We start from the raw sequence: 115,343 nt of genomic DNA, 5'->3' as shown, positions 1-115,343 counted from the left end.
ATTTATAATTAAATAATAAGAAATTAGCGATACTAAAATTGTTATGATTACCGACATAAATATCAAAAATATTAAAGTTTCCATTTTTACTACCGATAACTTATCCATCAGCACAGATATTGAATCTGATTTCAATATACAGTTGATTTTACTAATTATATTTAAGGAGATAAAAAATGGCACAGGTAATTAATACCAATACTATGTCTTTAATGGCAAAAAATAACCTAAACAATTCACAAAGTGTATTAGGCACAGCAATTGAACGCCTTTCATCAGGCATGCGTATTAATAGCGCTAAAGATGATGCTGCTGGTCAAGCAATTGCAAACCGTTTTTCATCAAATATTCGTGGTTTAACTCAAGCTGCTCGTAATGCTAATGATGGTATTTCACTTGCACAAACTACGGAAGGTGCATTAAATGAAATTAACAATAACGTGCAACGTATTCGTGAACTAACTGTACAAGCGGCTAATGGCACTAACTCTGAAAGTGATTTACAATCTATCCAAAATGAAATTACTGAACGTTTAGAAGAAATCGACCGTGTGTCTCGTCAAACTGATTTCAATGGTTCCAAAGTATTATCAGAAGATAAAACTCTTAAAATCCAAGTAGGTGCTAATGATGGTGAAACCATTGAAATCAATTTGAAAAAAATTGATAGCACTGAGCTTGGCCTAGCGGCATTTAATGTTTCTGATGCGCCAACCGCTGATCCATTAAAAACAATTGATAAAGCGTTATCAACAATTGATTCATTACGTGGACAACTTGGTGCGGTGCAAAACCGATTTGAATCTACGGTAACTAATATCAATAACACCGTAAATAACCTAAGTTCTGCGCGTAGCCGTATTGAAGATGCTGACTATGCCACTGAAGTATCAAACATGACTCGCGGTCAAATTTTACAACAAGCCGGTACTTCTGTATTAGCGCAAGCTAACCAAGTTCCACAATCAGTATTATCTTTACTTCAGTAAGATATTAACCACTGATTTAGTCGTTATACTCAATTAATAAAACTAGCACTAACGCTGTCGAGTTAACACCGTTAGTGCTATAACCATTTTTTAATAACAATGTTTTAATAGTATTAATTTTAACGACGCTATTTCTAACAATTGCATACCTAATAACTTTTCTAATAACAATAATTACCTATTGTTTATTGGCTTATTCCGCGCATTAAATTAATAAATCATCGCCATAATACTATTAAGCATTTTTAATATTGGTTCAAAAAATGGGTGATAGTTTATATAACTCTCAAGGTGTAGTGAATCAAACAGATTGGCAACAATATATCTATTTAGTGCGTAATGAAGCTTTAAAATTAGTCGCTCGATTACCTGCAACAGTAGAACTTGATGATTTACTCCAAGTTGGTTATATCGGCTTATTAGATACCATTAAACGCTATGACGCAGCGCAAGGTAACAGCTTTGCAACTTTTGCGGTGCCTAGAATAAAAGGCGCTATGTTAGATGAGTTGCGTAAGCGCGACTGGTTACCACGACAAATTCGTAAAAAAATAAAAGATGTTACTTATGCCATTAATCAATTAGAACAACAGTTAGGTGTGACGCCAACAGATCAGCAAATTGCTGAATATTTACAAGTATCATTGGCTGAGTATCATAAAATACTCTTGGATTCTAACGTTAGCCAAATATGTTCATACGATGAATTGCAAAAAAAGTTAGGTGATAACATAGATGTAATGATTGAATCTGGGGCAGATAACAATCCTTTTGCCGCCATTATTAGTGATGAAATTCGTAACGTTATTATCCAACAAATTGATAATTTGCCCGAAAAAGAAAAAATTGCTTTAGCGCTTTATTATCAAGAAGATCTCAATCTAAAAGAGATTGGTAAAGTCATGAATATTAGTGAGTCACGCGTAAGCCAACTGCATAGCCAAGCGATAAAAAGAATAAGAAGTAAAGTACTATCATAGAAAATCAATAATAAAAAGCGTAATTAATACACAATTTATCGAAAATAAACAGAAATTAATTTTTTTATTGACCTTTATCGTTTAAAAATGTAATTTTAAATATAAAAACATTGTCTGGCATATATTTTTACGAATATATAGTTTTATACTGGATTTAAAAAATATGGATTGGTGATTAAATTGGATAATGTACTAGATGACGATATTCTCAAATGTATACATCATTTGAACCTTTCAACTTTATTATTAAGCCAACGGATGCTTGAAAAAGATAAAATCATGGCAATGTATCGATTAGGGATTGATGAAGAAACTGCTGATATCCTAAGTAATTTAAGTGCCTCTCAAATGTTAATTTTATCTGAAACCAACCAATTAACCTTCCAACTCAGATTCGAAAATTCAGAAATGATGAAAAAACTTACAGAAGACTCTCGGGTTAAAGATATTAAACAAATGCATACCGGGATTCTGTTATCGAGCTTACTATTAGACTCAATTAATAAGTAGATAGGAAATGCGGATGAGTTATACCAGTATTATTCAAAAATATAAGGATGTTCAATTAGCAACTCGGTTAATTTCACTTGGAGCGAGGATCCAAATGCTCGAAAGTGAGACTAAATTAAGTCGTGGTAAACTGATTAAATTATATAAAGAAATTCATGGTTGCCCGCCGCCCAAAGGCTTATTACCGTTTTCAACCACATGGTTTATGACCTGGGAACCCAATATTCATTCCAGTATATTTTATAACGCTTATCATTTTATAGTACAAAATGGCAGTAAACCCGGTATCCATTCGATTTTAAAAGCTTATCAACTCTATTTAGAACAATGCCAATTAACTCATGATGAAGGACCCGTACTCGGCGTAACCCGAGCCTGGATCTTAGTCAAATTTGTTGAAAGTGATGTGATGCAACAATCTTGTTGCAAAGAATGTAAAGGTCGTTTCATTACCCATGCTTACCAACCCAATAATAGTTTTATTTGTAGTTTATGCCAACCACCATCAAGAGCGGAAAAGAATAATAAAACCCCTAAAGAAAATCATGCTAAATGCCTGCAAGTATTAGCTACCGTAAACAACTTTAATTCAGCCTTTGCTAAGTTTTAGGCGGCTAATAACGACGAAAGATTAAACATACCTAAAAATAACAATTATTATTTTATGGAAAAAAAGGAAAACCAATGCCAATTATTATAGGATATGCTGTTGTCATCATTTCTGCATTAGCCGGTTATGTTTTAAGTGGCGGCTATTTAGCAGTACTATTTCAACCTTTAGAATTACTTATTATTGGTGGTACTGCAATCGGGGCATTCATTGTCAGTAATGAAATAAAAGTGATAAAGGCCACACTTAAAGCCCTAGGTCAACTATTTAAAAAGTCCAAATATAACAAAGCGCTATATTTAACTTTAATCAATTTAATGTACACCATTTTAACTAAGATCAGGCAAAATGGCGGTTTATCTATCGAAGCGGATATTGATAATCCTAAAGAAAGTGAATTATTTAAACAATACCCCCTCATCTTAGCTAATCCACAAATTTGTGATTTTATTACCGATTACTTACGGCTGATGATCAGCGGTAATATGGATGTGTACGAAATTGAAGCATTAATGAATGAAGAAATCGAAACCAATGCCCATGAACTGGAAAAACCAGTAGATGCCATTTCCAGTGTCGGTGATGGTTTACCGGCATTTGGTATTGTAGCCGCAGTAATGGGGGTGATTAATACCTTAGCCCAAGCCGATCGCCCTGCCAGTGAGCTGGGTGAACTCATTGCTCACGCCATGGTGGGTACTTTTTTAGGTATTTTATTGGCATATGGTTTTGTTTCACCCTTGGCGGCATTATTAAAACAAAAAAACGCCAATACCATCAAAATTTTAGAGTGCACTAAAGTCATACTTATCGCCAGTATGCATGAGTATGCACCGCAAATCTGCATTGAATTTGGTAGAAAAACTATTTTCACTAATGAACGGCCAACCTTCTTTGAATTAGAAAAATATATTCAAGAAGTTAAAGAAAAAAACACTAACCAAGCTGAAAATAGTTAACCATGAAAGATAAATCAGTAAGAATAATTATCTCCAAAAAATCAAAACATAATGGTGGTCATCATGGTGGCTCATGGAAAATTGCCTATGCTGATTTTATGACCGCCATGATGGCATTATTTTTAGTTATGTGGCTAATTGCCAAAGCCAGCCCTCAAGAACTACAAGGTATTGCAGAATATTTTAGAACACCTTTACTGGTTAATAATAATGGTGGCAAAAATATTAGCGATAGCGAAAGCCCTATTCCCGGTGGTGGCGATGATGTTACTAAACAACTTGGTGAAGAAAAAAACACGCCAATAAATACTAAAACCGAAACTCTAGAATCAAAGCAACTAGAAAAAATACAGTTTATTGAAACCGCCCGCAAGATTAATGAAGTTTTCGAAATAGATCCCCGCTTACAAAAATTAGCGCCAAACTTAATCATTGAATTAACTGAATTGGGGTTACGGATCCAAATTCTCGCCACCGATGATCAACCCATGTTTGATATTGGTAGCGCCGTAATTCACCCCAATATGCAAGAAATATTATTTGCCCTAGCGCCAATTTTAAATTCCTTGCCCAATAAAATTACCTTATCAGGGCATACCGATGAACGCCAATATATAACTGGTGATCGTGGTTATAGCAATTGGGAATTGTCCGCAGACCGTGCCAATGCCTCAAGGCGGGAACTTATTGCCGGTGGTTTAGATTCCAGCAAGATCATCCGCATTATCGCATTAGCCGACACCGTTGGTTTAAACAATCCTAATTATAGTGCCGATGCCAATCGACGTATTAGTCTGTTAATCTTGAATAAAGCGGCACAACAATATATCGAAGAAGAAAATAATATGACCGGTATCGATTTTTTAAAACAATTACAACCAACTAAACCGGAATAACTACTGACTTTAACCAAAGAGTTTTCATCAACGACAAAATTAGCTAAAAACAATTAAAGTTTTTTAAAGTTTGGCCGATATAACTAATACCCCATTAGTTTGATAATCAAATTATTGACCGGAATTATATTAGGAGTTTTTATGGCCAATTCATTGATGAATACAGGAATTAGTGGCTTAAATGCCGCGCAAAATATGCTTAACGTCATAAGCAATAATATCAGTAATGCGCATACCCCTGGTTACAATCGTCAACAACAAATTTTGAGTCAAGCTAACGGCACCAAACATGGTTTTGGGTTTATTGGTAATGGCGTTAAGGTAAGCACAGTCAATCGTACCTATAATCAGTTTGTAGTTGGCCAATTACGCCAATCGCAATCACAAAATGGCGCCATCAAAGCTTATTATAATGAATTATCAAAAGTTGATAACTTACTTGCCGAAAATGACAATAGCATTTCATCACAAATTAATAATCTTTTTGACAGCTTAAACAAACTGTCTGCCAATGCTAGCGATCCATCAATTAAACAAACAGTTATTAGTAATTTAACTTCGTTAACTAATCAATTTAATAAAACTGAAAATAACTTAAACAATCAAATAGCTAACCTCAATACCGAGTTGGCGAATAATGTTGATAAAGTCAATTCCTATACCCAACAAATTGCCGAGTTAAACCAAAAAATCTCACATTTACAAGCAGTAAGTGGTGGCAATGAACCCAATGCTTTATTGGATCAACGTGATCAGTTAGTCAACGAATTAAGTGAAATTATTGGCATTACGGTAACCGAACAAAATGGGCAATATAACTTGTCATTAGCCAATGGCTTAAATTTGGTTCAAGGTTCAACTGTCAACCAATTATCGGTACAGCCATCTAAAGATGATCCCGCATTAAGCACCATTATTTACACTCATAATTCCGGAGCAACACAAGAATTAACTAGCCAAAATATTACCACGGGCACGTTGAATGGATTATTAACATTTCGTGATGGTCCTTTAACTGAAGCAAGGAATCAATTAGGCTTAATCGCTTTAAACTTAGCAGAACGTTTTAATGAAGTACATACCTCAGGTGTCGATATAAATGGTAATCAAGGTGAAAAATTATTCGAGTATAATCAACCTAGTTGCATTACTAATAGTAACAATCAAGGTAGTGCCACAATTAATGCCAATTTTAATTCAGTTACTGACGTTAAAGCCTCTGATTATAAAATAGAGTTTAATGGCAATGATTGGGTCATTACACGACTTTCCGATCACCAACAAATCACCCCTGAAATTGAAAATGGCAAATTAATATTTGACGGTCTAAGCATTGAAATTAGTGGTACTCCAGTTAGTGGTGACTCTTTTATGCTTAAACCCGTTGCCGACATTGCTTCATCATTACAACTATTAGTTAAAGATGTTAATAAACTCGCCACTGGCATTAATGATGACGAAAACGGTGCCGGAGACAATCGTAATGTAGCTCGCTTATTAGCCATCCAAAATGAAAAACTGGTTAATGGCACCGCCACATTAAGTAAAGCTTATTCGACTTTAGTCAGTTATATTGGTAGCGAAACGCAGACTGCAAAAATTTCTGCGCAATCAAGTCAAAATATAACCCAAGAGATTAATGAACAAAATCAATCAATCTCAGGAGTTAATGTTGAAGAAGAGTATATCTCGATGCAGGTGTATATGCAGTATTATCAAGCTAATGCCAAAATAATTGATGCGGCGACCACTATCTTCGATACCATTTTAGGTTTAACCAAGTAATAACAGGATAACCCATGCGCCTTAGTACTAATTTAATGTATCAAAAGAATTTAAATAGTATTTTAAATACTAACAGTAAATGGCAAACATCGGGGCTACATTTAGCCACTGGTAAGAAAATTTTGTCACCATCAGACGATCCGATGGCAGCCGCACAAGCATTAACATTAAAACAAGCTCAAGCCCAAAATGATCAGCTACAAATTGCCCGTGACCGCGCGGATAAATCATTGAGTCGCCAAGACACCATACTAAAGGAAGTAAATACTGTCATTCAAAAAATCCAAGAAACTTTAGTTTATGCCGCTAATGAAACTTTAAATGATGACAATCGCCTTGAACTTGCCAATCAATTACAAGGTTTAAAAGATCAATTGTTAGCCTTAGCTAATTCCAAAGACACTAATGGTAATTATCTGTTTGCTGGCAATAAAAATGATACGCCACCGTTTATCACTGATGAATCCGGCAACGTGAGTTATGTTGGTGGCAGCACATCCATCACTGTTCTCATTGATAATACTCGAGAAGTTGCCCTCAGTTTTACAGGTCTGCAAGTATTTATGAGTGGCGCAAACGTTAAATTACCGGATGGTACGCCAGCAGAGAGTAATATTTTTGCCAGCATTGATTATGCAATTGCTGCCTTAAAAATCGGTATTGACGGTAACAGCCCAACCGCTAGCCAACAATTTAGAGAAGGACTCTCGAAAGCCAGTTATGGCATAGAAAATTCGTTTAATAATATTTCAATGCTAAGATCTGAAGGTGGATCGGTATTAAACGAAATTGAAAGATTAACTAATCACGGCAAAACCTTAGACATTGATTTTGAAACCCAAATCAGCCAACTTGAAGATGTTGATTGGTATGACGCAATTTCGGAATACGTTATGCTACAAGCTAATTTGCAGGCGGCACAATATACCTTTATGAACATGCAAAACATGTCGCTGTTTCAAATGAAATAATTTATAAACAATGTAAGCAATAGTCATACAACTAGCAAGGAGGGTTAGCCCTCCTTTTTTATTTTATGTCGTTTTTAATTTATGTAATTTCTATGTCATTATCTGGACACAATTTGTTTAAAACCTGATACCTTGGTTAGCGAATGATTGGCGGCGATTTGCTCAATGCGAGCAATAATTTGGATAAGCTTATCACTATATTGCGGATCAGTAGCATAATGCGCTGCCTGTAATTCTTTGGCAGCAGTGCGCGCATCTGGTGCATTGACCACGCCACGATAACGTGGATTTTTAGTTAATAAATTCAGATAGTCAGTTAAAGCGTGTTGCTTACTATTATAGACTTTAAAATCATCCTTAACTTTAATCATGGTATTATTAATATATTCTTGGGTGGTTAACCGCGTAGACCTACCTTGCCAAGATGGAGTGGCTTTTATACCAAAATAGTTATGACTGGATTGATTATCTGCAGTTGTGATCTGCTTTTGTCCCCAGCCGGTTTCTAAAGCTGCTTGCGCAATAATTACTTCATATGCAATGCCCGATATTTTCGCCGCTTGTTTGGCTGGCTCAAGCCAATCTTTTACAAATTGAGTCACATAATCTTCTGCAAGCGTAGCCGTATTAGCCGAGATGGCTGAATTTTCCCTAGATGGTGATGACGGTGGCGTTTGGTTATTGCGATAAAGCAATTGTCCTAAGGCTTGTGGCGTAAGATTAGCCGATTTATCACTAAACAACGATTGCGCTAAATAAAGCTGCGGTTGACTATTATTGGCTTGTTTTTGAGTTTGAGTTTGAGCGTTAACATTGACCGCTGGAGATGCGCCGCCGGTTAATTGTTTGGTTAGCATATCCGCTAACCCTAATCCTTTACCCGCAGCTTGTTGCGCAATTTGCTGATCAAACATGGCCGTAAATAATTGCGAGGATGACTGATTAAACAAACCACTTTGTGGCACTGCTTTACGCATACTTTGCATCATCATATTCATAAATAATGATTCAAATTGTTGTGCTACTTGTTTAACGCTCTCAGTAGAACCTTTGGCAGCATGTTGTTTTAATTGATTAAGACCAGTTAAATCATAAGCAAAACGGTTTAATGATTGACCCATTAGATTACGCATATAATATCTTCTTTTCGATTAGATTGTTTCCAAGGTAGCATGTAAACAACCTGCGGTTTTCAGTGCTTCTAGTATTGACATTAATTCAGTTGGATTCGCCCCAAGTAAATTCAATGAGTTGATAACCTGATTCAAATCGGCACTAGACGATACGTTATGTAACGCGCCACCTTGCTGTTCAATACTAACTTGACTGTCCGGCACGACTACGGTATTGCCACCAGCTAATGGTGTAGTAGGTTGGCTCACATTTAATTTATTACTAACCACTACCGATAAATTACCATGAGCAACCGCACAATTATCCAATTTAACTTTTTGATTCATCACCACTACGCCAGTGCGAGTATTAATTACTACTTTGGCTGATACTGGCGTACTAGCAATATCCAAATTTTGTATGCGTGATAAGAACTGTACCCGATCATTACTCTCTTTGGGCATTTTTAAAGCAATGGTCATACCATCTAATGCCGTGGCCGAATTTTTTTGTAATTTGTTAATGGCTTCTGATATTTTTAACGCCCGGGTAAAATCAAATTGATGCATATGCAGGTGAATAATATTTTGTTTATCTAAGCTGGTGGCTAATTCCCGTTCAATAGTAGCGCCATTAGGAATAGTCGCCCCCGCCATTTGATTAATGCTGACACTACTGCCACCGCTAGCACTAGCCCCCATACCACCAACAAAAAGATTACCTTGGGCAATAGCATATACCTGATTATCGGTACCTTTTAATGGTGTCATAATTAAGGTACCGCCACGTAAACTTTTGGCATTACCTAGAGACGATACAACCACATCCATTTGTTGACCAACACGAGCAAATGAAGGTAACTTCGCGGTAACCATTACCGCCGCAACATTTTTTAATTGCATGTTACTACCTGTCGGCACCGTGATACCTAATTGCGATAACATATTGGTAATACTTTGAATCGTAAACGGAGTCTGTGATGTTTGATCTCCGGTACCATCAAGGCCAACCACAATACCATAGCCAACTAAGGCATTTTCCCTAACGCCTTGAATGGTAACTAAATCACGTATGCGTTCCGCATGACTCATAGGTGCAATGAGTAACATCAAAGTGAAAGCAATTAATTTACGCCATGTTGTTATCATAAAAACACTCTTTAAAATGGTGAAAAGTTTAAGAACAGGCGCTGCAACCATCCCATGGTTTGCGCTTCGTCGATATAACCATTGCCCACATATTCAATCCGTGCATCAGCAACTTGTGTCGAAACGACGGTATTATTACCACTGATAGTTCTGGGATTGACCACACCTGAAAAACGAATAAATTCAGTACCTTGATTAATTGCAATTTGTTTTTCACCAATGACTTTCAAATTACCGTTAATCATTACGTCTTGCACGGTAACGGTTATAGTTCCACTAAAGGTATTTTTGGCATTAGCTCCGCCCGAGCCTTTAAAGTCATTATCACCAGAAATATCGGTATCAACTTTACCACGACCGACTAAACCATCGAGGAAAGTGGGGACGGCTTTAACCCCAAGGTTAGCTGAGCCATTACGACCGGCATTAACTGAAGAACTTTTACTAGCACTGACATTTTCCTGCAATACAATAGTCAACACATCACCAATATTACGCGGACGGCGATCTTCAAACATCGGCTGATAACCAAAACTACTCGGTTGTACCGACTGAAAAATTGAACCATTGGCATTCACAATTTCAGGCATTTTCGGGACAATACTGGTTTCACCTTCAACTAAGGCTTTTTTGGGTAATTGCGCACAACCACATAAAATCACTAGCAGCGGAATATACAAAAATCTCATTACAGCTGTCATAACAGTTATCATATGCTCAAATTTATAACTGGTTTAAACGTTGTAACATTTGGTCTGAAGCAGAAATAGCCTTACTGTTGATTTCATAAGCTCGTTGAACTTGAATCATATTGACCAATTCTTCAGCAACATTAACATTAGAGGTTTCGGTATAACCTTGGTATAACAACCCGGCACCATTTAAGCCTGGTGTATTTTCAGTTGGCGCTCCTGAGCTTTCGGTTTCTAAATACAGATTTTCACCCATACTTTCTAAACCAGCATCATTGATAAAAGTATGTAAGGTTAATTGACCTACTTGCACTTGGGATGATTGATTGGCTAACGTCACATTAACGATACCATCACGAGCAACTGTCATTTTGATTGCATTAGACGGGATATTAATCGTTGGCTGAATTTCATAACCGGCAGCAGTAACCAATTGACCATTTTGATTGACTTGAAATGCGCCACTACGCGTATAAGCCTGAGTACCATCTGGTAATAACACTTGAAAAAAACCTTGGCCATTAATGGCAACATCACTACTATTATCGGTCAACTCCAAATTACCTTGGCTATGAATACGTTCGGTTGCAACTGGGCGCACACCGGTACCAATTTGTAACCCCGATGGTAATGTGGTTTGCTCTGATGACTGAGCACCCGGTTGGCGCACCGTTTGATATAATAAATCTTCAAAAACGGCTCTTTGCCGTTTAAAACCACTGGTACTGACATTAGCTAAATTATTGGAAATAATATCCATATTCATTTGCTGTGCCGACAGTCCAGTTTTGGCAATCCATAATGATTTAATCATGGTTCTTCCTTGTTAAGTTAATGATAAAATTTGATTGGCTTTTTGAGCATTTTCATCCGCGGTAATAATTCCTTTCATCTGCATTTCAAATTGGCGTGAATGACTGATTAAATCAACCATTGCTGAAACTGGATTTACATTACTCGCTTCTAACACACCTGACATAAGCACAGCTTTAGGGTTGTCCGGCAGCACTGCTCCACGCTCATTTTTAGTTGCTGGCGTTAATTGAAAAAAGCCATTATCACCACGCATAAGCTGGTTACGCTCAATATGGACGCGTTTAATTTTACCCACTTGAGCAATTGTTGTCGGTTTATCACCCGCCCCTAAAGCCGTTAATGTACCATCACCACTGACACTCACATGTGAACGTTGTGGTACTGTCAAAATGCCATTATCGCCAATTAAAGGATGACCCTGAATTTTGAGGGTACCATCTTCATCAATGTCAATCGCACCATTGCGCGTATACGCTTCACTACCATCAGCTAACTGCACCGCTAGCCAATGATCTTCGGGTAAAGCAACATCTAACTCGCGTCCGGTATAATTAAATGCACCTAAAGTGGAATCAAAAGTCGGCGTAGTAGCTGTTACCATAGTCCGTGTCGGCTGGTCATTACCTACTACCGCAACGGCTTTCATAGTAGTTAATTGCGCTCGAAATCCCGTGGTAGTCACGTTGGCCAGATTATGCGTAGTCACCGACTGGCGATTAAGCACCTGACTGGCTGCGGACATAGCGGTATAAATAACACGATCCATTGATCACCCTTAAATTAACGTAAATTTACTAATGTATTTAAAATTTGATCCTGAGTCTTAATGGTTTGCGAATTAGACTGATAATTACGCTGTGCCACAATCATATTAACTAACTCTTGGCTCATATCTACGTTTGATGATTCTACGGCACCGTTGGTTAATGATCCCAAGGTACCAGAATTAACCGAACCTAATACTTCAGCCCCGGAATTAATGGTTGATCGCCAATTATTATTACCGGCAGATTCCAAGCCATTAACATTTGCAAAATCAGCCATGGCAATTTGCCCTAATAACATGGTTTGTTGATTAGAGTAGATCCCATAAATAGAACCATCATCATTAATGCTGTAACCGACTAAATCACCCGGTGCATAGCCATCGACAATTGGGGTTTTGATACTACCCACTTCTTTACCCATATTTTGTTGTGAACTATTAGCTAACGATAAACTAAAGGTATTGGCTGCCGAACCATTAATGCCATTAAGGCTAATAGTCATTTGTGGATCACTAATTAATTTACCCGATGAGTCAAATTCCATCTGTCCACCTTTTACCAAGGTTGCATTAGGGTCGCTACTATCCAGATAATGCACATCCCACTGGTTATCTGCGGTTTTTACATAAAAAAGCTGAACATTACGTTGATTACCTAGCGAATCGTAAGTACTGATGGTAGTTGAGTAATTAAAGGTATCAGCATCCAAGGGATTGACGGGTTGTTTTTCGGGGACTTTACTATTGGAATTTAAATTGGTTTGTAATGATGCTTTAGTAGTTGCCGCGGCATTGAGCATTTCTTGTGAAATTTTTAACGGCCCGGGCGTTGATCCTTGCTGGATTGTTGGTGGCGTACCGCTGGCAAGGTATCCTGTTAAATGCAAACCATCCGCCGAAATAATATTACGCTCAGAATCCAATTGAAATTGGCCATTGCGGGTATAATAAACTTGGCCACTACTATCCACTAACCGAAAGAAGCCATTGCCAGAAATCGCTACATCTAAACTATTATTGGTGGTGGTAGTGGTGCCATCGTTAAAATTTTGCATCACTGCTGCCACTTTCACCCCCATGCCTACTTTTGAGCCGGCATACATATCGGCAAAAGAGATGCTAGCACTCTTAAATCCTACTGTTGCGGAATTGGCAATATTATTACCAATTACATCCAATTGCTTAGATGCAGCATTCATACCACTAATTGCTTGAGAAAATCCCATATCAACTTTATCTCCTTAAAGAATCTGACGAACTTCGTCAATACTTATTGAACCCAGTATTCCTAAATCCAGTAATACTTTATTGTTAACTTTGCTATTAATCACACCATACACAACGGAATAAGCTAATGAAGTAGAAGATACTTTTTGACCATCATTACTAGCATTAACTGTAAATGTATAGCTACCATCAGGGGCTACGGTACCGTCATTGAGTACCCCATCCCAAGTAAACGAACTGACCCCAGCAGGAATAGCGCCTAAATCCACTTCACGCACTACATTGCCATTTTCATCCTGAATAGTGATGATTACCGAATCAGCATCACGCACCAGTTCAAACCCAAATGGCGTAGTAATAGTTTCATTTTCTGTACTTGAACCTTCTGCTTCAGCTGTCGCCACCAAAATTTTATTGCCCGGAACCATAACGCCTTTACCAATCATATTACTGGCATTAACCGATAAACTATCGTCAATCTGCCCGGAAACCATACCTAACGTGGTATTGAGCCTTTCAATTCCGGCCAAGGTATTAATTTGTGCCAGTTGCGACGTTAATTGGCTATTATCCATTGGATTAGTTGGATCTTGGTTTTTCATTTGTGCAATCAATAGCGCCAAAAAGTTATCTTGCAACTCCTTACTGGAATTGCCATCTGCTGACGTTTTTTGAGTAGTATTAGTACTTTTGACTGCTGAAGACTCTGCCACTGGCACATTAGCAATCCCCATAAGTTTCTCCTATTATTGCCCTAATGTTAGCGTTTTTAGCATTAGGCTTTTGGCGGTGTTGATCACTTCAATATTCGCCTGATAACTACGTGAGGCTGAAATGGTATTAACCATTTCGGCAACGACATCAACATTGGGCTTTTGAATATAACCTTTGGCGTCAGCTAATGGGTGATTAGGTTCATACACTAAATTCATTGGTGCCGGATCTTCAATAACTTGGGTCACCTTAACCCCTGCCACCACATTTTGGTAACCATTATCATCTACTTGAAAAACGACTTGTTTCGCACGGTAAGCCGTTCCCGAGGTACTAGTTACACTATCAGCATTAGCTAAATTACTGGCACTAACATTCATGCGTTGTGATTGCGCCATCAAAGCCGAACCAGAAATTGCCAAAATAGAAAAACTCATTATTATTATCCTTGTTGTAATACTGACATCACGTTTTTAAATTGCTCACCTAAAAAGGTTAAATTACTTTGATAATGAATACTGTTATCGATAAATGCAGTACGTTCTTGATCCATTTCTACCGTATTGCCATCGGCGGCTACTTGATAAGGAATGCGGTAAAGTAAATCTTGATTAATCGCGACGGGGATAGAAGTTTGCATATGTCGATTGGAGGTGATATTAAGTTGCAGATTATTAATGCTAGTTTGTTGTTTAAGTGCTTTAATTAACTCGGCATTAAAATCAATATCGCGAGCCTGATAATTTGGCGTGTCACTATTGGCAATATTGGCAGATAATATATTTTGCCGCTGTTCACGCACATTCAAGGCTTGTTGATGGAAGTTAACAAAGTTATCTAATTTATTGAACATAAAATCATCTCATTTTGTTGCTTAATTAAGATTTTATGTTAATCAAAAAAAAATCATCCTATAAATAACGCTAAAAATAGCCCCTATTTCTACATTCAATTAATTTAGGTATACAGTAAAATCTGCTAACAAATTCGTTTAACCACTGGCACTCATGACCATTATTGTAAGATTAATCACCTTAGTTGGTATTTTAATTAGTTGGAATACCGCTATGGCAAGCTCACTGGATCAGCAAATTAATCAGTTAATTGCCCAACAATTCAGCCAAAAAATCGATAATATTGCCATTACTTACTTATCCCCCAAGCCGCAATTAAGCTGTGAACAACCACAATTAACGTTATTAAATAAGCAAAAATTTGCCGGTAAGGTAACCATTAGTGCCCAATGTGACCATAAAACCAAATTTATACAGCTAAATGTGGCGGTTAGTGGCAATTATGTGGTTGCCAAGCAAGCCATTAGTGCTGGCACAGTAATTACTGATGAGCATATTCGCTTACAATCCGGTCGCCTTGATACGTTGCCGGCAGCCGTTATTTTGGATAAAGCTCAAGCCCTTAATCACATTGCTTTACGCAATATTAAGCCTGATGAACCCATAAAAACGGCTATGCTACAAAAAAATTGGTTAGTAAAAGCCGGGCAAATAGTTAAAGTCATTATTAATGGTGACGGGTATCAAATCGTCACCAATGGTAAAACACTGAATAATGCCGTGTTAGACGATCACATCAATGTCAGACTTAATTCCGGTAATATTATTGAAGGCATAGTGACCAATGATGGGGTAATGATTAATCCATAAATAAAATTAATGCTTTTGCAATTTACGCCGATAATTAAACTAAACCCAGTATTTAAAACCTTAATATGTTAACCAAAGGAATATTATGAGTATCGATGCCAGCAAATCTGTTACTACAATATCTAAGTTACTTAATCCTAAAACCATAAGTGAGCAACATAAACGGCAACCGGCAACTGTAACGACGAAAAATAGCGCTACTATCGGTACCAATGTGAGTCTAAGTCAACAAACACTGACATTATTACAAACAACGGAACATGATGTTAATTTAGACAAAGTCACCCAAATAAAACAAGCCATCGCCGAGGGTAAACTAGTGGTTAATTCACATAAAATCGCCGATGAATTAATTAAACAAATACAGCAAGACTTGGGGCAATAAATTAGCGTTGAAAGGAAATAATTGATGTTAGAGTTGGATGAAATCTTAAATAAAATTAGTGCAATGTTACCCACTATTGCCGAAGTGTTACAAAATGAACAACAACTATTAATTAACCATAGTTTAACTAACCAATTGAATGACATCATAAATAACAAAAACCAATTACTGATTCAATTAAAATTACTCGATGATCAGCGAGTGGCGATCAGTAAACAATACAACCTAAAATCACCTTATAGCGACAATCCCAAACTTGCCAGCCAATGGCAATCAATAACTGCCACCACTAAACTATTAGCTAAAATAAATCGCGATAATGGCTTACTTATTCAACAGCGCATAGATAAAACCCAACAAGCCATTAATTACCTAAGAAACATCAATAATCCGGTAACTTATACCAACAATGGCTATCAACAGACTGAAATTGTTGCCGCTAATCGGGTTAAAGTTTGAGTACAATTAAGCTAAATCGACAGTAAACGGCACAAATAGCCAGTAAAATAGTGTCTGTTCGCGGCAATAACTTGGCTTAATTGCGTTCATACTGTAAAGGTGATTCTAATTAGACGGGATAATTTTATTAACTTCCATCATGGCTAACGATAGTGATGCAGATAAAAGCGAACAACCCACAGACAGCAAAATAAAAAAAGCCAAAGAGCAAGGGCAAATCCCCCGTTCCCGTGAATTAACTTCAGTACTAATTTTAGTGGTCGCTTTTACTATATTTTGGATAATGGGGGCCAACCTAGTTACCCATTTAATCACCATCATCAAAACCGCTATGCGGGTTGCCCCAAGTATTAATGATGATAAGCTGATGATCTTCAATTTAGTTAATAGCACCGCGGCTGGCTTTTGGGCAATGGTACCGATATTTTTGGCTTTAGTGATCATTGCCATTATCGCCCCCCTATGCATCGGCGGCTTGCTATTTAGTTTCCATTCAATTAAACCTAATTTTAAAAAATTAAATCCTATCAGTGGTTTTGCTCGCATATTTAGTACTCGAATTGTGGCTGATTTATTAAAAAGTATATTAAAAGTTATTTTGATCGCCTCGGTAGTGTTGGTTTTTCTCATCACTAATTTTTCCGATTTACTTAGCTTACCTAATATGTATTTCGCTAAGGCGTTAACCAAAGCCATGCACTTGCTCATTGTGTGCGGAATATTAAGCGTTACCGCCTTAATCCCAATGGTAGGCTTTGATATTTTCTATCAGATTTGGAGCAATTTAAAAAAACTAAAAATGACCAAACAGGAAGTTAAGGATGAATTTAAAGAGCAAGAAGGTAACCCGCAAATCAAAGGCCGTATTCGGCAAATGCAACAAGCCATAGCCCGGCGCCGCATGATGAAAGATGTAAGCAAAGCCAATGTAATTATCACCAATCCCACCCATTATGCGGTGGCGCTACAGTATGATGAAAGAACTATGTTAGCGCCTAAACTGTTGGCTAAAGGCACCAATAAAATAGCCCAGCGCATTAAAGAAATAGCTAGCGAACATAGTATTCCGCAATTAGAGGCACCACCGCTGGCGCGAGCGTTGTACCGTCATGGCGAAATAGGTGAAACCATACCCACCGAATTATATACCGCGGTGGCGCAAATTTTAGCTTGGGTATATCAATTAAAACATTGGCATAAATACGGCGGTGACAAACCAATAACGCCAAATAATTTACCCATTCCTGATTCATTATCTGACAATAAACAAAGGCAATAACCAGTCTCATGATTAAATCTAAACTACTTACATTATTATCAATGAACACCTTGAAAAACGGTCATTACCAGATCTTAGCCGGGCCATTGCTTATTCTGTTAATTCTATCAATGATGGTGTTGCCATTACCGGCATTTATTTTGGATCTCTTGTTTACGTTCAATATAGCTTTATCTATTATCATATTAATCGTGGCACTTTTTACCAAACGGGTGCTTGATTTTGCTGCCTTCCCAACCATTTTATTATTCGCAACTTTATTACGTTTATCTTTGAATGTTGCCTCCACACGAGTGGTACTACTCAAAGGTCATACCGGTAGTGCTGCTGCCGGTCGCGTGATTGAAGCCTTTGGTCACTTTCTAGTCGGTGGTAACTTTGCCATTGGTATTGTGGTGTTTATTATTTTAGTTATTATCAATTTTATGGTGATCACCAAAGGCGCCGGCCGCATAGCGGAAGTGGGCGCCCGTTTTGCTTTAGATGGTATGCCAGGCAAACAAATGGCTATCGACGCCGATCTTAATGCCGGTTTAATCGGCGAGGATGAAGCCAAAGCTCGCCGCGCTGAAGTCACCCAAGAAGCTGATTTTTATGGTTCCATGGATGGTGCTAGTAAATTTGTCCGCGGGGATGCGATTGCCGGATTACTCATAATGGCGATTACCATTATTGGTGGATTATTGGTAGGAGTGGTGCAACACGGCATGGCACTTGCGGATGCCAGCCAAACGTATGTGCTGTTAACCATTGGTGACGGTCTAGTGGCGCAAATTCCTTCATTGATTATTTCCACGGCGGCTGGGGTTATTGTTACTCGCGTCAACTCCCAAGACAATATCAGTGAGCAAATGCTCAACCAATTATTCCATAATCCACAAGTACTGATTTTAACGGCGGTCGTTATTGGCTTACTGGGCTTAATTCCGGGCATGCCTAATTTAGTCTTTTTAACCTTCACCGCAATTTTGGCTATCCTTGCTTGGTGGTTAACTAAGCAACAGCAAACCCAACCCAAAACAACAGTTAAACCGGCTAATGTTCAAGCAACCACACCAGCAAACATTGAGGCAACTTGGTCAGATGTTAATATTGAAGATACCTTAGCAATGGAAGTCGGTTATGGGTTGATCCCAATGGTTGATCAAGCGCAAAATGGTGAATTACTGGGTCGGATCCGCAGTTTACGCAAAAAATTTGCTCAAACCCTTGGCTTTTTACCGCCACAAGTACATATTCGCGATAACCTGTCATTAGCGCCTTATCAATATAAATTGTTTATCAAAGGTGGCGAAATTGGCAAAGGGGAAATTATCAATAACAAATGGTTGGCGATTAACCCGGGTAATGTCACTGAAACCATCGACGGCATACCCACCACCGAACCGGCCTTTGGACTCTCAGCGATATGGATTGATGAAACCAATAAAGAACCAGCGCAAATACTCGGTTATACCGTGGTGGATGCTAGTACTATGATTGCCACCCATTTCAATCATTTACTACAACAACATGCTAGCGATCTATTTGGTCGCTTAGAAACCCAAGAATTATTAGATCGGTTAAAACAAGAAATACCCAAATTAGTGGAGGATTTTGTGCCCGGCGTGGTTACACTGACAACTTTTCACAAAATCTTACAAAATCTGATCGCCGAAAAAGTGTCCATCCGCGATATGCGCACTATCATTGAAACTATCTGTGAGCATGCGCCAACCCAAAATGATCCTTATCAATTACTGAGTATGGTAAGGATCGCTTTAGGGAGAGTGATTACCCAACAATGGTTCCCGGGGACTGATGCCATCAATGTAATCGGTTTAAATGTTAATTTAGAGCGACTATTACTGCAAGCACTGCAAAATACCAGTAATTTAGAACCGGGGCTAGCTGAACACATTATTCAACAAGTCCAGCCGGCACTCAATCAGCAAGATGCCATTGGTGCGCCACCGGTATTATTAGTTAATCATGCATTACGGCCAATGTTGTCACAATTTTTACGCCACAGCTTTCCACAATTAGTGGTGCTTTCCAACTTGGAAATTGCTGATAACCGCGAAATAAAAATGACCGCGCAAATTGGTGCTGATTAATTAGTTTCTGTTTTTATTTTGGCTTTAACATTAGGGTTTAAATTAACAAGATATGCGGCAACTCGAGCATAATCTTGTACAAATGCCTCATTAGAGGTTTTATCCAGTCCTTGTGAATCAATGTAAAATTTATTATTTACATAAACCGCAGGGATTGAATTCGGCTTTAACTCTTTGATGGCATCGACTTGATGCGCCATGAACGCTTTGGCTAAAAAACTGTCTTTGGTTTTATCATAAGTTGCCGCATCCACACCTAAAGTTGCAAAGACTGCTTTAATGTCGTCAACGGATTGTATTTTGTGATCTCTTTGCACCGCTTGGTAAAGTGCTAACGATACTTTATCTTGCAAATCAAGCACATTTGCTACCGCCCAGGCTTCAGAAAGCTCCATGGCTAGTGGTCCAAAATCTAACAGATGATAGCGCTTAACGTTAACGCCTTGCGGCAGCGCTTGGCTAATAACCTGAGAACCATGATATTCGGTTTCAAACATGTAACAACTAGGGCAATTAAAAGAAAAAAACTCAACGACTTGTTTCTCCGGGCTTGGGAGCGTTGGTAATACGGTATATTGCTTATCAACTTGCGGCTTAGCTGTGGTTGCTGCAGCAGCTGTAGCCGCAGTTTTGGCTGCCGGTGTTTCTGCTGCCAAACAACTTACTGAAAAGACTAATGCACTTATAGCAATCAGTGTTTTTTTCATATATTTGATTCTCCCCTTTCTGTAATAATCGCGTGCATATTTAAAAGCTAATCAAAATTTCAGTACTTGATTAGTTAAATTCGCTACCAAATTCGACGGCTAATTCTACTCGAAATTGTAATAAATTGTGAGCACAATTTTTATAGCTAGCTACTAGTTAAATTATAATCACTCACCACAATGATGATACTTATACTTGCTATCGATTTGAAGCCCTCAAGCCAAGAAGCAATAATAATATAAAGTTCAAACTTACAACATCTAAATTTGTATAAATTTACCAGATATCGCATAAACTCTATTTATGCCCACCCTACTGGACATTTACCATACCAGCGAAAAGATGGCAGATAAGCAACAAAGTTGCTTATTTTATACTGAAACGTATACCTCTCAGGAAACATCTTAACAATAACTGTATCGACTAATAATTATATTCGTTAGGTTTCGAGCGTTTTACGATTTGGTGATTATTTTAATTGCGGAGTTAACGCTCGAGTAAGGGAATTTTAACGCGAAAATTCCCTTACAACCCAAACGCGGGCCTGCAGATGGTGGTCTACGACTGCCCTCCGCCTTCGCTTGGTCTTAACGCACCGGTCGTGATTTGTTCCTACAAAGCACTCCCTCGGCAAACTTCCCTGTTTGCCGTGCTAACCGCCCTCAGTTGTCGGCACCATCTAACGGCCAATTTAAAACCTAAAAACCAAGACTATTATGGAATTAATTGGTTTTTACTTCCCGCGGGGTGTGGGGAGATTGTTAAGAGGGATTCACACCAATCCCTCTTAACGCGGACGTGGCTCAGTGAGTTATTAAGAACACCTTTGCCAATACCGTCCGCAACCACACCGAACCCAAACCATAGCAAATATTAACCTTTTTCATACTGAAACGTATACCTCTCAGGAAACATCTTGACAAACATAAAAATGCCAGCGGCGTGGCTGGCGTTTTAAAAAAGCGGCTCGGGTTGCCCCTGCCGCTGCAACCGTCCTTTTATTGCTTAAACTTTATTACTCCTTATTAAACACCCGTGACTTAAGGACTAAGAACTAAGGACTAAGGATAGACACAAACCACACCGTTGTAGAGGCTGGGGATGTTGAATTCAACGTTGCCGAAGTTCGGGTGGACAACAGTGAACTGGTTCGAACCGTCGCTGTCACTTGTCCAGTAGTAGAAGTAGCCGAAGCCGGCACCGGCAGCGGTAGCGTTATAATTGACCATGAAGCCCCATTCGGTGAACAAACCCGCACCAATATTACGCTGGTAATTATTATTATTTGATAACGGCGTGGCGCCATCTATGCCATTAACGCATGGAAAGTATCTATTCACACCACACTTCGCGTTAGTTAAGTCTTTGACCTGGGGCAGACGGTAACCCAAACTACTACACCAGGATGAGTGGTAAGGATAAGTATTTACGTTAACTCCGCGGGTGACGAACCAACGCTGTAACTCAAAACCATATCTTACTACCTCATTATTACTACTATCTTTACCGACTAACACGAATGTCTGTGGCAAGCTGGGTCTAGCAATCCTACCCGGTGAGGTTGAATCTTGTTGGGCTCCTGTTGCCACCGGACCGGTGAGGGTGACGCGGATGTTATTAGCATTATCGGGGGATTGCGTCATGGTTGCGGTAATACCTCCTTGACTGACTGTTGGCCATGTCAATGTTGAACCATTAATACCACTTATGTCTAAATCAAAATACAGATTATTAGCACCGGTAGTCGGGAAGTTACGACTGTAACCTGATGATTCAGTGGATTGCACTAGAAAACCTTTATCTGGGTTCCAGATAGTGGCGGGGCCGGGTTGGTTGCCGGTGCCTTCGCGGCGCAGACTCGGTCTGGCATACCTTACGCAGATAGGCGTAGCTGGTTTTGGGCTGATATAATAAGTGACTCTACCACCTGTGAAACTACTGCTATTGGGCAGTCCATACTGAGTGGTTAAACTACCATTAGTTGCAGTTAATTCTACTTTATAAGGCGCTTCACCGCAAAGACTTAATACAGTATTACGACTGACTGTTTCACCATTCTTATCGGTAATCCGCACGCTTAAATTACCACTAGCCGTAACACCATTAGTACCCTGACCATCACCATCATCGTCACCCCAATAATTATACGGGGCACTAATTAAGTCGTTTAAGGTAATGGAATCAGTAGTGGGTGGCACCAACATACCAATATCGGTAAAACTCTGGTTTTCCTTGAGTAATACTATTGGATTACTTGCAGTTGAGGTATTATCGGCTGGGGTATAAGTGATTTTAGTTGTGCCATCAGAGATAGTAATACCTAATAGACCATCACCCGTAGTAACCTTAGTTACCCCATTATCAAAGGTTAAATATGGCTGACTACCATGAATTACCTGGGCAGTAGTGGCGGACAACGCTTGGGTAGTGGTGGCATACGGCAATAATAACAACGGCATTAAGGCTAAACAACGCTTTAAGCTAAGACCTAAACGCGGCCTACACTTAATTAGTGATAATGGCGGTAATTGCCGATTTGGCGGTAATGATTGTAGTAGCCGTAATGGTATTATTGAAGATAATTGCTGATTTTGGTAACCAGATTGCCGATTATGCCGATGGTGCGGGATTAAATCGGCGACTAAATTATCACTTTGGTGAAATGAGTCAACTATAGTGTATTGAGATAGATTTTGGACGTAAAGCTGCCAGTGCTTGTGTCTTGTGTCTTGTGTCTTCCAGTATAAGGCATGATGAAGATTCCGTCAAGTAATTTTATGTTTTATTTACACTTTTTCCATTTGAGCGCGCGAAAAATAACCTCCGCACTACTCATCGCTAAAAGTATATCGCCTTGATAAATTTTAACTACTATTTTATTGAGTTTATTTGTAAAGAATAGTAAAGATGAAGGCATTGGCTTTATTTTTAAGCTGGGTTTGGGGCTGAGTTTTATACTGAAACATACCCTTCTCAGGAAACATCTTAACAAACGTTATTGTGCTTTAGTTATTTGAATCGGTTAGGTTGCGAGCGTTTTATAGTTAGGTGATTATTTTAATTGCGGAGTTAACGCTCGAGTAAGGGAATTTTAACGCGAAAATTCCCTTACAACCCAAACGCGGGCCTGCAGATGGTGGTCTGCGACTGCCCTCCGCCTTCGCTTGGTCTTAACGCACCGGTCGTGATTTGTTCCTACAAAGCACTCCCTCGACAAACCTCCCTGTTTGCCGTGCTAACCTCCCTCAGTTGTCGGCACCATCCAACGGCCAATTTAACACCTTAAACCCTATTATCTAAATGACTTAATACCCTAGCCTATTGCGGAATGATGTTACTCAATACTGTTGGTTTTTTATTCCCCGCTTAAGTGGTGCCGAGGGAGGTAATTGGCATAGAACAGCCGGCAGGAAGCCGGATGAGCCGTGGGCGCACAAGGAGGTGCGATACGCGGCGGTTCGTTAATTGCCAATTAGCGAGCGATGTTGGTAGCGCAAACCTCTAATTCACAGGAGCCGTCGGGGGTGTTGCGAAAGTCTGCCCTCGTGGAGCCTTCGGTCGAGTTGGCACACCACATGTCCATAGAGTTACGTTTGTTGCTTGTCCAGTAGAACGCCTCGCCTCTGAAGTCTTTACGGAAGCCGCTACCGGTATAACTTGGCATGTAGCCCCATTCACTAAACAGTCCAGCACCGATATTACGTTGGTAAGTGCCTGCAGGATTTCCGTATGAATCGCGGCTAGCGTTATTAGTTAACTCTTTGAGCTCTGGCACACGGTAACCAATGCCGCTGTTTAAACTGCTACACCAAGATACAACGTGAGCATACTTATTACAATTGCTTCCGTTGTTGATGAACCACTGCTTTAAGACAAAGCCATATCTTACTACCTCTCTATAACTACTATCATAACCCACTAACACGAATGTCTGTGGCAAGCTGGGACTATTGACATGATTTGGCTCACCACCTGAATTCGTTGAATAATTTGGGCCAGTGAGGGTGACGCGGATGTTATTGGCATTATCGGGTGATGGCCTCATGGTAGCGGTAATACCACCTTGGCTGATTGTCGGCCATGTCAATGTTGAACCATTAATACCACTTATGTCTAAATCAAAATACAGATTATTAGCACCGGTAGTCGGGAAGTTACGATTGTAGCTTGATGGCTCAGTGGATTGCACTAGGAAACCTTTATCTGGATTCCAGATAGTGGTGGGACCAGCGGTACTTCCAGTACCATAGGTCAGATTTGGTTTGGCGTAACAGATTGTTGGACCTGCTTTAGGACTAATATAATAAGTGGCAGTACCGCCGCTGAAACTACTACTATTAGGCAGCCCATACCGGGTGGTTAAGCTACCAGCGGTACTAGTCAATACTAATTTATACGGTGGCACTGTAGTACCACAAGTATTAAGAATAGTATCACGACTAACAACTTGACCGTTGCTATCGGTAATACTAACAGTTAAATTTCCCGTAGCGGTAACACCATTAGTACCCTGACCATCACCATCATCATCACCCCAATAATTATAAGGTGCTCCAATCAAAGCACTTAAGGCAATGGAGTTAGTATTGGTAGGCACTAGCATACCTACATCAGCGAAACTTTGATTGGCCTCTGGAAGCTGTATTGGGTTTGCTGCGGTTGAAGTATTGGTTGCCGGAGTGAAGCGAGCACCGTTGGAAAGTTTAATACCTAATAGATCATCCGTAGTCGTGACCTTAGTTACCCCATTATCAAAGGTTAAATACGGCTCAGTACCATGGATTACCTGGGCGGTAGTGGCGGACAAGGCTTGGGTAGTGGTAGCATATGGCAACAATAGCAATGGCATTAAGGCTAAACAACGCTTTAAACTAAGGCCTAAACGCGGTTGGCGCTTAATTAGTGATAATGGCGGTAACTGCTGATTTGGGTAATTGGATTGCCGACGGCACGAAGCTAAATCTGGGATTAAATCGCGGACTAAATTATCACTTTGGTGAAATGGGTCAACTACAGTGTGCTGAGATAGATTTTGGACGTAAAGCTGCCAGTGCTTGTGTCTTGTGTCTTGTGTCTTCCAGTATAAGGCATGATGATGATTCCGTCAAGTAATTTTATGTTTTATTTACACTTTTTTCATCTGAGTGCGCGAAAAATAACCTCGTACCACTCATCGCTAAAAGTATATCGCCTTGATAAATTTTAACTACTATTTTGTTGAGTTTATTTGTAAAGAATAGTAAAGATGAAGGATTATCCTTGCGAAATTAGTTGGTTTTTATACGCAAACGTATACCTCTCAGGAAATATCTTGACAGGTGTTATTGCGTTTTAATTATTTTAATTCGTTAGGTTTCGAGCGTTTTACGATTTGGTGATTATTTTAATTGCGGAGTTAACGCTCGAGTTAGGGAATTTTAACGCGAAAATTCCCTTACAACCCAAACGCGGGCCTGCAGATGGTGGTCTGCGGCTACCCTCCGCCTTCGCTTGGTCTTAACGCACCGGTCGTGATTTGTTCCTACAAAGCACTCCCTCGGCAAACCTCCCTGTTTGCCGTGCTAACCTCCCTCAGTTGTCGGCACCATCTAACGGCCAATTTAACACCTAAAAACCAAGACTATTATGGAATTAATTGGTTTTTACTTACCGCGGGGTGTGGGGAGATTGTTAAGAGGGATTCACACCAATCCCTCTTAACACCTACGCGGCAGCGTGACTGATTAGCCGATTTTTATACTGAAACGCACCCTTCTCAGGAAACATCTTGACAGGAATTTAAATATAGAGGAATTTTAAACAGGGATTCATCACAATCCCTGTTTACCAAAGCGCAGCTAGTCTAACAACTAAAAGCCAATCTATTAAGGATTGGCACACAAGTTATAATATGAACGGCTTCCTGGAGCATTATTAATTTTACCTAGGGCTGGCTCAACATAAAAATAGTATGGTGAAGTCTGCAGGTCACCTGTCCAGTAAGCAAAAACATTAGTAAAGTCTGCTCCGTGATAATTACCTACATTTCCCCATTCACTGAAGAAACCGGCACCAATGTGACGCGTATAATTATTACCATCTGATGGCGGTGTGGCACCAACGGCTCCTCTACACTCTGCAGGGAAATCTCCTACCCGCCCTGTACATGCAGCGTTGGTCAAGTCTAGAACATTAGGTATACGATAGCCTATTGCTGCACACCAAGCTTTAGTATCTGCCCGATTAGCCTGTTTCTGTATTCCCCGATTGACAAACCACTGTTTTAACTCAAAACCATATTTTAATACTGGTGTATGACTACTGTCGTACCCGACTATCTCCATTTTTTGTGGTAAGCTAGGAAGGTTGACCGAACTCGGAGTAGTTGAAGTCATATCACCCGGTGTTGCTGCCGGACCGGTAAGAGTAACACGTATAGCAGTAGTATATGTGCCTAGATCTGGTGCATGTTCCATGGTGGCAGTAATACCTCCTCTAGTAACAGAAGGCCACTCCATTGCTGAAGAATCCATACCACCTATAACTAAATCAAAATACAGATTATTAGCCCCGGTAGTCGGGAAGTTCTTACCGTACGATGCCTCATCAGTTGATTGAACTAAGAAGCCATTATTTTGATTCCACATATTTTTTGGGCCAGGAGCACCATCAAGCAAAGGCTTAGCAAAGCAAACTGTGGCTGCTGTTTTCGGATTAATATAATAATAAACTCTAGTATCAGCAAAAGTTGCACTATTAGGAACTCCATATTGCGTACTCAACTTACTATTAGTACTGGTTAAGGTTAATTTATAAGGTGCATTACAAACTTTTAACACCTCATTACGGCCAACCGCATTACCCATATTATCCTCAATTTTTAGACTTAAACTACCGGTAGCCGTTATGCCATTTACTCCTTGCCCATCTCCATCATCATCGCCCCAATAATTATTAGGAGGACCAATCAGATCGTTTAATGTGATTGAGTCAGCTGTGGTGGGCACTAACATACTAATATCTGCGAAAGTCTGATTTTCCTTGGGTAACAATATTGGGTTAGCCAAGGTTGAAGGATTATTTGCAGGAGTGTAAGTGGTTTCAGTAGTACCGTCAGATAGGGTAATACCTAAAAGACTATCAGTCGTCGTGATTTTAGTATTACCATTATCAAAAGTTATATAAGGCTGGTTACCATTAATAACCTCTGCAGTAGTAACTGATAAGGCTTGGGTAGTGGTGGCATAGGGCAATAATAGCAACGGCACTATGGCTAAACAACGCTTTAAACTAAAAACTAAGTGCAGCGGGCGCTTAATTAGTGATAACGGCTGTAGTGGTTTTAATAGCGGTAACTGCTGATTTAAGCCGCTGGGTTGCCGACGGTGAGGGGCTAAATTAGGCACTAAAGTAACACTTTGGTGTAATGAGTTAGCTGCAGTGTGTTGAGATAGATTGTGGACGTAAAGTGGCCAAGGCTTGTGGCTTGTGGCTTGTGGCTTACAGTGTAAGGCATAACGATGATTCCGTCAAGTAATTTTATGTTTTATTTACATTTTTCCCATCTGAGTGCGCGAAAAATAACCTCCGTACAACTCATCGATAAAAGTATAACGCCTTGATAAAAATTAACTACCGTTTTGCTCCTTTTATTTGTAAAGAATAGTAAAAATGATGGGATTAGCTTTATTTTTATACTTAGTTTTATGCTGGATTTTATACTGAAACATACCCTTCTCAGGAAACATCTTGGCATACATTCAAACTTGGTAAAATGGTAAAGAAGGATTAATACTAATCCCTCTTTACCAAAGCACAGTAAATTTACCAATTTAAATCCACCAACTAAGGGTAGACGCAAAGCCCACTACCGTAACCAGTGGTGAAGCTGTCAACGTTGCCATTGCTCCAGCCGACATAGTAATGGTCCGTCGAACTGGCGCTGTCACTTGTCCAGTAGACGTAAAGGTTGTTGAAGTCGGCAGCGGCATAAGTAAACATGTCGCCCCATTCAGTAAAGAAACCAGCACCGATATTACGCTGGTAATGATTACCATTTGATGAAGGCGTGGCGCCCACTGAACCTTCGCAAGAAGAACCTGATGTGCCATTTCCCGAACAGACCGAGTTAGTTAAGTCTTTAACTTTGGGGAAACGATAACTGCCTAGTTTTGAACACCATGAGGTGTGATTAGCAACACTATCTATTTTATGTCCACGTTTAACGAACCAATGCTTTAATACAAAGCCATAGCTTAATACCTTTCTATGGCTACTATCATAACCGACTAACTCGAAGGTTTGCGGCAAAGCGGGAGTGTCAATGGTACCCGGTGATTTTGAACTCGATTGGGACGATGTTGCCGCCGGGCCAGTGAGGGTAACGCGTACTGAGGAAGCGCCATCAGGGTTAAAATAATCATCTTTAGGCGGGTTGAGCGCCATGGTAACAGTAATGCCACCCTGAGTGACATCCGGCCAAGTTAAAGTGGCAGCATCAATACCACCTACCAGTAAATCAAAATACAACTTATTAGCCCCGGTGGTGGGGAAGTTACGATCGTAGCTTGATGGCTCAATTGATTGCATTAGGAAACCGTTATCCTTGCTCCAGATAGTGGTGGGGCCTTCGAAGTTCCATCCTGGATAGTCCGAGTCATTATTTGAACCACGTTTCAAATTTGGTCTGGCGTAACAAATTGTAGGCGCAGCTTTAGGACTGATATAATAGGTAGCGGTACTACCGTTGAAACTACTACTATTGGGCACCCCATACTGGGTAGTTAAACTACCAGCAGTACTGGTTAATTCCACTTTATAAGGCGCATGACAGATGTCTAAGCTGGCACTACGACTCACTGTTTGGTTCAATTTATCGGTAATAGCAATACTTAAATTACCCGTAGCAGTAATACCATTAACGCCCTGACCATCACCATCATCATCACCCCAATAATTATATGGTGCACCAATTAGAGCGCTTAAGGCAATGGAGTTGGTAGTAGTTGGCACCAGCATACCAATATCAGCGAAACTCTGATTGGCTACGGTGAGCTGAATTGGGTTGGCTGCGGTTGAGGTATTGGTTGCTGGTGTAATGTGTGTACCGTCGGATAAGGTGATACCTAACAAATCATCGCTAGTAGTGACTTTAGTTACCCCATTATCGAAAGTTAAATAAGGTGCACTACCATTAATTACCTCTGAGGTAGTGGCTGATAACGCTTGGGTAGTGGTGGCATACGGCAATAATAGTAACGGTATTAAGTATAAATATAACTTAGATAAGCGCTTTAAGGTTAAATTAAATAGCTGAGATAACCGCGATAAAGTTAGATAGTTAAGAGTTAAAATAACCCTTGGGTGTAATGAATTAACTAAGGTGTGTTGATAAAGATTTTGGGCATAAAGCTGCCAGTGCTTGTGTCTTGTGTCTAAAATTATAAAGCATATTGTGCGATCCGTCAAGTAATTTTATGTTTTATTTACATTTTTTGGTTTAATTGTTAATAAATTAAACTAAATCCATTTTTTGCCCTTAAAAGTATAACGTCTTGAAAAATTTTAACTACTTTTTTTATTTGATTATTTGTAAAGAACTGTAAAGAAGTGTAGTTTTTGTGTTTTATAGCATAGACTCTATTTTACCCACCATACTGAAATTTGAAATACTAACTTAAAAAGTAAACACCACTATGTGTAGCTGATTTACTTTTTAAATAATAATGGGTACTTATCGTAATAACCCAATTCATGGGAAATAGCCTTAGCGGCGGTAGTTAAGGCCTGAACAATGTTATCCAGATTATGTAGTTGCAACCTAGCTGTAGAAAGTGAGATTGATACCGAATAATTAACTTTTTTGGCAATATCAAAAATCGGTAAAGCAATGCAAGATACGCCAATTTCATTTTCTTCTTTATCGTAGGCAATTCCTGTTTGGCGTATTTTTGTCAATTCTTTATACATATCATCCAGATTAGTGATGGTATTTACTGTTAATTGATTAATTAGCGTAATATTTTGGTGCCAATATTGTTCTACATATTGTGGATCTGGGTGATAAGCTAAAAAAATCTTACCCATTGCCGAACAGTACAAAGAAAGAGGTTGACCAATATAGGCTCGGGTTTTTAACATCCCCATAGTTGGCTCTAATTTGTAAATGAATACTGCTTTTTCACGTTCAAACATCGAAAAATTAACGGTTTCACCAGTAATCAAATTTAATTTTTCTAAATGTGGGGCAGACACATTAATTATATTCAGTGAAGATAAGACTTTTTGACCAATTGAAACAAATCTAGCCGTTAAACGGTAACTACCAAAGGTTTGTGTAGGTGTTACATAGCCACAGGTTTGCAGTTCTTGTAAAATCCTATGCACGGTGCTTTTATTCATGTTAGCTTTTTCCGCTAAAACCGCTAACGGGCAGCCATTTGGGTAATTACTTAATGCCTCTATAATTTTTAAGCCTTTATATAAACTCTGATTACCTTGCGATTTAGTATTCTGCTTTGATGTTGTTACGCCCATGCTTCCTTCAATTTTTATATGATTTTACTAGCGTTAGTTGGTACAAAACTATAAGTTTGCTTAAAACTTAAGTCAACATATTTGTGTATTACGTCACATTTTTAAAATAAACATCGTTTAATGTAATTTTTTTGATTGACGTTTCATTTATAGAAACGGTATTTTAGATTCATCATCATTTAAATATGAAATGGCATTTTGATATACAAAATCATTTGTATAGAAAATACTACTTAAAGGAGACATCAAAATGATAGTCACATTTGAACAGTTAAAAAATGAATTTGAACGCGTACTTTTGGCTCGTGGTGTAAGCAAAGAAAAGGCTCACGACTGTGCCACCATGTTTGCCCAAACGACAGAATCAGGTGTGTATTCGCATGGTATCAATCGCTTCCCTCGATTTATACAACAACTTGAAGCGGGCGACATAAAACCCGAATCAGAACCAACTAAAGTCTTAGCGTTAGGTGCCATTGAACAATGGGATGCTCACCGAGGTATTGGTAATTTAACTGCCAAAAAAATGATGGATAGAGCTACAGAGTTAGCCGCGCAACATGGCATCGGCCTGGTTGCCTTGCGTAATGCAAATCATTGGATGCGCGGTGGTAGTTATGGTTGGCAAGCGGCAGAGAAAGGCTATATTGGCATTTGTTGGACCAACACTATTGCAGTAATGCCACCATGGGGAGCCAAAGAATGCCGCATTGGCACTAACCCGATCATTATTGCCATTCCGGGCAAACAAATCACCATGGTTGATATGTCAATGTCGATGTTCTCTTATGGCATGCTTGAAGTTAACCGCCTTGCTGGGCGTCAATTACCCGTTGATGGTGGTTTTGATGATCAAGGTAATCTAACCCGAGATCCTGGTATTATTGAAAAGAATCGCCGCATTTTACCTATGGGCTATTGGAAAGGTTCTGGCTTATCAATTGTGTTGGACATGATTGCCACGTTACTTGCAAATGGTGCTTCTGTTGCCGAAATTACCGAAGAAAAATCTGACGAATATGATGTTTCACAGATTTTTATTGCCATTGAAGTAGATCGTTTAATTGATGGAAAAACTCGCGATGAAAAATTAGAACGTATTATTCAATATGTAAAAACGGCTGCTCCATCGCAAGCCGGTGAAGAAGTAAGGTTACCGGGCCATGAATTTAGCCGTTATTTAGAAGAAAATCGTCGTAATGGGATCACTGTTGATGATTCTGTTTGGCAAAAAATTAAGTCACTATAGTTATATTAGTATTTGGAGGTTACCATGATTACAGGCCACATTTCACAATATAAAACCTTTGCTTTACACCCGGCATTGATGCGTGGATTATCTTTTTTAAATACCACTGACTTTGCAACAATACCGGCTGGAACCGTGGAAATAGATAATCGCAATATTTATGCACAAATTATCGATATGGACACCACACCAAAACATGAAAATCGTCCGGAAGTGCATAGAAAATATATCGACATCCAATTTTTATATAAAGGTAAAGAACAAATGGGTTATGCGCCTGACTTTGGTGACAACATAATCAAGGAAAACCTATTAGAACAAAGAGATATCATTTTCTATGAAGATAAAATTCAAAATGAATCTACCTTAATTATGACCCCAGGTTGCTTTGCTATATTCTTTCCTACCGATATTCACCGCCCAGGCTGTATTTGTGAATCGGCATGCAAAATAAGGAAAATTGTGGTTAAAGTTGCAATGGATCTTCTAGTTTGATAACCACCAAGGCTATTTAATAACACACTACTAGGGAAGAAATAATTATGCTTAAAAAATCAGGATTTATTGTAGGTGCTTACCCATGTGCACCATCATTTCACCAATGCGATCAAGAGATGGAAATTAGTTTTTGGCAACAATTAGCTAAAAACCCCCATATTCGCGGAATTGAGCAACCTTGTTTACAAGATCTGCACCCTTATGGTGACGATTTTCTTTTCAAATTAATTCCGGATGAATGGACTATCGTAGTGACAGCAGTGATGGGCACTATGCAAAAAAGAGCTGTAAATGCTAATTTTGGCTTAGCATCAACTGATGAAGAACAGCGCCAAGCTTGTGTTAAATTTTACCAACATATTTACCAAAAAATATCACAAACTAATGATCGCTTTAAAACAAATAAAGTCCTTGCTTTGGAAATTCAATCCGCGCCAGCACAAAATCCAACAATAGCCACTGCGCAACAAGCCTTTCAAAAATCATTATACGAACTTAGCCAATGGGATTGGCCTTGTGAATTAGTTATTGAGCATTGTGACGCATTTAATGGTGTTGATCCTAAAAAAGGTTTTTTACCTATTGAATCCGAAATAGAGTCCGCCGCAGGCTTTAAGAATATGGGTATTTGTATTAACTGGGCAAGATCAGCACTTGAAGGGCAAAATACGCAATTACCATTACAACATACTCAGCAAGTACTTAATGCTAATTTACTAAGTGCGCTAATGTTCTCTGGTACAACTTTAACCGGGCCTTATGGCCATTGGGGGGATTTACATGCACCTTTTGCCCATTTTGAAGGTGCCAAAGTTAATTGTCCGGAATCGATTATGACGGTTGATTTAGCCAAACAATTACTACAAGTAGCTAAACCTGAAGCATTAAGCTTCCTAGGAATTAAATTGTTAGAAATCGATAAAAATGCCACAGTAGAACACCGAGTAGCAATTTTAGAAGATGGCATTAATGCTCTAATTAAAGCAACTACTTTATGAGTGATTAACCGAAAAGTAAAAAGTAATTCAATCCTGGTAAGATAACTTTACTTTTACTTCCCCAAGTTAATCGGCGGTATGGTATCACAGGCCTAACTGCCACTCAAGAGTAGTATTTATGACGTTTCTCTATATTCCAAAACAATATGGATAGAGAAAAAACCGAAAAGAATTATAAATATAGTAGTTTTTAATTTTAGAAGGTATCTGATTATGAATACAAACTCAAATACAATAACTGATAATATTCCCAAACAAAGGTGGCTGAGGATTATTCCGCCAATTTTAATAACTTGCATTATTTCCTATATGGACCGCGTAAATATTGCCTTTGCCATGCCAGGTGGTATGGAAACAGATCTAGCCATAACCGCCTCAATGGTTGGGCTTGCTGGTGGTATTTTCTTTATTGGTTATCTATTTTTACAAGTACCGGGTGGTAAGATTGCCGTGCACGGTAGTGGCAAAAAATTTATAGGATTTTCATTATTATCGTGGGCGATTATTTCAACCCTTACCGGCTTAGTAACCGACTTATACCAATTGCTATTTTTACGCTTTGCACTTGGTGTTGCCGAAGGTGGTATGTTACCGGTGGTGTTGACCATAATTAGTAACTGGTTTCCTGATCGCGAACGTGGGCGAGCTAACGCAGTAATGATAATGTTTGTTCCTATTGCTGGCATATTAACAGCACCTTTATCCGGCTGGGTGATTTCTTCTTTAGATTGGCGCTGGTTGTTCATTATAGAAGGTATCATTTCACTGCTAGTGTTATTTTTATGGGCATTTACTATTAGTGACAGGCCCTCTGAAGCTAAATGGATTTCGGAAAAAGAACGTAATTTTTTGCTTACAACATTAGCGGCTGAACAACAAGCCTTTGTTGGTAAGGACGTTAAAAATGCTTCATTAGGTGCCGTCTTGTCCGATAAACTAATTTGGCAATTAATTATTTTAAATTTCTTCTACCAAACTGGTATTTATGGTTACACTCTGTGGTTACCAACCATCCTTAAAGAACTAACTCGTACAGGTATGGGTGCCGTTGGCATGTTATCCATTTTGCCATATGTTGGGACTATGATTGGTATGTTCTTCTTTTCTAGCCTTTCCGATAAAACTGGTAAGCGCAAGTTATTTGTCTTTATTCCATTAGCCGGTTTTGCTGTGGCTCTATTTTTGTCGGTTGCTTTAAAAGAAAATATTTGGCTAGCATATACTGCTTTAGTTTTTTGTGGAGTATTTTTACAGGCTGCTGCCGGAATATTCTGGACTATTCCAGCTAAACTATTTTCCGCTGAAATGGCTGGGGGTTCCCGTGGTGTTATTAATGCCTTAGGTAACTTAGGTGGCTTTTGTGGTCCGTATGCGGTGGGTATACTAATCACCCATTATAGCCAAGATGCCGGAGTATTAGCCTTGGCCTTATCACTTGCTATCGCCGCTATTTTAGCGTTATTACTCCCAAAGAAGTGTGATTATAAAGTAAACTAGCACTTAATTTGGTATCATTAGTGCAATGTTCAAATTGCACTAATGATTAATAAATGTAATTAATAACCCAAAAGTGAGAATATGAAAAAATATTGGTTAGGTATAGATTGTGGCGGTACTTATTTAAAGGCAGGGTTATATGATAACACTGGTAAAGAAATTGGTATTTACCGAGCTTTATCACCAATAGAAAATCCTCAAATTGGATGGGCTGAGCGCGACATGGATAACCTGTGGTCATCTTGCATTAAGGTAATTGCTTCATTACTAGATAACAACCCTGATTCAGCCCAATATATTCAAGGGATTGGTATTTCAGCCCAAGGAAAGGGTTTATTTTTACTAGATAATAAGGATAAACCATTAGGAAAAGGAATTCTCTCATCTGATCGACGAGCTATGGATGTTGTTCTTCAATGGCGAAAACAAAAAGTACCCGAAAAGCTTTACCCTTTAACTAAACAAACCCTATGGACTGGTCATCCGGTTTCATTATTAAGATGGATCAAGGACAACCAACCAGAACGCTACCAAAAAATTGCTTGTGTAATGATGTCCCACGATTATTTGCGTTTTTGTTTAACTGGCAATAAGAACTGTGAACTAACCAATATTTCCGAATCTAACTTATATAATATTAGAAGCCAACAATATGATGCCAAATTGGCTCAACTATTAGGAATTGAAACCATAATTGAAAAACTACCACCAATAGTCAATTCGTCCGCTATTTGTGGTTATATAACACCGGAAGTTGCTAAATTAACTAAATTACCAGCTGGCATCCCTGTAGTTGGTGGGCTATTTGATGTGGTATCCACCGCTATTTGTTGTGGACTAAAAGATGAAACCGTACTTAATGTAGTTATGGGGACTTGGGCAGTAACGAGTGGCATAGCCAATAAAATCTTAGATGATGAACCCTACCCTTATGTTTATGGTGAATATGCCATCCCTAACCAATATATTATTCATGATGCCAGCCCCACTTCATCCGCAAATTTAGAATGGGTTGTAAAACAATTGGGACTGTCGGATTATAATGATATTAATCGACGGATTGAGCAACTCCCTAAAGCTACAAGTGAGGTTTTTTTCATTCCTTTTTTATATGGGACTAATAGCAACCTTGCCATGACTAGTGGTTTTTATGGCATGCAATCTTTTCATAATCAAGATCATCTGCTACAAGCGGTTTATGAAGGGGTTATTTTTAGTCATATGCTTCACATTAATCGTATGCTGCAACGCTTTAATTCAATTAAAACACTGAGAGTTGCCGGTGGCCCAACAAAATCTAAAGTTTGGATGCAGATGTTAGCCGACATTAGTGGTTACCCATTAGAACTCGCTCAAATAGAGGAAACGGGGTGCTTAGGTGCAGCATTAACCGCAATGGTAGGAACTCAAGAATACAAAGATTTGCAACACGCGGTAACACAACTAAAAACACCACTAACAACCATTTTACCTGATCAGCAAGCTTATTCTGCTTATCAAAAGAAATTTAAAAAATATCAAAATCTTATTGAGTCATTAAATCAATTCCATCTTAAAAATGAATAAGATATAACATAAAAAAATATATCGATATGACTGGTTCTAGTGATATGGCTAAGCATTTTTTAATAATGGCTTCATTATTCTATAAAATATCGGGAAACAGTCTATTTTACTTAAAATTGATATCCCTACGTTTTATTTAATTAAATCTCAATTTAAGTAATACCTTGATAAAATTAATTTTTATACTTATTCTAAACAGAATAATTAGTAAAGGAGAATAAATAAGGTGATTAATTATGAAAATTGCATTAATGAATGAATTTAGTCAAGCAGCTAAAAATCCGATTATTTTTGAAAAACTTAATCTAGTTGCAACCCAGCAAAATCATATTGTATTTAATGTTGGTATGAAAAGTGATAACGATCATTATTTAACTTACATACATCTTGGAATAATGGCCAGTTTATTATTAAATTCAAAAGCGGTTGATTTTGTGATTACTGGTTGTGGCACCGGTCAAGGCGCCTTAATGTCATTAAATGCCTACCCGGGTGTTGTTTGTGGATACTGCATTGAACCAACTGACGCATTTTTATTTGCGCAAATAAATAATGGTAATGCCTTATCGATACCATTTGCTAAAGGTTTTGGTTGGGGAGCTGAACTAAATTTACAAAATATTTTTGAAAAAGCATTTAGTGGTGAAAAAGGACAAGGTTATCCTCCTGAAAGGAAAGAATCTCAAAATAAAAATGCAGAAATTCTTTTTGATATTAAACAAAAAATTGTATCTCGATCATATAGTGAGATTTTATCTTCATTAGACAGTGCAATGGTTAAACAGGCTTTTTCCGGAGAATTATTTCAAAAATGTTTTTTTGAAAATAATCAAAATCCTCAACTTGCTGAATTAGTAAAGAGCTATCTATAACATACTTATTGAAGGTTTTGTTTTTCATAACTAAACCTTCAACTGTTTTTATTTATATTCAATAATGAGTTTTGTGATATTTCTCACAAATTTTGTAAATAATAATATTGTTATAAAACTCATTAAAATAGGTCTGAAATTTTAATTAATTGTTCATTTTTGTGAAGTACTTCATATTTTTGCTTTTCATTTCTGATATTTCCCATCGTTTTTTTCAATAGAGTCCAATTGTGTACATTTGAATGTGTAGATTTTGGTTTTTGAGTTTTACTTAGCCCTCTTTATCTTAATTGTAACTTCATTATTAATAGGGAGAGTAACAACGTGTTAGAAATCATTCCTAAAAATAACATAGCTATAAATGTATTGGTTAAAAATTGGCAAGAAGCACTAACTAAAGCCGGTGAATTGTTGGTTAAAAACGGCTATACCACTGAGCAATATACTCTCGATATGATTCAGGCCGTTAATGAGTTTGGTCCTTATATTGTTATTGCTCCGGGCATTGCTTTAGGCCATGCCCGACCAACTAAAAATGTATTAAAAACCGGTCTTAGTTTAATCGTGTTAAAAGAACCTATTGAATTTGGCTCTAAAGAAAATGATCCAGTTCAAGTCGTGCTTGGACTTTGTGCAATAAATGATGTAGATCATTTGCAAACGTTGACTCAGATTTGTGCTTTTTTAGATCAAGACAATGCCATGCAAATTCTAATTAATAGTCAATCAACAGCCGACATTGCAGCGGCAATAAATAATTTTAAATCATAGGAGTCGTTATGAAAATTATCTGTGTTTGTGGAATGGGTTTAGGTTCTAGTGTTATCGCCAAGATGAATTTAGAACAAGTCCTAAAATCAATGAATATCGACGCCCAAGTTGATACCTGTGATGTTGGCAGCGTACGTAGTACTCCTGCTGATTTATATGTCACTACTTATGAACTTGCTCAATCTATGCCGGTGGAATACAAAGATAAAACCGTGATTTTAACTAATTTTGTACGTAAAGTTGAAATTGAAAAATCGATAGATGAGTGTTTAAAGAAACTTAATTTACGCTGATTGAATAGGAGTATAAAACATGAGTGAAATTCTTGATTTTATCATTTTTCAACTGTTAGACAGAGCACCTATTTTTTTAGGTTTAATTGCTTTAATTGGACTTTTATTACAAAAAAAGAAAACCAGTGAGATCATTGATGGAGTAGTTAAAACCATCGTCGGCCTATTAATCTTAACCACTGGGGCTGGAGTATTATTAAACTCAATAGGCCCAATCATGACTAAATTAAATGCCTCCATGGGGATTCAAGGTGTGCTTCCAGCTAACGAAGCCGCCTTCGGTGTTGCTATGGTTGATTTAGCCAATAGTATTACTATTACATTTTTAATCGGTTTTCTATTACATCTGTTTTTAGTGTTTATCATTCCATTTAAAAGCTGTAAAAATGTTTACTTAACAGTACATATGCAACTGTTCCTAGCTACTTTTATGGTTGTTTCATTACCAGGCACGTTAGGATTGTCAGGTACCGCATTAATTATTACTGGCGCAGTATTTTGTGCGTTGTATTGGACTTTTACACCAGCCATTACCCGCATTATCGGTAAGAGCTTTATGGGTGAAGATTTCACTTTAGGTCATCAGCAACAAGTTGGTGCATTACTGGCCAGTAAAATTGCCCCATTGTTTGGTAAAAAAGAACAAGATGCTGAAGAGTTAAAATTGCCCGGTTTTCTTTCTATTTTTCGTGACAATACCATTTCACTCGCATTTTTGATGCCCCTTATTTTTATTGGTATTGGGGTTGCCATTGGATCAGAAGGTATTACGGAATTAAGTGGCAATACTAACTGGGTTATGTGGCTAATTATTGAAGGCTTACAATTTACCGCAGGTGTAGTGGTGTTATTGGTTGGTGTAAGAATGTTTATCGGTTCTATCGTTCCGGCTTTCAAAGGTATTTCAGATAAATTGATCCCAAATGCATTACCCGCACTTGATAGCCCTTCAGTCTACCCCTTCTCACCAACAGGTGGTATGTTAGGATTCATTGCTTCTGTTGTTGCTGCATTAGTCGTGATGTTTGCAACAATAATCTTTAAATGCCCAATTATTGTTTTCCCTAGCCCAATTATTATGTTTTTTGACGGTTGTTGTATGGGCGTGTTTGGCAATAAGTTCGGTGGTTACAAAGGGGCTCTTGGCGCTGGTTTTGTCACGAGTTTACTTGCCCACGCCGGTATAATTTTACTTTACCCAATGATGGGCCCAATTTATGGTTCTGGCTTAATGTTCTCAAATATCGACTTCACCTTAGTTTGGTTACCGTTCATCTATTTAATGAAGTTTATCGGCATTATATTTGGTCTGGTTTAATTAAAGTAGAGAAATGATATGAAAATACAATTAGCGCTTGATTTATTAGATGAAGAACAAGCCCTAAACATGGTTAAAATGGTAGGTGACAATGTTGATATTATTGAAATTGGCACCTCACTATTAAAATTAGCCGGGGTGCAGATTATTGAAAAAATTCGTTCAATAACACCTAATAAACCAATATTTGTTGATATGAAAATTATTGACGGCCCTGAACGTGAAGCCACATTAATGGCCAACGTGAAAGCCGATTATTACTCTATGTTAGCGGTAGCAACCGATACCGCTATTACAAAAGTACTTAATATCGCCCAAAAACACCATGCACAGGTCGTTTTTGATATGCAATCAGTAACCAATTATCAAGAACGAAGTTTGCAATTAAAAAATTTAGGTGCGCAAATGATTTGTGTACATAAAAATTCGGATTGTGGTGATAGCCTTAATGAAGCTTTTAAAGAATTTATTGATATCAAAACAATAACTCAACTACCTATCGCACTAGCTGGCGGTATCAATTTAACTACCTTACCAGAAATAAAAACACAGCTAAAACCAGAGGTGGTGATTATTGGTGGAACCATTCTTAAAGCTGAAGATCCTATAGCTACAACTAAAGCGTTACGCATTATTGCTGATAGTTAAACATGAAATAGAGGATTTGTTATGAGTAAGCTAGATAATATTACACGTGAATCTTGGATATTAGGTAATTGCCCTGAATGGGGCACTTGGTTAAATGATGAGATCGATGCAGAACAAGTTTTAGCCAATTCTGTGGCAATGTGGTGGCTCGGTTGTGTTGGTTTATGGATTAAGACGCCCGGTAATACTAATTTATGTATCGATCTTTGGTGTGGAACCGGCAAAAAAACTAAACATCTACCACCAATGAAAGCTACACATCAAATGGCTCGGATGAGTGGTTCAAGAATTGCGCAACCGAATTTGAGAAATGTACCTTTTGTTATGGATCCTTTTGCTATCAAAAATGTGGATGCTATTATGGCAACTCATTTTCATTCTGATCATATTGATATTAATGTAGCTGCCGCTGTTATGCAAAATTGCGCAACTGATGTACCTTTTATTGGTCCTCAAGCTTGTGTTGATTTATGGATGGATTGGGGAGTGCCAGAATCTCGCTGTATTGTAGTTAAACCTGGCGATAATATAAAAATCAAAGATATTGAAATAGAAGTTTTAGAATCTTTCGATCGAACTGTATTAATTACTGAACCGCCAAAACCGTTAAATGAACCTAACCAAATCCCTAATATGGATTTGCGCTCAGTCAACTATTTAATTAAAACTCCTGGCGGCAACATTTATCACTCTGGTGATTCGCATTACAGTAATTTATTTGCTAAACATGGTAAGCAACACGATATTGACGTTGCATTTGGTTCGTTTGGTGAAAATCCTATTGGCATAGTTGATAAACTAACCTCTATTGATATTTTACGTATGGGTGAAGCCTTACAATGTAAAGTAGTAATCCCGATTCACCATGATATCTGGTGTAATATGTTAGCTGATCCAAATGAAATCCTAGCGCTATATGAGATGCGTAAATACCGATTACAATATAAATTTAAACCATTTATTTGGCAACCTGGTGGTAAATTTACCTACCCTCAAGATAAAGACAACATGGTTTATCAGTTCCCAAGAGGTTTCCCTGATATCTTTGAACACGAAACAAATGTTCCTTATCCTGCATTTTTATAGCATTATAATGTTTAAACCATCTGATATTCAGATGGTTTAAACAACACAACCAAGGAAAGCTATGCGATTAGATTATATTTCTGTCAAAATTATCAAAACGATAGCAATCAATCCAAATATATCGATTAACCAACTTTGTAACCAGATTTCTATTACTCGCCGGCATTTTTATTATCGGTTGGAAACAATGAATGATTGGTTAACAAAAAATAATTTCCGCAAAATAGATAACAGCCGTTCACAAGGATTAACTTTACTTGATCATGAGGTAACAAAGATCCTTGATCAACTCGATCTTATTTCCACTCACCACTATGAATTAAAAAGTAACGAACGGATGGATCAAATTTTAATGTATCTAATCTTAACCAATAAACCGGTATTCGTGGATGATTTAAATCAAATTAATCGCGTTAGTCGCAACACAACATTAAATGACATCAATATAATCAATCAAAAATATCATGGAATTATTACTTTTAAAAAGAAACAAGGATATTGCCTAACTACTGATGTATTAAAACAACGTTTTTTAGCCTTACAAATTATTCAAATGCACTTTAAATTTAAAAGTAACTTTATTTATCAACTGATTTTAGATACATACAATCAAAGTAACATACAGGATATTTCTACCATCATTGAGGAGATAAATAATGTCATCTTGGCAGTAGAAACAAGTTTAAAAAGGCATTTTACTGATAAAGATCGGCAATTACTTTGCTATATGTTATTAATTACCCTGCTACATGTTATTAATAACAAACAAAATATTGTATTTAATCAACAACAACAAAATTATTTATGGTTCACTTCCGAGTGGTATACAGCCAAGTTAGTGCAAAAAACCTTGCGCATTAACCTTGACATACAGCTGCCTGATAATGAAATTTTATTTGTTAGTTTATTATTGTCGATCCTTAAAAGCTTTCATTCTGATGAAAAGATCAGCCAACAAGATAGTAATTTAATTAGACATATAAGAATGCTTATTGCCGAATTTCAGCGTTTAGCTGGCGTTTATTTTATTGACAAGATAGGGCTACAACGGCAACTATTTATGCATTTAAAACCGGCGATTCGGCGCGGATTATTTAATATTAATATCGAGAATTTACTCCTTGATGATATAGAGCAACTATACCCACAAATTTTTAGCATCACTAAACGCGTTGTAACGATTATCGAAGCTGAGTACCATTTTCAATTTACTAACCATGAGCTTGGTTATATTGCCATGACTTTCGCTGCCTGGATCAATAAAAATAAAGAAACCAAAGAAAAAAATATTTTACTGATTTCTGAGGACGGTGTTTCGGTTACCTCAATATTAGAACAAAAATTGCGAAAATTAACCGTTATCCCATTGATTATTCACTTAAAGACCTTACAAGAATATAAACAAGGGGATTACCCAAAGCAGATTGAATTAATTATTACTACAACTAATCTTCCCGATATCGAAAATAAAAAAGTGCCTGTAATAAAAGTAAAACCCATTTTAACAAATCATGAACAACTTACCATAAGGCAACTATTGGAAAATCGTGATTATGAATCACAGTTACCAATCATGGTTAATGCATTGATGAATGAAATTGATCCTTATATTCCTAAGCATCTGCGTTCCAATATTCGCGTCAAATTTGATAATATTATCCGCCAAAACGTGGCGCTAATCGGATTACCGATAAAAGAAAATCTCACATTAGAACAAAGCCTACATGGCAATATTGGCATATCGCGTTCACAATTAAATTGGCATAAAGCCATTGATCTTGTTGGTCAACCCCTAATTAAACGCGGTTTGATTAAAACAAATTATTTACAAGAGATAAAAGAGAATATTAATAAATTTGGTATGTATATGTACCTTACTCCCAATATTGTGCTACTGCATGCCTCACCTATAGATAATCAGCATCTACCCTATTTATCATTATTAAAAGTAACGAAACCAATCCCCTTTAAGATTGGTCAAAAATCGGCTGCGGCATCAATAATTTTTCTGCTGGTACCAGAAAAAACCGCCAGCCATATAAAATTGTTAGAGCAATTAAATGTTTTGTTAACTAACGAACAAAAATTAAATGACTTATTAAAAGCCAATAATATCGATAGCATAGAAAGAGTTTTATTTAACTCTTAAATAATTATAAAGAAATAAACTATCACATTTTGTTTAGTTACATAAACCACCCCGCATATTAGCCAGAATCCGCAATAGCTTTGTTGAACTACTTTTAAAATAACTTGGCTATTATTGGCGCAATAAATCATTCAGCATTCTTATTGAAACAGCATAGACTCCGCAACCGTTTTTACAGCGCTATAAATCAGAAATGTGACTAAGACTAATACAAATAATGCCTACCTAATCAATATAGGCATTAATGTATAAAATTATAATAAGATTAGAAAAGCGTATCGCCACTCACAAAATTTAGACCTGGATGGTTGTCAAATCTAACTACGCCAATCAGAATATTATCGGGTAAAGCTTGTTTAAGCATTGACACGCCATGAACGCCAAATCCGCCACAGAGCTCTATTACTTCGACACCATCATTAACAACCCTTTTAGCAATTTCAATTGCATTTTTATAACTTGTTGCGGAACAAACTCTCATTGTTATTGATAACGTGTTCATTTCTTGGTCAACTACCGGACCTTCTTTATCTGGTGTTAAAAAAATAAAGCAAGCTTTCATAGTTCCTCCTTCAATTATAAGTTAGGTGTTTACTTATTTGCAGTACTCTCCCATTCCAATATAAATAAAATATAAAGGGCTGAAATCTTGTTCGTTAATTATCCTTTCACTATCTGGCATTATGAATACTTTTGTCAAGTTATTAAATAGATGTTGAGTAATGAATTTGTCTATTTTATAAACATAAATTATTGATAATTTATTGATAGTTGGATAATAAATATTCCTTTTTAATATGATATAGTTAGATAAATATTAACATGACTTATTTATTATTTTTTAATACTATTAGCGATGTTAGCTTGAATAAATAACTAGAAAATAATGCAACAAACTAGCTTTTGTTATACTTGGAAGATTAAATATGAATAATGATAAACCTCAGTCAAGCATACTGCTAATAAAATCTGTTGATCCCTACCATAACTTAGCATTAGAAAATAGTTTATTTGAAAACCTTAAACCAAATCAGCAGATTATTTTAATATGGCAAAATAGCGATTGTGTTGTGATTGGCCGGGCACAAAACCCTTGGCTTGAAGCAAATTTAAATTACACCGTTGCACATAACATTCCCGTTTTGAGGCGCCACAGTGGCGGAGGTACCGTTTTTAATGATAATGGCAATATTAATTTTACCTTTATGGCTTACAAACCAATTTATAATAGGAATACTATTACGCAACAAGTGAATCAACTATTGCTTTCGCTTGGATTAGATACTTATGTGAATGAGCGTAATGATATTTTATTAAAAATAAACGGCAAGTTATGTAAGATATCCGGATCTGCATATCAAGAAACCACCACCAAAGGGCTCCATCATGCTTCGTTGTTAGTTAGCTCTGATCTAACTAAATTACGCAAATCTCTACAACCTAATAATCATAACTTAATTATTAAAGGGATCACCTCTACACGTACTTCTGTAGCTAACATTAGTGACGCCATGCCAAATCTATCTGTAGCTTATATCTTGACTAAATTAGTTTCACATTTGCAAAATTATTTTAGCATTGCCAATGTTACTAAATTAGATAACATATCTGAATCAAAATTAGCTAATTTAAATAAGCAAACATCTTGGGAATGGAACTTTGGCGCTACTCCGCCGTTCATGCATATTTTGGAAGATAAGATTTTAGAACATGAAATAAAAGGTCAATTAAAAATCAATCGCGGTATTATTGATGACGTCGATTTGTCCATTTCGCAGTTTAATATTCAAGACATAGATAAAATAAAAAACCTACTGCTACAATGCCGATATCAAGCAGATGCAATAAACCAAAAATATAATGCCATTTTAACTCACGCTGAGGAGAACGATAAATTAACACCATTTATTCAATGGCTATCTAATCAAATTAACTAGGAGCCGCACATTTTAATGTATGGCCCCTCTAAATAATAATTAACCAATTAGAAGATAAGGGTAATTCTTCCATTGCAACCAGTACCAACAATCTGCTGACCATCACTGGTTTGCAGCAAGCTTTTAACAATACCTCAATAGTGATAAATGTTGCCACGCGCTTTAAATTCAACATGCTTATTGAAATGGCATAGACTCCGCAACAGTTTTTACAGCGCTATGAATCAGAAATGTGACTTATGTCTAAAACGTGAGGCAACGGCGGGCAAAAATGTTGCTCCGGCTTTAACATCTAACCAGATTTGCCGGCAACGTTGGCGCCGCTTTACTCGGCAATAATTCGCCAACAGGGAAAATCCTTGTTGCTCCATTATCCACAAAAAATAGGACTGCCATTTAGCGGCGGTATTGGTATTAATACCCAATTGCCGATTGGCGGTTTTACAGGTCTCGCCTTGTAGCAATAAATCCACAAAAGGCAACCACAACTCGCAATGAGATAACTGATGCAGTTGATATTTTTTTAGCGGATTAAACGTCCGTCGGCAGCCACGGCACCGAAAGTTAAGGCGGTGACCAATACGCACAGTGCTAAGTGATCCACAATAATCGCAAACCATGACCGATGTAGTAAGTAACTCCGTGAGCCATGACTTAAACGCTTGCGCTTGCTGACTAACCTCGTCAGGGACGGTTTGTGCAAGGTCGAGTACCGCTTGATAAAGTTCAGGTTGATGCTGTGCCAGCAATTGCCGAATAACGTTATCGCGCCTACGAGCTGCTCGCGGCGACAGATCAAACTGAGCAGCAATAAAACTGTGGGGCTGAGCGGTTAAGGTGAATGGGGCAATATCAATCAGTAATGAAAGCGGCTTAAGGCGACGGCATAACGGACTGGCTGCAACTAATTCTGGCAACTGCTTTAAAAATCGCTCGGCAGCAGGATGTTGCTCACTGGGTAAAATAGCATGATACATCGTTACGCTCCTTATAACGGTATAGACTCCGCAATACAATTAACAACCAATATAACCTAAAAAGTGAACTGTTGGAATTGTTTGCTCAACAACTGCCCAGTATATATAGAATATGTTATATTGTGTTTTGAGTGGTCGGGAAAACTAAAGCTAGCTACAGCAAATGTATTACTTGATAAAGGTGTATCAATTGAAGATATTGCTAAGATTATGGATTTGTCGGTTAAAAAGGTTGAAAAGCTTGTTAGTTAAAAATAGTAACAACATTAGATATAGATACTTTGAATAAAATAGGAAAATATATGTCTCAATTCATTTCTATACCTCGAGTTAATGATTCTCATCTCATTAAATGTCTTATTGAAGATCTCTATAAAGAAGGTTTTTTTAACAAAAATGGCGAAGTGTCTATTACTGTTGAAGGTAGATACTTTACTTTAACAAAAGCAGATTTCAATGAAAAAGGGGGTTGTACTTTACCTATTATTATTGAGTTGAAGAAGTTAAAATCTGAAAGTATTAATGAAATAAAATTAGTAAAAAGCAATCAATTTGAGATTATTTATAAGAGAGATACTAATTCTTTTGTTGATCACTTTGGGATAGAGTCTATAAATGGTGCGAGCTATAACCGTGAACCGTTAAGTGATGAAGCTATAATGTTAAGTATAAGGCTACATAGTAATTTACTTAAAAACGCTTCTCCAGAATTGAAATTAGATAATGTTTCGAATTTATTATCATCACATCATAGCCTTATATCACAACTTGAAGCGTTGAATACTGATCTAATTCAGAAACATCATGAGAATGTTAATCAATTAATTAATGATAAAAAAGCTTTTATTTCTGAACAAGAAAAAGAATTTAGTAGTAAAAAAGCAAACTTAGAAGATGAAATAACCAATTTAAAAAATAAATTAAATCAGGATTATAAAGAAAAATTAGCTGCTTTAGAAAAAAGAGAACAAAAAATAATTGATCTTGATAATACAACCGCAAGACGAAAAACAACCAAAGATGTTTTAGATTCAGTAAAAGATAAAGCTGAAAAATTTAGTTTTTCACCATCAGTAAATAAAAACTATTACAATGCATCGGCGTTAAGTGTAATATTGCTAATTTTTTCAGGTGTATTTGCTTTCTTCAGTTATATATCTATGCTAAAAACTGATCTTACTGCAGTCAATTTTACGGTGGAACAATGGCTTATATTTGCAAGAATATTTATATTTACGTTATTAACCATTTCAAGTGCTATCTATTTAATACGTTGGTTTAATGCACAAGGAAATAGACTAGCAAATATAGAGCTAGATTATCAAAAATTCTCTCGAGATTTAAGCCGAGCGGATTTAACAATTGAAATGTGTCTAGAATGGAATGATAAAAAAGAGGGACAGATTCCAGAAGAACTAATTAAAGCTATGACTAAAGGTTTGTTTGATGAAACAGATAAGCGTAAAAATTTAGATGATATACAACATCCAGCAGAACAATTGGCATCAACTCTGATAAAAAGTGCTGAAAAAATTGAATTTCCATTAGGTACAAGTCGAATTACGACAAAAGGTAAAAATTTAAAATCATAAATACACAATCAAACATTTTCCTTTACGCACGACGCCTAGTGGAACGGGGAGCCGGAGGGTTTCATTGGAAGAAATCCTCGGTCGCCTGAACATCCAAATAATAATATTGCACAATTACTTTAAAGGCGAAACTGATTGCACTAACCTATAGAAGGATCTACAAATATCTTATCGATGAGGATTATGAAGCATTGAGAGTTTGGCGATTTGAAGTTAATAACAGTAAATTAATTTTTCATTTACTGGAATTATATTTATTAATAATTAAAAGAGTAAATTTAGCTAGCCAAGTTTCATATTTTAATACATGATTAATTAGCCCTCTAGCATCGGCAATATCCAAAATGCTATATAAAATTAAATCAACATGTATTTGTTCCCTCTTAAAAAATTTTTTTATATCCTTGGGAGGATTTGACATAAACACAAATGCATCTTGATTAGGGATTCTTTTACATGCAAAATGAGCAAAAAGATTTCTAATATTTCTACGAAATTTTATTTCGATCAATTTTTCCATAGTCTCAATTTCTTGCTCTTTTTCCAAATCAAGCTTATCTAGACAATCGATAATTTTATCAATCAAATTAGGAATATCTTGTCGTTCTTTTTTATCAAAAAATAATATTTTTTCATCTTTAAGTATGTTAATACAACGCTGAATATTTAAATCCATAAAATTATAAGTTTGTATATACATACCTAATATTCTAAAATCTTCATCTGTTAAATTTTCAAGCTCATCTACTTGGAATTTTTTGAGTTCTTGTTCAAAAAAATTCGTTTTTTCTGTTCTAAATTCAGATGGTAATGCCATTTTTAGCTTCCTTAAATCATATGATTCTTATTTTTATTAAAAATAGATTGTTTAAAATATCAAGTTAAACACATAAAAGACTTTAGAATTAATTAATAACATTAGGCATGATTTATTCATCATTCCATTATAATGGTTAATCATTTAAATCAAAATGCAACTAGATAATAGTTATTTTGTAAACTATCAAAAAATAACACCAAAATATTGCATATCAAATTGATGAACTCACCCTACAACACCAACTCCGTCCCCCGATATTGCAAATCAGGATTATTGATCCACTGTTGAGCGTCAATAATCGCCAGTTCTCGGGCATTTTGTTGTTTGGTGATGTCGAGGACGTGATTGGCGGCGTTGGCGGCTAGTTCAAAGGCGGTCAATTGGGATTGTCCATTAACTAAATGCGCGGTAAACAGGCTACAAATTAAATCCCCCACGCCCAATGGACGGTGTGGAAAGTCATACAATGGTCGAGCCAGATGATAGCTTTGCGATGGCGTGGCTAATATCATTTCAAATAACTCGGTTGTTTTACCAGCATGCAGAAGATTTTTGACTAATATGGCTTGAATCGGCTGGTTTTGCAGTATCTTTATGGCTTTAAGTACATCGTTAAAAGATTTGATTTCAAGATTCGATAATATTTGTAACTCTAATAAATTCGGCGTGATGTAGTCAGCCTGTTTGATTGCTTGCTTAGTGAAAAAATCAATAATATTTTGCGGCAATGAACTGCCTTTATTGATGTCGCCACCCATAACTGGATCGCAAACATAAATAGCATTAGGATTATAAAATTTAATCTTTTTTACCGCTTCAAGGATCTCTTCACCTTGTTCGGCAAGGCCAATATACCCCGAAATAATGGCGTCAATGGATGCCAATACGCCAATTTTTTCTAAACTATTGACGATTCTGGTGATTTGCTGAGCGCCCAGCACAATGCCATCATAATCCGGATACACGGTATTACTTGATAATTGCACGGTATGGATCGGCATCACTTCGACACCTTGTAATTGCATCGTCAATGTCGAGACTTTATTACCAGCATAACCATAAACAACATTCGATTGAATGGATAAAACGGTTTTCATATAGTTGCCTTATTACTCATCATAATAGTGATAGTGACTTAAAAGATAGATGCAGATAATTGATATCAGTGCTAAACCGCAATAAAACAAGGCCAACGGCAACCAAAAAGTTTGGTATGCAAAAATAATATAGCCACCAATCATTGGGATTAGACTACCAAAAATCGCCGCACAGCCTTGATAACTCATTGACAGCCCAGTATAACGCATTCGGGTAGGGAAAATTCGGCTTAAATATCCGGCTATCACGCCATAAAAGCCGCTGTAACAGATCACATTTAATGAAATACCAATAATAAAACTGGTTTTTGTGCCTTGCTGAATAATCGGGAATAATAAGAATACTGATGCCATTGCCAAGATAGCTGAGCAAATTAAAAAGCGCGTTGCCGAGTATTTTTCAGCAAAATAGGAGATAAAAGGTTGCACCACAAAGTGGACAATGGCAATCCAAAATAGCGCATCAACAATCATGCCTTTCTCAACACCCAATGCCAGCGTGGTATAACCTATCATTAAGGTATTGGAAAAAATCCCACTAAATGACAGCACATTGGCACCAATCGAAAAAATTAATAGCGGTGTGGCTTGCTTAAAGACTTCAATAATTGGGGCGGATTCTTGCTTTAAGTTTGCTTGCTGTTTGCATGATTCAACAAACACAGGTGATTCGGTTAAGGTCACTCTGGCAATAATACCAATAATTAACAAAATAAAACTGGCTAAAAAAGGAATGCGCCAATAGCCACTATTAATTAACTCCGCAATGGGTAAACGAATGATATAAGAAAAAACCAATAAGGCTAAAATATTCCCAGCCGGACTGCCCCATTGGGCAAACGATGAAAAGAAATTTTTCAAGCCTTTTGGCGCATGTTCATTCGCCATCAAGACAGCACCGCCCCACTCACCACCAACAGCAACACCTTGTAAAATGCGCAAGGCTACCAATAATATGGGCGCGAATATGCCCGCTTCTTGGTAAGACGGTAATAAACCCACACAGGTTGTGGCAATCCCCATTAATAATAAGGTAATAATCAGCGATTTTTTACGCCCCAAACGGTCACCAATATGCCCAAATAATAAGGCACCAAAAGGACGCGATAAAAAACCAACCGCAAAGGTAGCAAAAGCCCCTAAAATCTGCACGAATTCATTATCCGCAGGGAAAAATAGTTGCCCAAAAATCAATACCGATGCCAACGCATAGATATAAAAATCATACCACTCAATAGTGGTACCAATAAAAGCAGCAAACGCCACTTTTTTAGCCGATGAATTAGACATAAACAAACCTTGGTTAAACCAATAAGTATTCTATGTGAGTAAGGAGTATGAAACTAACACAAAACCATAAATATCACAATTTGTTAACTGAAAAGAGAAGTAAAATTATATAAAAAGATCTATCGCAACTAGATCTTTTTTTAAACATAATTGTAAGTTAGAAATCAAAATGTTAAAGATTGTTCATAGCATCGAATTTAATATTATTACAAATCACCATCCTAGGGGGTGGGCTCTGAAAATATTATTAGGTAACTCTAATCACAATAAAGAAAATATAGATTTTGATAACGATCATGCACTCTACCTTTTAGCAGAGTGCATGGTAATAGCCTTTATAAAAATATTAAAAACCGAGCAAATCTCAGAAATGTTTTTGTTTTGGTGATGCTAACCAAGCAACGATAATGAGCAAAATAAAAGCGATACCTAGCATGTTAAAATAATCAATGGTTGATAACATATAAGCTTGAGTATTCACTATATTTTCTAATTTGGCGTAGCTTGCAACAGAATGCCCACCTAATTGATTTAGGGCATATTGTGTGGTTGGATCATAAGGCGTTATGCTTTCACTAAGGTAAGCATGATGTAAACTGGCATTCCTCGCCCAAATCCATGAGGTTAATGACGCTGAAAAGCTACCACCTAAGGTACGCAAAAATGCGGCTAAGCCTGAGGCTTCAGCAATTTGCTGCTGCTTAATATTGGATAAAATAATCGACATTATCGGCATAAAAAATAGTGCCACGCCTAGCCCCATAAACACCTGCACTAAAGCAACATGCTGATAATTGACTTGCGTGTTAAATCCCGCTCGCATAAAACAACTAATACCAATGGCAGTAAACGCTAAACTAGCCAATAAACGCATATCAAAATAATGTGCGTAGCGCCCTAAAAAAGGTGTTAATAAAATAGGAATAAATCCAATCGGAGCGGCAGCCAAGCCTGCCCAAGTGGCGGTATAACCCATTTGGGTTTGCAACCATTGCGGTAACAGCAAGTTAATACCAAAAAAGCCAGAATAACCACATATCAATAAAAAACAACCAATGCTAAAGTTTCTATTAATAAACAGTTTTAAGTTAACAATAGGGTTGGCATCGGTTAATTCCCAAATGATAAAAAAGGCAATACCAATAACAGCTATCACCGAACCAAAGATAATAAAGTTTGATTCAAACCAATCCAGATCATTACCCTTATCTAATACAATTTGTAGCGCGCCGACACCAATCACTAAACTGATTAATCCAATATAATCAATGGGTAGACGTGAAATTGTTTGTGGTTTAGCTTTCATCTGTTGATAAGCAAAAACAGCCGCAAAAAGGCCAAAGGGGATATTGATAAAAAATATCCATGGCCAGGTATAATTATACGAAATCCAACCACCCAATATTGGCCCGGCAACTGGAGCAACAACGGTGACAATACTTAAAATAGCTAGTGCCATACCCCGCTTAGCAGGGGGATAAATTGCTAATAACAGCGATTGTGCAATTGGATAGAGCGGCCCCGCCACAGCACCTTGTAGGCAACGAAAAATAATCAGTTCGGTCATACTGGTGGCAATACCACATAAGAAAGAAGTAATAACAAATAACAGTACCACACCAATAAATAATTTAACTTCGCCGACTCGCCTTGATAACCAGCCAGTAAGTGGTAGTGTGATTGCATTACATACTGCAAACGAGGTAATAACCCAAGTCCCTTGTTCTGAACTAACGCCCAGATTTCCTGCAATAGTGGGTAAAGCCACATTCGCAATTGTGGTATCAAGCACCTGCATAAAGCTGGCAAGCGAAATAGCAATTGTGGCTAAAACAAGATTCGCGGGTTTAAATAAAGCTTGTTGTGAATTCATCATTATTTATCTGTATTCGCGTTTTGGACAATAATCTGCTTAATCATGTTTTTGGCTGCAACCAATTGTTGATGATAAATATCGGTTGAGAATACCGGTGTAGCCGGTGATTGCTGTGCCAGAACCGCCCCATCTTGGTTATGTAAATCAACTTTTACATCCATTGATAAGCCAATTCGTAGCGGATGCTGTTGCAGTTCTTTAGGATCTAATTGAATTTTAACTGGCACGCGTTGTACTATTTTAATCCAATTACCCGTGGCATTTTGAGCCGGAAGTAAAGCAAAAGCACTGCCTGTACCCGCACCTAAACTTGCAATTTTGCCGTGATATACCACATCACTATAGATATCGGCTTTTAAAGTCACTGGTTGACCAATACGCATATGTTGCAATTGGGTTTCTTTAAAATTGGCTTCAACCCATACTTGATCAAGTGGAATAACCGCCATTAACGGTTTACTTTTTTCAACATGTTGCCCAACTTGAACGGAACGTTTAGCAATATAACCTGAAACTGGCGCAATTAAATCACTTCTTAACCAGTTTAAGTAAGCTTGTTCTAGTTGCGCCGATGCGGTAACAATATCAGGATGGGTGTCAATTTTGGTATTATCAATTAACACCTTATTACTTTGCAGTTGTTGTAAGATGCTATTAAAATTAGCCTGCGCTTCTTGTAGTGTCGCCCGTGAATGTGTTAGCTCTTCATGAGATATGGCACCTTGTGCAATCAGTTTTTTTCGGCGCTCATAATCTTGTTCCGCTTTCTCTAAAGTTGCTTGACTACTATTAAGCTGCGCTTGATAGCTATCGACAGTGCGATATAAGCTCCGCACTTTGCGCACACTATTAGCTAAATTCGCTTTAGCTTGTTGCAGGGCTATCTCGGTATCATTAGGATCGAGTGCCACAAGGATCTGTCCTTGCTTGACCAAATCACCATCATCGGCAGTTATACTCACTACTGAGCCGTCAATCAACGGCGTGATTTGCACAATATTACCATTTACGTAAGCATCATCCGTAGTTTCATACCATCGTCCATAAAACCAATACCACGCGAGGATGATTAAACCACTTAATAAAATAATCACCAGTAAAATAGTGAGCGTTTTTTTGCGTTGTTGCGTCATTTTTTGTTTATCTTTTATTTGTGCTGTTGTCATTGAGTTCGTCTATGTTGTTATGTTCAAAGTTGTTGGCTAAATAGCCGTTAGTGAGTAACATTTTTTTAAGCAATGCTTGTAATTGCATTATTTCTGCATGACTTAATTGGCTGGTTAATTGATTAAAAGCATTGACCAAAATTGGGAGGATTTTTTACTTATTTATTCACCTTGTTGAGTTAATACGATCTTAATTCGCCGTCTATCTTGTTTACCTCGGATGCGAATAAAAAAACCTGGTTGTTCTAAACGATCGAGCCAACGCCTTATTGCTGCATTATCAATAGGTAATGCTTGACTAAGTGCCATCGGTGTTATCAAATTTCTAAAAACAATATGAAGTAATGTTTTTTATTACGTGGATGTCAGTCCATAAGGCATGGCATTTTGATCAATGATTTTATCTTTACAATTATCGGCAAAATGCAGCAATTGACCTCAAGTGCCCCTTTGGCAATAATTTCTGAGGTATCATACATAATCTTCAATGCAGAAAAATTATGGAAGCGACAATTTAATTAACCAGCCAATATTTGTCAAGTTAACGATATGTTAAGTGATAGTAAACGCAGTAACTTGAATTTTAAAAATATTTAACATTTGTAAGGGAATTGTTTATCGTTTGGTTATGGTAACTTAATTATTTGAATTCGTTAGGTTGCGAGCGTTTTATAATTTGGTGATTATTTTAATTACGGAGTTAACGCTCGAGTTAAGGAATTTTAACTTTGCGGAATGCTGTCGGTTTTTATCCCCGCTTAAGTGGTGCCGAGGGAGGTAATTGGCATAGAACAGCCGGCAGGAAGCCGGATGAGCCGTGGGCGCATAGGGAGGTGCGATACGCGGCGGTTCGTTAAGTGCCAATTAGCGAGCGAGGGCAGTCACGCAGTGACCACTACTTCCCGCGGGGTGTGGGGAGATTGTTAAGAGGGATTCACACCAATCCCTCTTAACGCGGACGCGGCAGCGTGACTAATTAGCTATTTTTTATACTGAAACATACCGCTCTCAGGAAACATCTTAACAAACATAAAAATGCCAGCTTTGATTGCTGGCATTTTAAAAAGCGGCTCGGGTTGCCCCTGCCGCTGCAACCGTCCTTTGGTTGCTTAAACTTATTACCCCTTATTAAACACCCGTGACTTAAGGATTAAGGACTAAGAACTAAGGACTAAGGATAGGCGCAAACCCCATTGCTGCTATTGCTCGGGAGGTAGCCGTAAACGTTGCCGACGTCCGAGCCGATAGCGAACTGGTACGTACCGTTGCTGTCGCTTGTCCAGTAGTTGTTGTTGAGGAAGCCGGCATAGGTATAATTGTACATGCGGCCCCATTCGGTGAACAAACCCGCACCAATATTACGTTGGTAATACCTAGTAGTTGATGGCGGTGAACCTCCTGTCCAAGAGCTTCCAGTTGCGTTAGTTAAGTCTTTGACCTGGGGCAGACGGTAACCGCCGCCTAAACTACTACACCAGGATGAGTGGTTAGGATAATAATCATATTTATATCCGCGGTTGACAAACCACTGTTTTAACACAAAACCATATTTTAATACCTCGTTATTACTACTATCTTTACCGACTAACACGAATGTCTGTGGCAAGGTGGGAGTAGCGATACTTCCCGGTGTGTCTGATTCTTGTTGGGCTGCTGTTGCCGCCGGACCAGTGAGGGTGACGCGGATGTCATTAGCATTATCGGGGGATGGCGTCATGGTAGCGGTAATACCTCCTTGGCTAACTGTTGGCCATGTCAATGCTGAACCATTAATACCAACTATGTCTAAATCAAAATACAGATTATTAGCACCGGTAGTCGGGAAGTTACGACTGTAACCTGATGATTCAGTGGATTGCACCAAGAAGCCTTTATCTGGGCTCCAGATAGTGGCGGGGCCGGCGTTGCGGCCGGTGCCATAGGTTAGATTTGGCATGGCGTAACAGATGGTAGGTGCAGCTTTAGGACTGATATAATAAGTGGCTGTACCACCGCTGAAACTACTACTATTAGGCAGCCCATACTGGGTGGTTAAACTACCAGCAGTGCTGGTTAATGCCACTTTATAAGGCGCTTTACATAAATCTAAGGTAGCACTACGACTCACGACTTGATTGTCTTTATCGGTAATACTCACGCTTAAAGTACCGCTAGCGGTAACACCATTAGCACCCTGACCATCACCATCATCATCACCCCAATAATTATACGGGGCACCAATTAGAGCGCTTAAGGCGATGGAATTGGTATTGCTAGGCACCAACATACCAATATCGGTAAAGCGCTGGTTGGCTACCCTGAGCACTATTGGGTTGGCTGCGGTTGAGGTATTATGGCTCGGTGTGTAGGTGGTTTGAGTAGTACCGTCGGAGATGGTAATACCTAACAGACCATCCGTAGTCGTAACCCTAGTTACCCCATTATCAAAGGTTAAATACGGCTCAGTACCATGGATTACCTGAGCGGTAGTAGCCGACAAAGCTTGGGTAGTGGTAGCATACGGCAATAATAACAACGGCATTAAGGCTAAACAACGCTTTAAGTTAAAACCTAAACGCGGTTGGCGCTTAATTGGAAATAATGGCGGTAATTGTTGATTTAAATGGCCGTATTGCCGACGGCACGGGGCTAAATCTGGGATTAAATCAGGGACTAAATTATCACTTCGGTGAAATGAGTCAACTATAGTGTGTTGAGCTAGATTTTGGACGTAAAGCTGCCAGTGCTTGTGTCTTGTGTCTTGTGTCTTCCAGTATAAGGCATGATGAAGATTCCGTCAAGTAATTTTATGTTTTATTTACACTTTTTCCATCTGAGTGCGCGAAAAATAACCTCCGTACTACTCATGGCTAAAAGTATATCGCCTTGATAAAATTTAACTACTATTTTGTTAAGTTTATTTGTAAAGAATAGTAAAGATGAAGGACTGCGTCTAATTTTTAGATATTTAAATCCGTTAGGTTTCGAGCGTTTTACGATTTGGTGATTATTTTAATTACGGTGCCGACGCTCGAGTAAGGGAATTTTAACGCGAAAATTCCCTTACAACCCAAACGCGGGCCTGCAGATGGTGGTCTGCGACTGCCCTCCGCCTTCGCTTGGTCTTAACGCACCGGTCGTGATTTGTTCCTACAAAGCACTCCCTCGGCAAACTTCCCTGTTTGCCGTGCTAACCGCCCTCAGTTGTCGGCACCATCTAACGGCCAATTGAACACCCACACCTTAACACCTTTACCTAATGTTGAATTAATTGATTTTTATGGTTGTTGTCTTTATCCCCCGCTTAAGTGGTGCCGAGGGAGGTAATTGGCATAGAACAACCGGCAGGAAGCCGGGTGAGCCGTGGGCGCACAGGGAGGTGCGATACGCGGCGGTTCGTTAAGTGCCAATTAGCGAGCGAGGGTAGTCACACAGTGACCACTACTTCCCGCGGGGTGTGGGGAGATTGTTAAGAGGGACTCACACCAATCCCTCTTAACGCCTACGCGGCAGCGTGACCAGTCCTACAAAGCACTCCCTCGGCAAACCTCCCTGTTTGCCGTGCTAACCGCACTCAGTTGTCGGCACCATCCAACGGCCAATTTAACACCTAAAAACCAAGACTATTGTGGAATTAATTGGTTTTTACTTCCCGCAGGGTGCGGGGAGATTGTTAAGAGGGATTCACATTAATCCCTCTTAACGAAAAAGTGGCAGCGTGGCTAATTAGCCGGTTTTTACACTGAAACGTATACCTCTCAGGAAACATCTTGACAAACATAACAATGCCTGCGCGTGGCTGGCATTGTTAAAAATGCGGCTCGGGTTGCCGCGACCGCTGCAACTGTTCATTGGTTGCCTATCCTTTACTACTCCAGATTAGCTTCCCGCGACTTAAGCACTAAGGATAAGTGCAAATCCCGTTTAAACTGGCGCTAGGGTAGTTGCTGCCAACATAGCCGTCGTAAGAATTGACAGCGAACTGGAACGAACCATTGCTATCACTTGTCCAGTAGAAGATGCTGGGAAAACCGGCAGCAGTATAACTGCTCAAGGTGCCCCATTCGGCGAATAAACCGGCACCAATATTACGCTGATAATTATTACTACTTGATGATGGAACGCCTCCTATCCAAGAGTCTCCAACTGAGTTAGTTAGGTCTTTTACCTGTGGCAGATAATAACCACTACCTAAATTGCTACACCAGGATGAGTGGTTAGGAACACTATCTGTTTTAGTTCCGCGGTGGACGAACCACTGCTTTAACTCAAAACCATAGCTTAATACCTCGCTATTACTACTATCTTTACCGACTAACACGAATGTCTGTGGCAAGGTGGGGGTAGCGATACTTCCCGGTGAGGCTGAACTGTGTTGGGCTGCTGTTGCCGCCGGACCAGTAAGGGTGACGCGGATGTTATTAGCATTATCGGGTGATGGCGTCATGGTAGCGGTAATACCACCTTGGCTGATTGTTGGCCATGTCAATACTGAGCCTTTAATACCACCTATGTCTAAATCAAAATACAGATTATTGGCACCGGTAGTCGGGAAGTTACGACTGTAACCTGATGACTCAGTGGATTGCACCAAAAAGCCTTTAGCTGGATTCCAGATAGTGGCGGAACCGGCAAAGTTCCATCCTGATATTTCTTGACCATTGGTACCATATAACATACTAGGCCTAACGTAACAGATTTTAGGCTCAGCTTTAGGGCTGATATAATAAGTAGCAGTACTACCGCTGAAACTACGACTATTAGGTACCCCATACTGGGTAGTTAAACTGCCAGCAGTACTAGTTAATACCACTTTATAAGGTGCTTGACAGATATCTAAGCTGGCACTACGACTCACTGCTTGGCCAACTTTATCGGTAATACTCACGTTTAAATTACCGGTAGCGGTAATACCATCAGTACCCTGACCATCACCATCATCATCGCCCCAATAATTATAGGGGGCACTAATTAAGTCGCTTAAGGTGATAGAGTTAGCAGTGGTAGGTACCAACATCTCAATATCAACAAAACTTTGATTTTCCACAGGGAGTACTATTGGGCGACCTATAGCTGAGGTATTGGTTGCCGGGGTGATGTGAGTATCGTCGGATAAGGTAATACCTAATAACCCCTCAGCAGTAGTAACTTTTGTCACCCCATTATCAAAAGTTAAATAAGGTGCACTACCATTAATTACCTGTATTGTGTTGGCTGATAAGGCCTGAGTATTGACTGAATATGGTAATAATGATAACAACATTAATGCTAAAGCTGCTTTAGGTAAGTATTTTAAGGTTAAATAATATAGCTGTGATAACCACGATAAATTTAGAGAATTAAGAGTTAAAGTGAGTTTTAGGAGTAATAGTTTAACTAAAACGTTTTTAAGAAGATTTATGGTATAAAGCTGGCGTCTAACTGAATAGTACATAGCGTTCCACCTTTTCTATAATTTTTTGTTTTATTCCATATTTTTCTCCATTACTTATAAATTGAGCTAAACTCATTTTAGCTATAAAAAGTATAATTCTTTGATAAAAAATTAACTACTTCTCAATCTAAAATATTTGTAAAATAAGTGTAAATACCAGTATAAATAGTAGGTGATTTTACTCGGCATGTAGCGTGTAAAAAACAAACAATTCCTTTTATCCCATGCCAATAAAGGCTTTAAAGCCAATTTATGGATACACGCCATTATCGAACCCAATGTATCCGGTTTTATACTTAATTTGGGTTGGTTTGAACAAAAGTTGGTTGAGTAGTAAAACAAAAATTAAGGTTTGTATAAAAAAGCTTTATGCATGCCCAACTTATTGAAAATATTTACCATTTTTTATAATGGAACGGATATCTATCAGCAAACACCTTGATAGGAGTTATTGGGTTTTACTAATTATATTCCGTTAGGTTTCGAGCGTTTTATAATTGAGTGTGTCTTTATCCCCCCGCTTAAGTGGTACCGAGGGGGTGTGGGGAGATTGTTAAGAGGGATTCACATTAATCCCTCTTAACGCCTACGCGGCAGCGTGACTAATTAGCCAATTTTATACGCAAACATACCCCTCTCAGGAAACATCTTGACAAGCATAAAAATGCCAGCGCTGTGGCTGGCATTTTTTCTTTTTTTTCGAGCCGCCAACACCGCCGTTGGCGTTGTCGGTCGTTAGCGGTTGTCGCTAAAGCAACTACCGCTCTTTACTCGCCAACTCTGTCGGCTCGGGTTGCCCCTGCCGCTGCAACCGTCCTTTTATTACTTAAACTTTATTACCCCTTATTAAACACCCGTGACTTAAGGATTAAGGACTAAGAACTAAGGACTAAGGATAGGCACAAACCCCGTTAAGGCTGAGGTAGGGATTGCGGCTGTAAACGTAGCCGTTGTCCGAGTAGACATAGAACTGGTTCGAACCGTTGCTGTCACTTGTCCAGTAGTTGAGGACGAAGCCGGCAGCGGTATAATAGTACATGTTGCCCCATTCGGTGAACAAACCCGCACCAATATTACGTTGGTAACCATTCCAATTTGATGACGGCGTGGCGCCATCTATGCCATTAACGCATGGAAACCTACTATCCACACCACACTTCGAGTTAGTTAAGTCTTTGACCTGGGGCAGACGGTAACCAAAACTACTACACCAGGATGAGGTGTTAGGATAAGTATCTTCTTTAGTTCCGCGGTTGACGAACCAATGCTGTAACTCAAAACCATATTTTAATACCTCGTTATTACTACTATCTTTACCTACTAACTCGAATGTCTGTGGCAAGGTGGGAGTAGCGATACTACCTGGTGTGGCTGAACTGTGTTGGGCTGCGGTTGCCGCCGGACCAGTAAGGGTGACGCGGATGTTATTAGCATTATCGGGGGATGGCGCCATGGTAGCAGTAATACCTCCTTGACTTACTGTTGGCCATGTCAATGCTGAACCATTCACACCACCTATGTCTAAATCAAAATACAGATTATTAGCACCGGTAGTCGGGAAGTTACGACTGTAACTTGATGGTGTAGTTGATTGCACCAGGAAGCCTTTTTTCGGGTTCCAGATAGTGGCTGGACCAGCGAAGTATACTCCTGATATTTCTTGATTATTGGTGCCAAATTGCAGATTCGGCCGGGCGTAACAGATTTTAGGCACGGCTTTAGGACTGATATAATAAGTGGCTGTACCACCGCTGAAACTACTGCTATTAGGCAGCCCATACTGGGTGGTTAAACTACCAGCAATACTGGTTAATACCACTTTATAAGGCGCTTTACATAAATCTACGCTGGCGCTACGACTCACTACTTGATTGTCTTTATCGGTAATACTCACGCTTAAACTACCGCTAGCAGTAACACCATTAGCACCCTGGCCATCACCATCATCATCACCCCAATAATTATAGGGTGCACTAATTAAGTCGTTTAAGGCAATGGAATCAGTAGTGGCTGGCACCAGCATACCAATATCGGTAAATCTCTGGTTTTCCTTGAGTAATACTATTGGATTACTTGCAGTTGAGGTATTATCGGCTGGTGTATAAGTGATTTTAGTTGTGCCATCAGAGATAGTAATACCTAATAGACCATCACCCGTAGTAACCTTAGTTACCCCATTATCAAAGGTTAAATACGGCTCAGTACCATGGATTACCTGGGCCGTAGTGGCCGACAACGCTTGGGTAGTAGTAGCATACGGCAATAATAACAACGGCATTAAGGCTAAACCACGCTTTAAGTTAAAACCTAAACGTGAATGGCGCTTAATTGGTAATAATGGCGATAATTGCCTATTTGGCGGTAATGGTGTTAATGATAGTAACTTCTGATTGGTGTGGTTGAGTTGCCGATTATGCCGACGGCACGGGGCTAAATCTGGGACTAAATTATCACTTTGGTGAAATGAGTCAGCTACAGTGTGTTGAGATAGATTTTGGGCATAAAGCTGCCAGGGCTTGTGGCTTGTGGCTTGTGGCTTACAGTGTAAGACATAACGATGATTCCGTCAAGTAATTTTATGTTTTATTTACATTTTTCCTATTCAAGTGCACGGAAATTAACCTCCCGTACAACTCTGTGTTAAAAGTATAACGCCTTGATAAAATTTAACTACTGTTTTATTGAGTTTATTTGTAAAGAATAGTAAAGATGAAGGAATTTACTTTATTTTTATGCTGGATTTGGGGCTGAGTTTTTATACTGAAACGTATTCCTCTCAGGAAACATCTTAACGGGTGTGTTGGGTTTTACTAATTATATTCGTTAGGTTTCGAGCGTTTTATAGTTATGTGATTATTTTAATTGCGGAGTTAACGCTCGAGTAAGGGAATTTTAACGCGAAAATTCCCTTACAACCCAAACGCGGGCCTGCAGATGGTGGTCTGTGACTGCCCTCCGCCTTCGCTTGGTCTTAACGCACCGGTCGTGATTTGTTCCTACAAAGCACTCCCTCGGCAAACCTCCCTGTTTGCCGTGCTAACCGCACTCAGTTGTCGGCACCATCTAACGGCCAATTTAACACCTAAAACCAAGACTATTGTGAAATGGTTTGGTTTTTACTTCCTGCGGGGTGTGGGGATATTGTTAAGAGGGATTCACACCAATCCCTCTTAACGCCTAAGCGGCAGCGTGACCAGTCCTACAAAACACTCCCTCGGCAAACCTCCCTGTTTGCCGTGCTAACCGCCCTCAGTTGTCGGCACCATCTAACGGCCAATTGAACACCAATACCTTAACACCTTTACCTAATGTTGAATTAATTGATTTATATGGTTGTTGGTTTTAATCCCCCGCTTAAGTGGTGCCGAGGGAGTTAATTGGCATAAAAAAACCCTCTGGCAGCAGCTAAATAACCGTTATGATGAGTGGGTAAATCTAATAGAGCGTAAAACGTTCGACTCACACCAGCATTTTAACTATGACGCCGAAAACCGGCTGATTAAGGCTTATGGTAAAGATCCACAAGGGCAATATGTCACCCATTATTATGATGGTTTAGGATGTCGCACAAGTAAACAAGTGACCCGACAGCATAGTTTTAGCCGCCGGACAGAGACCACCACTTTCCTTTTCGCATTGACCAACCCCTACGCTATGCTGGTCAATATGCAGACAACGAGACGGGATCACACTATAATACCTTCAGGTATTACGACCCTGAGGTTGGACGGTTTACTCAGCAAGACCCGATAGAGCTAATGGGTGGGATAAACCTTTACGCTTATGCGCCTAATCCGTTAGGGTGGGTTGATCCGCTTGGATAGCACAAAAGCACCTTTATCTTTGCCGATGGGAAAATTGCCTCCAAAGGGAACACCAGGAAGTAGACAAGCAGTCACGGAATAGACAAAAAAGGTTAAAAAAAGTGGACGATCAGGATGTTAACAATATGAAAATAATAAAGTTTAAACAGACACATGATGGTTTTTTTATGGATAGTTCAGCTTATCCAAATTATCTTAATAAGGTTAAGGACAAAATTCCTGAAGAAGCATTACAATTTATGTCAGCTAGTTGGCATTATGATCATAATGACCCAAGATGCCCTCATGATTCAAAAATTGATAGTTTAATTATTAGAGAAAATCTCATTGGGGATTTCAGAGTTACAAATATAGAGATGTTACTTTTAGGTGGATATGATAATAGATTTTCTTTGTCTTATTCTAATGCTCATAGTTATTCTATAAAAAAAAATAAGTGCGAGTGGCCTAAGGAGGATTATTCACATGGAGATTGGTTAATTGATGAAATAATTCTGTTAAATGATAATTTATTAATGCATGAAATTATATTCACGGATGCAGTAATAAAAATTAAAGCCACTGACATAATATATAAAATACTATAAATCAGGATGCCTAATTGAATAGAGGCTGGTTTAGTCCTGTAAGCCATTCTCTGTAATGGACCTCCAGTTAAAGGTGAGCGCTTAAATACGTATCTAGTTCGATGATAAAGTGAATCATCGCTACACCTTCAATTTCTTCAGGATTATAAGCTAAAGCTGTTGGTAAATTTTCAAACACGCCTAAATAACCTACAATTAACCCCATTTGTTTTTGTCCATCATCAGCATCATAGCCGATTGGTTCAGCACATTGCTTGCAGTAAAGTATGATCACGTAAAGGCTTACCTGCAAAGGCTTTAGACATAAAAAAACCTGCTTGAAGCAGGTCTTAAAATTTGGTGATTGGTGATGGATGAAGAATCGAAGATACCTGTGTAAGCCTTGGGAGTATTAGGTTGGGGGATTTGGGGTGAGAGGATGTATCCGTGTTTGTATCCTTAGGGAGATTCATTTATAGAAACTTCTGATTTATTCAAAGATATTTATCTTATCCGTTTGAATAAATACAGTTTACATATAAATAATACTAAAAAATAGTAATTATTAAATAATAATATCTTAATACAGATAACTTTTATATTAAATTCAATAAAAATATTCTATCTTTTTTTAACTTTCCTTGACTATTTTTTATTAAAATAGATAAATTTTCTGATAAATTATATTTTTCAATATTTAAATATCCTGCGATCTTATCTTGAGAATTTGTATTTGCCTTTAAACCAAAATTTAAAGTATCTAATGCTTTAAGAAAATCACTTTCATCCATAAAACCCCTTAAAAACAAACAATTATGTATAGGTATTTGAATCAAACATTCTTTGCCTATTGTATTTTTAAAGCTATCAATTGGTGATTCAAAAAAAACCTTTAATTTAGTTTTAGAAATAGAATTACTAGTATTACTTATCACCAAAGTCGGGAATTTATCATCATTTCCCTTTTTATCTATTCTTTGTAGAGTAATATTATTTTTTTCAATATTGATTACTTTTACAAAAATAGATTGCATGCATCCAATTTCAGGTTGTCTAACTAAACCAATACGAGATACCTGCTGAGTAAATTGATGAACTAAACTTTGAGCCTGTTCTTGTCTTAATGTACCAACAACAACAATATTATGAACTTTTCCTAATATTGATTGTAAAGTTCTAATCTCTGGATTCAGAAAATTCCAATGTATATTTTTCCACTCCCCATCCATTTTACACGCATAGCTAACGCCAATTTTATTACTTATCTTTGCTGTTAAATTTATTGAAACAAAATCCCCTTTTATAAATAATAATTTAGTTTTTTCAGAATCACTACCTTGAGTAAGGTCGCATGGTTGAGTTAAATTAATTAGGGGAGCTCCATCATTAATCGTTATTACAGTTCCAAAACGAATATTAGATTTAAACCAAGAAAAAGGGGATTCAAATTGATTTGTATTATATCTATCAACAACTCGTCCTTCCCAACTGATATTTTTAATTAAATCATATAAATAACTTCTAGACTCAATTAAATCATGGCTTGGCCTTAATCTATCAATATTAGCTAACTCTTGATTTAAAGTTTTAGAAACTCCAGAAGCAGTAACGCTGACAGACTCTGCCTCCAAGTTACTTAGAATTTGCTTAGAAAGAATATCGGGAATATATGACTCTAAATCAATATTATCATTTTTTGCAGTTATATATAATTTATTGATACTGTCACAATCGATTTCCCATAGATCTTTACAAACTTTATCTGCAGCTAACTTTATTTTCTTTTGCCAGCTTTTAATAAAAGACTCTACATAAGGAATTAATTTTTTTTCTTCAAGTAATTGCTTTATAGTAAAATTCCATTTTATTTCTTGTTCTAGATCCGAGGCCTTTTTCATAGGTTTAGATAAAAGTCTAAACCGTGCTTTTGATATTTCTAATTTAGTTCTAATATGCTCAATATCTTTTTCTAAACGCTGAGTGTGAGATGACATAAGGATAAATAGAGAATTATTATTCTTAGATAACATTTTAGATAGAATTGATAAAGTTTCATTTTCTGAATTATCTTTAAAAAAATAATCGATACATACAATGTCATATATTTCTTTCTCTAATTTTTCATCACTATGAGAGTGAATTATATCTATATTTTTATTCTGAATAGTATTTTCTATAAAAAAATTTTTTACTTTATTCAATGGTTCAAGAAAAGATTTCTTTCTTTCAATCGCCTCATAAACATACTTTTTTTGGTCATCCAATAATAAAGTTTGTACTTTTTCATTAGCTAATGATGAGTATATTATGTCTTCATCCAATTTAATATTTGGGTCTTCATTTTTTAAGCATGTTGCAATTTTATCATAAAGAAAATCATCTTTATCTAATAAAGAATCTGCGAATTCTCTATTAATAAATACTATATCTTGATATGTTATGTCTTGAGACCAATCATCATCAATAATCGCGACTCTAATACTTTCATACATTTGAAAATTACTCTCCTTTCTCCTTTGGTAACTCAAAAATAAAAGTCCTTAATTTCAGATCTTCTTCTGGTACAGAATCTAAATATAATTGAGCATCATGATATCCAGCGACTTCTTTAGCAATATAAAGACCAAATCCGTTCCCATCATTTCTCATTGAAAACCCCGGATTAAAAATTCTTTCTTTGTATTTTATATCAATGCCAGGACCATTATCTGAAAATATAATTGTTTTTGTAGATGAATCAATATCAATCGAAATTTTCCTTTGATCCTCTCCAATTTTTAATCTTTGTTTCAACCAATAAAATGAATTAGTGAGAAGATTCTCTAATGCTAAGCTAACAAAGCCCTCCACCATAAAAACATCTACAACTTGGTTTCCAGCAACTTCACCATCAACTAAAAAAGAAACCTGCACATTATGCCTATTTCTTCGTGTGGAATAGCCATCTAAAATCGTCCTTACTAGTTTTACTATATTAAACTTCCGTTTACGTTGACGTTTATTTGGACTTAAAGGATCCAATTGAGACATCCGAATATCAATAAACTTTATCTCTTTTTCTAATTTTTGCAGTAAATCCTGTATATCATCATTAATTTCTGAATTTTCTGATAGTTCAGCAATTAAACTTCGTGTTTGACTAGTGCTTCTGATCAACTCATGTAAAACACTATGCATTACTGTCCCCACTCCAGCTAATTCAAGAATATCTTCTCGGCTTTCTTTTAGATCAGAAATTGCATCATTATATTTTTTTACTTCTGTTTCTATAAAGTGCATATTTAAAGACAAGGAATCTAAAATATCTTTTACTTCTGATGATTTTACCTTTGAACGAATATCAGAAATATTGTTTTGTGACTTTAATAATTTATCCTCAATCTCAGATGTACCTGTCTCTACAAAATTGGTTAACGTTGTTTTTGCTTCAATTGTATTTTCAACAGTAATATATTCTCTTAATGTTCCTAACCCAAACTGAACTAATATTGATCTTAAATGCTCTGACTGTTTATTTTCAACAAGCCCTTCTCTATTTGTTTTATCTATCAAATATTTATTCGCATTTTTACTGATTTCTAAAGCTCCAACAGTTTGGATTTTATTGACAACAAACCCCCCTCTCTTAAGAGCGCTAGAATCAATACCTAACCAATCACCATCTTTATCAGAACCCGTCATTCCAATACGAAAATGATCTCTATATATGGCAATACCACCAGACCATATATCTAATTCCTTTCTCATAGTTTTAAGATTTTTCCCCAAACCATCTTTAGTTAAGTTTCGTCTATTGAACCATCGAATATTTAATTTGAAAGGACCGATTTTTTTTAGTTCATCTAATTCAATAGGCAATTTACTTTTAAAATGTTGGAATGATATATAATCTACTAAGGGGTCATTTGTTTTATTTTTAACTTCATTTATTTTTGTATCTAAAATATAGGAAGCATCATCTAAAATATTTCTAGGATCAAAATTTAATGTAAATTCTCTATCTGCAAGCGCCCATAATTCTTGTGAAGGGGGTTTGATTGGTATCCTATTACTATTATTTAAAAAAATATCTATTGGAAAGGATATTTTTTTATCTGAAAATGGATTTTTTAACCTTCTTAGAAAACGATTAATTATATTGTCGTCAATACGCTCTTTATTCCAATCAGATGTCAAACCATAGATTAGTATAGTTGTACCCGATTTAATATTAGGTGGTTTATTAGCCTCGTTTATAGAAATGTCAATTTCATTTATATTTTTTGAGAGACTGTCATATTCTTCCCAATTGAAATTTACTTCATGAGACTTAATATCTGACTCTGTCCATGAATTAACCTTCGCATATTTACCTAGCCTCATCATAGAAAGTCTACCAATTCCTTTATTCCCTAACAAAACCCGATCTTCATGCAAAAGAGGATTATCATTTTTATAATCTAATTTAAATGGCGTTCCGACACATAAAAATACACTTTCTAAAGTATTTTTTGTCATTCCAATACCAGTATCACTTACTTTTATATAATTGATTGAGTTTAGAATACTAAAAACATCATTAATATCTTTTATATTCAGTAAACTAGAAATTTTGAATTCAGTTTCTTTTTTTACATCTGCACTGAGATCATTTCTCATATTTGAGGAAAGTTTTTTTTGTATTTCAACCAAGTCGCAATCAGTGACTGATGATGAACTAGATAAATCAATAAGAATATTTTTTATTATGTCATTATGTATTGGTATGTTAAAAAAAACTTCAACTCTTGGAGAGAATGCATCAAATGCATTTTTAATTAACTCATAAAGAGCAATTTCATCAGATGTAATAAGCTCAGAACCTAAATGGATTAGTGTTCTTGCAGATATCTCAAATTTAGCCATGATATTAATCCAATTATTTACTATATTGTATTAATTATATACTAAATAGATAGTATGGGGAGAATAGAAATCATATTGAATATAAATTAATCTACTTATGACAAATATTACAAGATCCAGCACCTTCATCATCATAATAAAGATCATCAATTTCAATAATTTCAATTTCAGGTAAGAGAGGATTTACAGGTTTTTTCTTTTTTTCTTTTTGTAAACGTTTTTGAAATTCATCTTTAATTTGGGCTATCCTTTCAGGTTTTTCAAGCTCAGATAAAGGTTCTCCTTGAATCCAAGTAAACGGTGAACCATGATCAATAGCTAATTTTTCATACTCTTTTGCTTTTTGAAATTCATCGGGATGTTTCTCTAATAAACCTATCCATTCTATCTTTTTCTGGAAAAAACAAAACGTACATCCACTTCTTGATCGCCATTTATAATATTCTGGCCAGCCTACTCCAGAATTTTCAAGAATATTTCGAACACCTTCTTTATTTATGCCTTTTTCCCGGAATGGAAGTTTAATTATTAAATTATTATTGGTTGAGGAATAACCGGTCCTATATTCTTCATCAGCTCGAATGGCGACATAAGAGTAAACAGTGTCACCATCAGCTAGCATTGGACGAACCCAGAGTTCAAAAGGAAGGAGTTTTAATTGTCTTGTGCACCATCGTGTCTGTGGTGATGGTAGAAAATGATTATATTCTTTTAACCAAAAATCAAACCCTCTGTGTGGATTGAGTTTAAGTATAGGTTTACCTAAAAATCCCTCTAGCTTATTAAGAAATGCATATACTTCGGGAAGTTCTTTACCTGTATCTGTAAAAAAATATTCAATATCTAGTTCTGGATATGTTTCTCTCATAAAAATAGCTAATGCTGCACTATCTTTTCCCCCAGATAAACCTAATACATGACGTTCAGCCATTACTTTTTTCCACCATATCGATTCCAATCTCAGTAAAGGCTGCCAATAAAACCTCTCGAGATAGTCCAGTATCTAACAAAGAAGATACTGTTTTTTTTACTGCCTTTTTTGCTGACTCTATCTCTTTTACAGAAATATGTAGTTCCACCATGCGAGGATTAGCTTCTTTACCTGCACCTGATACTACAGCTATCGCTAATCTATTGGACTTCCTATTCTTGATGCTTGCAAAAGTTTCATATTGCTTAAATTTTGTAACCAATTGAATAAGTTGCAATTCTAATTCATCTAAATCCGCATCATTCCACTCTTTTGAGGGCTTATTTAAAACTAGACTAATCATCGCTTCAATACTTTCTAATGAATCGTCCAGACGACTTAACCTATCTATAAATGCATTAAATCGATAATCTGATGAAATTCCTCTAAGAATCTTTGCTCTATCATGCAATTCTTTACGATCCTTAATTTCGAGTTGTTTTAATACCATCTCATTAATAGAATTTAGTGTATTAGGATAAATAGATATTATTTCTTGAATCGTATCTTCAAGTTCTAATAAATAATTTTCACTTGAACTAATTTCAACTCGTAGATCATTAAATAAAATTTTATAAGGGTCACAAGCTTTTAGAAGTGAATTTCTAATATTCTTAGCTCTCAAAGATATTTTATTGGTACGCTTAGCCCATTCAGGTAGTTTATATATTAAACCAACTAAACCACGTGCTGCATCAAGTGGAGTATTTTTTGTATTCAATACATTAAATTTTTGTAGAAGATCAGATATACCTTTCAATAAATCTCTTTTATCTTTATCTAAAATAACTTTTCTTATAGAGAAAATACTCTCATCTTGTAATAACTCATCGACTTCTAGATCTGTTATATTTGGTAAGAACATATTATTCTTATATAAAGATAAATGATCTTTATTAGATAAATAATAACACCAGAATAATATCGGCTTAATTCCATTTGCTAACCCAAAAGGAGGAAGGCTCCAAAAATGATATATATCTTTCACAGATATTTTATCTTTTTGTGAAGAAAAAAGTTTATCTGTTGCATTCCAAAGCGCATATAAAGAATTATCTTTACTAGGAGATATTATCTCCCAATTATGAGTCTTATCTTTACTATGCAATTTTGTTGACTTTAAAACAATGTCATAAAGCCCTCTTTCTGGTGGATATTTTTCAAACCCTAAATTTTCTTCATTCAAATTATTAAAAATTCTGTAAAGTAGCTCTTTTCTTGCTTTAGATATAGAAGGTGATAGTTTATTTCGGTTTATTAATTCAGATCTGATTATAGGTGTTTTATTAAAAAACTTATCAGCTAAATTTGAAGCAAATACATTTAAATTAAGGTTTGAATATTCTTCACCTGAAATACACCAAGTCGCATTATATAAAGCGGTACTCAACTCTTCCTGTAATTTTAGCTCAATCGTTTGTTCTCTTGAAAATAATTCTCTTCTAGCAATTGCATCACTTTCTAAAATACCATTATTATCATCTTTTACTCGAAATAATAAAGCTAACTCTTCACCAAAAGAAATTATCTTTCTATAATTTGACGGATAACCAATAATAGTTTTTTGATCTAAATTCTTACTCAATTCAAGTAATTTGGATTGAAGTTCACCAAAATTATCTCGATTTGGTAAAACAAGATAAAAAGTACCAAAATAATCTTCATTTTCGATTGCAGCTGACTTTTTACATAAATGAGAAAAATGATCAAAGTAAATAAGTTTAACATTCATTCTTCTCATAGAACCCGTACGATAATAATGTTTTTTTGCAATTATTGTGGGTAACTCAATGTTCTTATTTAAATTATTAAGATTAAATTCTTCAACATTCGTACTTACCTTTCTTATAGCTTGATCAATATCAAAATCACTACCTTCAAAAATTACCCAAGAATTTATGTGCTTACGATAAATAATAACTTTTAAATCAGCTAATTCAGATAAAGCCTTAATAATTGAACTTGACGAATATTCCGGATATAGAGCTTCCAAAATTTCCGTTTCTGAAGTCAAACCCGAACTATTTTTAAATAAATTTATTAAAGCGATTGTTTTTACTAAAGCCAATTTTAAATCTTCATTAACTTTAGCATAACCTTCTACTTTTTCAACAATATCAACAGCTTGAGCCCATCGATGGCTATCATTCGAATAAGTTATAACCGATTCTAAATTTGCTCTAAGATAATCCCAATAATTATCAGTTCTATACCAACAATTACTATTAAATGTAGTACGTTGTAAATAATACTGAAATCCAAAAGGTTCACAAGATGATAAAAAGGTAAAAATACTACGTTCATTTTGTCCAATTTGCTTTCGAGAAATAGGTCCTAACAACATAGCCATTACAGGATGTAACGGCCAACATTCATTCAATTGATTCGCTAATTCTTTTTTATTAATAAATGGTTTATACTTTTTTATTACATTTGCAACTCTATTGCAAACATCGATTGTTTCATTTGGGCGTTTTTTAGCTTTGATAGCTTTACCAATAAGAGATACTACTTCATCGGTATTAATAATTAAAGGGATATCAGCATAACGACCTTGAATCTTAGACCATTCATTTTTTTGTTTTTCATCTAGCTGATAAGCATAATTTCTGAAAGATTGATGCAATAATCCAATTACAATAAATTTACCTTTTGAACGAGAGGCTGCCTCAGCTAACTCCTGGAGAAAATAAATATCATCGCCATTAGTGATAGAAAATTCTAAAAATTTACCTAATTCATCAATAATTAATAAAATTCCATCTTGTTTTTCATTATTAGATATTTTAAGCAATAATTCTATTAATGCTGATTGATTGATATTTTGTGGAATATTTTCATTGGGATATTTTCTTTTAATAATAGTGATTAAACTCTGAACTATACTCTCTCTCTTACCAACTAACGGTAATGTATCCCAACCACCATTTTTGGTAGAAAACACTTTATCAAAAGATTTCAAAAATTCTTTAGAGAATTTAGCTCTCGCTTTTGTACGAAGATCATTATCTTTACCAAGGATTGTTGCAAACATCAACGCAAGTGAAGACTTACCACTTCCAAAAGGTCCCGTCCAAGTATAGGCCCCCTGATTTGTATATTGTAATTGATTTAATATATTTTCAATTATAGTCGTTGTGGTCTTGTGACATATAAACCCTTCTATTGAATTTATATTTTCAAGATCATGATCTATTCTTATAGAACGTTGATATTGTGGCGATATTTCTATATATTCTGATAACACGTCCATCATATTATTCATAAAAATGCGGTCCTTAATCTTTCTATTTTTAGATCAAATAAACTATTTATATTTTTGGTCAAAACAATTTGCTGCACCCCAGAAGAACTACTCCATGTAAATATTCCATTTGTACGTTCAGCTATGTCATACAATCGCTCTGCTACAGAGTCCTCATTAAGTTTAAATACTCTCCCCGGAGAACCTATGCCAAAAGTGATATCATTGAGTGATAATGTTTTTTCACTTTTTGTTGTCATAGACCAATAATCTAATAAAGCATAGTCAAAAATACCATTTAATAGATTAGGTTTTTGACCTCGAACAAAAAAATATTTACCTGTTTGATTGAATTTAATTAGATCTAATTCAGCTAGCAATGGTTCACTTATATCTTCTGTTGTATGTGATAAACTACGAGGGGAGTATCCTTTGATGCAGGTCTCTACATCGTTTTTAATTGACTTTTCTGCAATAGTTTTACCAAATGATTCAACATGTTGTTTTATATGTTCAACTATATCTTTAATACTAAATTCAGGTAAAATATAAGAATTAAAAAGTAAAAACCATGTTGAACTCCTATGTTTATTATTTTTACTAATTGGTCTTAAACCTGATAATTGCCAATGCATTAACCATGCAGTAGAAATATTTTCAACATAAGGATCTAATCCATTTTCCAAAAAAATTAATTTTCCTAATTCAGACAATTTAAAATGCGATTTATTTTCATCTTCATCTATAACTCCACAAGCAAGAGCCCAATGTTTTATAGATGAAACCATGTTCTTTCCAACACCAAAACGTGATATAGAAAAATCATCAGAAAAAATATGTTTATCTAATATAAAATTTTTATTAGCTGCATCACATACTTTTTTTAGCCAAAGATGTCTTAAAGTGAATGTTTCATGTCCAGAGAAATGAAAATCAAAATTTGATTGATTAGTTATTACTGACATATTAAAGATTTATTTAAAAGGTAAAATTAAATCTAATTTTACCTTTTACTGGATAACTTATCCAGTAAACAATTAATTTAATCTAATTAAAATATAAATCATAATAAAAAAAGGTTAACCACTTGAAAATAAGTTATATTTATGAATAAAATTAATTGATTTTATAAATATTTTAAGTTTTACAAAACACAATACTCCTCAGGAACACATTCCCCATCATAATTTTCAGTAAAACTCTCACCAGTATGATAAACATAGCCACTAGAACAGAATGTACCACCCTGTTCAAGGGCAATATCACGACCATACTTTTCGTAATCAAAGTAGTTAGCTAAATTTCCTAGATCTTTCAAGTTGTAACAACCGCTTTCTTCAATCCAATAGAAACCTAAATCATATTCATCGCTTACATTCCATAAACATTGAAAACAATCCAAGTTATCAACTAAGTTAATAAGATCGGCAACCGATTGTACATGCCCACCGATATCAATAACTGCTTCATAAATTTCAATGTCATTACTACTCAGCTCTTCAAGTCTGGAGGCTAAATAGTTAAGCTCATTAAGATTGCTGTATTCCGAAATATAATCCGATATGCCACTAACCGATGATTCATAATCAGTTAAAAAGAACTCTTCATATTGAATGCCATCAATACCAATACGCTCAAGACGTTGAGTAACATGTTCAGACGTTGTTGGCAAAGTAAGCCATTCACCGACTAGCTCTCCTTCGTTATATTTACCTAAATTGGTGATAAAAACTGAAATCGTACTCGAACCAACCACAGTAGATTCTAGACATGACGATACATGAGGTAATGTTTGCATAAACACTCCTTAAATTTTAGATATAAAATGATTGATTTCTGAAAAGAAAATTAAATAGTGAGGTGTTTTTTAAGCAGTCTTAAACTCATAAGGCATGACAAATTCAGTTCGGATTGAATCTAAGTAATTGGCCCACCACTGAACCATTTTCTTACGCTCTTCAATATGCTGTGCTTTATGAATATAAGCTGCTCTTACCCCATTACGTTCTTGATGACTCATTTGTCGTTCAACAGCATCTCGTGACCATAGATTCGATTCAACTAATGCACTACAAGCCATAGTTCTAAAACCATGTCCACAAAGTTCTGTTTTAGTATCGTAGCCAATTGAACGTAATGCTTTATTAATGGTATTTTCACTCATAGGTTTTCTCGGTGAATGATCGCCAATAAATACCAGTTCATACATTCCACTAATCGCATAAATTTGTTTTAAAATCTCAATGGCTTGATCACTTAATGGAACCAAATGAGGAGTTTTCATTTTTGAACCACGGTGAGAATGCGGTACACCATCAATCACTTCTCTTTCTGCTGGAATAGTCCAAACCTTTTTATCAAAATCGATTTCAGACCACCGAGCAAAACGCAATTCACTAGAACGAATAAAGATAAGTAAGGTAAGTTTAATTGCCAATTTGGTTAACTCTCGTCCTTTAAAGTTATCAATACGCTCTAATAGTTCAGGTAACTGTTCTAATTCAAGTGCAGGACGATGATTCACCTTAACCTTGCTCACCACACCTTTCAAGTCCTGAGCTGGATTATAAGAGATATAACCATTTTGTACCGCATAACGCATAATAGCGGATGTACGTTGTTGTAATCGGCTTGCAACTTCACTATGCCCATCTTCTTCCACAGCTTTAATTGGAACAATTAACTGACGAGTAGTTAATGCTGAAATAGAGTAAGCGCCAATCTTAGGGAACAAATAGAGCTCTAATGTTCGTAGCACCTTAGCTCTATGTGGCTCAGACCATGTTTTATTATTAATACACCACTTACGGGCCACCTGTTCAAAAGTTACTTGTATTTCATCTTCAAGATGTTTTGCTTTCTTTTCTATCAAAGGATCTATATTTTTAGCAAGTAATGATTTAGCCTCATCTCGCAAACTTCTAGCTTCACTTAATGAAACATTAGGATATTGTCCAATTGACATCAATCTTTCTTTGCTTTTTAAGTAATAGCGATACCGCCAATATTTAGAACCATTAGTGTGAACAAGTAAAAACAAACCATCTCCATCTGTTAATTTATATTGCTTTACATTAGGTTTAGCGGATTTGATTTTTAAGTCGGTTAAGGACATGACGATGCTCCTTATTTGTTAAATTCTAGACATAAAAAAAGCCACATCGTTGACTTTGTGGCTTTGGTTAATAATTTAGTTATTAATTAGTTTTGGTCTCTATCCAAGATTCAATGTCCTTAAGACGCCAACGAGAGGCTCGTCCAAATTTTATTGGTCTTGGGAATTTTTCTCGTTTTATCAAGGCATAAAACCATTTATCAGTCATTCCTGTAAGTGTTGTGATATATTTCATATCAACAAGATAGTCAGGATGTAAAATGGCATCGTTTGAAGGTAAGTGTGTTGACATTGTGGTATCTCCATTGAGTAATGTGTATCTTCATACCATAAAGCTCACAATTCTTTTTTTACATCAATGAAATTAGTCTTTTAATAATTATTCAGTTACATGGTAATAAGGTTTGAAATTGAAATATAAATCAATCGAATATTGGAAGTAAGGAAGGGAGTGAATAAACTGCTCATTTTCGGTCAAATCTAAAAATAGCATATCACGTTTGAAACAATGCTTTGTCACATCCACATCTGAAATCAAATCAAAAAGTACAACCAACATTTTGTTCTCAATCAACCCAACAAGATACCAATGCTTTTTGAAATAAATTAAACGATATGGGTGAAAATGTTGATAATATTTTCCCTGGTACATAAAGTTAATTTTATGGCTATCAATAATGGATTGGGTGATAGAGTAAAATACACTAAATACACCTATCTTCTTTTCTAATGGCGAAGTGTAAACAACAAAAGGTGAATGGCTATCGCTGTCTAAAAGTAGTGAAACGAATTTTCGATCAAAACTCGGAAATAATCTGTCAATATAAGTCATTTTAGCAAAGCGAATAATATCACGATCAGTTCTCGTGACACGGTTAAAAAAAGTAAGTTGATATTTATCCTCTTTTTTATAAATATTAAGGTAATCCAGCCGTTGATGTATATCTCTTCTAATCGTTCGTTCCGAGACATTGAACTCAGTAGCAAGACGTGGAATGGATAATGACTCTCCTGAAAATAAGCGACTCACAATCAATCCAAGCCGCCTTCCCATTTTGTCACGTTCGGTATTGTTTCCCGACATTATAATGTGCCTTATTAATTTTGTTCTACTTCACGAGGGATAGCTGAAGCATTCAGTGATTTTTGCCTCATATAAGCGATGATGACACAGGCGGGAACTGTTACCCGATATGCTGGTGAAGCTAAATCAGTGGCTAACCATGCTGCAGTCGCTCCCCAACCTATTGGCCCTGAAATAATTCCCATTGCTGTTGTCATTGAGGTATAAACAACAAAAGACGCTTTGAGACCAATTTGTCTTAAGAGCATTGCCAGTGTTCTCGTTGCAAAGGTGTACGCAGCAAAGCCGGAAAGCTTAATCGCAGACTGAGCAGCCATCAAAATTAATTCTGGTGTTGGATTCATCAATTCCATACCCATATCATGGACGAATTCATTTAATTGCTCCTTAGTCATTTCGTTCAATGTCTGTTCAAGCAGACGCATCAATAAATTCATTTCAATTACCTCAATCGGTGAATTTTTATTGAAGTTCACTTTCTTCTTCTTACACACATCCATCAATATTTCACGATACGGAATACCTTGACCTTTGCGTAGTGCTTTGGTCACAATACTATTAGCCCCAAACGTTTGTAACTCAGCAGCAATACATTCCCAATATTTTTGATGGTCAGGATAGTATTGTTTATACTCGTTACTAGAGGTCAGCTCTTCAGTATATCGGGGCTTCTTATCTTTTGGATCAACCGTTAAGATAGAGACCAACATATCCAAATCCTCGTTATCACAACTTTTTAAAAATGCTAAATCAGCATCAGAACGATAAATTGACATTTTATTTCTCCTCTTGAATGAATGGTGTCAACAGGAGTAATCATAAAATAGTCACCGGACAGGTCATGTCCACCCAAAATATTTTTATGAAAAATATTTATTATTCTCAATCAACTTAATTAATTGATTAAATAAATTATTTCAAGGTGAATTAAAACTAAGCCCGAAACATAAGTGGATTTTTTTTGGAACTTGGTCACATACTGACCAAGCTGAGTGTCGTTGCCCTCTATATGGCAACCATATTCCGGAGAAAGAAGTGCGTTATTTTGTCAGTCCACATTCTTTTTGCCATGCAGCTTTCATTTGAGTAGTTACCTTTGCATCATATCCATTTTCATCAAGAAAATTGGCCTGCTTCCATATGTAACATTACTCTGCAATTTTTGCATCTTTAACTGGATCACCTGTTTTAGCGAGTGCCCATTCAGAAGCATCCATTACACCATTACAACGCGCATATATACCTGAAAGCATCAATTTATCAATCTGATAACGTTCAATTTTGTTTCTTTCAGTAAAACGTTCCACTGTTTCATTTACACACTTCATCACTTGTGGGCTATTTTCTGCAAATGAAAAAAAACTCAATAAAAGTGTTAATGTTGTTAATAAATATTTCATAAATTAGTTTCCTAATTATTTAAATTGATAACCCACTTCCCCAAAATTAGTTCTCACCATAACTTCACGAACTTTGTCTCTACATGATTGACTTTTATATACTTTAGATTTGCTGTTTCTTAAAGCAGTTTGATATCTAAAATCAGAACTAAAATGACAACCACCTCGATTAACGGCGATGTCGTAAATTTCAACAATGCGATCATCTATATTTGTTATAGTGATAATGGTAATGAGGTAACCATACAACTGGTTAGTTCTGGAGGATAATGTTACTTCTAAATTAGGTGCTTTTACCTGCGGTTTAACTTTGGGTGGTAAAAGCGGGGTATAGACTGACTCAGTCTCTTCTTATTCAACTTTGCCACCACACTGTACTGTCCATTCATCAAGTATATCCCTTGACACAACAGCGTCTTCTCCATTTTGGAGTTTAAATGCATTTAGGTGCTCTTCCTCGCATTGTTGGATTTTATCCAGATTTTCATCAAGGTCATAATCCCATTCATCATCACCATAAGTACCTCCACATTGTTTATACATATCTTCAACAATAGGTATGGCAATATCTGGACCTTTAATTCCTGTTTGCGCAGTATAATTCTGTACTTTTCCCGCCACACAATCATTAGTAGCATCACTATTAACGGCAGAAACAGAAAAACTCAGAAATATAACAGGTAAGACTAATCTATATTTCATGTTCATCACCTTTTCCATTTTAATATTCTTTAGCTCAGTAAGGTTACCTTATGATAACCCTACTCCTCAGGCTCTGTGAGCGGCTCCACATAAACAATCGTTTCACCCAACGAATTTTCTTTTTCCTCATATCGGATACGAAGTTTTTCAGTGCTACCAAGTACTACTGTGTACTCACAAGTAAACGGTTCGATTTTAATGGTTTTACCCTCATAAATATCAACGGCGCGAAGACCTTCATCTTTCCAAACAGTGTTTATATTTTCAATGACTATTTTTCTGACTTCTTTTTCATTACATGGATTGTCTATTGCAATAGCATAGTTAGCAAAAACAGATAATAAAAGAGATAAGCAAAATATAGCTCTAATTTGTTTTTTCATTTTTAATCCTCATTTCATTGTTCATTTTTGTACATTTAATCGATTGCAAATAATATAAGATGATAAATATTCACAATCTTTCATTAAGTTGAATTAATAATCAGTATAAACTCTTATTTAATCCTAGTACAAATTACTTCCATCTTTTCTCGCTTATCTATGGTATCCGTTTGGTTATCCTTATTTTTCACTTCAATCTAATGCGTTGTCTGTAGTTGTTGGTCATATAGCGACCAATTTAATCTGATTGTTTGCTGTATTACTGACCAACAGAGATAGGGATGTATAGAAAATCATCTAATTATACAACCATCCTCATTCCGGAAATGAGACAGATTGACTCTTTCCAATCACAATATGATCTAGTACCCGAATATCAAATAATTGCAAAGCTACTTGTAATGAGTGAGTAATATCTCTATCAGCTAAACTTGGCTCTGCAATCTCATAAGGATGGTTATTTAAATAAAGTTAATTAGAAAGATTCGGTTAATATTTGAGGTATAGGCTTTAGGTGATACTGTGCATATTTGCCAATTGAATAAGTTGAAGCATAATCAATACCACCATTAATAATCCCGCCCACAACAGGCACAATGCGTGTGATAGTTATTAACCCTTTACGCCCTAACTGACAAGAAAGTTTAAGCGCTATCTGCTGGCTCATTTTAATTATGACGCCTTTAGTCAGCTGTGTTAATTGATTATCGAGGAAAGACAGGTTGATTCCTACTTCTTCAATATCAAGCAGTTTTCTTGTTTGATTCCCACACAGATGAAAATAAATCAATGTCTTTACCCTTTCATCATGCACATTATAACCACGTAAAATCGCGATCGCCATAATTAACCGTATTTGCAAATAGAGTAACCCTGCTATATTCGCTGGAAGTGCTAATGGTAACGTAATGAAACCACCAAGACCGGTCACCAGTCCACTGGCACTTGCCTTTAACGATTCATGGTGAATTAATGAAGATATAGCCTGTTCACTATCAGAATAATTATCCTGATAGTCATGAGCTAATTGGAAAGCTGAATCCACTCGCTTACCGTGATTAAGACAACTTGCATAAATAAAATCCAGCAAGTTCATTATTTTTTGTATCTTATCCATAATATTACCCGTTAATTGTAAATAAACAGCTCAATAGAGCTCAATTAAGCCATTTTGGATTAATCACTTGGGTTATATGGGTTTATAAAATAAATAGAATACGACTATATGATGGGAGCTAGGTTAATATTTATCTTGACTGTACATTAAGTTGGTAGTTGACACCCTTTACCAAGTATTCGTCCATTACTGAAATATCTGGCAATATGTTCGTTATTATCTACTTTGGCAAAATAGCGACTGGCATAATACAAATTTTCCCTATTATCGTGGCGGTGTGTCACTTTTAAACAGTTATGGTCACCATATTGTTGCTTATCAGCACTACAATTAAAGTAGACACCTAATCCGTTTGTTGTTGCGAGCCACAACTGTCCCACTTCATTTGCATAGTAATAATCTTTGCAAACTTTGTTGCCATTAAACAGTAACATCACATGATAATGTACGCCTTTATTCTGCCCATATTCAATTTTCCAGATATACCCCACCAGATCTTTCAATAGCGTACTATGATTCCATTTAAGGCGATTGAGAAATGTATTCCAGTAATCAATAATTTGCTCACGAGTTAAATAAGCATGAGGGGAATGATTTAAGTCGGACAAATGACACCATTCTGCATAATGTATTGCAATCGTTTGATTGGATTTATACCCTAAATCCAATCGTACTGGCAGTAATTTCGATTGCTGCATAAACAAGTTATCAATATAGCTATGAATGCTACGTTGGTTTCTGACATTACACGTATAACGATCTGTATGAAACATGATTTTATCCTTATCAAAATATTAGATGAGTATGAGTAAACATAACTTACACAGAGGTGGTTAAGGTAATCACGATGCTTGTTTCAATGCAGAGACATGGTTGATGAAGGTGAGTGTTATCACTAATGGTTATCTAATAACATTAATAACCGATTAGTTATACAGAGAAAAGATATAAAAAAGAACCGATATTCAGCCAGAAATAGCCATGAGAATTGACACCCATTGAGCTCAAAAATTAGTCAAAGTTATGCTTTCATAACATGTCGACGTATGTAATTTTTTACCTATTTCAAATACTATTAAGCAAATGGTATTAAGCAAAACCATCTTGTAATGCGCTACGTATTTACATTTAACCGAAAATATGCTAAAAATAAAGTACATTCTACTCTTTATTTTTAGATTCACCACTTTACTACATTTAACCACTGCTGTATCAGATAAATTCCATTTATTTTTCGTGATGGAAACTCATATTTTTCATCTGATTTTTGGTTAAATATTTCCTAGTGCAGAAGACAAAATTAGTCTCCCGTGTATTAATCTAATACATACAAGAAACATATAACCGTTAGATAAAACTTCCATTTTGAAGTAATAAAATCCATACTAAATGATTATCATTTTTATATAAGTAATTAGCCACATACATCGTAAACAAAGGCTTTAAAGCCAATTTAAGGATACACGCCATTATCGAACCAAATGTATCCGGTTTTGTATCCGATTTTGCACTTGATTTGGGTTGATTTTGGTTGATGTCGGTTGACAATAAAAATACGTTGAAAGGCTGTTCTGAAAAGGCTTTAGGCATAAAAAAACCTGCTGGAAGCAGGTCTTAAAATTTGGTGATTGGTGCCCGGACGCGGAATCGAACCACGGACACGGGGATTTTCAATCCCCTGCTCTACCGACTGAGCTATCCGGGCAACAATGGAAGCACATTAAACACGATTAGCGCTTATCCGTCAATCCTTTTTATAAGATATTTTAAAAAATAGCTGCCGTTTGCTTGAAAAATAACTAATCATCTACATATCATAATTTATACCCTATTTATTTTAGTTTTTTTAAGGGAATGGTTATATGCGATTTTTGGTGTTTTTTATCTTATTTATTTATGCCTATTGCGAAATTACGGTTTTTATTATGGTAGCCAATTCAATCGGGGTGTTACTGGCTTTAATTGGTATTATTGCAACCTCGGTTATTGGTTTTTCGCTAGTGAAAACGCAAGGGTTACGCAACCTGAGTATTATGCAACAAAAGATAGCTAATCAACAAAATCCCCAAAATGAAATTGTCAAAAGTGTGGCTTTACTTTTTGCCGGATTGTTACTACTTATTCCCGGTTTTGTGACCGATATTTTAGGCGCCATTTTATTAATTCCATTGGTACAACAACACGTGGTTAAATCCATTGTGACTAGATTGCCAATTAAATCGAGTTTTACCTCATCAACCAATTACTATCAATCCGAAGATATTATTGAAGGTGAATTTAAACGCAAAGATGATGAATAATTAACCAATTAGAATTTTTTTTAATTTTATTCTCTTGAAGATTATAAATTAATCCCCATTTAAGTGAAACTACAATCATAGAATCGTAATTTTATGATTTATTGTTAATAATTATCTAATTAAAATTAGTGCTAGGAGATAACTAATGAAAATTCGTCCATTGCATGATCGTGTGATCATCAAACGTAAAGAAGTGGAATCAAAATCAGCTGGTGGTATTGTTTTAACCGGTTCAGCAGCAGGTAAATCAACACGCGGTGAAGTTTTAGCTGTGGGTAATGGTCGCATTTTAGAAAATGGTCATGTGCAACCGTTAGACGTTAAAGTTGGCGATATCGTGATTTTTAATGAAGGATATGGCGTTAAAACTGAAAAAATCGATAACGAAGAAGTGCTTATCTTATCTGAAAGCGATATTTTAGCCATTGTTCAAGCATAACGGTAACGATTTAAACTTATATACAGAATTTAGGAGAAACAAAAATGGCAGCTAAAGATGTAAAATTTGGTAACGACGCTCGCATCAAAATGCTTCACGGTGTTAATGTACTTGCTGATGCAGTTAAAGTTACTTTAGGTCCAAAAGGACGCAATGTAGTATTAGACAAATCATTTGGTGCACCAACTATTACTAAAGATGGTGTTTCTGTTGCTCGTGAAATCGAATTAGAAGATAAATTCGAAAACATGGGTGCACAAATGGTGAAAGAAGTTGCTTCAAAAGCCAATGACGCCGCTGGTGATGGTACCACTACTGCAACTGTACTGGCACAATCAATTGTGAATGAAGGCTTGAAAGCTGTTGCTGCGGGTATGAATCCAATGGATTTAAAACGTGGTATTGATAAAGCGGTTATTGCAGCGGTTGAAGAACTTAAAAAATTATCCTCTCCTTGTGCTGACTCTAAAGCCATTGCCCAAGTAGGTACTATCTCCGCTAATGAAGATAAAACTGTTGGTTCTTTAATTGCGCAAGCAATGGAAAAAGTAGGTAAAGAAGGTGTTATCACTGTTGAAGATGGTACTGGTCTACAAGACGAACTTGATGTAGTTGAAGGTATGCAATTTGACCGTGGTTATTTATCTCCATATTTTATCAACAAACCAGAAACAGCAACTGTTGAATTAGACAGCCCATATATTTTATTAGCCGATAAAAAAATCTCTAATATCCGCGAATTATTACCAGTATTAGAAGCTGTGGCTAAAGCCGGTAAATCACTATTAATCATCGCTGAAGATGTTGAAGGTGAAGCACTAGCAACTTTAGTGGTTAACACTATGCGTGGTATTGTTAAAGTGGCTGCGGTTAAAGCACCTGGCTTTGGTGATCGCCGTAAAGCAATGTTACAAGATATCGCTATTTTAACTTCCGGTACTGTAATTTCTGAAGAAATTGGTTTAGAACTTGAAAAAACCACTCTTGAAGATTTAGGTCAAGCTAAACGTGTAGTTATCAACAAAGACAATACCACTATCATTGACGGTGTTGGTGAAGAATCACTTATCGCAGCTCGAGTTGAACAAATTCGTAAACAAATCGAAGAATCAACTTCTGATTACGATAAAGAAAAACTGCAAGAACGTGTAGCTAAACTAGCTGGCGGTGTTGCTGTAATTAAAGTGGGTGCGGCTACTGAAGTTGAAATGAAAGAGAAAAAAGCTCGCGTAGAAGATGCGCTACACGCAACTCGTGCAGCCGTTGAAGAAGGCGTGGTTGCTGGTGGTGGTGTGGCTCTGGTTCGTGCTGCAGCAGCGATTGTTGACCTTAAAGGTGACAATGAAGATCAAAATATGGGTATCAAAGTTGCCCTACGTGCAATGGAATCTCCATTACGTCAAATCGTAACTAACTGTGGTGAAGAAGCATCAGTTGTAGTTAACGCGGTTAAAGGTGGTAAAGGTAACTACGGTTACAATGCCTCAACTGAAGAATATGGCGACATGATTGCCATGGGTATCTTAGATCCAACTAAAGTAACTCGTAGCGCATTACAATATGCAGCATCAGTTGCTGGACTAATGATCACTACTGAATGTATGGTTACTGATTTACCTAAAGACGAAAAAGCTGATTTAGGTGCTGCTGGTGGTATGGGCGGCATGGGCGGTATGGGCGGCATGATGTAATTCATACTAACCAACCCATAATCATACTAAAAACCACTCATATTTATGGGTGGTTTTTTTATATTTAAAATTTAAACTTGTTTGAATGTTCTCACTGTCTTTTAGTTTGATATTTGGTTAAAACGGTATAGACTCCGCAACACTTTTTACAAACACTTTTTTTTATTTCCCCTTAGATAAGCTAGCAATTTTATATCTTGGTTAACTCATAATTGTTGGCGTTTACTCCAAAATATTTGTATATGGTTTTTACTTGTCAAATTAATAGCTTAAATAGATAATAATATACATAAAGATAAGTTTATCTTTCTACATCTTTAATACTAAATCAGTTATTTCAGCTTGAGCTTTATGCTTTGATAGCAGATCCAAAGTAAGCGGATAGTAAGTAACTATAAAAACAATATGGATAAAGGAAAAAAAACAATGAGTGAATCTTTAAGTAAAAAGTTAGCCAGCACTGAACAAAGTGATTATTCAATTAGACAACGGCAAAGAACGGCTAAAGCCGAAAACCCTCTCGAAAATATCAAAGAAAATTCTTTTTTTAAAGTTATGTTTTCAGATAGCCTGTCACTGGAACAAAAAGTAGAAGAAGTCACTCGCATTTTAGAATTCACTGATAATAAAGAAGTTGATCGTGCCAAAATACAAGAATTTGATAATTTTAAGGAGTATTTACAATCCATTTCTGAAGAAATGTCAAAACAACGTATTGAAATGACAGACACCGAAGTATTTGCTGAATTACAACGAGTCTATGCTGATTTTAATAATGACCTTAATAGCTTTATCGAAAAAATCAAACCACTTACCGAAATTACTGACGCTTTATATAACTTGCGCCAGAATGGTGAAACCCGCAATGCCTTAGCTAAAATCAAAGCCGATCAAGAGTGGGATGCGGAAAAAGAAGCCGAAAAACAGCAAGTACAAAACGAATTCATCAATGCTGAAAAACAAATAACCAATTTAAAATTAGAAATTGAAGCATTACAAAAAGATAAAAGCTTCTTTGGACTTGGGCAAATTAAAGCGGCATCCAAAGCTAAAATTGCGGCTAATGAAAAGAAAATAGAACAGTTAGATCAAGATATCCAAAATAATCATAAAAAATTAGCCGATATCCAAGAAGAAATTAAACAGCACCAACAACAGCGTGCTGAATCTATGGATGTTGAAAAACTAAAAGAGTTGCTTAACTTAACTTCAGAACAACATACCTTACGCCAAGCAGATATGGTGGAATCAGCACTGAAATTTGTTAATCAAGGTAAAGAACGCTTTGGGGCGATTCGTGGTCATTTGGAAAAAATGGTTAAGCAAATTGAAGGCTTAAGTGACAATAATGGCAATATGATTCAAATTTATGCCATTATGAACGAAGCAACCAAAAAAGTGGAAACTGTTCACCGCGAACGCAGACAAGAGCTTGAAAATAAAAATACTGGCGATAATTTATTAGAATCCATGAAACTTGATGAAACTCGCCGTAATTTGGATGAACATATCGATACCGTATCAACAGCTACAGTGGATACTATGCAAACCTATGGTGAATTAACCACTGAAGCCATTAAAATCCGCAACATGCAAGCGGCAACCAAAAAACAAGTTGAAAGTGCCAGAGCCATGCATTCACGCGGGATTGCCTCGGTTGCTTCCCAACTTAGCGTGGTAGTGACTGCGGTAAACTCAGCGGCGATTAATGAAGCCCAATCAATGGCAGGTAATACTCTAGCTGAAATGGCGCGTGTGACTAATGACATTGCTAAAAATGAAGCTATCCGCATTGCCACTGGTCGCGATGATATTAATAATGATTTAGAAGCCATGTTACAAAACTTAGCCGAATTTGGTGACACTCAACGTGAAGCTACCGAGATCACACGTTCTGCATTAGAAACCATGCGTGCTAATTTGGATGAAATTGAAAAAATGGCTAAAGATGTTCAGGATGATACCCGTGACTTTATTGCTGTAACCAGCGATGTGTTAGCGGAAAAAAATGAACCGCAAAAAGAGAGTTCTAATACTACATCACCCTTTAAACTATAATTAAGGAAGCCATAATGTACTTAATTAGAGGGCGTGAGTATTTAGCGCAATACCCTAATTTTAATTTAGTGGGTAGAGAACATGATTTAGAAAGAATCTCGTCTATTCTGATTCGCAAATCATCAAATTCACTGTTATTAACAGGACCAGCAGGAGTAGGCGTTTCGGCGCTTGCTCTCGGCTTACAGGCATCAAAAAATAGCCCGGATACACCATTTGATTTAATTGTAAAAAAATTATTTTGGTTAAACTGTGATGCGTTGTTTTCGAGCGGTGACAGCAACAAAATTAATAATGAATTTCAAGGCATTTTAAAAAAATTACTGCAAACCCCGGAATCCGTTCTAATTATTACAGATACCGCCAATTTTTTGGAAGCAGCACATAATACCGGCAATGCCCACTTTATCAATGCGTTAAATAATGCAGATAAATGCAATAATTTTCAGGTTATTTTAGAAGTTCGTGATGACAAGCTTAGCAGTGTATTAAAAGCCAGCACCAATATGCCGGAACTGTACACGCTTTATGATGTCAAAGAACCTACTGGTAGTGATTTGCAAGCTATCGTTACGGTGGTAAGCCAAGAACTTTCTGAACACCATAAAATTGCAGTAGATGGTGAAGCCATTGAAGAAGCGATACGCCTAACCAGTAAATATCGTGATAGTTTAGGTTTAGGTGGCGCGCAACCGCAACGCGCGATTTCATTACTTGATCGCGCTTTGGCTAGTTATCGTCAGCTTACCCATAAACAGCACCCTAAAATTGCTGAGTTAATGGAAAAGATCGCCAAAAGTAGCAATGAAACTGAACGCCAAGAGCTACAGCAACAATTAGATCAATGGCAACAAGATTGGCAAGAATTAAAGTCTGAAATTAATAAAACCTATCAATATCAACGTGATGCCGAAACCTTACGTTTTAAATTACAAGATGAAATCACTCAGTTACAAGAAGAGGAAGATAGCAATAAAAATTCGGAATCTGCGGCCATAAAAACCTTTGCGCAGTTAACATCGGCCGGATTTGATTCCCCGGCAGTCACCAAATTGAAAGACAAGATCCGCCAGATTGATGCAGAGATTGCCCAGAATAACGAGCAACACCAAAAATTGGTTATGTTAGCCAATAAAGGGCTGAAATTAAATCGACAAGAAGTGATCACCGAATTTAGTAAAATTTCCGGCATATCGGCATCGAAATTGGATGAAAATGAAGTCGAAAACCTGATTAATTTAGAAGCCAATTTGTTATCGCGTATTTTTGGTCAGGATAGTATTGTTAAACATGTTGCAAATTCGGTTAAAGTTGCTAAGGTTGATGCCCTTGAAGAGTCAGGTCCGGCAATGTCTTATCTATTTTTAGGACCATCGGGTGTTGGCAAAACTGAAATGGCAAAAGCGTTAGCACAATATGTCTATGGTGATGAAAAATCATTGGTGCGTTTTGATATGTCAGAATACATGGAAAAACATGCTGTCGCTAAATTGATTGGCGCTCCACCAGGGTATGAAGGTTTTGAAGCGGGTGGCATTTTAACCAACTCCGTTAGATCCAAACCAGTAGGCATTTACCTGTTTGATGAGATCGAAAAAGCGCACCCTGATGTGTTTAATATCTTTTTGCAGATTTTATCGGATGGGCGTTTAACTGATAACGTTGGTCGTACTGTCGATTTCTCGGATATTATGATTATTATGACCTCAAATATCGGGCAAGCTTACTATTTAGATCCGGAACTGTCTGATGAAGCCGCCTGCGAATTAGCCACCAATGAACTGAATAATACCTATCGTTCAGAACTACTCAATCGTTTTAATGGTCGAGAAAATATTCTTCATTTTAAACGGCTACCTATGGAAGTTATTGAGCAGATTATTCGTCGCGAAATTGTCAAACTAAATCAAGCTTATCAACCGCGTGGTTATACTATCGAGATTCAAGATTCTTGTATTAGTGCATTTTGTCATGAACATTACGATATCATCCGTGGTGCCAGAGGATTACCAGGCTATATTAAAACTAATATTAGGCCATTTATCGTTAATCATATTTTACAAAATCCACATGATCAAGGTACTTTCACCGCAGTTTATAATCAGCAAACCCATAGCTTTGATATGACATTTGCTAAAAACTAACCACTAACCTACTTATTATAAGTAGGTTATTTTTTTATTATGCGATCAAATAAAGATTATTGTTTTACAATGGCAAATAAATAATTAGCCACTTTCATATCACCCTTTTTTTGGTATATGGCGGCGGTTTTAGCAACGCTTTCGCGGCGATTAGCCTCATACTGGAACAGCTGTTTAAACATTGAATCAGCGGTTTTTTGGTCATTATTTTGAATCGCACAATAACCATATTGTTCAAAGGTATCCGCCTTCCAGCGGTGGCGATCTAGCTCAAGGCTTTGTTCAAATTGCTGTTTGGCTTCGGTATAGCGATCACGCCCACACAAAAACGAGCCATAATGCACATGATATAAGCCATTACCCGGTTGCATTAAGGTTATGCGTTGATAAATCATTTCGGCTTCGTTATATTCACCCACATGCTGATCAAACATTGCCATCGCCAACATAATTTGTGGGTTGTTGGGTGAATATTGGGCGGCTAATTTAAGATTATAATGTGCAGCTTTAACATTGTCTTCTGACTCATCAGCTTTAGCCAAATAAGCGAGCCCTAAACGCATTCTTGCCAAGGCGGCGGTTTCCGGATCGAATTCATTCTGGTTTTTCATCTGGCAACCAGAGATAACCAGCATGCCTAAACAACTTAAAGCAACTAAGTATTTTTTCATCCATTTATCCTTTCTAAAGTTTTATCCTTAAGCTGTTCGCTGAACCAGATTTTGCTTTTTATATAATGTTCGTTTAGTGCGATCTACTACTTCACCAGCTAATTGACCACAAGCAGCATCAATATCGTCACCACGAGTTTTACGCACAATCACGGTAAAACCATAACCCATCAAGGTTTTCATAAAACGATCGATGCGACTATTAGAACACCGTGAATATGGCGCCCCCGGGAAGGGGTTCCAAGGGATTAAGTTTATCTTACATGGCACATTTTTCAAAAATTCTGCCAGTTCATGGGCGTGCTCAACGCCATCATTCACTTGATTAAGTAATACATATTCAATGGTCACTTTACCATGGTTAGCATTGGAATACGAAAGATAACGTAAAATCGACTCGCGCAAAGTTGCCATATTATATTTTTGATTAATCGGCATGATTTCACTACGAATGGCATCATTAGGTGCATGTAACGAAATCGCCAACGCCACATCAATCATACCAGCAAGTTTATCTAAAGCCGGTACTACTCCAGATGTAGAAAGAGTTACTCGTCTTTTTGACAAACCATAACCAAAATCATCTAACATAATTTCCATAGCCGGCGCCACATTGGCTAAGTTAAGTAAAGGTTCACCCATGCCCATCATTACCACATTGGTAATTGGTCTATCGGCCAATTTACCTGTAACGCCAATGGCATTTGCTGCTCGCCACACTTGGCCAATAATTTCAGAAACGGTTAAATTGCGGTTAAACCCTTGTTGGGCAGTAGAACAGAATTTACATTCTAGAGCGCAGCCCACTTGTGACGACACGCACAACGTTGCCCGATCTCGCTCGGGGATATACACCGATTCAATCAATTGGTTATTGCCAACATCTAATGCCCATTTAATGGTGCCGTCGGATGATCGTTGTTCTACGGCAATAGCTGGCGCTTTAATTTCGGCTAAGGTTTTTAATTGTTCACGGAGCTTTTTATTAATATCTGTCATTTGATCAAAGTCATCAATACCAAAATGGTAGATCCACTTCATAACTTGATCGGCTCTAAATGGTTTTTCGCCCAGAGAAACAAAAAATTCTCGTAGTTGTGGACGAGTAAAATTAAGTAAATTTAATTTTTCACTAGTTAGATTAGTCTGGTTGCAATTAGTATTTGGGGTTGCGTCTACACAATTGTTAGACGTGTTAGCTACTGATGGTGTTGACATAAGGCCTCGTTTTTACACATTATGGCTATTTTAATTTTTCGGAAAAGGATTATACTGTTTTTCACCTTATCTGGCTAATAGAATATTAGTGATGTTCAATACTACAAAAAAATCAATAAGATTGAAAACCGTTTTCAATCTTACACAAACTCTAATTTTACTTTTATGTTCGACATTTGCTATGGCACAATCAATTCCATTAAATAAACTCACCGGTCAATTTGACGAAAAGAAAGATGATAATTTTATTGCCTTAGATTCAACTGAGTTGCCAGTAAATAAAAAAGGCATGTACCTGCAAAAACAACCAGCGCAACAATTGATTAAGGCATATCGCGACTTTAAAAAAGCTCACCCGGATATTCCTTTCATTGTGGTAAGTGCCACCCGTAATTACCAGTACCAAAATGGCATATGGCAACGCAAATGGGATGCCTTAACCGCTAAAATTAATGATCCGCAACAAATCGCCGAAGAAATTTTAAAATTTTCATCAATGCCTGGCACCTCACGCCATCACTGGGGTACTGATATTGATATTACCAGTGTGTCATCCGAATATTTTCACAATGACAGCAAAGGTATAATCCTCTATAAATGGTTACAGGAAAATCTACCTAAATATGGATTTTGCCGACCATTCAATGAAGGCCGCACAGGTGGCTATTTACCGGAAGAATGGCACTGGTCATATAAACCTATCTCCAGTCAGTATATAGCCCAATATAAAGCGCTATTAGAAAGCGATGCTAACACCATCATGCAAACATTGAATTTTGTTGGTCATGATAAAATTAAGTTAGAAAACCTGATTAAAGAATACGTATTAACGGTGAATACTGATTGTTATTAAAGACTGCGCCAATACGGTAGGCGAATAGTGACAATCAAGCCACCACCATCACGATTTGAAGCTTGAATAGTGCCGTTATGCATAATAACGGTCTTTCTGGCTATAGCTAAACCTAGGCCATAGCCTTTACCCAATTGCGGTGATTGTATGCGTACAAATGGTTCGAAAATGCTGGATAATTTACTGGCATCAACACCCGGGCCACGATCTTTGACTTCAATTTGTAAATACTTACCAATCTCTTTTAACGACACATCAACGGCTTGCCCAGCTTTAGAAAAGCGAATGGCATTACGAATTATATTTTCGATTGCCCGGCGAATTTGTTCAGAATTACCTTTAATTATGGAATGATTAATCGTTGCCGAGATGAAGTGGACATCAATTGATTGATGATTAGCTTCATAATTAGCATCGTTAATCACGACACTAACAAGATCTTTTAAATCAAAATATTCATCGGTACGATTATTCATTTCGGCACGCGAATAATTGAGGATCTCACCAATAAGTTGATCTAAGCGTTCGGATTCGAGTTCGATTCTGGCTAATGAAGTATCAATATTTTGTTTATTTTGCTGCGCCAAGCCAATAGCTAATTGCAACCGCGCTAAAGGTGTGCGCAGTTCATGCGAGACATCATGCAATAACACTTGCCGATCGGAGATTAAGATATTGAGCTGTTCAACCATCATATCGAAGTCTTTGCCAAGTTCACTAAGTTCATCACGGCGGCGTTTTAACTTATTAAATAAACGCACTGAAAGATCGCCTTGCGATACTTGGTAGAAGCCTTTCCTAAGTAATTTCATTGGTCTGGTTAAGTTCCAAGCCAAAAATAGACTAAATATCAGCCCGACACAGATCCCCATTAAAATAATCGGCATTGGCATATTAAATAGGTTTTTTTTGCTTCTATCGTCCCTGTCATCTTTATCATCTTTAAAGGAAACAGTATATAAAGTACCATCCGGAGCCACCGTGGTACGTTGATAGGCATAGGTTGGGGTTTCTAATTCGTCAGTAATGATATTGACTTGATCATTCTGTGGGGAAACAAGTTTTATCGAGAGTAAAACTTGTTCGCGCTCAGGCAGGTGAGCAATAAAATTAAGGGTTTCATCCTCACCGGCTACATGTAATAACTGAGCAATCATATCGACTTTAGTCGGCATATGATTAAGGAATCGTTGATTTTTATTGTCTACATAAACAGAAAAAGCGATCCAAGTTAATTGAAAGGTAAGGTAAAAAATCACCCAGAATACAATGAGTATTTTCCAAAATAATCGACGATTCATGCCAAACCTATGTTTCAATTACTTACAATTAACGAATACGGTAACCGACCGCTCTAATGGTTTCGATGGTAACCACATTTTGGGCAACTTGATGCAACTTCTGGCGAATATTACTAATATGCACATCAACACTGCGATCATAAAGCTCACGTGCTCGGCCTAAACCTATTTCAGATAGTTCTTCTTTAGTCACTACTCTTTCATTATTTTTAACCAGTAACACGAGTAAATTGAACTCTGTCGAAGTTAAGTCAATCACTTTGTCGTTCCAAGTACATAGACGCTGTGGCAGATCTAAGGTTAAGCCATTAAAATGATATTTTTTGTCATCCACTGTGTCCACTGACCGTTCATCAAAACGGCGTAATACTGCACGTAATCTGGCTAATAGCTCACGTGGATAACATGGTTTAGGGATATAATCATCGGCACCTAATTCCAAACCTAAAACTCGATCAATATTATCGCCTTTAGCGGTTAACATAATCACTGGCATATTACATTGCTGACGAATACTTTTTAGCACGTCAATGCCATTGATGTCGGGTAGCATTACATCTAAAATTGCCGCACGATATTTACCTGATAGCGCTTCCTCGATACCATTTTTACCCAGATAAACACTTTTGATATTAAAACCTTCGTTGGTCAAATATTCACTAAGCATCTGCGATAATTCAACATCATCATCAATTAATAAAATATTTATCATAGTCGTCATTTTTATTTAATTTTAGGTAGTTACATTATTGCAATAATATAAAAAAAGTCAGGTTGTTTTACTAAAATATTACATAATTTTTAGATTGTTTTTGATTATTTTTATAGCAATTTTGCAAAGATGTTTTAGGTTTGCTATACGTTTACATATAAAAACTAGGTTTATGACTTCACCCCAGTTAGCAAATAATAACTAGTTAATAAGCAAATATTATAACTAATCAACTAGATTATCAAATAATTCAATTTATCTTTAATTTATAATAAGATATCATTTTAAATCTGTTATTTATGTCACCATTTACCATTACTCTTAAAAATGGAGATAAGCATGAAACAGCCAGTAATGTGGCAAGAATTAATCGCTATGGTGAAGCATGAAGTTTTACCGGCGCTTGGTTGTACCGAACCTATATCGCTAGCGCTAGCCTCCGCTATTGCCAGCGAATATCTTGATAAAAACAATATTAGAAAAATAGATGCGTATGTTTCGCCTAATTTAATGAAAAATGGTATGGGTGTAACCGTACCCGGCACTGGTATGGTTGGCTTGCCAATTGCTGCAGCTATTGGCGCACTAGGTGGCGATGCGCATGCTGGCCTTGAAGTACTCAAAAATATTACCCCGCAACAGCTAGCTAAAGCGAAAAAAATGTTAGCTGACAATTTGGTTAGTGTCAAAATTGCTAATAATAACAAGGCTATTTATTCCGAAGCCAATATTTATACTGACACCGATCATGTTAAAGTTTGTATTGAAAATGCACATACTAACGTAATTGCAATCGTCAAAAATAATGTCACGCTGTATAAAAATAAACAGAATAACCAAGGTGGTTCACAAAATCACACCATAATGAACTCGCTATCGGTAAAATCAATCTATGATTTTGCTACTAATGTTGATTTTGAAGCTATCAAATTTATTCTTGATTCTGCAGAGTTAAATGACGCTCTATCTCAGGAAGGATTGCGACAAGCTTACGGTTTAAGCATTGCCGCCACGCTGCACCAGCAAACTAAGACTGGGTTACTGGCTGATGATCTGTTATCAAAAGTGATTATTCGTACCACCGCGGCCTCGGATGCCCGTATGGGGGGCGCGACTTTACCGGCAATGAGTAATTCCGGTTCCGGCAATCAAGGTATTACCGCCACTATGCCGGTTGTTGTAGTTGCTGATTATCTGGAAGCCACCCAAGAGCAATTGGCTCGGGCATTGGTACTTTCTCATACGCTTGCCATTTATATTCATAGCAAATTTCCACCACTTTCTGCGCTTTGTGCGGCTTCCACTGCGGCAATGGGATCTGCTGCTGGCATGGCGTGGTTGCTCGGTAATGGTCAATATGAACCTATCGATATGGCAATTTGCAGTATGATCGGTGATTTAACCGGTATTATTTGTGATGGCGCTTCCAATAGTTGTGCCATGAAAGTTTCTACCTCGGTTGCTTCCGGATTTAAGGCGGTATTAATGGCACTAAATCGTATTAGAGTCACTGGTAAAGAAGGTATTGTTGGCGATAGTGTTGAAACGTCGATCAATAATTTGGGCGCTATTGTTAGTAATAGTATGAAAGTTACTGACTTACAAATTATTGATATAATGTCGCATAAAGCCTAATTTTAACTAGCCATGCTATAAGATTAAGCTGTTAGCGGTTTTTATATAATCAGTCAGCGAATATTTTAAAAAATATACTGGACATTGTTATTTTTTATGCGTAATATTTCGTCCTACTTCTATGGTGGCTATAGCTCAGTTGGTAGAGCCCTGGATTGTGATTCCAGTTGTCGTGGGTTCGAATCCCATTAGCCACCCCATTTTATGTAATACATAAAATGACTACAAACGGCGAGTAGCGCAGCTTGGTAGCGCAACTGGTTTGGGACCAGTGGGTCGGAGGTTCGAATCCTCTCTCGCCGACCAATTTCAAATAAAAAAGCCTACTCATTTGAGTGGGCTTTTTTATTGAAACTATTTTAGTAAGATTCGAACCGACAAGAGGTTCGAGCCGAGCACCGCGAGACAACGTTGCTTCAGCAACGACCCGTAGGGCGAGCATGATAATGCGAGTCATCCTCTCTCGCCGACCAATTTTCAATAAAAAAGCCTACTCATTTGAGTGGGCTTTTTTATTGAAACTATTTCAGTCAAATTTGAACCAACAGGTGGTAGGGAGCCATGCACCACAAGGCTAGGTTGCTTCAATAATAGTCGTTATAGTTATCCCTATTTATATACCCTACCACCAATACCTATCTAAACAACACAGTAAGCATAATCAGCCATAACACCACGTTATTATATCTGTGCTGACAAAAATAATTCTTATCTTACTTTGTTTTATAGTGATATTTTGCTTTAATAGTAAAGCGTTTCTGTATATAACTATTACTTTTGGAATGGGAAAAATTATGAAAAATGTTGGTTTTGTCGGTTGGCGTGGAATGGTGGGGTCTGTTCTTATGCAACGTATGGTTGAAGAACATGATTTTGATTATATCAATCCGGTGTTCTTTTCTACTTCGCAAGCTGGGCAAGCAGCACCAGTCTTTGGTGGTAAAACTGGTACTTTGCAAAGTGCTGATAATTTAGATGCCTTAAAAGCATTAGATATTATTGTGACTTGCCAAGGTGGTGATTATACCTCTGAAATTTACTCAAAATTACGTGCTACCGGCTGGCAAGGTTATTGGATCGATGCCGCGTCAACACTACGTATGGAGAAAGATGCGATTATCGTGTTAGATCCGGTGAATAAAGCCAACATTCATGCTGCCTTAGACCAAGGCATTAAAACCTTTGTTGGTGGTAACTGTACCGTTAGTTTGATGTTGATGTCATTAGGTGGTTTGTTTGCTGAGAATCTGGTTGACTGGATTGCAGTTTCGACTTATCAAGCTGCTTCTGGTGGCGGTGCTCGCCATATGCGTGAATTATTAACTCAAATGGGTATGTTGCATGCAGATGTAGCTAAAGAGTTACAAGATCCACACTCATCTATTTTGGATATTGAACGTAAAGTCACCCAAAAAATGCGTGATGGCAGTTTGCCTACTGATAATTTTGGCGTGCCATTAGCGGGAAGCCTCATTCCTTGGATCGATAAAGCCCTTGATAATGGACAAAGTAGAGAAGAATGGAAAGGGCAAGCAGAAACCAATAAAATTTTAGGTAGCAAACAAATTATTCCTGTTGATGGACTTTGTGTTCGTGTTGGCGCATTGCGTTGTCATAGTCAATCTTTCACTATCAAGTTGAAAAAAGACATCAGTGTACCAGAAATAGAAAAACTCCTTGCTGCGCATAATGATTGGGTAAAAGTGGTACCGAACGATCGCGAAATTTCTATGCGCGAACTTACTCCTGCTGCCGTTACCGGCACATTAACTACGCCAGTTGGGCGCTTACGTAAACTAAATATGGGTAAAGACTTCTTATCGGCCTTTACTGTCGGTGACCAATTATTGTGGGGAGCCGCAGAACCTTTACGTAGAATGTTACGCATTTTAGCCTAATAAAAAGCCCGATTTTATCGGGCTTTATTTTTATAGCAATCACTACACTTCATTACTATCGAACAAAGTTATTAGCAGCGATCCATTAAATAATGCTTGTTGCACTAAGGCAAATGCGCCGATCGCAGAGCGATCATTAAGTGTTGAACAAGTAATAGTCAGATTCTTTCTTAATCCTTCTAAACTCTGAGTTTTTAATGCGCTGTTAACCGCACTTAACAGTATTTCCGGGGATTTAATTAATTCACCCGCTAATACGATGCGCTGAGGATTAAATATATTAACCATAATTGCGGCCGCTCGACCTAAATTCTCACCAGCATCTTTGACCAATTTAATCGCTAATTCATCACCTTGATTGGCACAGGCACAAATATTAGCAATATTACATTCGCCAATTGTTAATTTAGTCGGATAACCTTGTGCAATCATCTGTTTGGCTCGATTTTCAATTGCTCGATTGACCACGCGATTTTCTAAACAACCAAAATTACCACAGTGACAACGATCACCTAAGGCATCAACTTGAATATGCCCAACCTCACAAGCACTTTGATTATGATTAGTAAGCAATTGTTGATTAACAATAACCCCTGAACCGACACCATGATGTACACGGATGAGAATAGAATCGTCAACATTTTGCGTGGTACCAAAGTAACTTTCTGCTAATGCCAGGCTTTGAATATCATTACCGACAAAAATAGACACATTAAATTGCTTGTGTAATACGTCCGCCAAAGGCCATTCTTTAACTTGAATATGTGGCGTATACCGAACAATCCCGTGTACCGAATCAATCAACCCGGGCATTACCACCGAAATAGCAATTAGGTTTTTAATTTTTTTGCTGTGTTCTTGGATAAATTGTTCTATTAAAGTAATTAAATATTTTTGGGCCAGTTTTTCGGTAAAATCAGTTAGCGGATAGGTTTTTGAGGCTAAGCAATTAGCACCAAGATCATAAAGTTCCACAATCACATGTGAACGGCTTAATTGCACAGCAATGGTTTGATAATGGGTAAATTTAGCCTCAATCGAAACAGCGGGACGGCCTCCCGTTGATTGTTGGGTATCAATCTCTTTAATCAATTTATTTTTAAGAAATTGGCGGGTAATTTTAGTGATGCTTGCTGGGGCTAATTGGCTAATTTCCGCCAATTGGATCCGGGAAATGGGCGCTTGCTGAACAATCAAACGGTAAATCATTGCATAATTAAGTTGTTTGATTAGTTCAGCATTGCCGACTAAATTTAAATAATTAAAAGTCATATGTTACTCAATCTTGTCACTGATTAAATAACATTTTAACGAGTCATCACTCCATTAACAATAGTTTTAGATACAGTAAAATCACGATCAAACACCACTAAGTTAGCAATTTTACCTTCACTGATAGTTCCAAGCGTTTTGTCTACACCTATGGCTTTTGCCGGGTAAAGCGTAGCCATGCGTAAAGCCTCATCTAAGGCAATACCAACATATTCAACAGCATTTTTAACAGCTTCGATCATGGTTAATGCTGATCCGCCTAAAGTACCATTTTCGTCCACACAGCGACCATCTTTATAATAAATAGTTTTACCAGCAAAAACACCTGAGGATAAGTTGGATCCAGCAAGTAACATCGCGTCAGTAATTAGCACTAAATGATCTTGTTTGATTTTATGACTGTTGCGAATATTAGCCCAATTTACATGTTGACCATCGGCAATAATCCCAACATAAACTTCGGGTTCATCATAAATGGCACCAACCACTCCAGGCTCACGCCCGGATATATATGGCATGGCGTTGAAAAGATGAGTACCTAAACTAATACCATCATTAAATCCACGACGACAATCATCATAATGACCATTAGAATGCCCAACTGAAACATGAATGCCGGCATTAACCAGTTGTTTTATAAAATGACTGGCTACTTTTTCCGGGGCTAAGGTAATAATTTTTATTACATCGGCATTGTCACAAAGAAAATCAATCATTTTTTGCGATGGCTGACGAATGAAGTTAACATCATGAATGCCTTTTTTTTCTGGATTGATATAAGGCCCTTCAAGGTGCAAACCAAGGGCTTGATTGGCATGCGTAGCTAAATATTCACGCATAACATTCACACCTTTGATCATAAATTCATCACTGGAGGTAATTAATGTGGGTAAATAGCTAGTGCAACCGGAAATAAGGTTAGTTGCTTGCATTTTTTCTAATGTTGCTACACTTAACGCATCCAGTGTTTCATTAAATTGCACCCCACCACAACCATTGACTTGAATATCAATAAAACCAGGCGCAACCATAGCGCCTTGTAAATTTTCAATGGTAATATCTGTTGGTATTTCGTTTTGTTTACAGACTGTGACAATTTTATCTTTATCAATAATAACGGCATGATTTTCAAGAATTTCAAAGCCTGTATAAACACGACAATTTGTTAATGCGTACATTGAGTTATCCTTTATAAAACGGTCACTTTGAGATTATCAGCTTCCATTTGAGTAAAATATTTTAACGTTTTAACTTTAAGATCATCTGTGCTTGGTTCATCACAAACAATAATCGAAGCTGGATGCATTTGTAAAGCAGTTACAGTCCAAAGATGATTAACAGAACCTTCAACACCTGCTTGTAACGCCAAGCTCTTATTATGACCACAAACTAATAAAATGACTTCTTGTGCGTCCATTAAAGTCGCTACACCAATGGTAAGCGCATGTTTTGGTACTTGATTTTTATCGTTATTAAAAAAACGAGAATTAGCAATACGCGTATCTTCAGTTAAGGTTTTAATTCGTGTTCTTGAACAGAGCGAAGATCCCGGTTCATTAAACGCAATATGTCCATCTTGACCAACACCACCAACAAAGATATTAATTTTGCCATAAGCTTTAATTTTAGCTTCATATTGGCGACATTCTTCATCAATATCAGCAGCGTTACCATTAAGTATATGGATGTTATTTTTATCAATATCAATATGATTGAAGAAATTATCGTACATAAAAGTGTGATAACTTTGTGGGTGATCTTCCGGCAGCCCTACATATTCATCCATATTAAAAGTAACCACATGCTTAAAACTGACATTACCAGCTTGATACTGTTTAATTAATTGTTGATACATTACTAACGGTGAACTACCGGTAGGCAAACCTAACAAAAATGGACGATCTGCTGTTGGTTTAAATTGGTTGATTTTATTAACAATACGTTTCGCCACCCAAGCGCCCACTTCTTGAGCATTTTGTAAAGGAATAAGTCTCATTAGATATCACCTCTTCTGATATAATTAAACAACTTCTTTTTTTTCTAAGTAAAATATGTTAGCTATATTTTACTATATTAAAGTAGCAATTCAAAAAAAATCGTGATTAAAATCACAAAAAACGAATAATTAATTTGCGAAGTAAAATAATATAGCATGAAATATAACTGGTTAATTTAATTTTACTTAAAGATGTCAAATTTAAGTACTTTTTTAGGTAATTCACCTATTAAATATATGGGGTAACAATTTATGGGAATTTTAGCATATTTGCAGCGTATCGGACGCTCATTAATGGTACCAGTGGCAGTACTACCTGCAGCAGCAATACTGATGGGTATTGGTCATTGGATCAAGAGCGTTGGAGGAAATAGTGTTGTTGCTACGTTTTTACTCCAATCAGGTGGTGCAATTATTGATAATATGCCAATCCTTTTTGCAATCGGGGTGGCTTATGGAATGTCGAAAGATAAAGATGGCGCAGCGGCACTAGCTGGTTTAGTTGGTTTTTTAATTATTACCACACTATTATCACCAACTGCAGTTGCTCTTTTCCAAGGAATCGACACCAGTGTAACAGATTGGCAAAAGCAAATATCACCAGCCTATGCAAAAATTAACAATCAATTTATTGGGATTTTAGTTGGTATCATTGCGGCTGAATTATACAATCGCTTTAGTGCCGTTGAATTACATAAAGCATTAGCTTTTTTCAGTGGTAAACGTTTAGTGCCAATTATTGTTTCCATTGTAATGTTATTTGTTTCGGTGGTGTTATATTTTATCTGGCCAATTGTATTTAGCTCATTAGTATCATTTGGTGAATGGATTAAAAACTTAGGCTCTGTTGGTGCCGGTATTTATGGCTTCTTCAATCGTTTATTAATCCCGGTAGGCTTGCACCATGCTCTTAACTCCGTGTTCTGGTTTGACGTTGCTGGTATTAACGACATTCCGTATTTCTTAGGTGGACAAGAATCGATTGATGCCGGTAAAGCTACTATAGGTATTACTGGCCGTTATCAAGCTGGTTTCTTCCCGATTATGATGTTTGGTTTACCGGGTGCCGCATTAGCTATTTACCATACCGCGAAAAAAGGCAATAAAGATAAAACCGCTTCAATTATGTTAGCAGCTTCTTTTGCCGCTTTCTTCACTGGTATAACCGAGCCATTAGAATTTGCCTTTATGTTTGTGGCACCAATACTTTACGTTATTCATGCTGTTTTAACCGGAATTTCGCTATTTATTGCCGCTACTTTACAATGGATATCAGGCTTTGCATTTAGTGCCGGGTTAATTGATATGTTGCTACAATCACGCAATCCACTAGCAGTACATTGGTACATGTTAATCCTACAAGGTTTAGTGTTCTTTGTGGTTTACTATGTAGTCTTCCGCTTTGTGATTGTCAAATTCAATCTTAAAACACCTGGTCGTGAAGATGATGATACATCAGCGACAGCAACTCAAGAATCTAAAGCAACAGCAACTGTAACTGATATAGCTAAACTGGCTCAACAATATATAGCTGTTATTGGTGGTAAACAAAATTTAACTAATATTGATTCTTGTATCACTCGTTTACGCCTAAATGTTAATGATTCCGATCTTATTGATGAACAAGCTGCTAAAGCCCTTGGCGCCATGGCGGTAATTAAATTAGGTAAGACGGGTGTGCAAATTGTGGTGGGGCAACAAGCGGAAAAGATCGCTGATCACATGAAAAAATTAGTTTAATTAAATTAAAAATTATTCAATTAAATTTATAATCCACGTTATTAATCAACTGAGCTGAAAAAAATAGCGTGGATTAATTATTTAATCCCTCGCTATTTTGATAAACAATCTATAATTACTTCTAATTATCCTTTCTTAATTTAACTAAGATCTTACCACCTAGCTAAAATAATGAACTAATCACTTCATAAATTAACTGCAGATTTAAAATTACCAATGAAACCGTGGCTAACCAACCTAAGATAATAGTCAGCTTACAGTTAACAAATTCCCCCATCACTTTCTTGCTAGAAGTTACTAATATTAAAGGAACCATTGATATAGGTAAGGCTACACTTAAAAATACTTGAGTGTATATCAATAAGTTTTCTACGATACTTTCCCTGTCGCCCCATATCCAGATGCATAAAATAACAGGAGTTACTGCTAATCCTCGACTGACAAGCCTTCTTGCCCACAGTGGTATGGAGAAGTTTATAAATCCTTCCATCACAATCTGCCCAGTCAAAGTACCTGTGATAGTGGCATTCTGGCCTGATGCCAACAAAGCCACTGCAAATAAGGTAGCCATGATTGAACTCGCTACCGGACCAACCATTTGTGGATCTTTTAAAGCATCATAAAGTTGTGTGAAGCGACCAAGATCATCCGGATCATTACCAAAAAATAGTGACGCACCGAGGATTAGTAATAAACAATTGATAATAAATGAAAATGACAATTGTACATTAGAATCAATCGTTGCATATTTAATCGCATCTTTTAGACTTGCGGTTTTCTTCCTATCATATTTTCTGGTTTGCACAATAGATGAGTGCAGGTAGAGATTATGTGGCATAACTGTCGCACCAACAATACCAAGTGCTATAACCAGTGCTGAGTCATGACCTTTAATTGATGCGGTGAAAATATCTATTCTTGGAATAAAGCCATTAATGACCTCACTCATTTCAGGTGATGCCCTTAAAACCTCATAGGTAAATATAATAAAGATAGTGGCAATTAAGCAAAATACGATCGCTTCTATTTTTCTAAAGCCAAACTGCATAAGTAATAACAGAATAATTACATCAAATACCGTTAATAACACACCTATTAATAATGGGATATCAAATAACAGATTTAATGCTACCGCACTACCAATAACTTCAGCTATTTCGGTGGCTATAATAGCCAATTCTGTCGATATCCATAAACAAAAAGAGACTTTCTTACCTACCATCGCCTTGGTTGCTTGAGCTAAATCCATACCAGTGACGACACCTATTTTTACACACATAGCTTGCAGCAGCATAGCAATTAAGCTCGATATTAATATAACTGATAACAGTAAATAACTATAAAGTGCGCCGCCTTGTATAGAAGTGATCCAATTACCTGGATCCATATAACCTACGGCAACTAATGCTCCCGGACCAGAATAAGCCCAAAGTTTTCGAAAAAAACCAGACTGATGATCCGGAATACGCACAGTATTATTTATTTCTTCAAGGCTAATTGTCGATGTTTTTAACATAACTAAAATCTCTTTGTTAAATGTAATTAATGGTATTCTAATGATAATGAGAATCATTATCAATAAAATAATTCAATTATTTTTAACATTTTTACACCAAATTTATTGGATAACATGATATCAAGCAGAAAAAAATAAACAGATTGATTATAACAATATAAGGTATAGGTAATGATGATAAGAGATTTTTACTGAATAAAATTCATACAAATTTCTTTTTTCTGGAATAGCTGTGTAATATAATTTGCGCTCATTTTAACGCTAACATAGGAAACAGCCTTTATGTTTGGAAATAAAACTAATCGTCAGATTATTATTTGGACAACAATTATTGGTGGATTCATTAGTGCATTAGTTAAATGGGGTTCAGAAGTTAACATGCCGCCCCGAGTACCCGGTGAAATTTCACCACCGGCAGCGCACATTGATGCGTGGCTGGGTTGGTTAGGCATTAATTCTCATTCCTTGGATTATGTTTATCAAACCGCTATTGTTTCAGGTGCCGTGACTCTTTATCACTGGTTGTTTAGTTTTGCGTTTGCTTTTGTGTATGTCTTTATTGCATATTTTTGGAATAAAATCCGACTATGGTATGGTGCATTTTATGGCATTATTATTACCATCGCTATGCATGGTTTTTTAATTCCTTTATTTGGTTTTCGCCATCCGGCATATGATGCCCCTGGTGTAGTTGGTTGGTTATGGAATTTGAACGGTTATGAACTATGGAGTGAAATTTTAGGGCATATTTATTGGGGTGTATCTATTGAAATTTGTATGATTGCGGTTCTTGCCCATTTTTCACGGCCAATTCATGGTGAATGGCGTCAATAGATTAGTATACATTATAATAAATTAATATTAGATCCTTCTATATCAACTAAATATAGAAGGATTTTTTTATCAAAAAATCGTGCCAAATAACCATATCTTCAATAACAACTTTTGATAAGAACTATATTTAACATATATTCAGACTTATATTAAATTGATATATAAAAAAACTATAACAGTTAATAAAAAATGAGAATTATTCAATAACATTTTTTTTTGTTATCTTCTTTATTACTAAAAAAGTGATAAAAGGAAACAAAAATGAATACTGCTGTTATTGGATATCCTCGTGTTGGTAAACTGCGTGAACTTAAATTTGCTACCGAAGCTTATTTTAAAGGCAATAAAACCCAAGCTGAATTATTAGCTGAAGCTAAGGCTTTACGTGCCGAACATTTACAACAACAAGCTGCACAGAAAATTGCATTTATTTCATCTAATGACTTTTCATTTTATGATGCAGTATTAGATACCACTTGTTTACTTAATGTTATTCCTAAACGTTACCAAGATTTAGGTTTACCTGAACTTGATCGTTATTTTGCCATGGCACGCGGTTATCAAGGTGATAAAGGTGATGTGCGCGCATTAGCGATGAAAAAATGGTTTAATACCAATTATCACTATTTAGTGCCTGAAATTGAAGATTCTGTACAAATTAAACTCACCGGCACGAAGCCTTTTGATGAATATCAAGAAGCAAAAGCTCTAGGTATACAAACCAAACCGGTGGTTATCGGCGCATTAACCTTTTTCAAATTAGCCCAGTATTTAGGTAACAAACAGTTTGCTGATTTTAAAGCAGATATTATTAAAGCTTATCAAGATATCATTCAAAAATTCACCTCACTTGGGGCTGAGTGGATTCAGATTGATGAACCAATTTTAGTCACTGATCTCAATAAAGATGATCTCGCGCTATTTACTGAACTGTATCAAGCTATTTTAACTGTTAAAGGTAATACTAAAGTAGTGTTACAAACCTATTTTGGTGATGTGCGCGACTGCTATCAAGAACTAGTGGCTTTACCATTTGATGGTATTGGTCTTGATTTTGTTGAAGGTAAACAGTCATTAAACTTACTTAAAAATAATGGTTTCCCAGCTAACAAAGTACTATTTGCTGGGGTGGTAAATGGCAAAAATATTTGGAAAAACAATTACCAAAAAACCTTAGCGTTATTAAATCAAATTAAGCAAAACGCTGAAAAAATTGTTATTAATACGTCTTGTTCATTATTACATGTACCATACACTTTACAAAATGAGACCAAACTCACTATTCAGCAACGCGCATACTTTGCTTTTGCGCAAGAAAAACTGCAAGAACTTGCTGAACTGGGTCAATTGTTTAATGACACCAATCCTGATAACAATGCAGCTTATAAAGCTAATCAAACGCTATTTACCCGTGAACGTGAAGGTGCCAATCAAAACGTTCGTCAAAAAGTCGCAGCTTTAAAAGAGTCTGATTTTACCCGCTTACCTGAGTTTTCTGTACGTGAAGCCACACAGAAACAAGCATTTAATTTACCATTATTACCAACCACTACTATTGGTTCATTCCCACAAACTCCGGATGTACGTTTAAATCGTGCTAAATTCAAAAAAGGGGAAATTTGCCTGAATGAATATACTGAATTTAACAAACAGAAAATTGCCCAGTGCATTAAATTACAAGAACAAATCGGTATTGATGTATTAGTTCACGGCGAATTTGAACGTAATGATATGGTGGAATATTTTGGTGAAAGCCTAAATGGTTTTGTATTTACAGAAAAAGCATGGGTACAATCTTATGGTACTCGTTGCGTTAAGCCACCTATTGTTTGGGGTGATATCTCACGCTCAAAACCAATTACTGTTGCCTATTCACAATATGCGCAAAGCCTAACTAATAAACCAGTTAAAGGCATGCTAACCGGACCGGTAACTATTCTTAACTGGTCGTTCCCACGTGAAGATATTTCACAAAAAGAATCGGTATTCCAAATTGCTTTAGCTATTGGTGACGAAGTATTAGATCTGGAAGCTGCAGGTATCAAGATCATCCAAATTGATGAAGCGGCACTCAAAGAAAAACTACCACTGCGTAAAGCAGATTGGAATAGTGAATACCTTGATTGGGCAATTCCGGCATTCAGATTAGTGCACAGTAAAGTGCAAGCTGATACCCAAATCCACACCCATATGTGTTATAGCGAATTTGCTGACATTATCAAGGATATTGATGCAATGGATGCTGATGTGATCTCGTTTGAAGCATCACGTTCTAACTTGCAATTAATCGACGTGCTTAAAGCCAATAATTTTAAAACTGAAGTTGGTCCTGGTGTATATGATATTCACTCACCACGCGTACCGCCAGTTGCTGAAATTAAAGCCACAATTGAGAAGTTACTTGCCAAAATTGAAAAACAAAAATTGTGGATCAATCCAGATTGTGGTTTAAAAACCCGTGGTGAGAAAGAAGTGGTCGAAAGTTTACAACACTTGGTGCAAGCAACTTTAGAAGTGAGAAAAACACTTAGTTAATGCTGTTTCACTAACAAGCATAACTATTGTTATGCCTTATGTTACCGTCATCTTGTCGATGACGGTAACCTTGATAAGGAAAATAGTAGATCTAAAGGGTGATAGACAATGAAAACCAATCAACTATTTAATAAAAAAACGGTGTTTTCCTTTGAGGTTTTCCCCCCGAAAAGAACATCGCCCCTAGAGACCATTTATAGCACCTTACGTGAACTTGGTTACTTTAAACCTGATTTTATCAGTGTAACTTATGGTGCGGGTGGTAGTTTAAATGGGCAAACGACAATTGATATTGCCCATGCAGTTAAATATACCTATGGTATTGAAAGTGTGGCTCATTTACCCGGCATTAATTTTAGTAAAGTTGAAATGCAGAAAATCCTCGCCGATTTAAAATGTGCGGGTATTGATAATGTACTCGCATTGCGTGGCGATATTAGTCCTAATGTTGAACCTAAAAATGATTTTAGGTTTGCGAGTGAACTAGTGACTTTTATTAAAGAAAATGGTGATTTTAACATTATTGGCGCCTGTTACCCCGAAGGTCACCTTGAAGCGCCAACACTGAAACAAGATCTGATTCACCTAAAAGAAAAAGTCAATGCAGGAACCGATCAATTAATTTCGCAATTATTTTTCGATAATGACTACTTTTTTGCTTTTTTAGACAAAGCCCATGACATGGGTATTAATGTGCCGATTGAAGCGGGAATTATGCCGGTTACCAATAAAAATCAAATAGAACGCATGGTTTCTATGTGTGGTGTGAATTTACCCAAAAAATTCAAGCAAATAATGGAAAAATATGAACACCACCCTGATGCTTTTCGTGATGCTGGCATCGCCTATGCTATTGATCAGATTGTTGATTTAATATCTCAAAATGTGGATGGTATTCATTTATACACAATGAATAACAGCTATATTGCTAGACGCATTAATGAGGCGGTATCGACATTATTGGAAATACCCAAAGCACAATAAATGATATTCAATAACTTAAGATAGGATAAATATTCGGTTTGAATTGGTTGCGGGGGCTGGATTTGAACCAACGACCTTCGGGTTATGAGCCCGACGAGCTACCAAGCTGCTCCACCCCGCGTCAGAGAGGCCGCTATAATATAGCAATTAAATAATAAAGCAATACCTGTTTTGAATAAAATTGAAATATTTTTTAAAATATATAAAAAATACACCTGACTAGTGATATACAAATTTGTTATTCCTTAACCACTAATTGTTGTTGAATCCCTAGCTTTTCAATGCCTAAACGCACCTTTTGTTCTGCTTTTAAAAATACCGGTTCGGGTTTAATACCAAGACCAACCCCCGGAGGTGTACCGGTGGAAATAATGTCACCAGGTTGTAAACTCATAAATTGGCTGACATAGCTAATGATCTGTTTGACATTAAAAATCATGTTACTGGTATTACTATGTTGATAACGTTTACCGTCAACTTCTAACCATAATTCGAGCTGTTGTGGATCGCTAATTTCATCGGTAGTCACTAGCCAAGGACCAATAGGTCCAAAACTATCACAACCTTTGCCTTTGTCCCAAGTTCCACCACGATTTTGTTGATAATCTCGTTCAGAAATATCATTAACCACGCAATAGCCTGCAACATAAGATAATGCATCTTGCTCTTGAATATATTTACCTTCTTTTCCTATAACAATACCTAGTTCTACTTCCCAATCGGTATGAGTCGAACCTCGAGGTAATACAATATTATCATTAGGGCCACTAATAGCACTGGTCCATTTATTGAAAATAACCGGTTCTTTAGGAATTGCGGCACCGGTTTCTTTAGCATGATCGATATAGTTCAAACCAATACAAATAAATTTACCCACTTTACCGACACAAGGGGCAATCCGTTGAGGATGACTAATTATCGGTAACGTATTAATATCGATTTGATTAATTTTTTTAAGCACATTATCAGCTAAAGTTTCGGCATCGATGTCGGCGATTACCGCACTTAGATCGCGCAGTTGATCTTTATCATCTAAGATGGCTGGTTTTTCATGACCTTTTAAACCATAACGCAGTAATCGCATAATGCTCTCCTTTAAATCATCTAATCAAATTCATAGTAATTTATAAAGTTCCTGTAATGGTATAACGGTTTTAGCGGGATCGCAATCTAACGCCGCCGTAGTCGCATAAGCAGCATTCATGGTTGTATCGTAGTGCACTTTATATTGAATGGCACTACGACGTAAAATTTTCGAAGCTTCAATGGCGGCACGACCTGACGTAGTATTAAGAATATAGCTGTATTCCCCATTTTTAATATGATCATGAATATTTGGTCGCCCTTCATTTTCTTTTTTGACAATTTGACAGTTTATTCCGGCTTGTTGTAAGACTGTGGCAGTGCCTGCAGTCGCGTCAAGAGTAAACCCATGGGCAATTAATTGCTTAGCGACTTCGATCAAACGAATTTTGTCCTGATCACGAACGGATAATAACGCTTTCCCTGATTTTTTCATGTTGGATAAGCTTGCTAATTGTGCTTTAGCAAAAGCTTCGGCGAACGTTTTGCCAATGCCCATAACTTCACCAGTTGAACGCATTTCCGGCCCTAAAATTGGATCGACACCACTAAATTTATTAAATGGTAGTACGACTTCTTTTACTGAATAATAAGGTGGAATAACCTCTTTGGTTACCTGTTGTTTAGCGAGTGATTGCCCTGTCATTACCCGTGCAGCAATCTTGGCTAATGGCAAACCGGTAGCTTTGGAAACAAAAGGAACGGTACGAGCAGCACGAGGATTAATTTCAATCAAGTAAATATCATTGCCTTTAACCGCAAATTGACCATTCATTAACCCTTTTACATTCAGTTCAAGTGCTAATTGCTTAGCTTGTTCACGTAATCTAGTTAGAATATCAGGATTTAATGTATGTGTGGGTAGTGAGCAAGCTGAATCTCCGGAATGGATCCCCGCTTGTTCTATATGTTCCATAATTCCGCCAATTACGATGTGCTCACCATCAGCGATCACGTCAATGTCGATTTCAATCGCATCATCTAAAAAGTGATCGAGCAATACCGGCGCATTATTTGATTCACTTACCGCCGTTTTAAAATAACGCTTTAAATCTTGCTCGTTATAGACAATTTCCATTGCTCGACCACCCAGAACATAAGAAGGACGAACGACTAATGGATAGCCTATTTTTTCGGCTTTGATAACAGCTTCATCAATATCAGTCACAGTGGCATTGACTGGCTGTTTTAATTGCAATTTATCGACAATAGCTTGAAAGCGTTTACGATCTTCAGCTTTATCAATGGCATCTGGAGATGTGCCTATAATTGGTAAACCGGCACTTTCTAAGGCTCGAGCTAATTTAAGCGGAGTTTGTCCGCCATATTGCACTATCACACCATCAGGTTTTTCGACATGGGCAATTTCCAGTACATCTTCAAGCGTAACCGGTTCAAAATAGAGCCGGTCAGAGGTATCATAATCAGTAGACACCGTCTCAGGATTACAGTTAACCATAATGGTTTCAAAACCATCTTCACGTAGTGCTAATGCAGCATGTACGCAACAATAGTCAAATTCAATGCCTTGTCCTATTCGATTCGGACCACCACCTAGAATCATGATTTTTGGTCGTTTAAACTGTGGCTGTGCCTCGCACTCCTCTTCGTAAGTCGAATATAAATAAGCAGTGTCGGTTGCAAACTCTGCGGCACAAGTATCAACCCGTTTATAAACCGGATGAATATTATATTGAGAGCGTAAATTACGTACTGATTGTTCATCGGTATTAAGTAATTTAGCAATGCGTTGATCGGAAAAACCTTTGCGTTTAATCTGCCATAATATTTCTTTATTCAAACTAGTAATTGATTGCTGTTTGAGTTCATTTTCGACATTAACTAACTCTTCAATTTGGACTAAAAACCAACGATCAATATTGGTTAATAAAAATATCTCATCTAAAGCTAAACCTGCTCTAAAAGCATCGGCAATATACCAAATTCGCTCTGCGCCGGCGTCTTGTAATTCATAACGGATCTTGGTGATATTCTTTTCATTAGTATAATCATCAATTTTGGGATCCAATCCACAGGCACCGACTTCAAGTCCACGTAGTGCTTTTTGTAGCGATTCTTGAAAAGTTCGACCAATCGCCATGACTTCACCCACTGACTTCATTTGTGTGGTTAAGCGATCATTACAACCAGCAAATTTTTCAAAATTAAAGCGCGGAATTTTAGTGACCACATAATCAATAGATGGTTCAAATGAGGCCGGAGTTTTGCCTCCAGTAATGTCATTACTAAGCTCGTCAAGTGTATATCCTACCGCTAATTTAGCCGCTATTTTGGCAATAGGGAATCCTGTTGCTTTAGAGGCCAAAGCCGACGAACGTGATACCCGAGGATTCATCTCAATAACAATTAATCGTCCGGTTTTAGGATCAACCGAGAATTGTACGTTGGATCCTCCGGTTTCTACGCCAATTTCACGTAATACTGCAATAGATGCATTACGCATGATTTGGTATTCTTTATCGGTTAGGGTTTGGGCTGGAGCAACAGTAATTGAGTCACCAGTATGAATTCCCATTGGATCGAAGTTTTCAATTGAGCACACAATAATACAGTTATCGTTTTTATCCCTCACTACTTCCATTTCGTACTCTTTCCAACCAATCAATGATTCATCAATTAATAGTTCATTGGTCGGTGAAAGATCGAGCCCTCGTGTACAAATTTCTTCAAACTCTTCGGTATTATAAGCAATACCACCACCAGTTCCCCCCATTGTGAATGACGGACGAATAATACAAGGGAAGCCGACTAATTCAAGTACTGAATAAGCTTCTTTTAGTGAATGAGCAATACCAGAACGCGCGGTTTCAAGACCTATTTTTTTCATTGCTTGGTCAAAACGTTTGCGATCTTCGGCTTTATCAATGGCATCGGCGGTGGCACCAATCATTTCAACATTAAATTGTTTTAATATTCCCTTATTTTCTAGTTCTAAGGCACAATTTAAAGCAGTTTGCCCACCCATAGTGGGTAAGATAGCATCAGGGCGTTCTTTTTCGATAATTCTACGTACTGTTGACCAATGAATGGGTTCAATATAAGTTGCATCAGCCATTTCCGGATCGGTCATGATAGTAGCCGGATTTGAATTAACTAAAATCACGCGATAGCCTTCTTCGCGTAATGCTTTACATGCCTGAGCGCCTGAATAATCAAATTCACATGCTTGACCAATAACAATCGGGCCGGCGCCAATAATTAAAATACTGTTGATATCTGTTCGCTTAGCCATGGTTATTGCTCCTGCTTATAAATTTTAATTAATTCAATAAAGTGATCGAAAAGGGGGGCAGCATCGTGTGGACCTGGACTGGCTTCTGGATGGCCTTGAAAGCTAAAGGCTGGCTTTTCATTATGATGAATACCTTGCAGTGAGCCGTCGAACAATGATTTATGTGTAGCTCGTAAATGAGCAGGTAAACTATTTTCATCCACAGCGAAACCATGATTTTGGGCAGTGATCATCACGCGATTGTTCTCAAGAACTTTAACCGGATGATTACCACCATGATGACCAAATTTCATTTTTACCGTTTTGGCACCACAAGCGAGTGCCAATAACTGATGTCCCAAACAAATTCCAAATACCGGAACATTTGTGGTTAAAAACTGTTTAATAGCATCAATGGCATAAGTACAAGGTGCCGGATCGCCCGGGCCATTTGATAAAAAAATACCATCAGGGTTCAATGCAAACACTTCTTCAGCACTGGTTTTTGCAGGTACAACGGTTAATTTACAACCACGGGCAACTAGCATACGCAAAATATTGCGTTTTACCCCAAAATCATAAGCCACCACATGGTAAGGTAATTCACTTTCTGCTTTAGGTTTTGATAGTTCGTGTTGCCTGGTCCATAAACCCTGCGTCCAACTATAACTTTGCTTACACGTTACTTGTTTAGCTAAATCTAGCCCTTTTAAACCTTTAAAATTGTTAGCTTGCTGTTTGGCAGACTCGGCTTGTGCCAATAAGTAATCTTTATCGCTCGCGGTAATAATAACACCATGTTGCGCCCCTTTCTCTCGCAAAATACGGGTTAAACGGCGGGTATCAATATCAGCAATGGCTACCACCTTATGTTGTTTTAAATAACTAGATAGATCTAACTCACTACGGTAATTACTCGCTAATAACGGCAAATCTCGAACAATGAGTCCCTTAACATAAACTTGAGCTGATTCGGCATCAGCATCATTAGTACCTACATTACCAATATGTGGATAAGTTAAAGTAACCATTTGTTCGGCATAAGAAGGGTCAGTTAAAATTTCTTGATAGCCAGTCATAGAAGTATTAAACACCACTTCTCCAACAGTTTGGCCATCAGTACCAATTGATTTACCGATAAATTGTGAACCATCTTGTAACATAAGGAGGGCATAAGTGTGCATAATTTACAATACCTTTGAATAACAAATCAATAAATATGAATAAAAATTCATGTAGACTTGTAGTTGAAGATGTAATATTTGGGCATTTTATTACAATTTTTTAAACAAAAAAAGCATTATTATAAAAATTAATTTAATAATTAAGTCTAATTTTTGAGATTTTTTAAAAGTTAACACTAAAGATTATCTATTTGGTTATGTTTAACTTGAATTTGCATAATTATTCAAATAAAATTATAGAAATATTTATAGTTCTTGGGAGCAAATTATGTACGGTTTTTATCAGCGCCACTTTTTACGCTTACTCGATTTTACCCCTACCGAAATTAATCAATTAATCGAGCTGGCAATCAAACTAAAACA

97 protein-coding genes, 4 tRNA genes, 1 other RNA gene and 2 pseudogenes (1 of these 104 only partly in view) are annotated in these 115,343 nt (G+C 37.0%); 47 read left to right on the top strand and 57 right to left on the bottom strand.

Annotated elements, in window-relative coordinates; translation table 11 throughout:
- Positions 1 to 176: 176 nt before the first annotated feature.
- From A9G13_RS00790 to flgL, 8 genes are all read left to right on the top strand, one after another.
- A complete protein-coding gene (locus A9G13_RS00790; RefSeq protein WP_065555731.1) occupies positions 177 to 989 on the top strand; it encodes a flagellin N-terminal helical domain-containing protein in 813 nt (270 codons plus the stop codon).
- Between the two features lie 263 nt (positions 990 to 1,252).
- Positions 1,253 to 1,969, top strand: coding sequence for an RNA polymerase sigma factor FliA (locus A9G13_RS00785; protein WP_065555730.1), 717 nt, complete (start codon positions 1,253 to 1,255; stop codon positions 1,967 to 1,969).
- 180 nt (positions 1,970 to 2,149) lie between these two features.
- The gene (gene flhD, locus A9G13_RS00780) at positions 2,150 to 2,479 is read left to right on the top strand and encodes a flagellar transcriptional regulator FlhD (RefSeq protein ID WP_065555729.1); all 330 of its coding nucleotides are present in this window, start codon (positions 2,150 to 2,152) and stop codon (positions 2,477 to 2,479) included.
- A 13-nt stretch (positions 2,480 to 2,492) separates the two neighbouring features.
- On the top strand, positions 2,493 to 3,089 hold the full coding sequence (gene flhC, locus A9G13_RS00775) for a flagellar transcriptional regulator FlhC (RefSeq protein WP_065555728.1): 597 nt from the start codon (positions 2,493 to 2,495) through the stop codon (positions 3,087 to 3,089).
- A 74-nt stretch (positions 3,090 to 3,163) separates the two neighbouring features.
- Positions 3,164 to 4,048: a flagellar motor stator protein MotA gene (gene motA / locus A9G13_RS00770; protein WP_065555727.1), complete on the top strand. Its 885-nt coding sequence runs from the start codon at positions 3,164 to 3,166 to the stop codon at positions 4,046 to 4,048.
- Between the two features lie 2 nt (positions 4,049 to 4,050).
- Entirely contained in the window at positions 4,051 to 4,944 is an 894-nt protein-coding gene (gene motB / locus A9G13_RS00765; protein ID WP_065555726.1) for a flagellar motor protein MotB, read from the top strand.
- Between the two features lie 141 nt (positions 4,945 to 5,085).
- Positions 5,086 to 6,729 (top strand): flagellar hook-associated protein FlgK, encoded by a 1,644-nt coding sequence (flgK, locus tag A9G13_RS00760; protein WP_065555725.1) that lies wholly within the window; start codon positions 5,086 to 5,088, stop codon positions 6,727 to 6,729.
- Positions 6,730 to 6,743: 14 nt separating this feature from the next.
- Positions 6,744 to 7,700, top strand: a complete 957-nt coding sequence (gene flgL, locus A9G13_RS00755) for a flagellar hook-associated protein FlgL (RefSeq protein WP_065555724.1) — start codon at positions 6,744 to 6,746, stop codon at positions 7,698 to 7,700.
- A 98-nt stretch (positions 7,701 to 7,798) separates the two neighbouring features.
- On the opposite strand, the gene flgJ is transcribed toward flgL, so the two are convergent.
- Genes flgJ through flgB form a run of 9 tightly spaced genes read right to left on the bottom strand, consistent with a single transcriptional unit; the run spans position 7,799 to position 15,029 of the window.
- Positions 7,799 to 8,833 carry a flagellar assembly peptidoglycan hydrolase FlgJ gene (gene flgJ / locus A9G13_RS00750; protein WP_065555723.1) on the bottom strand — a complete coding sequence of 345 codons (1,035 nt, stop codon included), beginning with the start codon at positions 8,831 to 8,833 and terminating at the stop codon, positions 7,799 to 7,801.
- Between the two features lie 18 nt (positions 8,834 to 8,851).
- Positions 8,852 to 9,961, bottom strand: coding sequence for a flagellar basal body P-ring protein FlgI (locus tag A9G13_RS00745; protein WP_065555722.1), 1,110 nt, complete (start codon positions 9,959 to 9,961; stop codon positions 8,852 to 8,854).
- Between the two features lie 11 nt (positions 9,962 to 9,972).
- A complete protein-coding gene (locus A9G13_RS00740; RefSeq protein ID WP_255307331.1) occupies positions 9,973 to 10,662 on the bottom strand; it encodes a flagellar basal body L-ring protein FlgH in 690 nt (229 codons plus the stop codon).
- 22 nt (positions 10,663 to 10,684) lie between these two features.
- Entirely contained in the window at positions 10,685 to 11,467 is a 783-nt protein-coding gene (flgG, locus tag A9G13_RS00735) for a flagellar basal-body rod protein FlgG (RefSeq protein ID WP_065555720.1), read from the bottom strand.
- 12 nt (positions 11,468 to 11,479) lie between these two features.
- Complete coding sequence (locus A9G13_RS00730; RefSeq protein ID WP_065555719.1) at positions 11,480 to 12,235, bottom strand: flagellar basal body rod protein FlgF; 756 nt, start codon at positions 12,233 to 12,235, stop codon at positions 11,480 to 11,482.
- Positions 12,236 to 12,249: 14 nt separating this feature from the next.
- Positions 12,250 to 13,461 carry a flagellar hook protein FlgE gene (flgE, locus tag A9G13_RS00725; protein ID WP_065555718.1) on the bottom strand — a complete coding sequence of 404 codons (1,212 nt, stop codon included), beginning with the start codon at positions 13,459 to 13,461 and terminating at the stop codon, positions 12,250 to 12,252.
- Positions 13,462 to 13,476: 15 nt separating this feature from the next.
- Entirely contained in the window at positions 13,477 to 14,196 is a 720-nt protein-coding gene (locus A9G13_RS00720; protein ID WP_065555717.1) for a flagellar hook assembly protein FlgD, read from the bottom strand.
- A gap of 12 nt (positions 14,197 to 14,208) precedes the next feature.
- Positions 14,209 to 14,616, bottom strand: a complete 408-nt coding sequence (gene flgC / locus A9G13_RS00715) for a flagellar basal body rod protein FlgC (RefSeq protein WP_141670830.1) — start codon at positions 14,614 to 14,616, stop codon at positions 14,209 to 14,211.
- A 2-nt stretch (positions 14,617 to 14,618) separates the two neighbouring features.
- Positions 14,619 to 15,029, bottom strand: a complete 411-nt coding sequence (gene flgB / locus A9G13_RS00710) for a flagellar basal body rod protein FlgB (RefSeq protein WP_065555715.1) — start codon at positions 15,027 to 15,029, stop codon at positions 14,619 to 14,621.
- A 154-nt stretch (positions 15,030 to 15,183) separates the two neighbouring features.
- Between flgB and flgA the strand changes: the two genes are divergently transcribed.
- From flgA to flhA, 5 genes are all read left to right on the top strand, one after another.
- The gene (gene flgA, locus A9G13_RS00705; RefSeq protein ID WP_065555714.1) at positions 15,184 to 15,840 is read left to right on the top strand and encodes a flagellar basal body P-ring formation chaperone FlgA; all 657 of its coding nucleotides are present in this window, start codon (positions 15,184 to 15,186) and stop codon (positions 15,838 to 15,840) included.
- Between the two features lie 85 nt (positions 15,841 to 15,925).
- The gene (flgM, locus tag A9G13_RS00700; protein WP_065555713.1) at positions 15,926 to 16,225 is read left to right on the top strand and encodes a flagellar biosynthesis anti-sigma factor FlgM; all 300 of its coding nucleotides are present in this window, start codon (positions 15,926 to 15,928) and stop codon (positions 16,223 to 16,225) included.
- 24 nt (positions 16,226 to 16,249) lie between these two features.
- Positions 16,250 to 16,684, top strand: coding sequence for a flagella synthesis protein FlgN (locus tag A9G13_RS00695; RefSeq protein ID WP_065555712.1), 435 nt, complete (start codon positions 16,250 to 16,252; stop codon positions 16,682 to 16,684).
- A 139-nt stretch (positions 16,685 to 16,823) separates the two neighbouring features.
- Positions 16,824 to 17,963: a flagellar biosynthesis protein FlhB gene (flhB, locus tag A9G13_RS00690; protein ID WP_065555711.1), complete on the top strand. Its 1,140-nt coding sequence runs from the start codon at positions 16,824 to 16,826 to the stop codon at positions 17,961 to 17,963.
- 41 nt (positions 17,964 to 18,004) lie between these two features.
- Positions 18,005 to 20,059, top strand: a complete 2,055-nt coding sequence (gene flhA, locus A9G13_RS00685) for a flagellar biosynthesis protein FlhA (RefSeq protein ID WP_065555789.1) — start codon at positions 18,005 to 18,007, stop codon at positions 20,057 to 20,059.
- On the opposite strand, the gene A9G13_RS00680 is transcribed toward flhA, so the two are convergent.
- Both A9G13_RS00680 and A9G13_RS00675 read right to left on the bottom strand, forming a co-directional pair.
- The gene (locus tag A9G13_RS00680) at positions 20,056 to 20,766 is read right to left on the bottom strand and encodes a DsbA family protein (protein WP_081301107.1); all 711 of its coding nucleotides are present in this window, start codon (positions 20,764 to 20,766) and stop codon (positions 20,056 to 20,058) included. The two genes, flhA and A9G13_RS00680, sit on opposite strands and share 4 nt — an antisense overlap.
- A gap of 1,062 nt (positions 20,767 to 21,828) precedes the next feature.
- A complete protein-coding gene (locus A9G13_RS00675) occupies positions 21,829 to 23,226 on the bottom strand; it encodes a hypothetical protein (protein WP_065555710.1) in 1,398 nt (465 codons plus the stop codon).
- A 59-nt stretch (positions 23,227 to 23,285) separates the two neighbouring features.
- Between A9G13_RS00675 and A9G13_RS11115 the strand changes: the two genes are divergently transcribed.
- The gene (locus A9G13_RS11115) at positions 23,286 to 23,444 is read left to right on the top strand and encodes a hypothetical protein (RefSeq protein WP_176701930.1); all 159 of its coding nucleotides are present in this window, start codon (positions 23,286 to 23,288) and stop codon (positions 23,442 to 23,444) included.
- A 795-nt stretch (positions 23,445 to 24,239) separates the two neighbouring features.
- Here the strand turns inward: A9G13_RS11115 and A9G13_RS00670 are convergent.
- Positions 24,240 to 25,616: a hypothetical protein gene (locus A9G13_RS00670; RefSeq protein ID WP_065555709.1), complete on the bottom strand. Its 1,377-nt coding sequence runs from the start codon at positions 25,614 to 25,616 to the stop codon at positions 24,240 to 24,242.
- 59 nt (positions 25,617 to 25,675) lie between these two features.
- Here A9G13_RS00670 and A9G13_RS00665 point away from each other — a divergent pair, with 59 nt between their 5' ends.
- The gene (locus tag A9G13_RS00665; RefSeq protein ID WP_065555708.1) at positions 25,676 to 25,879 is read left to right on the top strand and encodes a hypothetical protein; all 204 of its coding nucleotides are present in this window, start codon (positions 25,676 to 25,678) and stop codon (positions 25,877 to 25,879) included.
- A gap of 752 nt (positions 25,880 to 26,631) precedes the next feature.
- On the opposite strand, the gene A9G13_RS00660 is transcribed toward A9G13_RS00665, so the two are convergent.
- The 3 genes from A9G13_RS00660 to A9G13_RS00650 all read right to left on the bottom strand — a co-directional run bounded on the left by A9G13_RS00660 (position 26,632) and on the right by A9G13_RS00650 (position 31,282).
- The gene (locus A9G13_RS00660) at positions 26,632 to 28,152 is read right to left on the bottom strand and encodes a hypothetical protein (RefSeq protein ID WP_065555707.1); all 1,521 of its coding nucleotides are present in this window, start codon (positions 28,150 to 28,152) and stop codon (positions 26,632 to 26,634) included.
- 439 nt (positions 28,153 to 28,591) lie between these two features.
- The gene (locus A9G13_RS00655; RefSeq protein WP_065555706.1) at positions 28,592 to 29,995 is read right to left on the bottom strand and encodes a hypothetical protein; all 1,404 of its coding nucleotides are present in this window, start codon (positions 29,993 to 29,995) and stop codon (positions 28,592 to 28,594) included.
- A gap of 459 nt (positions 29,996 to 30,454) precedes the next feature.
- The gene (locus tag A9G13_RS00650) at positions 30,455 to 31,282 is read right to left on the bottom strand and encodes an IclR family transcriptional regulator (RefSeq protein ID WP_065555705.1); all 828 of its coding nucleotides are present in this window, start codon (positions 31,280 to 31,282) and stop codon (positions 30,455 to 30,457) included.
- Positions 31,283 to 31,532: 250 nt separating this feature from the next.
- On the opposite strand from A9G13_RS00650, the gene yiaK reads away from it, so the two are divergent.
- The 12 genes from yiaK to A9G13_RS00590 all read left to right on the top strand — a co-directional run bounded on the left by yiaK (position 31,533) and on the right by A9G13_RS00590 (position 44,227).
- The gene (gene yiaK / locus A9G13_RS00645; protein WP_065555704.1) at positions 31,533 to 32,531 is read left to right on the top strand and encodes a 3-dehydro-L-gulonate 2-dehydrogenase; all 999 of its coding nucleotides are present in this window, start codon (positions 31,533 to 31,535) and stop codon (positions 32,529 to 32,531) included.
- A gap of 24 nt (positions 32,532 to 32,555) precedes the next feature.
- A complete protein-coding gene (locus A9G13_RS00640) occupies positions 32,556 to 33,026 on the top strand; it encodes a YhcH/YjgK/YiaL family protein (protein ID WP_065555703.1) in 471 nt (156 codons plus the stop codon).
- Positions 33,027 to 33,073: 47 nt separating this feature from the next.
- Positions 33,074 to 34,027 carry a DUF4862 family protein gene (locus A9G13_RS00635; protein WP_065555702.1) on the top strand — a complete coding sequence of 318 codons (954 nt, stop codon included), beginning with the start codon at positions 33,074 to 33,076 and terminating at the stop codon, positions 34,025 to 34,027.
- A gap of 213 nt (positions 34,028 to 34,240) precedes the next feature.
- Positions 34,241 to 35,524, top strand: a complete 1,284-nt coding sequence (locus tag A9G13_RS00630; protein WP_065555701.1) for an MFS transporter — start codon at positions 34,241 to 34,243, stop codon at positions 35,522 to 35,524.
- 81 nt (positions 35,525 to 35,605) lie between these two features.
- Positions 35,606 to 37,090: an FGGY-family carbohydrate kinase gene (locus tag A9G13_RS00625; RefSeq protein ID WP_065555700.1), complete on the top strand. Its 1,485-nt coding sequence runs from the start codon at positions 35,606 to 35,608 to the stop codon at positions 37,088 to 37,090.
- A gap of 236 nt (positions 37,091 to 37,326) precedes the next feature.
- Positions 37,327 to 37,962 carry an RpiB/LacA/LacB family sugar-phosphate isomerase gene (locus tag A9G13_RS00620; RefSeq protein ID WP_065555699.1) on the top strand — a complete coding sequence of 212 codons (636 nt, stop codon included), beginning with the start codon at positions 37,327 to 37,329 and terminating at the stop codon, positions 37,960 to 37,962.
- 324 nt (positions 37,963 to 38,286) lie between these two features.
- Positions 38,287 to 38,733: a PTS sugar transporter subunit IIA gene (locus A9G13_RS00615; protein WP_065555698.1), complete on the top strand. Its 447-nt coding sequence runs from the start codon at positions 38,287 to 38,289 to the stop codon at positions 38,731 to 38,733.
- An 8-nt stretch (positions 38,734 to 38,741) separates the two neighbouring features.
- Positions 38,742 to 39,026: a PTS sugar transporter subunit IIB gene (locus A9G13_RS00610; protein ID WP_065555697.1), complete on the top strand. Its 285-nt coding sequence runs from the start codon at positions 38,742 to 38,744 to the stop codon at positions 39,024 to 39,026.
- A gap of 19 nt (positions 39,027 to 39,045) precedes the next feature.
- The gene (locus A9G13_RS00605) at positions 39,046 to 40,344 is read left to right on the top strand and encodes a PTS ascorbate transporter subunit IIC (RefSeq protein ID WP_065555696.1); all 1,299 of its coding nucleotides are present in this window, start codon (positions 39,046 to 39,048) and stop codon (positions 40,342 to 40,344) included.
- An 18-nt stretch (positions 40,345 to 40,362) separates the two neighbouring features.
- Positions 40,363 to 40,992 carry an orotidine 5'-phosphate decarboxylase / HUMPS family protein gene (locus A9G13_RS00600; protein ID WP_065555695.1) on the top strand — a complete coding sequence of 210 codons (630 nt, stop codon included), beginning with the start codon at positions 40,363 to 40,365 and terminating at the stop codon, positions 40,990 to 40,992.
- A 21-nt stretch (positions 40,993 to 41,013) separates the two neighbouring features.
- Positions 41,014 to 42,078, top strand: coding sequence for an L-ascorbate 6-phosphate lactonase (ulaG, locus tag A9G13_RS00595; protein WP_065555694.1), 1,065 nt, complete (start codon positions 41,014 to 41,016; stop codon positions 42,076 to 42,078).
- Between the two features lie 61 nt (positions 42,079 to 42,139).
- Positions 42,140 to 44,227 carry a BglG family transcription antiterminator gene (locus A9G13_RS00590; protein ID WP_065555693.1) on the top strand — a complete coding sequence of 696 codons (2,088 nt, stop codon included), beginning with the start codon at positions 42,140 to 42,142 and terminating at the stop codon, positions 44,225 to 44,227.
- A gap of 265 nt (positions 44,228 to 44,492) precedes the next feature.
- Here the strand turns inward: A9G13_RS00590 and A9G13_RS00585 are convergent, their stop codons facing one another.
- Entirely contained in the window at positions 44,493 to 44,789 is a 297-nt protein-coding gene (locus A9G13_RS00585; protein ID WP_065555692.1) for a DUF6506 family protein, read from the bottom strand.
- A 364-nt stretch (positions 44,790 to 45,153) separates the two neighbouring features.
- Here A9G13_RS00585 and A9G13_RS00580 point away from each other — a divergent pair, with 364 nt between their 5' ends.
- Positions 45,154 to 46,164 (top strand): lipoate--protein ligase, encoded by a 1,011-nt coding sequence (locus A9G13_RS00580; RefSeq protein WP_065555691.1) that lies wholly within the window; start codon positions 45,154 to 45,156, stop codon positions 46,162 to 46,164.
- Positions 46,165 to 46,388: 224 nt separating this feature from the next.
- On the opposite strand, the gene A9G13_RS00575 is transcribed toward A9G13_RS00580, so the two are convergent.
- Positions 46,389 to 47,141 (bottom strand): hypothetical protein, encoded by a 753-nt coding sequence (locus A9G13_RS00575; protein ID WP_065555690.1) that lies wholly within the window; start codon positions 47,139 to 47,141, stop codon positions 46,389 to 46,391.
- A gap of 302 nt (positions 47,142 to 47,443) precedes the next feature.
- Between A9G13_RS00575 and A9G13_RS00570 the strand changes: the two genes are divergently transcribed.
- Positions 47,444 to 48,733 carry a hypothetical protein gene (locus tag A9G13_RS00570; RefSeq protein ID WP_065555689.1) on the top strand — a complete coding sequence of 430 codons (1,290 nt, stop codon included), beginning with the start codon at positions 47,444 to 47,446 and terminating at the stop codon, positions 48,731 to 48,733.
- A 235-nt stretch (positions 48,734 to 48,968) separates the two neighbouring features.
- Here A9G13_RS00570 and A9G13_RS00565 read toward each other — a convergent pair whose 3' ends face one another.
- The 9 genes from A9G13_RS00565 to A9G13_RS00520 all read right to left on the bottom strand — a co-directional run bounded on the left by A9G13_RS00565 (position 48,969) and on the right by A9G13_RS00520 (position 62,673).
- Positions 48,969 to 49,550, bottom strand: a complete 582-nt coding sequence (locus tag A9G13_RS00565; RefSeq protein ID WP_065555688.1) for a hypothetical protein — start codon at positions 49,548 to 49,550, stop codon at positions 48,969 to 48,971.
- 233 nt (positions 49,551 to 49,783) lie between these two features.
- Entirely contained in the window at positions 49,784 to 50,650 is an 867-nt protein-coding gene (pdxY, locus tag A9G13_RS00560; RefSeq protein WP_065555687.1) for a pyridoxal kinase PdxY, read from the bottom strand.
- Between the two features lie 12 nt (positions 50,651 to 50,662).
- A complete protein-coding gene (locus A9G13_RS00555) occupies positions 50,663 to 51,940 on the bottom strand; it encodes an MFS transporter (RefSeq protein ID WP_065555686.1) in 1,278 nt (425 codons plus the stop codon).
- 364 nt (positions 51,941 to 52,304) lie between these two features.
- The gene (locus A9G13_RS00545) at positions 52,305 to 53,816 is read right to left on the bottom strand and encodes a DHA2 family efflux MFS transporter permease subunit (RefSeq protein WP_065555684.1); all 1,512 of its coding nucleotides are present in this window, start codon (positions 53,814 to 53,816) and stop codon (positions 52,305 to 52,307) included.
- A complete protein-coding gene (locus A9G13_RS00540) occupies positions 53,816 to 54,982 on the bottom strand; it encodes an EmrA/EmrK family multidrug efflux transporter periplasmic adaptor subunit (RefSeq protein ID WP_065555683.1) in 1,167 nt (388 codons plus the stop codon). Before A9G13_RS00540 ends, A9G13_RS00545 begins: the two co-directional genes overlap by 1 nt.
- Before the next feature lie 162 nt (positions 54,983 to 55,144).
- Complete coding sequence (locus A9G13_RS11060; protein WP_141670826.1) at positions 55,145 to 55,291, bottom strand: MarR family transcriptional regulator; 147 nt, start codon at positions 55,289 to 55,291, stop codon at positions 55,145 to 55,147.
- 862 nt (positions 55,292 to 56,153) lie between these two features.
- Positions 56,154 to 57,503, bottom strand: coding sequence for a hypothetical protein (locus A9G13_RS00535; RefSeq protein ID WP_065555682.1), 1,350 nt, complete (start codon positions 57,501 to 57,503; stop codon positions 56,154 to 56,156).
- A 1,359-nt stretch (positions 57,504 to 58,862) separates the two neighbouring features.
- A complete protein-coding gene (locus A9G13_RS00530) occupies positions 58,863 to 60,395 on the bottom strand; it encodes a hypothetical protein (RefSeq protein ID WP_065555681.1) in 1,533 nt (510 codons plus the stop codon).
- A gap of 889 nt (positions 60,396 to 61,284) precedes the next feature.
- On the bottom strand, positions 61,285 to 62,673 hold the full coding sequence (locus A9G13_RS00520; RefSeq protein ID WP_065555679.1) for a hypothetical protein: 1,389 nt from the start codon (positions 62,671 to 62,673) through the stop codon (positions 61,285 to 61,287).
- Positions 62,674 to 63,791: 1,118 nt separating this feature from the next.
- Between A9G13_RS00520 and A9G13_RS11285 the strand changes: the two are divergent.
- A pseudogene (locus A9G13_RS11285) lies at positions 63,792 to 64,216 on the top strand (RHS repeat-associated core domain-containing protein); the annotation flags it as partial.
- A 104-nt stretch (positions 64,217 to 64,320) separates the two neighbouring features.
- A complete protein-coding gene (locus A9G13_RS00515) occupies positions 64,321 to 64,806 on the top strand; it encodes a hypothetical protein (protein WP_218059106.1) in 486 nt (161 codons plus the stop codon).
- A 67-nt stretch (positions 64,807 to 64,873) separates the two neighbouring features.
- On the opposite strand, the gene A9G13_RS11110 is transcribed toward A9G13_RS00515, so the two are convergent.
- The 19 genes and pseudogenes from A9G13_RS11110 to A9G13_RS00425 form a co-directional block, all read right to left on the bottom strand.
- Positions 64,874 to 65,080 (bottom strand): hypothetical protein, encoded by a 207-nt coding sequence (locus A9G13_RS11110; RefSeq protein ID WP_065555678.1) that lies wholly within the window; start codon positions 65,078 to 65,080, stop codon positions 64,874 to 64,876.
- A 301-nt stretch (positions 65,081 to 65,381) separates the two neighbouring features.
- On the bottom strand, positions 65,382 to 67,277 hold the full coding sequence (locus A9G13_RS00505) for a hypothetical protein (protein WP_065555677.1): 1,896 nt from the start codon (positions 67,275 to 67,277) through the stop codon (positions 65,382 to 65,384).
- Positions 67,278 to 67,284: 7 nt separating this feature from the next.
- Positions 67,285 to 69,669, bottom strand: coding sequence for a sensor histidine kinase (locus A9G13_RS00500; RefSeq protein WP_065555676.1), 2,385 nt, complete (start codon positions 69,667 to 69,669; stop codon positions 67,285 to 67,287).
- A gap of 91 nt (positions 69,670 to 69,760) precedes the next feature.
- The gene (locus tag A9G13_RS00495; protein WP_065555675.1) at positions 69,761 to 70,600 is read right to left on the bottom strand and encodes a phosphoadenosine phosphosulfate reductase family protein; all 840 of its coding nucleotides are present in this window, start codon (positions 70,598 to 70,600) and stop codon (positions 69,761 to 69,763) included.
- On the bottom strand, positions 70,593 to 73,904 hold the full coding sequence (locus A9G13_RS00490) for a hypothetical protein (protein ID WP_081301106.1): 3,312 nt from the start codon (positions 73,902 to 73,904) through the stop codon (positions 70,593 to 70,595). The genes A9G13_RS00495 and A9G13_RS00490 overlap by 8 nt, the downstream gene beginning before the upstream one ends.
- The gene (locus A9G13_RS00485; protein ID WP_065555674.1) at positions 73,901 to 74,848 is read right to left on the bottom strand and encodes a DUF4007 family protein; all 948 of its coding nucleotides are present in this window, start codon (positions 74,846 to 74,848) and stop codon (positions 73,901 to 73,903) included. Before A9G13_RS00485 ends, A9G13_RS00490 begins: the two co-directional genes overlap by 4 nt.
- A 179-nt stretch (positions 74,849 to 75,027) precedes the next feature.
- Positions 75,028 to 75,681 carry an antirestriction protein ArdA gene (locus A9G13_RS00480; RefSeq protein WP_065555673.1) on the bottom strand — a complete coding sequence of 218 codons (654 nt, stop codon included), beginning with the start codon at positions 75,679 to 75,681 and terminating at the stop codon, positions 75,028 to 75,030.
- Positions 75,682 to 75,750: 69 nt separating this feature from the next.
- Complete coding sequence (locus A9G13_RS00475; protein WP_065555672.1) at positions 75,751 to 76,998, bottom strand: tyrosine-type recombinase/integrase; 1,248 nt, start codon at positions 76,996 to 76,998, stop codon at positions 75,751 to 75,753.
- Between the two features lie 82 nt (positions 76,999 to 77,080).
- A complete protein-coding gene (locus tag A9G13_RS00470; RefSeq protein WP_065555671.1) occupies positions 77,081 to 77,290 on the bottom strand; it encodes a helix-turn-helix transcriptional regulator in 210 nt (69 codons plus the stop codon).
- Positions 77,291 to 77,377: 87 nt separating this feature from the next.
- Complete coding sequence (locus A9G13_RS00465) at positions 77,378 to 78,082, bottom strand: helix-turn-helix transcriptional regulator (RefSeq protein WP_065555670.1); 705 nt, start codon at positions 78,080 to 78,082, stop codon at positions 77,378 to 77,380.
- Between the two features lie 14 nt (positions 78,083 to 78,096).
- A complete protein-coding gene (locus A9G13_RS00460; protein WP_065555669.1) occupies positions 78,097 to 78,858 on the bottom strand; it encodes a DUF3944 domain-containing protein in 762 nt (253 codons plus the stop codon).
- A 372-nt stretch (positions 78,859 to 79,230) separates the two neighbouring features.
- Positions 79,231 to 79,482, bottom strand: coding sequence for a hypothetical protein (locus A9G13_RS00455; RefSeq protein WP_065555668.1), 252 nt, complete (start codon positions 79,480 to 79,482; stop codon positions 79,231 to 79,233).
- 351 nt (positions 79,483 to 79,833) lie between these two features.
- The gene (locus A9G13_RS00450) at positions 79,834 to 80,184 is read right to left on the bottom strand and encodes a hypothetical protein (protein WP_065555667.1); all 351 of its coding nucleotides are present in this window, start codon (positions 80,182 to 80,184) and stop codon (positions 79,834 to 79,836) included.
- 59 nt (positions 80,185 to 80,243) lie between these two features.
- Positions 80,244 to 80,567, bottom strand: a complete 324-nt coding sequence (locus tag A9G13_RS00445) for a hypothetical protein (RefSeq protein ID WP_065555666.1) — start codon at positions 80,565 to 80,567, stop codon at positions 80,244 to 80,246.
- A 315-nt stretch (positions 80,568 to 80,882) separates the two neighbouring features.
- Positions 80,883 to 81,017: pseudogene (locus tag A9G13_RS10965) on the bottom strand (JAB domain-containing protein); the annotation flags it as partial.
- A 25-nt stretch (positions 81,018 to 81,042) separates the two neighbouring features.
- A complete protein-coding gene (locus A9G13_RS00440) occupies positions 81,043 to 81,684 on the bottom strand; it encodes an EcsC family protein (protein WP_081301105.1) in 642 nt (213 codons plus the stop codon).
- Positions 81,685 to 81,830: 146 nt separating this feature from the next.
- Positions 81,831 to 82,457 (bottom strand): YagK/YfjJ domain-containing protein, encoded by a 627-nt coding sequence (locus A9G13_RS00435; RefSeq protein WP_065555664.1) that lies wholly within the window; start codon positions 82,455 to 82,457, stop codon positions 81,831 to 81,833.
- Between the two features lie 574 nt (positions 82,458 to 83,031).
- Complete coding sequence (locus A9G13_RS00430) at positions 83,032 to 83,274, bottom strand: hypothetical protein (RefSeq protein ID WP_065555663.1); 243 nt, start codon at positions 83,272 to 83,274, stop codon at positions 83,032 to 83,034.
- Between the two features lie 39 nt (positions 83,275 to 83,313).
- Positions 83,314 to 83,389, bottom strand: a tRNA-Phe gene (locus A9G13_RS00425).
- A gap of 157 nt (positions 83,390 to 83,546) precedes the next feature.
- Between A9G13_RS00425 and A9G13_RS00420 the strand changes: the two genes are divergently transcribed.
- The 5 genes from A9G13_RS00420 (at position 83,547) to A9G13_RS00400 (ending at position 90,316) form a co-directional block, all read left to right on the top strand.
- The gene (locus tag A9G13_RS00420) at positions 83,547 to 83,984 is read left to right on the top strand and encodes an FxsA family protein (RefSeq protein ID WP_065555662.1); all 438 of its coding nucleotides are present in this window, start codon (positions 83,547 to 83,549) and stop codon (positions 83,982 to 83,984) included.
- Positions 83,985 to 84,129: 145 nt separating this feature from the next.
- On the top strand, positions 84,130 to 84,423 hold the full coding sequence (locus A9G13_RS00415; protein WP_065555661.1) for a co-chaperone GroES: 294 nt from the start codon (positions 84,130 to 84,132) through the stop codon (positions 84,421 to 84,423).
- 44 nt (positions 84,424 to 84,467) lie between these two features.
- On the top strand, positions 84,468 to 86,114 hold the full coding sequence (groL, locus tag A9G13_RS00410; protein ID WP_065555660.1) for a chaperonin GroEL: 1,647 nt from the start codon (positions 84,468 to 84,470) through the stop codon (positions 86,112 to 86,114).
- A 426-nt stretch (positions 86,115 to 86,540) separates the two neighbouring features.
- The gene (locus tag A9G13_RS00405) at positions 86,541 to 88,172 is read left to right on the top strand and encodes a hypothetical protein (protein ID WP_065555659.1); all 1,632 of its coding nucleotides are present in this window, start codon (positions 86,541 to 86,543) and stop codon (positions 88,170 to 88,172) included.
- 14 nt (positions 88,173 to 88,186) lie between these two features.
- Positions 88,187 to 90,316 (top strand): AAA family ATPase, encoded by a 2,130-nt coding sequence (locus A9G13_RS00400; protein WP_065555658.1) that lies wholly within the window; start codon positions 88,187 to 88,189, stop codon positions 90,314 to 90,316.
- Positions 90,317 to 90,372: 56 nt separating this feature from the next.
- Here the strand turns inward: A9G13_RS00400 and A9G13_RS00395 are convergent, their stop codons facing one another.
- Both A9G13_RS00395 and A9G13_RS00390 read right to left on the bottom strand, forming a co-directional pair.
- Positions 90,373 to 90,987: a hypothetical protein gene (locus tag A9G13_RS00395; RefSeq protein WP_065555657.1), complete on the bottom strand. Its 615-nt coding sequence runs from the start codon at positions 90,985 to 90,987 to the stop codon at positions 90,373 to 90,375.
- Positions 90,988 to 91,014: 27 nt separating this feature from the next.
- Positions 91,015 to 92,205, bottom strand: coding sequence for a bifunctional tRNA (adenosine(37)-C2)-methyltransferase TrmG/ribosomal RNA large subunit methyltransferase RlmN (locus A9G13_RS00390; RefSeq protein ID WP_065555656.1), 1,191 nt, complete (start codon positions 92,203 to 92,205; stop codon positions 91,015 to 91,017).
- A 181-nt stretch (positions 92,206 to 92,386) separates the two neighbouring features.
- Between A9G13_RS00390 and A9G13_RS00385 the strand changes: the two genes are divergently transcribed.
- Positions 92,387 to 93,058, top strand: a complete 672-nt coding sequence (locus A9G13_RS00385) for a M15 family metallopeptidase (protein ID WP_176701929.1) — start codon at positions 92,387 to 92,389, stop codon at positions 93,056 to 93,058.
- On the opposite strand, the gene A9G13_RS00380 is transcribed toward A9G13_RS00385, so the two are convergent.
- Together A9G13_RS00380 and A9G13_RS00375 are read right to left on the bottom strand one after the other, a co-directional pair.
- Positions 93,055 to 94,359, bottom strand: coding sequence for an ATP-binding protein (locus tag A9G13_RS00380; RefSeq protein WP_065555654.1), 1,305 nt, complete (start codon positions 94,357 to 94,359; stop codon positions 93,055 to 93,057). The genes A9G13_RS00385 and A9G13_RS00380 overlap by 4 nt on opposite strands.
- Before the next feature lie 28 nt (positions 94,360 to 94,387).
- The gene (locus A9G13_RS00375) at positions 94,388 to 95,068 is read right to left on the bottom strand and encodes a response regulator transcription factor (RefSeq protein ID WP_065555785.1); all 681 of its coding nucleotides are present in this window, start codon (positions 95,066 to 95,068) and stop codon (positions 94,388 to 94,390) included.
- Positions 95,069 to 95,410: 342 nt separating this feature from the next.
- Here A9G13_RS00375 and A9G13_RS00370 point away from each other — a divergent pair, with 342 nt between their 5' ends.
- The 5 genes from A9G13_RS00370 (at position 95,411) to asd (ending at position 98,604) form a co-directional block, all read left to right on the top strand.
- A complete protein-coding gene (locus A9G13_RS00370) occupies positions 95,411 to 96,706 on the top strand; it encodes an L-cysteine desulfidase family protein (protein ID WP_218059104.1) in 1,296 nt (431 codons plus the stop codon).
- Between the two features lie 124 nt (positions 96,707 to 96,830).
- Positions 96,831 to 96,906, top strand: a tRNA-His gene (locus tag A9G13_RS00365).
- 29 nt (positions 96,907 to 96,935) lie between these two features.
- Positions 96,936 to 97,012: transfer RNA gene (locus tag A9G13_RS00360), tRNA-Pro, on the top strand.
- 41 nt (positions 97,013 to 97,053) lie between these two features.
- A non-coding RNA gene (locus tag A9G13_RS00355) (RtT sRNA) lies at positions 97,054 to 97,179 on the top strand.
- Between the two features lie 321 nt (positions 97,180 to 97,500).
- A complete protein-coding gene (gene asd, locus A9G13_RS00350) occupies positions 97,501 to 98,604 on the top strand; it encodes an aspartate-semialdehyde dehydrogenase (RefSeq protein ID WP_065555652.1) in 1,104 nt (367 codons plus the stop codon).
- A gap of 42 nt (positions 98,605 to 98,646) precedes the next feature.
- Here asd and A9G13_RS00345 read toward each other — a convergent pair whose 3' ends face one another.
- The 3 genes from A9G13_RS00345 to nagB are packed head-to-tail and all read right to left on the bottom strand — an operon-like array spanning position 98,647 to position 101,872.
- On the bottom strand, positions 98,647 to 99,876 hold the full coding sequence (locus A9G13_RS00345) for an ROK family protein (RefSeq protein WP_065555651.1): 1,230 nt from the start codon (positions 99,874 to 99,876) through the stop codon (positions 98,647 to 98,649).
- 35 nt (positions 99,877 to 99,911) lie between these two features.
- Positions 99,912 to 101,054, bottom strand: coding sequence for an N-acetylglucosamine-6-phosphate deacetylase (gene nagA, locus A9G13_RS00340; RefSeq protein ID WP_065555650.1), 1,143 nt, complete (start codon positions 101,052 to 101,054; stop codon positions 99,912 to 99,914).
- Between the two features lie 11 nt (positions 101,055 to 101,065).
- Entirely contained in the window at positions 101,066 to 101,872 is an 807-nt protein-coding gene (gene nagB / locus A9G13_RS00335) for a glucosamine-6-phosphate deaminase (RefSeq protein ID WP_065555649.1), read from the bottom strand.
- Positions 101,873 to 102,124: 252 nt separating this feature from the next.
- On the opposite strand from nagB, the gene nagE reads away from it, so the two are divergent.
- Positions 102,125 to 103,612 (top strand): N-acetylglucosamine-specific PTS transporter subunit IIBC, encoded by a 1,488-nt coding sequence (nagE, locus tag A9G13_RS00330; protein WP_065555648.1) that lies wholly within the window; start codon positions 102,125 to 102,127, stop codon positions 103,610 to 103,612.
- A gap of 163 nt (positions 103,613 to 103,775) precedes the next feature.
- Here the strand turns inward: nagE and A9G13_RS00325 are convergent, their stop codons facing one another.
- Positions 103,776 to 105,128: an Nramp family divalent metal transporter gene (locus A9G13_RS00325; protein WP_065555647.1), complete on the bottom strand. Its 1,353-nt coding sequence runs from the start codon at positions 105,126 to 105,128 to the stop codon at positions 103,776 to 103,778.
- A 282-nt stretch (positions 105,129 to 105,410) separates the two neighbouring features.
- Between A9G13_RS00325 and A9G13_RS00320 the strand changes: the two genes are divergently transcribed.
- From A9G13_RS00320 to metF, 3 genes are all read left to right on the top strand, one after another.
- Positions 105,411 to 105,962 carry a DUF1440 domain-containing protein gene (locus tag A9G13_RS00320; protein ID WP_065555646.1) on the top strand — a complete coding sequence of 184 codons (552 nt, stop codon included), beginning with the start codon at positions 105,411 to 105,413 and terminating at the stop codon, positions 105,960 to 105,962.
- Between the two features lie 261 nt (positions 105,963 to 106,223).
- Positions 106,224 to 108,497, top strand: a complete 2,274-nt coding sequence (gene metE, locus A9G13_RS00315; protein WP_065555645.1) for a 5-methyltetrahydropteroyltriglutamate--homocysteine S-methyltransferase — start codon at positions 106,224 to 106,226, stop codon at positions 108,495 to 108,497.
- Positions 108,498 to 108,605: 108 nt separating this feature from the next.
- Positions 108,606 to 109,481, top strand: coding sequence for a methylenetetrahydrofolate reductase [NAD(P)H] (gene metF, locus A9G13_RS00310; RefSeq protein WP_065555644.1), 876 nt, complete (start codon positions 108,606 to 108,608; stop codon positions 109,479 to 109,481).
- A 44-nt stretch (positions 109,482 to 109,525) separates the two neighbouring features.
- On the opposite strand, the gene A9G13_RS00305 is transcribed toward metF, so the two are convergent.
- The 4 genes from A9G13_RS00305 to carA form a co-directional block, all read right to left on the bottom strand.
- A tRNA-Met gene (locus A9G13_RS00305) sits at positions 109,526 to 109,602 on the bottom strand.
- 117 nt (positions 109,603 to 109,719) lie between these two features.
- On the bottom strand, positions 109,720 to 110,565 hold the full coding sequence (locus tag A9G13_RS00300; protein ID WP_065555643.1) for a fumarylacetoacetate hydrolase family protein: 846 nt from the start codon (positions 110,563 to 110,565) through the stop codon (positions 109,720 to 109,722).
- A gap of 30 nt (positions 110,566 to 110,595) precedes the next feature.
- Entirely contained in the window at positions 110,596 to 113,817 is a 3,222-nt protein-coding gene (gene carB / locus A9G13_RS00295) for a carbamoyl-phosphate synthase large subunit (protein ID WP_065555642.1), read from the bottom strand.
- Positions 113,818 to 113,819: 2 nt separating this feature from the next.
- Positions 113,820 to 114,980, bottom strand: a complete 1,161-nt coding sequence (gene carA / locus A9G13_RS00290) for a glutamine-hydrolyzing carbamoyl-phosphate synthase small subunit (RefSeq protein ID WP_065555641.1) — start codon at positions 114,978 to 114,980, stop codon at positions 113,820 to 113,822.
- Between the two features lie 268 nt (positions 114,981 to 115,248).
- Between carA and argF the strand changes: the two genes are divergently transcribed.
- Positions 115,249 to 115,343 carry the beginning of an ornithine carbamoyltransferase gene (argF, locus tag A9G13_RS00285; RefSeq protein ID WP_065555640.1) on the top strand. Its footprint extends 916 nt past the window's final position, so the window shows 95 of its 1,011 coding nt (coding positions 1-95); it begins with the start codon at positions 115,249 to 115,251; the stop codon falls past the right edge of the window.

Source organism: Gilliamella sp. wkB178 (genome assembly GCF_001690705.1).
Classification (GTDB): Bacteria; Pseudomonadota; Gammaproteobacteria; order Enterobacterales; family Orbaceae; genus Gilliamella; species Gilliamella apicola_K.
This window is presented reverse-complemented; position numbering and strand designations above follow the sequence as displayed.

Excerpts from the sequence above, each read along its gene's own strand:
- A9G13_RS00790 (WP_065555731.1), top strand. The coding sequence starts at position 177 with ATGGCACAGGTAATTAATACCAATACTATGTCTTTAATGGCAAAAAAT.
- A9G13_RS00785 (WP_065555730.1), top strand. The coding sequence starts at position 1,253 with ATGGGTGATAGTTTATATAACTCTCAAGGTGTAGTGAATCAAACAGAT.
- flhC (WP_065555728.1), top strand. The coding sequence starts at position 2,493 with ATGAGTTATACCAGTATTATTCAAAAATATAAGGATGTTCAATTAGCA.
- motA (WP_065555727.1), top strand. The coding sequence starts at position 3,164 with ATGCCAATTATTATAGGATATGCTGTTGTCATCATTTCTGCATTAGCC.
- motB (WP_065555726.1), top strand. The coding sequence starts at position 4,051 with ATGAAAGATAAATCAGTAAGAATAATTATCTCCAAAAAATCAAAACAT.
- flgK (WP_065555725.1), top strand. The coding sequence starts at position 5,086 with ATGGCCAATTCATTGATGAATACAGGAATTAGTGGCTTAAATGCCGCG.
- flgL (WP_065555724.1), top strand. The coding sequence starts at position 6,744 with ATGCGCCTTAGTACTAATTTAATGTATCAAAAGAATTTAAATAGTATT.
- flgJ (WP_065555723.1), bottom strand. The coding sequence starts at position 8,833 with ATGCGTAATCTAATGGGTCAATCATTAAACCGTTTTGCTTATGATTTA.
- A9G13_RS00745 (WP_065555722.1), bottom strand. The coding sequence starts at position 9,961 with ATGATAACAACATGGCGTAAATTAATTGCTTTCACTTTGATGTTACTC.
- A9G13_RS00740 (WP_255307331.1), bottom strand. The coding sequence starts at position 10,662 with ATGACAGCTGTAATGAGATTTTTGTATATTCCGCTGCTAGTGATTTTA.
- flgG (WP_065555720.1), bottom strand. The coding sequence starts at position 11,467 with ATGATTAAATCATTATGGATTGCCAAAACTGGACTGTCGGCACAGCAA.
- A9G13_RS00730 (WP_065555719.1), bottom strand. The coding sequence starts at position 12,235 with ATGGATCGTGTTATTTATACCGCTATGTCCGCAGCCAGTCAGGTGCTT.
- flgE (WP_065555718.1), bottom strand. The coding sequence starts at position 13,461 with ATGGGATTTTCTCAAGCAATTAGTGGTATGAATGCTGCATCTAAGCAA.
- A9G13_RS00720 (WP_065555717.1), bottom strand. The coding sequence starts at position 14,196 with ATGGGGATTGCTAATGTGCCAGTGGCAGAGTCTTCAGCAGTCAAAAGT.
- flgB (WP_065555715.1), bottom strand. The coding sequence starts at position 15,029 with ATGTTCAATAAATTAGATAACTTTGTTAACTTCCATCAACAAGCCTTG.
- flgA (WP_065555714.1), top strand. The coding sequence starts at position 15,184 with ATGACCATTATTGTAAGATTAATCACCTTAGTTGGTATTTTAATTAGT.
- flgM (WP_065555713.1), top strand. The coding sequence starts at position 15,926 with ATGAGTATCGATGCCAGCAAATCTGTTACTACAATATCTAAGTTACTT.
- A9G13_RS00695 (WP_065555712.1), top strand. The coding sequence starts at position 16,250 with ATGTTAGAGTTGGATGAAATCTTAAATAAAATTAGTGCAATGTTACCC.
- flhB (WP_065555711.1), top strand. The coding sequence starts at position 16,824 with ATGGCTAACGATAGTGATGCAGATAAAAGCGAACAACCCACAGACAGC.
- flhA (WP_065555789.1), top strand. The coding sequence starts at position 18,005 with ATGAACACCTTGAAAAACGGTCATTACCAGATCTTAGCCGGGCCATTG.
- A9G13_RS00680 (WP_081301107.1), bottom strand. The coding sequence starts at position 20,766 with ATGAAAAAAACACTGATTGCTATAAGTGCATTAGTCTTTTCAGTAAGT.
- A9G13_RS00675 (WP_065555710.1), bottom strand. The coding sequence starts at position 23,226 with ATGCCGTTGTTATTATTGCCGTATGCCACCACTACCCAAGCGTTGTCC.
- A9G13_RS11115 (WP_176701930.1), top strand. The coding sequence starts at position 23,286 with ATGGCGGTAATTGCCGATTTGGCGGTAATGATTGTAGTAGCCGTAATG.
- A9G13_RS00670 (WP_065555709.1), bottom strand. The coding sequence starts at position 25,616 with ATGCCATTGCTATTGTTGCCATATGCTACCACTACCCAAGCCTTGTCC.
- A9G13_RS00665 (WP_065555708.1), top strand. The coding sequence starts at position 25,676 with ATGGCGGTAACTGCTGATTTGGGTAATTGGATTGCCGACGGCACGAAG.
- A9G13_RS00650 (WP_065555705.1), bottom strand. The coding sequence starts at position 31,282 with ATGGGCGTAACAACATCAAAGCAGAATACTAAATCGCAAGGTAATCAG.
- yiaK (WP_065555704.1), top strand. The coding sequence starts at position 31,533 with ATGATAGTCACATTTGAACAGTTAAAAAATGAATTTGAACGCGTACTT.
- A9G13_RS00640 (WP_065555703.1), top strand. The coding sequence starts at position 32,556 with ATGATTACAGGCCACATTTCACAATATAAAACCTTTGCTTTACACCCG.
- A9G13_RS00635 (WP_065555702.1), top strand. The coding sequence starts at position 33,074 with ATGCTTAAAAAATCAGGATTTATTGTAGGTGCTTACCCATGTGCACCA.
- A9G13_RS00630 (WP_065555701.1), top strand. The coding sequence starts at position 34,241 with ATGAATACAAACTCAAATACAATAACTGATAATATTCCCAAACAAAGG.
- A9G13_RS00625 (WP_065555700.1), top strand. The coding sequence starts at position 35,606 with ATGAAAAAATATTGGTTAGGTATAGATTGTGGCGGTACTTATTTAAAG.
- A9G13_RS00620 (WP_065555699.1), top strand. The coding sequence starts at position 37,327 with ATGAAAATTGCATTAATGAATGAATTTAGTCAAGCAGCTAAAAATCCG.
- A9G13_RS00610 (WP_065555697.1), top strand. The coding sequence starts at position 38,742 with ATGAAAATTATCTGTGTTTGTGGAATGGGTTTAGGTTCTAGTGTTATC.
- A9G13_RS00605 (WP_065555696.1), top strand. The coding sequence starts at position 39,046 with ATGAGTGAAATTCTTGATTTTATCATTTTTCAACTGTTAGACAGAGCA.
- A9G13_RS00600 (WP_065555695.1), top strand. The coding sequence starts at position 40,363 with ATGAAAATACAATTAGCGCTTGATTTATTAGATGAAGAACAAGCCCTA.
- ulaG (WP_065555694.1), top strand. The coding sequence starts at position 41,014 with ATGAGTAAGCTAGATAATATTACACGTGAATCTTGGATATTAGGTAAT.
- A9G13_RS00590 (WP_065555693.1), top strand. The coding sequence starts at position 42,140 with ATGCGATTAGATTATATTTCTGTCAAAATTATCAAAACGATAGCAATC.
- A9G13_RS00585 (WP_065555692.1), bottom strand. The coding sequence starts at position 44,789 with ATGAAAGCTTGCTTTATTTTTTTAACACCAGATAAAGAAGGTCCGGTA.
- A9G13_RS00580 (WP_065555691.1), top strand. The coding sequence starts at position 45,154 with ATGAATAATGATAAACCTCAGTCAAGCATACTGCTAATAAAATCTGTT.
- A9G13_RS00575 (WP_065555690.1), bottom strand. The coding sequence starts at position 47,141 with ATGTATCATGCTATTTTACCCAGTGAGCAACATCCTGCTGCCGAGCGA.
- A9G13_RS00570 (WP_065555689.1), top strand. The coding sequence starts at position 47,444 with ATGTCTCAATTCATTTCTATACCTCGAGTTAATGATTCTCATCTCATT.
- A9G13_RS00565 (WP_065555688.1), bottom strand. The coding sequence starts at position 49,550 with ATGGCATTACCATCTGAATTTAGAACAGAAAAAACGAATTTTTTTGAA.
- pdxY (WP_065555687.1), bottom strand. The coding sequence starts at position 50,650 with ATGAAAACCGTTTTATCCATTCAATCGAATGTTGTTTATGGTTATGCT.
- A9G13_RS00555 (WP_065555686.1), bottom strand. The coding sequence starts at position 51,940 with ATGTCTAATTCATCGGCTAAAAAAGTGGCGTTTGCTGCTTTTATTGGT.
- A9G13_RS00545 (WP_065555684.1), bottom strand. The coding sequence starts at position 53,816 with ATGATGAATTCACAACAAGCTTTATTTAAACCCGCGAATCTTGTTTTA.
- A9G13_RS00540 (WP_065555683.1), bottom strand. The coding sequence starts at position 54,982 with ATGACAACAGCACAAATAAAAGATAAACAAAAAATGACGCAACAACGC.
- A9G13_RS11060 (WP_141670826.1), bottom strand. The coding sequence starts at position 55,291 with ATGGCACTTAGTCAAGCATTACCTATTGATAATGCAGCAATAAGGCGT.
- A9G13_RS00535 (WP_065555682.1), bottom strand. The coding sequence starts at position 57,503 with ATGCCGTTGTTATTATTGCCGTATGCTACCACTACCCAAGCTTTGTCG.
- A9G13_RS00530 (WP_065555681.1), bottom strand. The coding sequence starts at position 60,395 with ATGTACTATTCAGTTAGACGCCAGCTTTATACCATAAATCTTCTTAAA.
- A9G13_RS00520 (WP_065555679.1), bottom strand. The coding sequence starts at position 62,673 with ATGCCGTTGTTATTATTGCCGTATGCTACTACTACCCAAGCGTTGTCG.
- A9G13_RS00505 (WP_065555677.1), bottom strand. The coding sequence starts at position 67,277 with ATGTATGAAAGTATTAGAGTCGCGATTATTGATGATGATTGGTCTCAA.
- A9G13_RS00500 (WP_065555676.1), bottom strand. The coding sequence starts at position 69,669 with ATGGCTAAATTTGAGATATCTGCAAGAACACTAATCCATTTAGGTTCT.
- A9G13_RS00495 (WP_065555675.1), bottom strand. The coding sequence starts at position 70,600 with ATGGCTGAACGTCATGTATTAGGTTTATCTGGGGGAAAAGATAGTGCA.
- A9G13_RS00490 (WP_081301106.1), bottom strand. The coding sequence starts at position 73,904 with ATGAATAATATGATGGACGTGTTATCAGAATATATAGAAATATCGCCA.
- A9G13_RS00485 (WP_065555674.1), bottom strand. The coding sequence starts at position 74,848 with ATGTCAGTAATAACTAATCAATCAAATTTTGATTTTCATTTCTCTGGA.
- A9G13_RS00480 (WP_065555673.1), bottom strand. The coding sequence starts at position 75,681 with ATGCAAACATTACCTCATGTATCGTCATGTCTAGAATCTACTGTGGTT.
- A9G13_RS00475 (WP_065555672.1), bottom strand. The coding sequence starts at position 76,998 with ATGTCCTTAACCGACTTAAAAATCAAATCCGCTAAACCTAATGTAAAG.
- A9G13_RS00470 (WP_065555671.1), bottom strand. The coding sequence starts at position 77,290 with ATGTCAACACACTTACCTTCAAACGATGCCATTTTACATCCTGACTAT.
- A9G13_RS00465 (WP_065555670.1), bottom strand. The coding sequence starts at position 78,082 with ATGTCGGGAAACAATACCGAACGTGACAAAATGGGAAGGCGGCTTGGA.
- A9G13_RS00460 (WP_065555669.1), bottom strand. The coding sequence starts at position 78,858 with ATGTCAATTTATCGTTCTGATGCTGATTTAGCATTTTTAAAAAGTTGT.
- A9G13_RS00455 (WP_065555668.1), bottom strand. The coding sequence starts at position 79,482 with ATGAAATATTTATTAACAACATTAACACTTTTATTGAGTTTTTTTTCA.
- A9G13_RS00450 (WP_065555667.1), bottom strand. The coding sequence starts at position 80,184 with ATGAAATATAGATTAGTCTTACCTGTTATATTTCTGAGTTTTTCTGTT.
- A9G13_RS00445 (WP_065555666.1), bottom strand. The coding sequence starts at position 80,567 with ATGAAAAAACAAATTAGAGCTATATTTTGCTTATCTCTTTTATTATCT.
- A9G13_RS00440 (WP_081301105.1), bottom strand. The coding sequence starts at position 81,684 with ATGGATAAGATACAAAAAATAATGAACTTGCTGGATTTTATTTATGCA.
- A9G13_RS00435 (WP_065555664.1), bottom strand. The coding sequence starts at position 82,457 with ATGTTTCATACAGATCGTTATACGTGTAATGTCAGAAACCAACGTAGC.
- A9G13_RS00430 (WP_065555663.1), bottom strand. The coding sequence starts at position 83,274 with ATGCCTAAAGCCTTTTCAGAACAGCCTTTCAACGTATTTTTATTGTCA.
- A9G13_RS00420 (WP_065555662.1), top strand. The coding sequence starts at position 83,547 with ATGCGATTTTTGGTGTTTTTTATCTTATTTATTTATGCCTATTGCGAA.
- A9G13_RS00415 (WP_065555661.1), top strand. The coding sequence starts at position 84,130 with ATGAAAATTCGTCCATTGCATGATCGTGTGATCATCAAACGTAAAGAA.
- groL (WP_065555660.1), top strand. The coding sequence starts at position 84,468 with ATGGCAGCTAAAGATGTAAAATTTGGTAACGACGCTCGCATCAAAATG.
- A9G13_RS00405 (WP_065555659.1), top strand. The coding sequence starts at position 86,541 with ATGAGTGAATCTTTAAGTAAAAAGTTAGCCAGCACTGAACAAAGTGAT.
- A9G13_RS00400 (WP_065555658.1), top strand. The coding sequence starts at position 88,187 with ATGTACTTAATTAGAGGGCGTGAGTATTTAGCGCAATACCCTAATTTT.
- A9G13_RS00395 (WP_065555657.1), bottom strand. The coding sequence starts at position 90,987 with ATGAAAAAATACTTAGTTGCTTTAAGTTGTTTAGGCATGCTGGTTATC.
- A9G13_RS00390 (WP_065555656.1), bottom strand. The coding sequence starts at position 92,205 with ATGTCAACACCATCAGTAGCTAACACGTCTAACAATTGTGTAGACGCA.
- A9G13_RS00385 (WP_176701929.1), top strand. The coding sequence starts at position 92,387 with ATGGCACAATCAATTCCATTAAATAAACTCACCGGTCAATTTGACGAA.
- A9G13_RS00380 (WP_065555654.1), bottom strand. The coding sequence starts at position 94,359 with ATGAATCGTCGATTATTTTGGAAAATACTCATTGTATTCTGGGTGATT.
- A9G13_RS00370 (WP_218059104.1), top strand. The coding sequence starts at position 95,411 with ATGAAACAGCCAGTAATGTGGCAAGAATTAATCGCTATGGTGAAGCAT.
- asd (WP_065555652.1), top strand. The coding sequence starts at position 97,501 with ATGAAAAATGTTGGTTTTGTCGGTTGGCGTGGAATGGTGGGGTCTGTT.
- A9G13_RS00345 (WP_065555651.1), bottom strand. The coding sequence starts at position 99,876 with ATGACTTTTAATTATTTAAATTTAGTCGGCAATGCTGAACTAATCAAA.
- nagA (WP_065555650.1), bottom strand. The coding sequence starts at position 101,054 with ATGTACGCATTAACAAATTGTCGTGTTTATACAGGCTTTGAAATTCTT.
- nagB (WP_065555649.1), bottom strand. The coding sequence starts at position 101,872 with ATGAGACTTATTCCTTTACAAAATGCTCAAGAAGTGGGCGCTTGGGTG.
- nagE (WP_065555648.1), top strand. The coding sequence starts at position 102,125 with ATGGGAATTTTAGCATATTTGCAGCGTATCGGACGCTCATTAATGGTA.
- A9G13_RS00325 (WP_065555647.1), bottom strand. The coding sequence starts at position 105,128 with ATGTTAAAAACATCGACAATTAGCCTTGAAGAAATAAATAATACTGTG.
- A9G13_RS00320 (WP_065555646.1), top strand. The coding sequence starts at position 105,411 with ATGTTTGGAAATAAAACTAATCGTCAGATTATTATTTGGACAACAATT.
- metE (WP_065555645.1), top strand. The coding sequence starts at position 106,224 with ATGAATACTGCTGTTATTGGATATCCTCGTGTTGGTAAACTGCGTGAA.
- metF (WP_065555644.1), top strand. The coding sequence starts at position 108,606 with ATGAAAACCAATCAACTATTTAATAAAAAAACGGTGTTTTCCTTTGAG.
- A9G13_RS00300 (WP_065555643.1), bottom strand. The coding sequence starts at position 110,565 with ATGCGATTACTGCGTTATGGTTTAAAAGGTCATGAAAAACCAGCCATC.
- carB (WP_065555642.1), bottom strand. The coding sequence starts at position 113,817 with ATGGCTAAGCGAACAGATATCAACAGTATTTTAATTATTGGCGCCGGC.
- carA (WP_065555641.1), bottom strand. The coding sequence starts at position 114,980 with ATGCACACTTATGCCCTCCTTATGTTACAAGATGGTTCACAATTTATC.